Here is a 115,343-nt window from a genome sequence, read left to right as displayed (position 1 = left end):
CCCAGCCCGCCTCGGCGGTCAGCTCCAGATCTACATGCGGACTCAGGTACACCCGCAGCACCACCGGCGGCTGGCCAGGATCACGCCCGGCGATCACCATCCGGCGGGCGACGGTGTACTTCTCCCCGGTCTCGGCCATCCGGGCCCGGATCTGCTTCTTGAACGCGCTGTCGTCAGTCACGCCAGGTCCCTCGCGGCGATGCTGCCCCGCGCCCTGATCGCCTGGCTCGGCAGTGACCGAACTCACCGACAGCGCGAACCAGCGGCCCTTGTCCTCACCGCCGCCGCGGGCGCGGGCCGCAGACAGCTCGGAGTGCGGCAGGCGCTCCTGCCTGCACCCAGGCTACTGTGCCGCCAGCGGACGCAGACAGCGCTTCACCTACCGTGTCGGCGGCTACGCCCCACAACGTCCAACCCGCCTTCGACCTTTTCGGTCGCGCCCGACCACGGCTACGTTCAGTAGCTGACACCGGGCTCCACCACCGCCAGGATCAGCAAGAACTGCTCAACTACCCCCGCCGCACGACCCAAGGTTCCGCTCATATAGCCGCGAACGGAATCACGAGGACCGACTGCTCGTCTTCGAGTGATCCCTACACGCGCTGTAGGGGTCGGGGATAGATGGCCACTCGCCGTGATGGTTGGCCAGTAGATGGCCAACGGCCGGGTTAGTTGGCCAGTCTGCGGGAGGCGCCGGGCGACGCCGCTCGGGAGGCGATTCTGTCGCCGTCGTCGGTCGAGGTGGATGGGTGATGAGCCGGGTTAACGTCCGTGCATGGACGACGACGCCTTCCTCGACCACGTCGCCGAGCGCCTCGCCAGCCTGCCCGGGGTTCAGGCGGTCAGCCTCGGTGGGTCGCGGGCCGAGGGCACACACCGGCCGGACAGCGACTGGGACTTCGCGGTCTACTACCGGGAACGTTTCGAGCCCCAGGCGCTGCGCAACCTCGGCTGGCCCGGCGAGGTGTTCGAGGTCGGGGGCTGGGGCGGCGGCGTCTTCAACGGCGGTGCCTGGCTGGTCGTCGACGGACGCCGCACGGACGTGCACTACCGCGATCTCGACGTCGTCGAGGAGGAAGTCACCGCCGCGGCCGACGGCCGGTTCCGCATCGAGCAGCTGATGTTCCACCTCGCCGGCATCCCGTCCTACCTCGTACTCGCGGAGCTCGCGGTCAGCAGGGTGCTACGCGGCCAGCTGCCCACGGTGCACTACCCGGCGGCGCTGCGGGAACGGGCGCCCAAAGTCTGGTGGGACAACGCGCGGCTGACCTTCGACTACGCACGGGTCTACCACGCACGCCATGGCCGGCTGGCCCAGTGCGCCGGACTGGTCGCCCAGGCAACCTCGCAGGCCGCGCACGCCGTGCTCGCGGCGCGCGGCGAGTGGGTCACCAACGACAAGACCCTGCTCACCCGCGCGGACCTGCGCCAGGTCGACCACTTCGTCGCAGACGCCCGCGCCGATCCGGAGGCCGCCCGCAGGCTCGTGGACGTCTCCGAGGAACTGTGCGCGGCGGCGGTGCAGGCCGTGCTCAGCCATTTACCCTGACCCCCACCCACCTGGCGGAGCACGAAGCAGCTGTCCACGCCCCGGTGATGCTCGCATTGGCCAATAACGGCCGCATCCGGCGCGCTGGCAGTGGCCAACAACGGCGATATCCCCTGCACGGAGTGGCCAGGCTCTTCCGGTCGTATCGAGGCCGGCCACGCCCACAGCCCGCCGCCGTGGCGGCGGCGGGCGCGCCCGAACGCGAGCAGGACGGCGCCGGCGATGATCGCCAGTCGGAGGTCATAGATGGCCCCGCCGAGGACGCCGAGCCGCGCGCCCGCACCGGACTCGCCGCCGCCTTGCCGTGTCGGGCGCCCGCGTGGTGGCGACACCATCGGTATGGCCAGCTGCCACCGCGACCAGGCGTCATCCGACTCGCCGCGGAAGCGGCTGGGCCAGGCTCCTGGCCTGCTCACAGTCGGTCATGGCACGGCGGACCGGGAGACGCTGACCGGGCTGCTGCGGGGCGCCGGGGTGGAGGCCGTCGTGGACGTTCGCAGCGTGCCAGGCAGCCGGCGGAACCCCGACGTCGCCCGGGCCTCACTGACAGCGTGGCTACCGGCGGCCGGAATCGGCTATCGCTGGGAACAAGGACTCGGCGGCTTCCGCCGGCCGAAGCCGGATTCCCCCGATGTCATCTGGCGGAACACGTCCTTCCGCGGATACGCCGGCTACACCCGCGACCCCCGGTTCCTGATCGCCATGGACCGGCTGCTCGCCGAGGCTGAACAGATACGGACCACCGTGCTGTGCAGCGAGGCAGTCTGGTGGCGCTGCCATCGTCGGATCATCGCCGACGTCGCGGTCCTTGCCCACGGGTGGACCGTCCAGCACCTCATGCACGACGGCCGCCTCGTCAACCACACGCCCACGGCAGGCGCCCGGCTCCGTCCCGACTCCCTGCTCGTCTACGACGAGCTGGCCACCGGACCGCCAAGCTCCAGCGACCCCGCCCGAGACGGTCACGTCCCCGACGGCCCGACCTGAGCCAGGCCCCCGCGCCCCAACTGGCCACTGCGGGCGGCGCCGGTGCGAGGCCCACCGTCCTACGTCGAGCCGACACTAGCGGCGAGCGCCACCGTTACAGTGGTCACGGTGAGGCTCGGCGTCAGGCGGCAGGAACCGGGAAGACCACGGATCAGCGAGCGCCTCGGCGGTGCCGCGGGCGGGCCGGTCATCTGCCGAGCGTAGGCGGAGGCCATACGGTGAACAGAGCGACGACCATTGCGTCGGTACGCGGTGTCCTCCCCCCGCACCGATATCCGCAGGCACGACTCACCGAATTGTTCGCCCAGCTGTGCCTACCCGACTCGACGTCACGCGCCGTGCTGACTCGGCTGCACAACAGCGCCCGGGTCGCCACCCGCCACTTGGCCTTGCCGATAGAGCGGTACACCGAACTGGACGGATTCACCGCGGCCAACGACGCGTTTCTGTCGGTGGCGGTGGATCTCGGTTGCGAGGCCGTGCTCGGTGCGCTCGCCTGCGCCGGCCTCGAGCCCGCCGATGTGGACCTGATGATGTCCACGACCGTCACCGGGATCGCGGTGCCCTCCCTCGACGCGCGGATCGCCGCCCGGATCGGGCTGCGGCCTGATGTCAAGCGGGTGCCGATGTTCGGTCTGGGGTGTCTGGCGGGCGCCGCGGGCGTGGCTCGGCTGCACGACTTCCTGCGCGGCTGGCCCACGTCGGTCGCGGTGCTGGTGTCGGTCGAGCTGTGCTCGCTGACCGTGCAGCGCCAGGACCCGACCGTGGCCAACATGATCGCGTCCGGGCTGTTCGGCGACGGCGCCGCCGCGGTGGTGGCCCTCGGCGCGGACCATCCACGCGCGCCCAGCGGTCCACGGGTGGTCGACACGGTCAGCCATCTGTACCCGAACTCCGAACGCGCCATGGGCTGGGACATCGGCAGCACCGGTCTGAAGATCGTCCTGGGTGTGGAGGTGCCAGACCTGGTTCACACATACCTGGCCGATGACGTCAAGCAGCTCCTGTCGCGGCACGGGCTCGTGGTCGGCGACATCGCACGCTGGATTTGTCACCCTGGCGGGCCGAAAGTCATCGAGGCCATCCAAACGGCGCTGGGCCTCGACGACAACGACCTGGCGATAACGTGGCGTTCGCTGAACCGGATCGGCAACCTGTCTTCCGCCTCAGTGCTGCACGTGTTCGCCGACACCCTTGTCGAACGGCCGGCGGCTCCCGGTGACTGGGGCGTGCTGATGGCGATGGGCCCCGGATTCTGCGCCGAACTGGTACTACTGCGATGGTGAGCGAAGTCTGGTATACGGTCCTGGTCGGGCTCGTCGCTCTCGAGCGGCTGGCGGAGCTCATAGTCGCCAAGCGAAATATGGCATGGAGCCTGTCGCGTGGTGCCCGCGAGAGCGGCTTCTCTCACTACCCGTTCATGGTCGTGCTCCACACCGGCCTGCTGGCCGGCTGTCTGTTGGAGGTGTGGCTGGGCGGCGGTGACTTCCTGCCCGCGCTCGGCTGGCCGATGCTGGCGCTGGTGCTCGCCGCGCAGGCACTGCGGTGGTGGTGCATTCATACGCTCGGGCATCAGTGGAACACTCGCATTCTGGTCGTGCCAGGGCTGCCCCGGGTCACCAGTGGCCCGTATCGGTTGTTCGCGCACCCGAACTACGTCGCGGTCGTCGTCGAAGGATTCGCCCTGCCCCTAGTGCACACCGCGTGGATCACCGCCGTGGTCTTCACGGTGCTCAACGCCTGGCTGCTGACCGTCCGGATCCGGGCCGAGAACGACGCGCTGCGGTCGATCTATGCATGACGTCGTGGTGGCCGGTGGCGGACCGGCGGGGCTCGCGGTGGCATTGGGCTGCGCGCGGGCGGGCCTGGACGTCGTCGTGTGCGAGAAGCGCCGCGGGGTCATCGACAAGGCGTGTGGGGAGGGGCTGATGCCGGGCGCGGTGCGGGCGCTCGCGGCGCTCGGCGTCGACCCCGCGGGCCACGTGATCGAGGGCATCACCTACCGACAGGGCTCCTCGGTCGCGCACGCCACGTTCAGCGACGGGTTGGGCCGCGGGGTCCGGCGCACCGCCCTGCACGACGCGCTCCGCGCCGCTGTCGATCAGCACGCCGTCCCGGTGCTGCCGACCCCCGTCACTGAGATCGACCAGCGCGCCGACCACGTGCGGGCCGGTGAACTGCGCGCCCGGTACCTCGTCGCCGCCGACGGCCTGCATTCCCCCATCCGCGCCATGGTGGGGCTGAACGCCAACGGCCGTGTGGGGACACCGCGGTGGGGGCTGCGCCGCCACTTCGCCATGCGCCCGTTCAGCGACTCGGTCGAGGTGACCTGGGCCCGGCATTCGGAGGCCTACGTCACCCCCGTCTCGGCGGACACCATCGGCGTCGCGGTGCTCTCGTCGATCCGGGGCGGCTTCGCCGACCAGCTCACCGCCTTCCCCGAGCTGGCCGCCCGGCTGGCCGACGCGCAACCCGTCTCCGGCGTCCGGGGCGCCGGGCCGTTGCGGCAGCGGGCCTCCGGCCGGGTCGCGGGTCGAGTGCTGCTGGTTGGGGACGCCGCCGGCTACATCGACGCACTGACCGGCGAGGGTCTGGCGGTGGCGCTGGCCGCGGGGGCCGAACTTGTGCGATGCCTGCGCGCCGACCGGCCCGGCGACTACGAACGCGCGTGGGCCACCACGTCGCGGCGGTCGAGGTGGCTGACCTCGGGTCTGCTGTGGGCTCGGAACCGCCCAGCGCTGGCGCGGCGGATCGTGCCGGTCGCCGCACGCGCCCCAGGACTGTTCACCTTCGCCGTCGACCAGCTCGCCCGCTGACATAAGCGTGGGCCCGTGGCCATGGGGCTGGGCGTCTACACCAGGACGACGGACTCGGCCTCTGCCGGGTCGGGGGTGGCAGGCACCGGGGCGCGGCAGGGAAGAAGGAGGCAGACGGGACGGCGGCGGCGGTGAAGGCGACGGACCACCAGAAGGCGTCGCCGAAGGCTCCGGCGAGGACGGCCTGGGTGTGGGCGCCGGCGGTGGCGTGTTGCAGGACCACGGCGAGGACGGCGACGAGGATCAAGGCCTCGCTCTGACCGGCCGACCCCGCCACCCGGTGTGGCGACCGCCAACTCTGGCGCAGCCCACCGTCAGTCCCGCAGCCCACCGTCAGTCCGTGGCGGGCGATCAGGGTCTCTGTCCGCCGGACCGATACCCTCGCAGGTCATCTCGCCCGTCCCCGGGGTCTCCGATCCGGAAGACTGCCGCCAGGATTGCCCTCCTTCGCCGAACGCAACTGCCTCAACGTAAACTCGCGCGGGCCGCCAGTAATGAGAGTGGCCCTGGCGATCCGTCTACGGTGCGCGCCCATGCGCCTACGCGGTCGCGGCGATCCAGCCGATCCCGACAGGGATACCCGGCGTTGGGCGAAACCTCGGCCAGCCGGCAGAGCGGTGCTGTTCGGCTAGGTGTCGGTGGATTGCTGGGCGTCTTTGGGACGGTAGATCTCGATCCACCGGTCGACGTCTCCCTTCCGCCACAGGCGTCCGAGTGCTGTGCGCTGGACGGGCTCCGGAAACGAAGGACGTTGGGTGAGTTGGAAGCAGCGGGTTCGAGATCTTCCGGTCTTCTTGATCAGGTAGTCGATGCTGACGGGGAGATCGTCCTCGTGATCCGTTCCAACAGGCTCGCTCACGGTGAGAGACACTAGAAGTGACGGGTTAGCAAGTTTCCATATCGACAGTGGTTGCTAGGGCAGTGCTGGAGTCATCCCAGGCCCGGCGGCCGACATAGCTTGACGCTGAGAGCCGATGCCAGCCTGCCGGTCAGACGCTCGTGGCGGAGCATGGTGGATGAGTAGGGCTCGAACCCATGGCCGGAGGACTGTGAGTCCTCCGGCCATGGCGGGCGTCGGGTTCGCTTCAACAACCGGTCGTTACTTCAGCAGCGGGTCGCGGGGTAGGCCGAGGATGCGCTCGGCGATCTGGTTGCGGGTGATCTCGGACGTGCCGCCGGCGATCGTCATGGCGCGCCAGCCCAGGGCGCCCCGGCCCGCGACCGCGCCCGGGCCTTCGAGGAACGCCGTGTCGGGGCCGGCGAAGGCGAGGTTCAGCGCGGCGGCGGACCCGGTGTGCTCCGCGAGCGCCAGCTTGGTGACGTTGCCCTCGGGGCCGGGCTCGCCGCCGGCGACCGCCCGCACGGCACCGCGCAGGTTGAGCTGGCGCAGCGCCAGGCCCTCGGCGACGTGCCGGCCGACGCGCTCGGCGGCGGCGGGGAACGCGTCGGGGCTGGCCTTGTACAGCTCGACGACGTCGGCGGACGCGGGAGCGCCGATGCCGCCGCCGATGCTGACCCGTTCGTTGCCCAGCGTCGCGCGGGCGACCTTCCAGCCCTGGTTCGGCTCGCCGACGACGTCCGCGTCGGGGACGAACACGTCGGTGAGGAAGACCTCGTTAAAGTGGCTGTCCCCAGTGGTCTGGCGCAGCGGGCGGATCTCGACGCCGGGGTGCTTCATGTCAATGATCATCATGGTGACGCCGGCGTGCTTGGGGGCGTCCGGGTCGGTACGGACGGTCGCGAGGCCGCGCCGGCAGTACTGGGCGAGGCTGGTCCAGACCTTCTGGCCGTTGATGACCCAGCCGCCGTCGACCTTCTCAGCCCGGGTGCGGATGCCGGCGGCATCGGAGCCGGCGGCCGGTTCGCTGAACAGCTGGCACCAGATCTCCTCCCTGGTGAGCGCCTTGCGCACATACCGGTCGATCTGGTCCTGTGAGCCGTGCTGGACGAGGGTGAGGATGTTCCAGCTGGTGATCCCGTAGTTCGGGCGCTGGACGCCCGCGGCGGCGAACTCCTGGTCGATGACGAGCTGCAGGCCGCCCGAGGCCGCGAGGCCCCAGGGCTTCGGCCAGTGCGGCTGGATGTAGCCGGTGTCGATGAGCCGCTCGAGCTGTTCCCTCTCGGGGAGGGCGGCCACCTCCCGAGCGAAGGCGCGGACGCCCGCGCGGGCGTCCTCGACCTCGGGCGGCAGGTCCAGCGTCGACGCGCGGCTCGCCCCGGCCGCGGACAGCGCGGCGACGTCGGCGGCGGCCGCGTCCGTGCCGAGCACGGCCGCTAGCGTCGTCGCGCGGCGCAGCAACAGGTGGGCGTCGTGCTCCCAGGTGTAGCCGATACCCCCGTGGACCTGGATGTTCAGCGAGGCGTTGCCGGCGAACGCCGCCAGGGCGAGCGCGGCGGCGCTCGCGGCGGCGAGCTCGAGCTCGTCAGCACCCGAACCGTCGACAGCGGCCCGCGCCGCGTCCCAGACGGCCGCCGTGCCCAGCTCCGAGGCGACGAACATGTTCGCCAGGTGGTGCTTGATGGCCTGGAACGAGCCGATGGGGCGCCCGAACTGCTCGCGGACCTTGGCGTAGGCGGTGGCGGTCTCGACCGTCTCCAGGGCGCCGCCGACGGCCTCGGCCGCGAAGATCACCCGAGTGAGGGCGATGGCCAGGCGGCGCGCGCCGGGCAGGACGCCGGCCACCTCGACACCGTCGAGCCACAGCCGAGCCGAACGGCGCGCCGGGTCGAGCGCCTTCGGGACCTCCACCGTCAGCCCGTCCGCGCCCGCCGGCACGAGGACGACGTCGTCGCCGGCCACGAGCACGAACAGTGTGGCCAGCGCGCCGCCGAGAACCACTCCCCCGGCCCCGGACAGCCTGCCGTCCGCGAGCGTCAGCTCGCCGAGCAGCCCGACGGCGCCGATCGTCTCGCCGGCGGCCAGCCCGGGCAGCAGGCGGGCCCGCTGCTCCGCGTCCCCGGCCGCCGCGATGACCGCGGCGGCGGCGACGGTCGGCACGAACGGCCCCGGCGCGGCGGCGCGGCCCAGCTCCTCGACGACGACCACCAGCTCCGGCAGCCCGGCGCCGCCACCGCCGTGCTCCTCCGGCAGGTGCAGGCCCAGCAGGCCGAGGTCCGCGAACTCCTTCCAGAAGGCCGGCAGCGGCTCCTCGTCGGCCTCGAGTAACGCGCGGTTCGCGGCCCGCGCGTCGTTGGACGTCAGGAAAGCCCGTGCTGTCCGGGCAAGCTCCCGATGCTCCTCGGTGATGGCGATCGCCATGACGTGGCCCCTCCGACTTCTCTTCCCGCGGCACCTCCGACGGGAAGCGCACCGTCAAACGCTAGGACGGTTAGAACATCGTTTCATCCGGAGGACCTGGCGGCATCCCGAAGGACCGAGGGCATCCCGAACGACCGGGCAGCATGCGGCCGCTGGGACGACCAGCCGTTGGCCGTTGGCTGCCAGTCGTCGGCAGTCAGTTGTCGACCGTCAGCCGGCGGTGAGCTCCCAGGTCGGCGGGTCGCCGTCGAGCTCGCGGACGACGCCCCGGCGTTCCAGGGCACGCAGGTGCGCGAAGCCCTCGGCGAGCGCGGCCCGCTTCATGAAGCCCTCGACGTCGTGCCAGGGGCGTGACCAGGTCATCCGCTGGCAGATCGCCCAGGCGGTCGTGACGCCGTCGCGGATCGCGGTGATGATCTCACCGAAGCGCTGGTCGTGGTGCGCGCGCAGGTCGGCGAGCCGGGCGGGCAGGCTCGCGATGCGGTACTCGTGCGCCGGCAGCGCCTCCTGGGCCGGGTAGGCGCCGACCTTGTCGAGCGAGGCCAGGTAGTCGCCGAGCGGGTCGGCGCCCTCGACCGGTGAGAACGGGATGTTGGGTGTGATGCGCGGCAGCACGTGGTCGCCGGACAGCAGCAGCTGGTTCGCCGGCTCCCAGAAGCACAGGTGGCCGGGCGAGTGGCCGGGCGTCCAGATGGCGCGCAGGTCCCAGCCGGGGACGTCAGGGCGCTCGCCGTCCTCGATCAGGATGTCCGGCAGCGCCGGCGCGGGAAACTGGCCCGCCGGCGGCAGCGCCCGGGTCATCGTGGCGATCTCGTCCGCCGGCACGCCCGCGCGCACCAGCAGCCTGGCCATGCCGGCACGCAGGTCGGAGGTGTCCCCCGCGAACCGCTTGAGCATCTCGACGTCGGCCGGGTGCAGCGCGACCCAGGCACCCGACTCGTCGCGGATCCGCTTGGCGAGGCCGTAGTGGTCGTGGTGCATGTGGGTGGCCAGCACGCCGCGGACATCACCGATGCGGTAGCCCGCGATGGCCAGGCCAGCCGAGAGCGCGTCGTACGCCTCCTCGGTGTCCCAGCCGGCGTCGACGATGTAGCCACCGGCGTCGGTCTCGAAGAGGTAGACGAAGACGTGGCGCAGACCGATGGACGGCAACGGGACGGGGATGCTCCACAGCCCGGGCCGCAGCCGTTCCACGGGCGGCAGATCCACGCTCGGCGGCTGCGTAAGCGACGTCATCGGTCGGGCCCTCCTCCACGGCGCGGCTCCGCGCCCAGGCCCCGGCAACCCACGGCCGCGCCCGGGTCCGACACGGGCCCGCCCCCGGCGGGCGCCACGGCATCGGCAGCCCCCGGCCGGTAGATCATCAGTCAGGAATATCTTCACCGTACTCTTGCGTAAACTCCGGATTCCAGAGAACCGGAATCCAGTCCTCCGCAATCACCGACGGTAGGACGGGCACGGACCGGTTACGTGAAGCAAGAACTAGTGACACTGGGCAACCGCTTGCGGGGCGCGGCGGCCGGCGTGTACGACGGAACGAGGTCCTTCGCGGTTCGTCCTGCTGCTCCCCTGGTTCTCTCCCCCGCACCTCGTGAGGAGGTAAACGTGTCCGACGAGGTGCTGGTCGAGGCGGCCGACGGGGTCATGACGATCACTCTCAACCGGCCCGCGGCAAAGAACGCGATCACCAGGGCACTGAGCGTGGGCGTGGACACGGCGCTGCGCGCGTTCGAGGCCCGCGACGACCTCATTGTGGCGATCCTCACCGGCGCCGGTGGCACCTTTTGCTCCGGCATGGACCTCAGGGCGTTCGTCCGCGGCGAGAGCCCGATGGTGGAGCGCGGCCTCGCCGGGATCACCCACAGGCCGCCGCGCAAGCCGGTGATCGCCGCCGTCGAGGGGTACGCGGTGGCGGGCGGGTTCGAGATCGTGCTCGCCTGCGACCTCATCACCGCGGCGGACGACGCGCGGTTCGGGCTGCCGGAGCCGAAGCGCGGGCTGGTCGCCGGCGGCGGCGGGCTCTACCGGCTGCCGCGGCGGATCCCCTATCACCTGGCCATGGAGCTCTCGCTCACCGGCGGCTTCCTCGCGGCGCCGGAGGCGTATCGCTATGGCCTGGTCAACCGGCTCACCGAGCCTGGCGGGGCGTTGACCGCGGCCAGAGCGCTCGCCGCCGAGATCGCCGCGAACGCGCCGCTGGCGGTCCGGGCCACCAAGCGGATCGTCGCCGAGTCCGCGGACTGGACCGAGGAGGACTGGCCCGCGAGGCAGACGCCGATCTTCGACCCGGTCGTGCGGTCGCGGGACGCGATCGAGGGCTCGCGCGCCTTCGCCGAGAAACGCCCGCCCGTCTGGCGCGGCCAGTGACGACGACCGGGCCGGCCGCGGGCCAGCCGGCGCCCCCCGCCGACCAGCCCGCGCCCCCCAACGGCCAGTCGGCGCTCCCCAACGGCCAGCCGGCGCCCGCGGACATCGGCGACGACGACGGCCCCCCGTGGGCCTACTTCCGCCGTCTCGACGACGGCCGCTACCTGCCCGGCCGGTTCGCCAGCGGCGTCTGGGGGGCGAGGACCGTCAGCGGCCGCATCCTCGGCGGCCTGATCGGGCATGTCCTGGAGCAGGAGCAGGCCGAGCCCGGCTACCGGCTCGCCCGGCTCACCGTCGACATGTTCCGCGTGATCCCCTCCGCGCCGCTCGCGGTGACCACGTCGCTGGTCCGGGCCGGCGGGCGGATCCGGGTCGCCGACGTGCACGTCAGCCACGACGGCGTGCCCGTCACCCGCGCGACGGCGGTGTTCCTGCGCCCGTCGAGCAACCCGCCGGGCGAGATCTGGCACGCCGACCGGGACGAGTGGCCGGCGCCCGAACTGGGCTCCCCCGACCCGCGGCTGCAGGCGGGCTCGCGCGCCGACGTCCGGCCGATGGCGCCCGGCGTGACGCTCACCGGCGCGCTCGGCCCGACCGCGAGCGTCCAGCGAGGTGGGGTGTGGGTGCGCGAGCTGCGCGAGGTCGTCGAGGGCACGGAGCTGACCCCGCTGGTGCGGGCGGTGCTGGTCGCCGACATGACCAGCCCGACGACCCATCGCGGCACCGCCGGCATCCAGTACATCAACACCGACTTCACGCTGACGCTGGTCCGCGAGCCGGTCGGAGAGTTCTTCGGCGTCCTCGCCGAGGACCAGCACGCCGTCGACGGCGTCTCCTTCGGCCAGGCGACCATCCACGACGCCGCCGGCCTGCTCGGCACCTGCGCCACGACCACACTCGCCAACCCCGGCAAGGCCAACCCGGCCCGCCTCCCGGACCGCACGCGGCCACGCTGACGCGTGGCCGGTCCACGACGCCACCGGTCTGCTCGGCTACCTGCGCAGCTCAGTCCTGAGCTCTACCGCTCCTCCTGAGTGGGTCCGCCGAGTAGCCGCGAAGAGCCAGCAGGCGGTCGACCAGCGTGTCGGTGTAGGCGGGGGTGAGCGGCCCGGCGCCGAACAGCACGCGAACGTACATCGGGGCCAGGATGTGGTCGAGGATGTCCAGGCCCTCTGGTGGGTGTTCGCCTCGGTCGAGGGCGCGATCCAGCATGTCCTGGAGTTGGCGTCCGCGTTCCGCCAGGAACGCATCCCGCGCCTGTATGCCGGCCTCTCCCGCCGACGACAGGGCGATGACCAGGCGTAGCACCGCCAGCCCGTCGGGGCCGGTGAGGTCGCGGGCGACGTTGGCGGCGTAGGTACGCAGGTCCTGTTCCAGGCCGCCGGTGTCGGGGATGGGGGAGGTCGTGGTCAGCCACGTGATCGCCACATCCGTGAGCAGGGTCTCGAGGGTGCCCCAGCGGCGGTAGATGCTGCTGTCGGCCACGGTGGCGCGGGTGGCGACATCGCCCACCGTGAAGTGTCCGTAGCCGCGTTCGACGATCAGGCCGGTGACCGCCCGGTGCACCGTAGCGCGGACGCGGGCGCTGCGTCCGCCGGGCCGGCGAGTCGGCCGTGGTTCCGACATGCCGCCACCTTAACGCAGCCCATACTTGCGTTTGACCGAGTCTGTCTACTATCGTGCCCTTAAAGCAGCCACCAACTGCCTTAGCGTCGATCGGGAAGCCCTGCTCTCACCGCCGACCAGAGCACCGAGACCCTGCCAGCCCAGGCGCCCAGTGCCTGGCTTTCACCCGCGTTCACGGCTGGCCTCACGACGTCCTGGCCAAAGCCGCCTGAATCACCTCGACTCCTGAGGACCACGACATGACCAGCGTGATCGACCAGATCAACCGTGCCCTCGACATGACCGCCGCCATCGTCAAAGGCATCACCGACGACCAGTTCGCCGCGCCCACGCCCTGCCCGGACTGGGATGTGCGCGCCGAGCTCAACCACCTGGCGGGCGGTATGCGGATCTTCACGGCCGAGCTCACCGCGACCGACGCCGGCGCCGACCACGACGCCGACTGGCTCGGTGCCAACCCGCCAGCCGCCTTCGCCACCGCGGCCGACCTCGACCGCGCGGCCTGGCACCGCCCCAACGTGCTGGACACGACCGTGTGCCTCGGGTTCGGTGCCGTCCCCGGGACGATGGCCGCGCTCATCCACCTCACCGAGGTCCTGGTCCACGGAGCCGACCTGGCGATCGCCACCGGCCAGGGGCATCTCGTCGACGAACGCGCATGCGCCGAACTGCTCACGATCATGCAGGGCATGGACTTCGACATCTTCCGCCGGCCGGGCATGTTCGGCTCCGCGGTCCCCGTCCCAGCCGACGCCCCCGCCCACCGGCGGTTGCTGGCCTTCGTCGGCCGCTCCCTCGCACCGCACTGACCTACGACTCATCACTCGTGACGGTTGTTTCCTCCGACAGGACGAGATCATTCCAGGCTGCGAGCAGATCCCTTTCGCGCGGCCCAAAGCCACGCCGTTTCACCACCCGCAGCCACGAGAAGCCAACAGCCGGACACGATGTCCGCCGAACCACGAGCAGCCAGGATCGGCGCCACGGACGTATCGGCGGCCGACGGGCGTACTCGGTGTTCGCGACATCCTTCCCACGACATCCTTGCACCCGGCGCCGAAGAAACCGCTCGCTTAGGGTGACCGAGCAAAGGGAGGCGCGGCCACCCAGTGGACGGCTGTTGAACAACGGCGGGAAGGGCGCAGATGAGTATTCCCCGGCGTCAGGCGATCAAAATCGGCGCGTACATTCTGAAGCAGCGACTCGCGGGGCGGACGAAGTTTCCGATCACGCTGGAGCTGGAACCGCTGTTCGCCTGCAACCTCGCCTGCGTGGGCTGCGGAAAGATCCAGCACCCGGCGGACATTCTGAAGCAGCGCATGCCGGTAGAGCAGGCGCTGGCCGCCGTGGACGAGTGCGGCGCGCCGGTGGTGTGCCTCGCGGGCGGCGAGCCGCTCATGCACCCGCAGGTCGAGGAGATCGTCGCCGGCCTGGTGAAGCGGAAGAAGTTCATCTACCTGTGCACCAACGCGCTGCTTCTGCCCAGGAAGGTCGACAAGCTTCGGCCGTCGCCGTACCTGTCGCTCGCGGTGCACATCGACGGTCTCGAGGAGCGCCACGACGAGTCGGTGGCGAAGCAGGGCGTCTTCGCACAGGCCGTGGACGCCATCAGGGACGCGCAGCGGCGCGGTTTCCGGGTCACCACCAACACGACGTTCTTCAACACCGACACCCCGCAGACCGTGATCGAGGTGCTCGACTACCTCAACAACGACCTGAAGGTCGACGGGATGATGCTGTCGCCGGCCTACGCGTACGAGAAGGCGCCCGGTCAGGACAAGTTCATGGGCGTCGAGGAGACCCGGAAGCTGTTCCGCGACGCGTTCGCCGGGGGCCGCCGCAACCGGTGGCGGATCAACCACTCGCCCTTGTACCTCGACTTCCTCGAGGGCAAGGTCGACTTCCCGTGCACGGCCTGGGGAATTCCGTCCTACTCGCTGTTCGGCTGGCAGAAGCCCTGCTACCTCATGGGCGACGGCTACGCCAAGTCCTACCAGGAGCTGCTGGAGACCACGGACTGGGAGTCGTACGGCCGGGGCCGTGACCCGCGCTGCGACAACTGCATGGCGCACTGCGGCTACGAGCCGACCGCGCTCTCCGCGACCATGGCGTCGCTGCGCGAGTCGATCCGCGCCGCCGGCAGCTCCGCCGCGCCGGCTGTCGTGCCGGCCCTGCTCGGCGGCAAGCGCAAGCAGGCGACCGTGACCGTCCCCCGGCAGGAGTCGCCGGCCGCGACAGCCGACACACCCCAGAAGATCGACGCGTAGCGCGCCTCGCCGGCCCCGCCCGACATGCCCGCGCACCAAGGCGGGGTGCGTGGACATGTCGGCGGCGTCCAAGAGGACGGGCACCGCGCGGAGCAGCTACGCGGCCGGGCGCTCAGTGGGCGTGGCGGAGGCGGGCGAGAGCCGTGACCAGGTCGTCGACGAGGGTCTCGGTGACGACGGAGCGGTCGCGGGAGCGGAGCTCGACGATGCCCTCGGCCGCGCGCCGGCCGACGATGACCTGGTAAGGGCAGCCGATGAGGTCGGCGTCGGCGAACCGGACGCCGGCAGAGCCGCCCGGGCGGTCGTCGACGAGAACGTCGAGACCGGCTTCCGCGAGCGCGTCGGTAACGGCCTGGACGACGGTCGGGTCGACCTTGCGGCCCAGCGGGATCACCGCGACGATCCTGGCGACGTGGGGAGCGAGCCCGACCGGGCCGACATGCCCGCGCACCAGAGCGGGGTGCGCGGCGAAGTCGGCGGCGTCCAGGAGGACGGGCACCGCGCCGAGCACCCGCGCGAGCTTGTGCTCGTTGACCTCCCGGTCGCCCGGGCACAGCGCGGCCACGACCTCCGTTGCCGCACCGTCCGGAATCTTGTAGAGCAGGCATTTCAGGATCTGGCTCGCCGGGATCCCGAGGAACCCGGCCACCTCGTCGACGCTGCGCGCCCCCGGTGTGTGGGCGCGGAGCAGCGGACGGGTCCCCGACTCGACCGGCGCCGGGCGGGCGCAGGTGGCGGCCTCCAGGTTCGCAGCATAGGTGCCCGCGGGCGCGTACACGACGAGATCCTCGCCGACCTCGGTGGGCGCCATGAACTCGTGGTTCACGTCGCCGCCGATCTCGCCGGCCTGCGCCTCGACAGCGCGGAACCGCAGCCCACAGCGCGTGAAGACCCGCTCGTAGGCGTCGTACATCACCCGGTAGGTCTCACGCAGCGAGTCCTGGCCGTCGTGGAAGCTGTAGGCGTCCTTCATGACGAAGTCCCGGGAGCGCAGGAGACCGGCGCGCGGCCGCAGCTCGTCGCGGTACTTGGTCTGGATCTGGAAGACCCGCAGCGGCAGGTCGCGGTAGCTTCCGACCTCGCCCGCGACCAGGCCGGTAACCAGCTCCTCGTGCGTCGGGCCCAGGCAGAGCTCGGTCCCCCTGCGGTCCGTCACGCGGAACATCAGGTCGCCGTAGCGGTCCCACCGGCCGGTGCGTTGGGGTCGCTCGTGAGGATGACCGGATCGTGCTGGGTTGCCGCGAAGGCCGCGACGATGGCGTCGGTCGCGCTGATGGATCCGGCACGCCCGGTGGCGGTCCGAACCCTGGCCCCTTCGCGCGCCAACAGCTCGTCGACCTCGCGGACCTGGCAGGCCCGCAGCAGCCTGTTCGTGTGGAAGTCACGTTGGTGGTTGCCGGTGAGAGCCTCGGTCAGGACCACGACCGGGACCTGCGCGGGCCAAAGCCCGCGGGCGCGTAGCTCGGCCAGCCGCGCGCGGTGGTGCACCAGATCCGACAGGCCGCCCGAGTCGAGGACGAGCGTCATCGGGAGTGCCTCTGGAGGCGGTCAGCCCAGTCACGGGCGGCAGCCGCCTCGTCGGCGGGGATCGGTCCGAGGTCGTTCTCCAGTTCGAGAAGGTATGCGTCCAGCTCGGCGAGTTTCGCCTGCCGGTCGAGCTCCTCGACCAGCGCGGCCGCGGTCACCCGCGAGACGTTGACACCAGCCGCCTTCGCGCGCACGAGAAGATCATCAGGCACCGTGATGTTCACCCTCGCCATGCGCATACCATACACACCGGCGACCCCCAACGATCTTCCTGTGATGACTCGGACACTGGCCAGTACGACAGTACTGGTGGCGACACGTAGGGACAAATCTAAACAGGGTGCACATGTCGTGACTTACCGTCGACCGAGGCGGTCAGGCGGCTCGTCAAGCCCTCGCTCACCCGCTCCGGCCGGTGCGCCGGCTAGAGGCCCAGATGGCGGGCGATGAGCATCTTCTGCACCTCGGAGGTGCCCTCGCCGATCTCCAGGATCTTCGCGTCGCGCCAGTGGCGGGCGACGGGGTACTCGTTCATGAAGCCGTAGCCGCCGAAGATCTGCGTCGCCTCGCGGGCGTTCGTCACCGCCGTCTCCGAGGAGAACAGCTTGGCGATCGCCGCCTCCTTCTTGAACGGCCGGCCGGCGAGCATCCTGGCCGCGGCGTCGTAGTAGGCGGTGCGGGCGACGTGCGTCCGCGCCTCCATCTCGGCGATCTTGAACTGGATCGCCTGGTAGGTGCCGATCGGGGCGCCGAACGCCTGGCGCTCCTTCGCGTACTTCACCGACTCGTCGACGCAGGCCTGGGCGAGGCCGACGGACAGCGCCGAGATCGCGATCCGGCCCTCGTCGAGGATCCGCAGGAAGTTCGCGTAGCCACGGCCGCGCTCGCCCAGAAGGTTCGCGGCGGGCACCCGCACGTCGGTGAAGGACAGCGGGTGGGTGTCGGAGGCGTGCCAGCCGACCTTGGAGTACGCGGGCTCGGCGGTGAAGCCGGGCGTCGGGACCGGAACGATGATCGTGGAGATCTCTGGCTTGCCGGCCTCGGAGCGGCCGGTGATGGCGGTGACGGTGACGACGCGGGTGATGTCGGTGCCCGAGTTGGTGATGAACGCCTTCGAGCCGTTGATCAGCCATTCGTCGCCCTCGAGGCGGGCGGTGGTGCGGGTGCCGCCCGCGTCGCTGCCGGCGCCGGGCTCGGTCAGGCCGAACGCACCGAGCGCGCGCCCGCTCGTCAGCTCCGGCAGCCACTCCTGGCGCTGCTCCTCGGTCCCGAACCGGTAGATCGGCATCGCGCCGAGCCCGACGCCCGCCTCCAGGGTGATCGCGACGGACGAGTCGACCCTGGCCAGCTCCTCGATCGCCAGGCACAGCGTGAAGTACTCGGCGCCCTGGCCGCCGTACTCCTCAGGGAACGGCAGCCCGAACAGCCCCAGCTCGCCCATCTGGGCGACGACCTCGTAGGGGAACGTCTTCGTCTCGTCGTGGTGCGCGGCGACCGGGGCGACGACCTCGCGGGCGAACTCCTCGATCGTCTTGCGCAGTGCCTCCTGCTCGTCGGTGAGCCGGGTGTCAGGCATCGTCGCGCTCCTTACTGATCAGCGCTGGTCGGCTGGTGTGGCGGCCACGGCACAGGCCGGCCCCGGCGGTGAAGGTGCTCCTGAGCGAGGCCGCCGACGGGTGCTTCCCGTGTTCCAGGATGGCCCTCATGCGCCCGCCTCGGCGGCGGCGCTCGGCTCCGCGGCGGCCGGCTCGACGACGGCGAGCAGGGCGTCGAGATCGACCCGCGCTCCCACGCCGACCAGGACGTCCTTGACCAGGCCCGCGACCGGCGCGGTGATCGCGTGCTCCATCTTCATCGCCTCGACGACGGCGAGCCGCTGGCCCTCGGCGACGGTGTCGCCGGCGGCGACGTCGACCGCGATGACCGTGCCGGGCATGGGGCTGCGGGCCTGCCCGTCGCCGGCCGCCGCCGCGGCCGCCCCCGGCTCGCGCACCCACTCCGCGAGCGGCCACGCGGCCCCGCCGGCGCCGACCCACAGCACGCCGGAGGTCGCCCCGGGGGCGGCGGGACCGGCCGCGACGTACCAGCTGCTCGTCACGCCGTCGAGGGTGACGAGCAGCCGCTCCGCCGCGGCCAGGCCGCCGCCGGAGACCGTGCCCATCACGGCGGCCGCGCCACCCGTCCCGGCCGCACCAACCGCACCAGCCGCGCCGGCCGCGGCGGGCTCGCCGACCCGCGCGACGGACGCCGCTATCGGCGCCCGCTGGTCGATGCGCACCGACGCGGCGGCCGGCAGGCCGCGCACGTCCACCCGACGGCGCACGCCACCGCCTACGTCGACCGTCCAGGACAGCCAGGCGTCGTCGCCGACCCGCCAGCCGGACGGGATGTCCCACGGGTCGACGACCGGCCCGGCCGGCCCGAGCCGCGACAGCTGCGCGAGCGCGTACACGGCGAGCGCGTCCCCCGGCGGCCCGCCGACGGCTTCGGTGGCGCCGGCCGTGGCGTTCGCCTCCGCGGGGCGGGCTGCGGCCGTCAGCTCGGCGAGGTGGCGCTCGACGAGGCCGGTGTCCAGCGCGCCCGCGCGGACGTCGGGGTGGCCGAGCAGGGTGCGCAGGAAGCCGAGGTTGGTGGTCACGCCGAGCAGCACGGTGCCGGCGAGCGCCGCGTCGAGCCGGCGCAGCGCGCCCACGCGGTCCGGCGCCCAGGCGATCACCTTCGCCAGCATCGGGTCGTAGTCGGAGCCGACCGTCGTGCCGGCCGCGACCCCCGAGTCGACCCGCACCCCCTCTCCCACCGGCTCCGCGAGGGCGACGATCTCCCCACCTGTCGGCAGGAAGCCACGGGCCGGGTCCTCGGCGTAGACGCGGGCCTCGACGGCGTGGCCGGACAGGACGACGTCTCGCTGGCGCAGCCGCAGCGGCTCACCGGCCGCGACACGCAGCTGCTCGGCGACCAGGTCGACGCCGGTGACCAGCTCGGTGACCGGGTGCTCGACCTGTAGGCGGGTGTTCATCTCCAGGAAGTAGAAGGTCTCCGGCTCGTCGCCCGCGACGATGAACTCGACCGTGCCGGCCCCGACGTAGCCGACGGCCGCGGCGGCGGTGACGGCGGCGGCGCCGATCCGCTCCCGGGTCGCCGCGCCGCCGGGGTGCGCGGTGAGCAGCGCCGACGGCGCCTCTTCGATGATCTTCTGGTGGCGCCGCTGGAGGCTGCACTCGCGTTCACCCAGGTGGATGACGGTGCCATGCGCGTCGGCAAGGACCTGCACCTCGATGTGGCGGGGGCCCTCGACGTAGCGCTCGAGGAAGAGGGTGTCGTCGCCGAACGCGTTCGCCGCCTCCCGGCGGGCCGACGCGATCGCGTCGCCCAGCTCGGCCGCCGAGCGGGCCACGCGCATGCCCTTGCCGCCGCCGCCGGCCGATGGCTTGATCAGCACCGGGAACCCGATCTCCTCGGCGGCTTCGGCGAGCGCCGCGGCGTCCATCCCCGGCTCGGCCCGCCCGGGCACCACCGGCACGCCCGCGTCGATCATCGCGCGCTTCGCGGCGATCTTGTCACCCATCACCTCGACCGCCCGCACCGGCGGCCCGACGAAGACGACGCCCGTGTCGGCGCAGGCGGCGGCGAACGCGGCGTTCTCGGAGAGGAAGCCGTAGCCCGGGTGGATCGCGCGGGCGCCGGTCGCCCAGGCGGCGGCCAGCACCGCGGAGGGGTTCAGGTACGACTCGCGCGCGGGCGCCGGGCCGATCCGGACCGCGACGTCGGCCTCGCGGACGTGGCGGGCGCCGGCGTCCGCGTCCGAGTAGACGGCGACCGACCGGATCCCGAGCTGCCGCAACGTCCGGATCACCCGGACCGCGATCTCCCCGCGGTTCGCCACCAGCACCGTGTCGAACATCGCTCCAGTCACCTGCCCATTCACCTCTGCTGTCTCCGCCGCGGCGGGCTCACATGCGGAAGACGCCGTAGCCGCGGTCGTCGATCGGGGCGTTCGCGGCGACGGACAGGGCCAAGGCCAGGACGGTGCGGGTGTCGGCCGGGTCGATCACGCCGTCGTCCCAGAGCCGCGCCGTCGAGTGGTAGGGGCTGCCCTGCGCCTCGTACTGGTCCCGGATCGGCTGGCGGAACGTCTCCTCGGCCTCGACGCTCCAGTCCTGCCCCCTGGCCTCGGACTGGTCACGGCGGATCGTGGCGAGCACCGCCGCGGCCTGGTCGCCGCCCATCACCGAGATCCGCGCGTTCGGCCACATCCACAGGAAGCGTGGCGAGTACGCCCGGCCGCACATCGAGTAGTTGCCGGCGCCGAACGAGCCGCCGATGACGACGGTGAACTTCGGCACCCGCGCACAGGCCACAGCCGTCACCATCTTCGCGCCGTGCTTGGCGATGCCGCCGGCCTCGTACTCGCGGCCCACCATGAACCCGGTGATGTTCTGCAGGAACAGCAGCGGGATCGACCGGGCGTCGCACAGCTCGATGAAATGCGCGCCCTTCAGCGCCGACTCGGAAAACAGCACGCCGTTGTTCGCGATGATCCCGACGGGGTGCCCGTGGATCCTCGCCGTGCCGCACACCAGCGTCGAGCCGTACTCCCGCTTGAACTCCGCGAACCGGCTGCCGTCGACGACCCGTGCGATCACCTCGCGGACGTCGTAGGGGATCTTCGCGTCGGTCGGGACGGCGGCATACAGCGTCGACGGGTCGACGGCCGGCGGCTCGGTCGGGACGACGTCCCAGGGGCGGGGCGCGCGCGGGCCGAGCGCGCCGACGATCTGGCGGACGATGCGCAGCGCGTCGGCGTCGTCCTCGGCCAGGTGGTCGGTGACGCCGGACGTGCGCGCGTGCAGCACGCCGCCGCCGAGCTCCTCGGCGGAGACGACCTCGCCGGTCGCGGCCTTCACCAGCGGCGGGCCGCCGAGGAAGATCGTGCCCTGGTCGCGCACGATCACCGCCTCGTCGCTCATCGCCGGCACGTAGGCGCCGCCGGCGGTGCACGAGCCGAGCACCGCGGCGATCTGCGGGATGTCGCGGCGGGACATCGTCGCCTGGTTGAAGAAGATCCGGCCGAAATGCTCCCGGTCGGGGAAGACCTCGTCCTGCAGCGGCAGGAACGCGCCGCCCGAGTCGACCAGGTAGACGCAGGGCAGCCGGTTGTGCAGGGCCACCTCCTGGGCCCGGAGGTGTTTCTTCACCGTCATCGGGTAGTACGTGCCGCCCTTGACGGTGGCGTCGTTGGCGACGATCACGCACTCCCGGCCGGAGACCCGGCCGATCCCGGTGATGATGCCCGCGCCCGGCGCGTCGCCGTCGTACATCCCGTCGGCGGCGAGCGGCGAGAGCTCCAGGAAGGGGCTGCCGCGGTCGAGCAGCCCGTCGACCCGGTCGCGCGGCAGCAGCTTGCCCCGGTCGACGTGCCGGCGCACGGCGGACTCGGGGCCGCCGCGGGCCCCGGCGAGCTTCGCGCGCAGCTCGGCGACGAGCTCCGCGTGCCGCGCCGCGTTCGCCCGGCCCTCCGCCGACCCCGCTTCGACCCTGCTGGTCAGCACCGCCCCCGCCGCCGGACCGAGCGGGTGAGACCCGAGGTTAGTGGCCGCTAACATGTCCGCCAGGTTAGCGTCCGTTAACCGCCGACGCCAGTTCTGCGCGGCGGGAGTGCCTACGTCACACCGCACTCGGGTCACCCGAACCCGGTCGAACCCTCTCCGTGGCGCCGGAGCGGCGCCAGCTCGGCGCCCGGAGCGTCCGTACGCCGGGGTTCGGCGTCAGGCGGCGAGACCGCCTTCTACGGGTCGAGGACGCTCCCCCGCATCGTCCCATGGGTCGCTCTCGTGCCGGTTCTACGGGCGTCACGCCGTCGGTCCCACGCCCGGCGGCCACGGGATTACTCACATTCCCCGGGCATGGGAACGGCCCGCCATGACCGTAGGACCTAGACACCAACAACCGCCGCAACGGTGCGCCGACGTTTCCGAAAGGTCGTCACATGTCCTTCCTGACCGGTGTACGGTACCAATATCGTGGACAAGGGGGCTCACGGTTCTCTCTTTTCCGGGTGAACTCGCGCCACTTTCTTGGATGGCCTGTCGGTACCATGCGCGATGACGAAGGGGCGCCGTGGGAACGGTGAGGTGGCCGCGTCGCAGGAAGACTGACAAGGGAGGCGAGGGCGGAGAAGGCCCGGAATTCTCGCGGGCGCCGAAAGCAGAGCCCGCGGCGCCGGCCCGGAACGCCACCGTTCTGGAGACCGCGCCCGCGGCGCCAGCGCGGCGGGCGGCGTCATCCTCCGCGGATGCCCGGGATGTTCCCGCCGTCTGGGCGGTCGGGCACCGGATCCTGGACCTGTACGAGGTGCGGCAGGTCTTCGAGTCGGGCGGGATGGGCCTGGTCTACCGGGTCCACCACCTCGGCTGGAACGTCGACCTGGCGGTCAAGAGCCCACGGCCGGAGTTGTTCGCCGGCGAGGCGGACAGGGAGCGTTTCGTCCGGGAGGCGGAAACCTGGGTGAACCTCGGGGTCCACCCGCACCTGTGCGCCTGCCACTACGTCCGCACGCTCGGCGGGATCCCCCGCGTGTTCGCCGAGTACGTCGACGGCGGCAGCCTGCGCGACTGGATCGACGACGGCCGGCTCTACCATGGCGGGGCCGCGGAGTCGCTGGGCCGCGTCCTCGACGTCGCTGTCCAGGCCGCCTGGGGAGTGGAGCACGCGCACGGGCGGGGAGTCGTCCACCAGGACCTGAAGCCGGCGAACATCCTCCTCGACTCCGAGGGCACGGCCAAGGTGACGGACTTCGGCCTCGCCCGGTCGAAGGGCCTCGCCGGCGGGCCGCGCCCGAGCCCGGCCGGCGTGGCGGCGACCGTGCTGGTCACGAGTGGGGGCCTGTCGCCGGCCTATGCCTCACCAGAGCAGGCGGCCGGCGAGCCGGTGGGACGGCGCAGCGACGTGTTCAGCTTCGCGGTCACCGTGCTGGAGATGTTCACCGGCGAGGTCACCTGGCTAGCCGGTCCCGCCGCCGGCGCCGCCCTGGATGACTACCGGACCCGAGGCCCCGCCGACCCCAGCCGTCCGTCGATGCCGCCGCAGCTGGCTGACCTGCTGGCGCGCTGCCTGGCCGACGACCCGGCCGCCAGGCCGGGCGGCATGGCCGAGATCGCCGCCGAGATCACGGACATCTACCAGCGGGAACTAGGCCATGTCCTGCCTCGGACGGCGCCGCGGGAGGCGGAGCTTCGGGCGGATGAGCTGACCAACCGGGCGCTGTCGATGCTGGACCTTGACCGGGTCAAGCAGGCGGAGATGTTGTTCGATGAGGCGCTGACGGCCGACCCGCAGCACCTGGAGGCGACCTACAACGCCGGGTTGCTGCGCTGGCGGGCAGGCAGGATGACCGACAGCGAGCTGGTGGCCAGACTCGAGGCGGTCCTGGCGAGTGCACCAGACCCCGGGCCGGTGCCGCGTCCGCTTGCCCAGCCGCACCTCAAGCGCGGCGACGTCGACGTGCCCCCTCCTGTCCTCAAGGTCCCCGCGGAGGCGGCGCGGCGCGCGCTGATGCAGCGGCTGCTTGCCCAGGTGCACCTCGAGCGCGGCGACGTCGACTCGGCCCTTCCTCTCCTCGAGGAGGCGGCGCGGCGCGCCCCTGAGGACACCGAAGTCCGCGCGGCGCTGCGACGTGCCCGCGCCGATGGTGCCACCGGCCGCCGTCGACGTACCCTCGAAGGACACACGTCTGCCGTGAGTTCGGTCTGTGTGAGTGCCGACGGACGTCTCGCCCTGTCCGGCAGCCACGACGACACGGTGCGAGTGTGGGACCTGGCCACCGGCCGCTGCCTGCACGTCCTCGAAGGACACACCGAGGACGTGAACTCGGTGTGTGTGACCGCCGACGGGCGTCGCGCCCTGTCCGGCGGCGACGACCGGACGGTGCGGGTGTGGGACCTGGCCACCGGCCGCCGCCTACGCACCTTCCGAGGACACACGTCTACCGTGAACTCGGTCTGCGTAAGCGCCGATGGACGGCGCGCCCTGTCCGGCAGCGACGACCGGACGGTGCGGGTGTGGAAGCTGGCTACCGGCCGCCGCCTACGCACCTTCAGCCGCCGTCTACGCACCTTCAAAGGACACACCGGGGACGTCAACTCGGTGTGTGTGAGTGCCGACGGGCGTCTCGCCCTGTCCGGCGGCGACGACCGGACGGTGCGGGTGCGGAAGCTCTCCACCGGCCGCCGCCTGCACATCCTCGAAGGACACACTTCTTTGGTGTACTCGGTGTGTGTGACCGCCGACGGGCGTCTCGCCCTGTCCGGCGGCGACGACCGGACGGTGCGGGTGTGGGACCTGGCCACCGGCCACTGCCTGCACACCCTCAAAGGACACACCGGCGGTGTGAACTCGGTGTGTGTGACCGCCGACGGGCGTCTCGCCCTGTCCGGCAGCGACGACCGGACGGTGCGGGTGTGGGACCTGGCCACCGGCCACTGCCTACGCACCCTCCAAGAACACACCGGGAACGTGCAGTCGGTCTGTGTGAGCGCGGACGGGCACATCGCCCTGTCCAGTAGCTACAGCCGGACGGTGCGGGTGTGGGAGCTGCCGAACGTGGGGGCCGATGTCGCCTCGCTCCAGCTGTGCCGCCTGCGTCCACATGCCGAGCTGGTGCGGCATGAAACACAGTTGGAGACGCTGCTGAGCGCGGCCGAGCTTCCTACCACGGAGGGCCGCTTCCCGGCCGCGCTCACCCTGCTCAGAAAGGCGCGGACGATACCGGGGTACGAGCGGGACCCGCGAGCCCTGGAAACCTGGCGACGGCTTTCACTGTTCTCGGTAAGAACCGGTGTCCGCGGCATCTGGCAGTCGAGAATCATCGACGGACACGGCAACGTGACTTCGGTGTGTGTGGCCGCGGACGGGCGTCTCGCCCTGTCCAGCAGCCTCGGCAACACGGTGCGGGTATGGGAGCTGGCCACCGGCCGCTGTCTGCACACCCTCGACAACGGACACACTTTTGGTATCAAGTCGGTCTGCGTGAGCTCGGACGGGCGTCTCGCCCTGTCCAGCGACAATGACAGCACGGTGTGGGTGTGGGACCTGGCCACCGGCAGCTGCCTACGCATCCTCCAGGGACACGCCGGGGAGGTGAACTCGGTCTGCGTGAGCGCCGACGGGCGTCTCGCCCTGTCCGGCAGCCACGACAACACGGTGCGAGTGTGGGAGCTGGCCACCGGCCGCTGCCTGCACACCCTCAAAGGACACACCGCCATCCTGAACGGGGCCCTGAAGGCCGTGACCTCGGTGTGTGCGAGCCCCGACGGGCGTGTCGCCGTATCCGGCGGCAAGGACTGCACGGTACGGGTGTGGGACCTGGCCACCGGCCGCTGCCTGCACACCCTCAAAGGACACACTTTTGGGGTGTACTCGGTGTGTGTGAGCGCCGACGGCCGTTTCGCCCTGTCGGGCAGCCAGGACCGGACGGTGCGGGTGTGGGACCTGGCCACCGGCCACTGCCTGCACACCCTCAAAGGACACACTGGGATTGTGTACTCGGTGTGCGTGAGCGCCGACGGCCGTTTCGCCCTGTCGGGCAGCCAGGACCGGACGGTGCGGGTGTGGGACCTGGCCACCGGCCACTGCCTGCACACCCTCACCGGACACACCAGCGAGGTGACCTCGGTGTGTGTGAGCGCCGACGGGCGCCTCGCCCTGTCCGGCAGCGACGACCGGACGGTGCGGGTGTGGGAGATCGACTGGGAGCTCGAGGCCCGGGACCCGGCCGACTGGGACGAGGGCGTCAGGCCCCATCTCGAAACCTTCCTGACGTTGCACACTCCCGTTGCGGGCAGCCTGCCGCCGCGGGGCGAAGTCTCGGAACAGCAGATCCGGCTGGGTCTTTCCCGCCGGGGTAGGCCCTCGTGGACCGAAACGGACGTCGACAGCCTGCTCCGCCAGTTGCAATACTCCGGCTACGGGTGGATACGCCCGGCCGGTGTAAAGGCGGAGCTGGAACGTATGGCCCGGAACTGGGAAGCCCTGCCCCCGCTACCCGGGGCGTAGCAGAAGCCCACTCACCTATCCCGCGGATGCGGGTGGCGAGGATACGGAGACGACGATGCCGGCCACCGTCACATTGAAGGTGACCCACGGACGGCTGCAAGGCGAGGAATTCACCTTCACCGAACGAAACACCTGTATCCTCGGCCGCGCGGACGGCTGCACCCCCCGGCTTCCCGACGACGCCGACCATCGCACCGTCTCCCGGCACCACTGCCTGCTCGACATCAACCCGCCCGACATCCGCGTGCGCGACTTCGGCAGTCTCAACGGCACGTACGTCAACGACGTCAAGATCGGCCAGCGCGAGGCCCACCAGACCCCGGAAGAGGCCGCGGCCCAGACCTTCCCGGAACACGACCTGACCGACGGCGACGAGCTGAAGATCGGGTCGACGACCTTCCGGGTGTCCGTGCATACTCCGCTCCACTGCGTCGGCTGCGGCCGGGAGATCCCGGACGGCGCCCAGGCGGAGGCCGGGGCGGAGGCCGGGACCATCCAATGCGCGGCCTGCCGCGCCCGGGCCGCCCGGCGAAACTGCCCCGCGTCGCCCGCGCCCGTGTCCCCACGCTGCGCCGCCTGCGGCGAGCCGCTCGCCGGCGCCCGCCGCGCCGGACCGGGCAGCGACCTGTGCGCCGTCTGCCTGGCTGACCCCGGCAAGGTCCTACGTCACCTGCTGCGGCGCGCCCGCTCCGGCGACCGGGAACTCGCCGCGATCGGCGGCTACACCCTGCTGCGCGAGCTCGGCCGCGGTGGGATGGGCGCCGTCTACCTCGCCCGCGACGACACCACCGGTCATGAGGTCGCTCTGAAGGTGATGCTGCCCCGGGTCGCCGCCCAGCCCGACGTGCGGGCCCGCTTCCTGCGCGAGATCGCCATCAGCAAGGAGCTGCGACACCGCCACATCGTCAGCCTGCACGACATCGGCACGGCCCACGGCGGCTTCTACTTCACCCTGGAGTACTGCGCCGGCGGCAGCCTCGACAAGCTCGTCGCCCGCCGCGGCGGCAGGCTGCCCCTCGACGAGGCACTCCCGCTCGCCTTGCAGGCCCTGGAAGGGCTTGAGCACGCGCACGACCAGGGCGTCGTCCACCGCGACCTCAGCCCGCAGAACATCCTGCTCACCGACGGGACCTCCCCTGTCGCGAAGGTCGGCGACTTCGGCCTCGCCAAGGCCTTCGACCAGGCCGGGCTGTCCGGGCTCACCCGTACCGGCACCGCCGCCGGAAAGCCCTGGTTCATGCCCCGCCAGCAGGTCATCAACTTCAAGCACGCCCAGCCCGACGTCGACGTCTGGGCGCTGGCCGCCTGCCTCTACTGGACTCTCACCGGCGCCCATCCCCGCGATTTCACCGGGCGCAGAGACCCCTGGCAGGTCGTCCTCCAGAACAACCCGGTGCCCATCCGCAAGCACGACCCCACCATTCCCGCGGGACTGGCCCAGGTCATCGACCAGGCCCTCCGTGACCAGCCGGCCATCGGCTTCTCCACGGCCGCCGAGCTCCGCCACGCGCTCGACAAATACGGCTGACCCACGAGTCGCTCCCGCCTCCGCCGGGCGGACCACCCGCGTCGCCGGTTGTCCTCGGTGCCCTCGGAGCCGATCCGTTTCCCGATCTCCCGGGAAGCCCGCGGTCTTGGCACCGGCCGCCACCGGGACCTGGATCGCTCAGGCCTGGCCGCCGACCACGAACAGGCCCTCGCCGACCTCCGCGGACGTGTCGCGCATCCGCTCCACCCATGCCCGTGGCCAGGCTGTGTCCGACGACCAGTGCGCCTCGTGCAGCAGGGTCCCGCTCAGCGTCGCCCCACGCAGGTCGACACCCCGAAGGTTCACCCCGCGAAGATCGGCCCCGCTCAGGTCGGCCAGACCGAGCGTCACTCCGCGCAGGTCCGCCCCACCGAGAACCACGTCCCGAAGATCGGCACCGCTGAGGTCGGCACCGCCGACGTTCACGTCACGCAGGTCGGCCCCCCGCAGGTCGGCAAGGCCGAAGGCCGCCCGGCGCAGGTCGGCGCCGCGCAGCGTCGCCTCCCGAAGGTCGGCCCCGCCGAGGTTCGCATCCCGAAGGTCGGTCCTGCCGAGGTCGGCGCGCCGCAGCGTCGCCCCGCGCAGGTCCGCGCCGCGCAGCGTCGCCCCGCGAAGATCGGCGCCGCGCAGCGTCGCCTCCCGAAGGTCGGCCCCGCCGAGGTCCACCTCACGGAGGTCGGCCGACTCAGGGCCCGCCACCGGATCAGATCCGCCGAGGTTACCGAGGTCGAGGAGGTCGGCCAGGCTGCGGCTCGTCAGTTCGGACGTCGAGGAGCCGACGTCGTGGAGCGTCTCGGCGAGAGAGCGGGGGGCGCGGTCCAGGATGCTCCGGCTGACGGGATCGCCGAGCGAGGAGCTCGCCAGAAGCTGGTGGATGTCGACCGGGCCGGAGGCGCTCATGACCGCGTTCCTCCCTTTAGTCCCTGGCGGAAGCGGTAGAGCATGCCTTCGACCGCGCGCGGGGTGACGTCCTCGCCGAGGAACCGGGCGATCTCCTCGTAGGTGTGGCCGGTGGCGGACAGCAGGACCGCGGTCCGCAGCCGGCCGGGCGGAGGCAGGGCCGCCGCGAGATCCTCGCGCATCGTGAACAGGTCAGCGGGATCACGAAGCGCGGGATCACGAAGATCGAGGGCATGCACACCCTCACCCACCAGCGCTCCGGAGAGGCGCTGGCGTTCCCACCGCGGATAGACGGTGCCGCCGAATGCCAGCACGCAGCCACCGATGAAGTAGGTCGACAGCTTCGCGCCTCCCTTCGGCGACCAGCCGCGGCCTTCCCGGCCGGCGTCCTGGAACCGGGCCAGGGCCGTGATGAGGGTTTCCTGCACCAGGTCGTCGATGTCGTCACGGGTCAGGGTGATCTCGCCGGCGGCGAGGCGGCGGACCCCACCCAGGCCCCGGCGAGCGCACTCCTGCGTGATCTGCCCGCTGACCAGCCACGCGTGCAGGACCTGGTGGCCGTAGCGGGCCAGGGCATCGGCGACCACCTCGTAGTCGGGCCCGGCGAAGCCGACCTCGATCAGCCGGGCATACAGCGCCGCATCCCCGGCAAGCCGCGACGCCCGGTCGTCGTCGACCGCGGAGTCGTCAGCCATCCGCCCTCACAGGCCCGTCCTCGTACCCGTCCTACGGACGGGGCTCCATCCAACCCACGTCCCCGGGCACGGACACCGGTCGCCTCTCATCCGTGCGCGACTCCAGTCCATGCGCGACCAGCCTGCCACAGCCGGACATGCCGGACACCAGCTCGCGGCGAACCATGCCGGTCAGGTATGGGGCGGATTGCCGCCGTCCCCGTCCCGTCCCCGGATACCTCGTCCCGAGTACGGCAAAGCCTCGGCTCGGCTCATGGGGCAAGGATCTGCGCGCCCGGGCGGCTTGGGCGCTGGGTGGCGGGGAGCTTGTCCGAGGTGAGGAAGGCGTCGCCGGAGGAGGGGACGCCCGCGAGGGCCTTGTCGGCGCCCCACGCGGCGAGGGGCACCCAGTGCCGGCGGGTGGGGTCGAGGACCTGGGGGAACGCGCCCCCGCAGTTCGGGATCACGGCCGCGACGGTCGTCGCGGCGGCCAGGTCGCGCAGCGGCACGACCGTGGTGCCGCACAGCGTGTCGGGCGGAAGGCTGGGGCCGCGCAGCGGCGTCCAGGTTTCGGCGGCGACGTCGAAGCGCGCGGCGGCAGGCGGCCGGTTGTGCCACGCCGAGCTGAGAGTCGCGGCGACGGCGACGGGGCCGTCGGTGGTGGTCACCAGACCCGTGCCGCCGGCCGGCGTCGTAAGCGGCGGGCCTGGGGCCACCGTCCACTGGCGGGTGGCCGGGTCGTAGACGAGCGTCCGGCCCTCGGCCGGGTCCGAACCCCGGCCTTCCGCCTGGGCCCAGATGACCACCTTGCCGCTGGCAGCGACGGCCTTGACGGGGACCAGGCTAGCGGGGACGGACACTGGCGGAAGGACGGTCCAGGCCCGCGTCGACGGGTCGTAGGCGGCGCCGTCCGTGAACACCTGGGTCCGCTGGCCATCGGGCCTGGGAGCGAGCTCACGCGATCCGCCCCAGACCACCAGCTCCTTGCCGGTCCAGACGGCGACGGCGCCGGTACGGGACTCGATGGGTGCTGGCGGCAGTTTCGACCAGGTCCTGGTCGCGACGTCGAAGGCCAGGTCGCTGCCGGTCTCGTAAGCACCGCCGTTGGTGCTCCCCACGATGGAGCCGCCCCACAGGTAGACCGTCGTGTCGGAGACGGCGACGGTCGCCTGCGTCATCCAGGTGTCCGGGGCGGGGTCGCGAGCGCCGAACGGCGCGCCGACCGGATCGGACACCACCGCGGTCCAGTGCGTCGGCTCGCGGCCGAGGACGACGAGGGAGTGGCCCACGACGAGGGTCCGCTCGGTATCGCCGAACATCAACGGTCGCGGCGACGGCAGGTCGCGCCACCGCCAGGCGTCGACACCGGTCGCGGGCGGCTCCGGGCGCGGCCCGCTGTCATGCCTGACCGGCCCGGCGACCAGCGCCACGACAGCGACGAGTACCACGACCACGCCGGCCGCGGCGGACGCGATGGCGCCGGCGCGGCGACGCCGGCGGGCCCGCCGGACACGAGCCTGGACGAGGTCGGTCAGCCGCGCGTTGACCGGCACCCGGTCGGCCGTGCGGCGCAGCAGGTCGGCAAGCTGCTCGTCGGTCATCATCGGCCGGCCTCCAGCATCGTGCGCAGGGTCGCCAGGCCCCGGCTGGTCTGGCTTTTCACGGTGCCCACCGAGCAGCGCAGCACGGCGGCGGTCTCGGCCTCGGTCAGCGCCAGGTAGTGCCGCAGCAGCACGGCGGCCCGCTGGCGCGGCGGCAGCTGGCGCAGGGCGGCGACCAGCACGTCACGTTCGTCGACGAGCAAGATCGCGTCGACAGGGTCTGCCCGCTCGGTCAGGTCCGGCCGGTCGCCGCCGCCGCCGGCGGCGGCGGGGCCGGGTAACCGCTCGCGCCGCCAGCGCGCGCCGCGCCACCACGACACGGACGTCGTCACCATCACCCGGCGCACATAGGCCTCGCGCCCGTCCGCCGTCACATGCGTGCCCCGCAGCCAGGTCTTGACGAGCGCCGTCTGCACCAGGTCCTCGGCCTGCCCCACGTCCCCGACGAGCAGGTAGGCGAAGCGCGTCAGCCGCGTCCCGCACCGCCGCACGAACCCCGCGAAGTCCTCATCGGCCGGGTCGCCGTCGACCGGGTGGCCGTCGACCGGGTCGCCGTCGGCCGGATTCCTGGCCGTCCGGTTCTCGGCCGGTTGGTTCCCGCGCGGCGGGGCTTTGGCCAGCGGGGTTCCGGCCGGCCGGGCACGGACGCCCTCCTTCACGCCGCGCCCCCGTGCCCGCGGCTCCCCGCCGACGTCACCACGCACCGACCGCCCTGCCTCCGCGTCCTGGGGGACGCAGTCCGCGTCTCCCTGCCACTGATACGCCTTCCAGGCGAGAAAGGTTGCGCGCGAAGACCCGCCGGATCGCCCGGTCTCGTCGCGGACTCAGGTCCCTACCGGAGGGCAGCATCCATGTCCCGGGCCGGGATGCCGCCTGCCGCCGCCAGCGCCGTGGCCGGCGTGAGTGGCCAGGCGCTGGCCGGCCGCGCTACCCGCTGGCGACGGGGGTGGCCGGATGCCGGCGGCGTTGGGAGTGACGGACCGGCCGCCGCGCGCCGTTCCCGCCGGGCGGGTGATGCCGGCAGGCACCGCCGTGTTCGGGCGCCGTCGGCGGGCGGGAATGGTGGTCCGTCGTTGTCTGGTCATGCGGGGCGCCAGGACCGCCGCGCGTCGCCCGAGCGGCCGCGTTCCACTGGTGCTGGGTGAGCGCGCAGATCGAGTCGGCGAGGTTGAGCCGGCCACCGTCGCGGGTAAGGATCGCGTCGTCGTCGAGGTGGCGGGCCATGGCCGCGAGGATCCCGGTGGGCAGGGGGCCGGGGTCGACGACGGGAGCGGGCCGCAAGACACGTCCGTCCGCCAGGGTGGCGACGACCGTGCCGTCGACACCCCGGTCGAGGATGGTCCCCTCCTCGTGGACGGCATGGTGGTGACCGGTGCACAGGATCGTCAGGTTGTCGATGTCCGTCGCGCCGCCGCCGTCGGACCATTCCGCCAGGTGGTGGACCTGGAGCCAGCGGGTGCGCTCGCAGCCCGGATACTGGCAGGTGCCGAGGTCGCGGGCGTAGACGGCGTCGCGCAGCCGGCGACCGGGTAGCCGGCGACGCCGCCCTAGGTGCAGTGGGTTGCCGGCGGTGTCGGACAGCAACGCGCGCAGGAGACCGTCGCAGCCGAGCCGGCGGAGCACCGACGTGGGCAGGCCGATCCCAGGCTCGGCATCGGCTCGCAACAGTCGACGGGCACCGGATGGGCCAACAGGCGGGCCGGGCTCACCAGCACCATCACGGAGACCAGCCGCCCCACCGGGCTGATCGCTGCCTGAGATCTCGTCGCCGCGAGGGACACAGCCGCTGCCTTCAGCGCCGGCGCGCAGGAGAGTGTCGACGTCCACATGGACGGTGACCGTGTGCGACGGTAGAAGCAGGCCGGGCGCGGGTCGGTCCAGGAACCCGGTCGCGAGCGTCACCAGCGCATCCGCGTCCAGCCGACGGTCGCGCGGCGCCACGATCACCTCCCCATCCGCCGGCACCCGATCGGGGTCGTCCGGCGATGGCGGCGGGGTGGTGTCCTCCAGGCTCGCCCGAGCCGCGTCGATCGCGGCCACCAGCTGGGCACCCTCGTCCGCCCGAAGCACCGCCGACAGCCGCAGCATCCCGTCCCGGCCGGTCCGCCACGACACCCGCCGCCCCGCCCGCTGCCCCGCGTGGTCGCCCGTCAGCCGCTCGCAGGTGGCCGCCAGCCGTTCCAGCTGGGCCGCCGTGCAACACAGCGCGTGGTTCAGCCAGACCCCCTCACTGTCCGGCTCGGCGACCCGGGCCACCGCCCGCACCTTCGAGTAGGACACCCGCCCGGCCACGAACGCCGCCCGCACCGCCGGCAACGCCTCCAACGCACGCCCGACGGCCAGGTGCTCCCGGGCGGTACGCACCGCAAGCCCACAGCGCCACGCCAGCCAGTGCGCGCACGACACGAACCCCTGCCCCGACCAACCACCCCGCCGGTCGAACGCCGCCACCATCACCAACCAGCCGCACGTCGCCGCCGCGAGCCGCCCCGCCCACGCGACGATCTCCCCCTCCAGCACCTCCAGCGGCACGGCCTCCACGTCCACCGACAACACAACCGAGGCGGAGACGGCCTCGGTCCCAGCCGACGCGGGCACAGACCCAGACGCAGACACAGACGCGGACATCGCGATCGCGGACATCGCCACCACCACCCGGGGTCAAGGGGTCACCGACACGACCAGACTCCCACCCAGCACCGACAGTTTTTCGGAATCACCCCAGCTCAGTGGCATGATCATTCGATCCGTGATCGCCATCTCCCTTGCGTGGCATGGAGGCGTCCCCGACGGCGGTCGGCGACCCGGCCAGGTTCCGACCGCGGCGACCGGCCGATGCCGGACGGAGCCGACCGCGACGGTTCCGCGGAACCGCGACACGGAGCCCACGTAACCCGAACGCCGACCAGCAGTCCGAAGGCTGCCCGTCACCGGCCCGAGGAGACCAGTGACCCGGTCGATCCCGGCCGCCTTTGCCGATCAGGCCTCCCTGCCTGTCAAAGCGTCGCGAGCTCCGCCCGAGCCCAGGCTCGGAACCTCCAATGCCACGCCCGGAACGTCCAGCGCCATGCCGCTGTCGGCGAGGCCAGCGCGGGCGACACACGCCACGACGGCTCCGCGGAACCGCGCGCCACGGCTCGAGCGGACCCACAGGGCCTGAGCCCACTCCGCCACCGACCGTCAACCGCCAACCACCGACCTGTGGCCGGGGCCGGGGCTGGGCTGGGCTGGGCTGGGGGGCCGCTACAGCGCCGGCTCGACGAGCACCGGCGTTGCGGGGATGCCGGCTCCGTCCGTGGTCGCCACCGTGCTCCCGGCCCCGATCAGCGCGGTCGCCAGCCACCCCGTCGTCATGATCCGGCGTTGGCGAACCGGCAGTGGTCTCAAAGGCTTCGGGCCGACGGCCGAGCGCCGCTGATCGTTCCGGCCGCGGCCGCGCCACGGGTGGGGTCCTGGCCAGCCAGGCGGACCAGGCCTTTGCGGCCGTCGGCGGTTCCGCAGACGGCGTAGACGACGAAGGTGCGGTTGCCGGCCGTCCGCCTGGCCCAGTCGAGGACGGCGGGGACGTCGGTCTCGGTGATCTCGAACTCGGTCGAGCTGGGCGAGGCGTTCGAATGGGCCGGGCGCGTCCAGAAATAGACGCGGTAAACCGGATTGCCCAGTTCCCACGTGGTGTCGCGTGGGTCGACGCGCCGCACTCGCATGGTTTGGAGGTTATCGGCGTACACCAGGCGACATGCCAAACGCCACCGGCTGGAAGGGGCACAGAAAACCAATCCGTCGGTGACGGTGAACCGGTTCGCGAATGGTGTGCGCCCCGGCGCGGGCCCAGCCGCACGGCGGCGGTGCGGCGGCTCGGCGGCGGCGCGGACTGTCGGCGCGGCCCGTTCGGACGCCGCTGGCACCGCTTCGGTCGTCGTCGTGCGCGGTCCGTCGCGGCGTGCTCGCGTAGGCGGTCCAGTCAGGTGGCGGCTCCCGCCGACGTCGCGCCGGCATGAGCCGTGCTCGTCGGCATCAACTCGCGGTCAGCGCGGCGTCGACGGCGGCGGCCAGCGCGCCGTCGGCCGGGAGCCAGGAACCACTGGTCACCTCGGTGAGCAGGCGGCGGTAGGCGATGGTGCCGCGGTCGGTGTCGATGTGGACGTTCGCCATCAGGTCCAGGTGGTAGTCCGGCGGCATCGTCTCGAGGACGTACCAGTCCTCGTCGCGGACGGCGGAGTCGAACGCGATGATGTCGGCGCCCGGGCGGTCGGCTTCGGTGTCGTTGCGGACCACGAACTACAGCAGCCGGCAGGTGCCGTCGTCGACCGGCGCGATCGCCTTGACCATGAGGTCGGTGCCGAGCAGTCGGCGGGCGAGCGGCGCGTCCCCGAGGTCGGAGGCGAAGGCAACCGGGTACCAATAGTGCCGCAGGGACGGCTCGGCGGTGACACGCATGTCTTCCGACCGTAGGTTCATCGCGTTTTGAAATGGTTACACGATCATTCCGCCGCGGGCGGCGCGCCGTGCCCCACGTAAGGCCAAGGTGTCCAGGAGGTGGCCCGCAACATCCTGAACGCCCAGCGTGGCGGTCTGACCGTCATCCGGCGGCGTGCGCAGTCGCGCAGAGGCCGATGCGTGTCTGTAGAAGTGAGGCAGGCGGATCGGTGGCGAGGTGGGCGTGGCGGACGACGAGCCAATCACAGTACGGGCAAGTCGAGTGGTGTACGAGAACCCGTGGATGCGGGTACGCGAGGACGCGATCGTGCGGATCGGTGGCGTCGAAGGGATCTACGGCGTCGTCGAGAAGCCGGACTTCGCGCTGGTGATCCCGATGGACGCGGGCGGGGTCTGGCTCGTGGAGCAGCACCGCTACCCGGTCGGCGGGCGGTACTGGGAGTTCCCGCAGGGCTCCTGGGAGGACCGGCCCGGCGTCGACCCGGCGGAGCTCGCCGCGGCCGAGCTACGGGAGGAGACCGGTCTGCGCGCCGGCCGGCTCGACCACGTCGGCCGGCTGTTCACCGCCTACGGCTACTCCACCCAGGGCTGCCACGTCTGGCTCGCCACGGACCTGACCGAAGGCCCACGCGCGCCGAGCGTCGAGGAGCAGGACCTGGTGGCCCGCCGCTTCAGCCACGCCGACTGGCTGGCCATGCTCGCCGACGGCGTCATCCAGGACGCCTCGACCCTCGCCGCCTGGGCACTGCTGTGTGCCCGCCCACCGGACGGCCTCCCCTTCTCGCCTGCCTGTCAGCGGGAGTAACACGGGCCACATCGGTGCGGTTCGAAACACGGTCCTCGGTCGTGCGTGACCTGCACACGCAATTCCCGGCGGACCCACTACGCCTCGCGGACGGCGACCGGGGAGCCGCGCGGCGGGCGGCACGGCGGCGGCGCGCAATAGGATCGCGCCATGGTTGAGCCGCCGGTGATCGCTTTTGGCCCCGCGGAGACCGGTGGCACGTGGTGGGCGGTACTGCCATCAGCCAAGGTTCTTCGCTGTGACCGGTTGACCGATCTGCTTAGCACCGTCGAACGGGCGATGGCCGCGGACCACCCTGGCCGGCCGTTCGCGCTCCGCCTCGACCCGACCGGCGAGTGGGATCCCGGAGACGCGACGTGACCGCGACCCGCCGAGCCAGGCATACCCCGCGGATCTGCCTGCTCCCCGACGGCGCGGGGCTACCCCGGCCGTCCAACCGCGTCCCCTGAACCGCTTTCCGTCCTGCCCGCCATGCCTGGTCAGCCCCCGGACCGAATGGCGGGCGGGCGGCCGGCGATATCGGCCGTGACCGCGTCCGTCGCGGCGATGAGCGCCGTGCCGAGCCGGCTGGCCTCGGCTCCGGTGATGGCCGCGGCGAAGCCGCGCAGGGAGACGACGAGGGCGACGGCGCCGTGGGCGTCGAAGACGGGGGCCGACAGGGAGTCCACCCGGTAGTCCCGGGCGTCCTCCAGGTCTCCGGCGACGAAGTCCGCCGGGCTCGCGAGGCCGGCGGCGAGGTCGCGTAGCAGGCCGGGGAGCTGGCCGCGCAGGTTGGCCGCGGCCGCGGCGCCGACCTGGCGGCGTACCCGTTCGTCCAGAGACGTGGACAGCTCGACGGAGTAGCCCCGGACGCGGATGACGTGGAGGAGCTCGCGGTACTCGCCGCGGTCGGCCGGGTCAGTGACGCCGCCGCGGTCGAGCCAGCCCTCGACGACCGCGTCCGGCTGCCAGGCCATCGACGTGATCCCGAGTGGCGGGTGGAACGGGATCGTGTCGCCGACGCGCAGCGTGGCGAGCGGGCGCCCGCGCGGGTCGACTACCAGGTGCGCGACCGTGGCGTACTCGGCCGCCGGGACAAGCGCGACGACCGACAGGCCGAGCCGGCGGTGCAGGTCGGCCATCCGGCCGCGCCCGGCGGCGAGCGCGTCGGTGCCGGCGGTGGCGGCCTGCCCGGCGGCGATCAGCCCGGGGCCCAGTGCGTAGGTGCGCCGTGTCGGGTGGCGACGCAGCCAGCCGGCGCGCTCCAGCGTGGCGAGCGTTGGGTAGCAGGTGGCGGCGGTGGTGCCGAGCCGCCGGGAGATCTCCGACTGGCTGAGGCCGCCCGGCGCGCCAGCGAGCATCTCGACGACGGCGATGACCCGGTCGGTCTGCGGGGACGGCCGCGGGCGCGACGACATGCGGCGACTGTACCGGCCCCTTTTCGCATAGTGCATAGATTGACATGTCTGATGCAAAGAGGTTCCCTGATCGGGCGGCGGGCAGCCGCCGTCGAGCCGCCCGAGCGGCCGACCCAGCGGCCGGTCCCAGTGGCCGGCCGAGCCGAAGGGGACGCCCCATGGCCACCGCGTCCGAACACGGAGCACCCGAGAACAAAGCACCCGAGAACAGCGAGCCCGCGAGCAGCACGGGCACGTCCGGCGCCGACACCGCCTCCGCCACCCCGTATGTCGTCATCACGTCCGACAGCCACGCGGGCTTACCGACCGAGCTGTACCGGGATTACTTGGAGAAGGAATTCCACCCGGCGTTCGACGAGTTCCTCGCCGGCAGGCCGGCGGCGGTCGAGGAAATCCGCCGCATGGGGACCTCCGACGCGAAGTTCGCGCAGAAATGGTTCACCGAGAACGCCGAGGGCCTGGAGGGCGGCTGGGAGGCGGCGCGGCGGAACAAGGAGATGGACGCGGACGGCATCACCGCCGAGATCATCTTCCCGGACGCGGACGCCGTGGAAAGCCGCACCTGTGCCCCGTTCGGCACCGGCCTCGGCCTCTCCGGGGACCTCGACCCGGTGCTCGGCCTCGCCGGCGCCCGCGCCCACAACCGCTGGCTCGCCCAGCTGTGCGCCGACTCGCCGCTGCGGCGCCGCGGCATTGCGCTGATGCAGATCACCGCCCCTCTCGACGACGTGCTCGCCGAGATCCGCCGATCCTACGAGTCCGGCCTGCGCGCCGTGATGATCCCGGCGATGTGGATGCACCAGGCGCCCTACCACGACCGGCGCTACGACCCGGTGTGGGCGCTGTGCCAGGACCTGGACATGCCGGTACTCACTCACTCCGGCCCGGCGGACAAGGAGTCCTACGGCGACCACCTCGGTATCTACGTCACCGAGGTGACGTGGTGGCCGGCGCGGCCGCTGTGGTTCCTGCTCTGGTCGGGCGTGTTCGAGCGGTTCCCGCGGCTGCGGTTCGGCGTCGCCGAGGCCGGCTGCTGGTGGGTGGCGAACCTGCTGTGGTTCTGGGACCGGCTCTACCTCGGTCAGAAGGGCGCGGAGAAGCTTGGCTCGCTCGGCGACCTCACGATGTCGCCGAGCGAGTACTTCGACCGCAACTGCTTCATCTGCTCGTCGAACACCAAGCGGCGCGAGATCGGCATGCGCTACGAGATCGGCCTGGAGAACATGCTCTGGGGGAATGACTTCCCGCACCCCGAGGGCACCTGGCCGCGCTCGCGCGAATGGATGAAGAAGACCTTCCACGACGTCCCCGTCGCCGAGGCCCGCCGGATGCTCGGCGAGGCCGCGGCCGAGGTCTTCGGCTTCGACCTGGCGGGGCTGCGCCCGATCGCCGACCGGCTGAACGTCACCCCGGAAAGCCTCGGCCAGACCGACGACGCGGCCAACGTCGCGAAATGGGCCCGGGCCCGCGTCGCCGGCCGGCACTGGCTGACCGGCCAGGACCTCCCCTGGGGCGTGGCCGAATGACCACGGACGCGACAGCCCCAGCGCCCACGCCGGCCCCAAACCCAAACCCAGGGCCCGCACCGGCACCGGCACCGGCACCGGACGACCGCTACATCGTCATCTCGGCCGACTGCCACGGCGGCGGGAACCTGCGCGGCTACCGCCCTTACCTGGAAAACCGCTGGCTGGACGACTTCGACGCCTGGGCCGCTGGCTACACCGTTCCTTACGACGACCTCAAGGGCGACCTGGGCGGCCGGAACTGGGACTCCGACCGGCGGCTGGCCGACCTGGAGGCCGACGGGATCGTCGCCGAGGTGATCTACCCGAACACCGTCCCGCCGTTCTACCCGAACAACTCCCTCGTCGAGCAGCCGCCAGCGCCGAACGCCGGCGACCTGGAGCGGCGCTGGGCCGGGCTGCGGGCACACAACCGCTGGATGGCCGACTTCTGCGCCGCGGCCCCGGGCCGGCGCGCCGGCATCTGCCAGATCATGCTGCACGACCTGGACGCCGCCGTCGCCGAAGTGCGCTGGGCGAAGGAGAACGGCCTGTTCGGCGGCGTGCTGCTACCCGGTGCGCCGCCCGGTTCCGGCGTGCCCTCGCTGTACGACCCGGAGTACTACGAACCGCTCTGGTCGGTCTGCGAAGAGCTGGACATGCCGGTCAACCACCACAGTGGCAGCGCCGCGCCGGCCGCCGGTGAACGCGCCGAGGACAAGGTGATCCTGCTGCTGGAGGTCACCTGGTGGGCGCACCGGGCGTTCACCCACCTGCTGGTCGGCGGCGTCTTCGAGCGCCATCCCGGCCTGCGGCTGGTGCTCGCCGAACAGGGCACCGCCTGGGTGCCCGAGGAGCTGGCCCGCCTCGACTACTTCTTCGACCGGATGGGCACCGGCACCGCCGACTCGCAGGAGGCGGTCTGGGGCAAGGAGCTGGTCGGCGGGCTGTCCTTGCGGCCGAGCGAGTTCTTCGCCCGGCAGGTCCGCATCGGCGCGAGCTTCCTGCGCGGAAGCGAGGTGCCGGCCGCGAGCCGCATCGGCTTCGACAAGATCATGTGGGGCAGCGACTACCCGCACAGGGAGGGCAGCCACCCCTACTCGCGCGAGGCGCTGCGGGCCGCGTTCGCCGGGGTCGCCCCGGTGGACGTCGAGCGGATGCTCGCCGGCAACGCCGCCACCACCTACGGCTTCGACCTCGACGCGCTGCGCCCGCTCGCCGACCGGTTCGGCCCGAGGGTCGCCGAGGTCGCCGAGCCGCTGAAGCCGGCGTCGCTGCCCATCGAGGCCGAGATGTGCCCCGCCCTCATCGGCTACGGCAAGGAGGAATCATCGTGAGCGCAGGAGCAAGCGAGCGGAGTGGTCGTCCGAGGGACGAGGACGGCCACGGAGCGAGTGCGGCGATGGAGCGAACCCGAGACACAGTGAGTCCCCGTATCCGCTATGGCGCCCGTACCCCAGAGCAGCTACGCAACCGCGAGGTCGAGGCGACCTCGGTCGATACCTGGGCGACCTCGATCGTCGCGATCTACGAAACCGATCCCGAGCTGGTCGCGGCCGTCTTACCGCCGCCGCTGGTCGCGTCGACGCCCGAGCACGTGCGGCTCACGATCGCGCGGGTCGACGTCGGCCGCCGCCTACCACCGTTCGGCGCCGGCACGTTCGCCGTCGGCGCCGTCCACGACGGGCTGGTCGGTGACTATGCGCTCACGATGCCGATGTCGACGGAACAGTCGGTCATCGGCGGCCGGGAGACGTTCGGCGAGCCGAAGAAGATCGCCGAGGTCCGCCTCGCCCTCGGCGGCGACCTGGCCGTCGGCACGCGATTGACCGGCTCGTTCGCCCGGCTCGGCGTCACCTACGTGGAGATCAGCGGGCAGATCGTCGAGGAGCTGCCCCTGCCGGCGGACGGGGTGCGCACTAGCTTCTACCTGAAGTTCCAGCCGGCGCCGGATGGCAAGGGCTTCGACGACGACCCCGGGCTCGTGCATGTCCAGCGCCGGGAGAAGACGCGCAAGCTGTTCCGGGTGGACGGCGAGGTCATCCTGCGCGAGTCCCGGTTCGACCCCGTCGCCGACCTGCCGGTGCGCCGCCTCGTCGGCATCGAGATCGCCGAGCGCTCCAGCATCCAGACCGGCGCCGTCGTGCGCCGCCTGCCGCAGGAGGACATCGTCCCGTTCGCCCACCAGCGCTACGACGACCTCTCCCCCGTCGGCGAGGAGTAGCCGGACGGCTCGCCGGCGGCTTCCGGCGGCTCTGAGCGGCCGGGCTGGCACCAGCCCGGCCGCTCGGCGCCGCTCCGTCGCCGTGCACGCACCGCTACCGGGTGGCATGACGACGGCCAGTTGATGACCAGTTGTCCAACACTCTGCGACTATGTCCAGGTGCGCCGCGATGCAGCGGCCAAGGGGGGAGTGGACATGCCCAATGACGAGCAGTCCTCGGCCGGGTTAAACCCGTATCTCCCGCATCCGGAACGGATCCACAACTACTTCCTCGGCGGCAAGAACAACTTCGCCGTCGACCGGGCCCTGGCCGACCAGATGTTGGCGATAGACCCGACCATCCCGCACACCGCGCGCGCGAACCGGGCCTTCCTGCGCCGCGCGGTGACGTTCCTGGCCGCCGACGCGGGCATCCGGCAGTTCCTCGACATCGGAACCGGCCTGCCGGCCACCGACAACATCCATGAGGTCGCCCAGCGCCTCGCGCCCGAAAGCCGCATCGTCTACGTCGACAACGACCCGGTCGTGATCGTCCACGCCCGGGCGCTGCTGACCGGCGTTCCCGAGGGCGTGACCGCCTATCTGCAGGCCGACCTGCGTGACCCGGAGAAGATCCTGGAGGACGCGGCGGCCACGTTGGACTTCTCCCGGCCGGTCGCGACCCTGCTGCATGGCGTGCTGCAGTTCATCCCGGACTCCGACGAAGCGGACCGGGTCGTCCGGACCCTCCTGGACGCGATGCCGTCCGGCAGCTACCTCTCGCTGGCCCACATCGCCCAGGACGTCCGCCCCGAGACCGCCCGCAGCATGGACGAGGCGAGCGCGAGCAGCCCGGTGATCTCCGTCTACCGGACGCGGGACCAGGTCGCGCGCTTCGTGGACGGTCTCGAACTCGTCGAGCCCGGCCTCGTCACCGCCTCCGAGTGGCGTCCCGACCCCGGTGCCGACACCGCCCCCGTGCCCGTCTGGGCCGCGGTCGCGCGGAAGCCCTGAAGGTCGCGGCTTCGGCGTCGTCGCGCCGGTCTGGCACGATCCGGACGTGGGCTCGGTCGTGGCGCTGCACGCGCATCCGGATGACGAGGCGCTGTGGAGCGGCGGGACCCTGGCGTTGCTCGCCGCGGCGGGACATCGGGTCGTGATCGTCGTCGCGACCGACGGGCACATGGGGAACGGCTCCGATCCCGAGGCACGCGTCCGCCTGGACGAGTTGCGAGCAAGCGCGGCCGAGTTGGGGGTCGCCCGGGTCGAGTATCTCGGCTACGCGGACAGCGGGCACGGGCCGCTGTTCTACCCGGATCCGGATGACCGGCAGAGGTTCGCGCGCGCCGACCTGGACGAGGCGGCCGGGAAACTGGCCGGCCTGCTGCGCGCGGAGAAGGCGTCGGTTCTGATCAGCTACGACGCGCGCGGCGGATACGGGCACCGTGACCACGTGCGGGTGCACGAGGTCGGCGCCCGCGCGGCGGACCTGGCCGGCGGCATCCGCACGGTGGAGGCGACCCTCCCGCGGGAGACCGTCGAACGACTGGTCCGCATCGGCCGGCTCGGCGCGCTGTTCCGACCGGCCCGGCCGGCCCAGCGGCCCCGGCCGTTCCGGCTCCGTCGCCAGGCCGCGGCGGCAGAGGAACCCGCTCCCCCGATGTTCACCCCGCGCCGCGAGATCGCCTACCGAGTCGACGTCCGCCGCTACGCACGCCAGAAGCGCGCCTCGCTCGCCGCGCACGCTTCCCAGCTCGCCGGCCCTCGCGCTCCGGCTCGCCTTCGCCGCTACGTCACCCGTCTTCCGGTTCCGTTGTTCGCCCTCCTCGGCGGCCGCGAGTACTTCAACGACCCGTCCGCCACCCCCGCCGCCTCGTTCCTGGACGTCTTCACCGACGCCGACTGACGCCCCGCCCCGCACGCTCCCGATGTGCGCGTACGCGCACAGGCGGTCCCGTGTGCGCGTACGCGCGCATCAGGGCTGGCTGGCTGGCTGGCTGGCTGGCTGGCTGGCTGGCTGGCTGGGCCACGTCTACACCAAGCGCGGCTCAGCGGCCGAGGCGGGCGCGGACCTCGGGACGGCGCAGCGGCGGGACGGTCGCCGGGGGCTGGCGGCGCGCCGGGAGCGCGTCCAGCAGCCGGTGGACGATGGCCGCCACGTCGGTGACGGCGCCGTCGAACGCCTCCGCCGCGGCCGGCGGCGGCTGGCGCAGGCCGCTGACCTTGCGGATGAACTGCAGCGCGGCTGCCTCGATCTCCTCGTCGGTCGCCGACGGCTCAAGGCCGCGCAGCTCCGTGATGTTGCGGCACATGCCTCCACGGTAGGTCCCCGCGCCGACAAGTCAGGCCCGCCGGCCTCTTCTCCGGACGACCGTCCGCGCCTTTCGCTGGGCGACCGTCCGCTCCCTCTCGGAACGACCACCCGTCCCGGGTTCCGTGCGCGGCCGATCCGACCTAACGTCAGTGATCGGCGTCACACAATCGGCGGTGGGGTTCCTGGTGGATCTGGAGGCGAGACGGATGGTGGCCACGACGAACCGGACGATCTCGGGGGCGAGCGACGTCGCGGGCGCGGGCAACGGCCCAGGCGCACCCGGCCCGGCGCTCGAGGCCGCGCGGACGTACACCTGGGTGACGCAGCTGGTGCGGCACGCCCATCAGGTTCCGGACGGCGTCGCCCTGCGGTTCGACGGGCACGGCGTCACCTGGTCCGAGCTGGCCGACCGGGTGTCGCGGGTCGCCGCGGCGCTGACGCGGCGCGGGATCCGGCCGGGCGACCGGGTCGCGACGCTCATGCTCAACCGGGTCGAGCACATCGAGACGATCCTGGCCGCCGCCTGGGCGGGCGCGGTCGCGGTGCCGGTGAACTTCCGGCTGGTCGGCGCGGAGGTGGCCTGGATCCTGGACAACTGTGGTGCCGCCGCGCTGGTCGTGGACGAGGCGACCGCGCCGGTGGCCGCCGCCGCGCGCGCCCGGGTGCCGGTCGAGGTGTGCCTGGTGGTGGGCGGCGACCCGGGGCGGGCCGGCGCCGGCGCCGAGGACTTCGAGACGGCGGTCGCGGCCGAGCCCGAGCGGCCCGACGAGGCGGGCGCGGCGGGGATGGCGGGTGGTCGCTTCCCGTACGCCCAGGTCCGCGAGACCGACACGTTCCTGATCATGTACACGTCGGGGACGACCGGGAATCCCAAGGGGGCCATGCTGACGCACCTCAACCTGCTGATGCAGGCGATCACGGCGATGCGCTCCTACCAGCTCGCCGACGCCGAGGCGGCGATGCTCGTCAGCGCCCCGCTGTTCCACATCGCCGGGGTCGGCGCGCTCGCGCCGGTGCTGCTGACCGGCGGGCGGGCGGTCGTCGTGCCGACGGGCGCGTTCGACGCGGCGGCACTGGTCGACCTGATCGCCCGGGAGCGGGTTACCAGCGCCTTCCTGGTGCCGACGCAGTGGCAGGCGGTGTGCGAGGTGCCGGGGGTGCGCAAGATGGACCTGGCCCTGCGGTCGATGTCCTGGGGCGCGTCACCGGCACTCGCGTCGACGCTGGAGGCGATGGCGGCGACCTTTCCGGGGGTCGCGAACGTCGCCGTCTTCGGTCAGACGGAGATGTCGCCGGTCACGTGCGTGCTCGACGGCGCCGACGCGCCGCGCAAGCTGGGGTCGGTCGGGAGGCCGGTGCCGACGGTCGCGGTACGCATTGTCGACGACGAGATGCGCGACGTGCCGCGCGGCGAGGTCGGCGAGATCGTGTACCGCGGGCCGGGGCTCATGTCCGGCTACTGGCGCGACCCGGAGGCGACCGCGGCGGCGTACACCGGCGGCTGGTTCCATTCCGGCGACCTGGTGCGCGAGGACGAGGAGGGATTCCTCTACGTCGTCGACCGGAAGAAGGACATGATCATCTCCGGTGGAGAGAACATCTACTGCGCCGAGGTCGAAAGCGTCCTCGCCGGCCACCCGAAGGTGCGCGACGTGGCCCTTGTCGGTGTCCCACACCCGCGTTGGGTCGAGACGCCGCTGGCCGTTATCGAGCCCGCCGACCCGAGCGACCCGCCGACGCTCGACGACATCCTCTCCTGGACCCAGGACAGGCTCGCCTCCTACAAGAAGCCGACCGCCGTCGAGATCGTCGACGCTCTCCCCCGCAACGCCAGCGGCAAGGTCCGCAAGGTCGACCTCCGCGCCCGCTACGCGAAGCGCGCGGCGAACTCCGGCTAGTGCCACGCCAACGCCAAGGACTTTCCCGCGCTGACGCCGGTCCCGGCGCGGACCGTTCGCGGGTCTACGGCGCAGGCGCGAGCCACCGCGACGACCTCGCCGCCGGGGTCACGACGCTTCCGGACTCACGACGTCACGAGGACGGTCTTGCGCCGCCGTCGGGCGCGCACCGTGTAGCCGAGGGTGACGAGGCCGAGGCCGGCGGCGTAGATGATGATGTTGACCAGGCCATAGGACCACGGCAGGGCGTTCGGGTCCTTGGGGAAGGCGGCGGTGTCGCCGCCGACCCATTCCCGGACCAGTTCCGTGTTCTGGAAACTGAAAAAGAACGAGTGCACGCCGACGTAGGCGAGGTAGGCCGCCATCCGGTTCCGGACGAAGAATCCGAGCGGGAATGGGACAAGCACCATGATGATAAGTTCCACGGCTGGCTCCTGTCTTTGCGTCCGTGGTTCGAGGATGACAAGGAGCATCGCCGCCGAGGCGGGCCGCTGACATCGCGGGCAGCGCTGGACTTGTGCGCGCGGTGGCGGCTACGTACTGGCACTGATGACGCGCGCACGCCGGATAGGCCACCATGAGCGGGTGGCCGGCGCCTTGCGGGGACGCGCGGGTGCCGTGGCGCCCGCGCTCGTCTTCGTCGCGGGGTGTGGGATTCGCGCGGGCATCGTCTTCGGCCCGTCGCATGCTCCCTCGCCCGGGGGCTGGGCGACCCAGGTCGGGCTGTTCGGGTTCCCGGTGGTGCTCGGCTACCTGCTGCGCTGGCGGGTCCCGGCGAGCCCGGTCGGCCCGGCGCTCGCCTGGGTGGGCGCGGCGCCGGCCGCAGTGTACACGTTCGAGTCCTGGGGCGAGACGCTGACCACGGCTCATCCGTGGCCGGCCGCCGAGTTGGTGTACACGCTCAAGCTCGGGGCCTGGGTCTGGAACCTGGCCGGCTTCGTCTGGCTGTGCCTGGTGTTCCCGGACGGTCTGTTGCCGGGCCGCCGGTGGCGAGCCGTGGTCGGGTGGGCCGTCGCCGCCGGGCTTTTCCTCAACGCGGCGCTGTCGTTCTTCGAGCCGGTGCACAGCGGCGACCAGCGGCCGACCTACCTGTTCGTCACGCGCGTGCCCGCGCCCGTGTTCGCCGTGATCGGCGTCACCGGTTTCGGCGGCGTGCTCGCCGTGCTCGCCGCGGGGGTCGTGAGCCTGGTGCTGCGCTATCGGCGCGGCTCCGAGCTGGTCCGCGGGCAGCTGCGGTGGCTGATGCTGGGGGCTGGGAGCGTGCCGGTGCTGCTGGCGGGCGGGTGGCTCGCCGAGATGCTCGGCGTCCCGGTCGGCGTGGCCTACACCGGGTTCCTCGTCGCGATGGCGGCCCTGGTGCCGAGCGCGATCGCCGTGGCCGTCTGGCGCCACGACCTGCTCGACGTGGACCGGCTGCTGGGCGCGTCGCTGTCCTGGCTGCTCACCACTCTGGTGTCGGCGGCCGTGTTCGCTGTCGTCGTGTATGGCACCGCCGACCTGGTGGGCGCCGGCACCCAGCTCGGGCCGATCGCCGCCGCGTTCGTGACGGCCATGTGCCTGCTGCCGCTGCACCGCCTGGTCAACGACCTGGTGGGCCAGCTGGTCGACCGGGAGCGGACGGTCATGCTCGCCCGGGTCGGCGAGTTCGTTCAGCGGGTCCGCGACGGCACGGCCGAGCCTGAGGAGGCCGAGGACATGCTGCGATCGGTCCTCGGCGACCCGAAGCTGCGGCTGCTCGTCCGGCTACCGACGAGCCCGGACGGCGCCTACGTCGACCTCGCCGGTACCCCGGTCGACCTCGACGCCGGCGCGCCGCGCGTGCGGCTGCTGACCGGTGACAGCGAGATGGGCGCGCTCGTGCTGGGCGCCCGGTCGGCGCGCGGGCTGCGCCGGGCACGCGACGTGGCCGTGCTCGCGCGCCTGCCGATCGAGGTCAGCCGGCTGCGTCTCGAGCTGCGACTGGCATTGGACGACGCCCGCGCAAGCCGCGAGCGGCTGGCGCTGGCGACCGCGGCCGAGCGGGCGCGGCTGGCCAGAGACCTGCACGACGGGGCCCAGCAGCACCTCATCGCCGTCGGCATGCGACTGCGCTCGGTCCAGCGCGAGCTCGACCCGGCGCAGCCGGCGCACCGCGACCTGGACGTCGCCGTGAGCACCCTGGCCGACACGGTCGGCGAGCTGCGCCGGCTCGCACACGGAGTGCGCCCCAGCCGGCTCGACGACGGGCTCGCGACCGCGATCAAGGCGCTGGCCGCCCAGTCACCGGTGCCCGTCGAGATCGACGCCGCCGACGTCGACGTCTCCGAGGCCGTCGCGACCACCGCGTACTTCGTCGTTGCCGAGGCGCTGACCAACGCGCTCAAGCATGCCCAGGCGAGCGCGATCCGCGTCGCCGTGACGAGGCGCGGGACGACCGGCCTGTCGCTCGAGGTCTCCGACGACGGCGTCGGCGGCGCGCGCGGCAGCTTCGGCCTGACATCGATCCGCGATCGGGTCGCGGCCCTCGGCGGCGAGTTGACACTCGCGAGCCCAGCGGGCGGCGGCACCCGGCTGGAGGTCACGCTCTAGATGCGCATCCTGATCGCCGAGGACTCCTCGCTGTTCCGGGAGGGTCTCGCGCGCTTGCTGACCGAGGCGGGCCATGACGTCGTCGCGCTGGTCGCCGACGCCGACGCGCTGCCGGACGCGGTCGCGGCGCACCGGCCCGACTTCGCGGTCATCGACGTGCGGATGCCGCCGACGATGACCGCGGACGGCGCGCTGGCCGCGCGCAGGCTGCGCGCCGAGCACCCGGGCCTGCCGATGCTGTTGTTGTCCCAGCACATCGAGACCCGCCACTGCGTGCCGCTCGTCGCGACCGGTGGGTTCGGCTACCTCCTCAAGGATCGGGTGCTGGGCGTCGACGACTTCCTCGACGCGATCCGCCGGGTCGCCGCCGGCGGGTCGGCGCTCGACCCCGAGGTCGTCGCCGCGCTGCTCGCCGCGTCCGGCCGGGACGACCCGCTGACGGTGCTCACAGCGCGGGAACGCGAGGTGCTGGCGCTCGCCGCCGAAGGCCGGTCGAACGCGTCCATCGCGGGGCGGCTCGTGCTGGCCGAGCGCACTGTCGAGACCCACATGCGCGGCATCTTCCAGAGGCTGCGGATTCCGGACACCGGCGAGGAGCACCGCCGGGTCCTCGCCGTGCTCGCCTACCTCGGCCACAGTACCGGGGATCCGACCCGGACACGCTGAACGCCCGGACACCCGGAACGCGAGGGCGCCGCCCGCCGGGGGCGCTAGCGGACGGGTTTGTGGCGCGACATGGCCCAGCCGCGCGCGCCGGGCCGACGGGCCGGCGGCGCGAGCGACGCGGCCGGGACAGACGAGGCGGATCGGGCAGGCGGAATGGCCGGAGATGGCTCGGTCGCGACCGGTGGCCGCGGGGAGCTCGTCGCCAGGACCGAGCCGACGAGGATCAGCGCGAAGCCGACGCCGATGGACCAGGTCAGCGGCTCGCCGAGGAAGACCGCGCCGGCGGCGATGGCGACCGCCGGGTTGACGTAGGTGATGACGGTCGCACGGGCGTTGCCGACCTCGCGGATCAGCGCGAAGAACAGGACGAACGCCAGGGCCGTGCAGATCAGGCCGAGGGCGACGAGCGCGCCCAGGACCCGGGCGCTCGGGACAGCGCTCGGCCAGGTCGCGACGGCGGGGCCAACGTAGACGAGCACGGCGAACGCGAGGCAGGCGGCGGTCATCGGCAGCGAGGGCACGTCGCCGAGCCGGCGGACGGCGATCAGCGGGGCGATCGCATAGCAGACCGCGACGGCGAGGACCTCGAGGACCGGCCGGAGGCCGAAGCCGTGGACACCGGGCACGGCGAGCGCCGCGACCCCGCCGGTCCCGACAGCGAGACCGAGCCAGCGAGCCGCCGTGATGCGCTCGGTGCCTCCGGTCAGCCGGGTCAGGACGATCGCGACGACCGGGACGGCCGCGACCAGCAGGCCAGTCAGCGAGCTGGACAGGTGCCGTTCGGCGTCCGAGAGCAGAATCCACGGGCCGAGGATCTCGATCGTGGCGAACGCGAGAATCGGTCGCCAATGGCGCGCCACCTGGGCGCGGCCGGCCCGGTCACGCAACGCCAGCGGCGCCAGCACCAGCGCGCCGACACCCGTGCGGGCCAGCACCAGCACCGGCCCCGACACCCCTTCGACCGCCACCTTGATGAGCAGGTAGGGAATTCCCCAGATCACGCTCATCGCCGCGAACAGCGCCCAGCCCCGCCTCGTCATCCACGCACACCTTTCGGCCGGGCCGGCAGCCCGCATCAGTACATATCAGTCCATATCAGTCCCCGTACGGACATCGCACGCGCCGAGCGTGCGCCGGACTTCAGCCCAAGTCCATCTACTTTTTGTCAGGGAAAACGCGAAGAATTTCTATATGGTCGGCCCTCGTCGACGGGCACGGTAGGCCGCGACAGCCTCGCGGTTGCCGCAGGCGGTGGAGCAGAAGCGGCGGGACCGGTTGCGGGAAAGGTCGATGACCAGGCCCTCGCAGCCGTCGGCGGCGCAGACGGCGAGACGGGACATCTCGTCGAGGCGGATCAGGTCGACCATCGCCATCGCGGTCTCGACCATGATCCGGGTGATGAACGGCGCGTCCGACGGAACGGCGTGGATGTGCCAGTCGAAGCCGCCGTGCCGGACCAGGCGCGGGACGGCGTCGGCGTCGGCGAGCACCTGGTTGGTCAGCTCGGCCGCCTCGTCACGGCTGCCGGCGAGCAGGCGGCGCAGCGCCGGGCGCAGGGCGCGGACCGCGGCGAGCTCGGTCTCGTCGCCGTCGCGGTGGCCGGTGTAACGAAACTCGTCGAAGAAGTCGTCGAGCTGCTCGACGGTCTCGAGGGTGTCCGGCGCCTGGGCGGAGTTGACCAACCACACCGCCGCCAGCAGTGACGCCTCGGTGTCATGAGCGAAGAGCACATTGACATATTACACCGATCGAACATAGCGTCATCAGCCATGAGGTCCCTGACACATGACATGGCGGCAGCGGGCCCGGCGGGCGGCGGTGTCCCGGCCGCGCGGTCGGGCACGGCCGACGGCCGCGCTCTCACGGGCGGCCTCACCCTGGACAGCGCGACCGTGGACAGCGTCACGACGGGTAGCGGCGCCGGAAGCTCCGGAGACAGCGGATCCGCGGACGGAGGCAGCGGGTCCACGGTCGGCACGCTGCTGGCGCTCGTATCGGCCGCGTCGTTCGGGATGTCGGGGGCACTGGCGCGCGGGCTGCTGGACAGCGGCTGGACGGCGGCGGCCGCCGTCACGGCGCGGGTGACGATCGCGGCGGCGGTGCTGCTGGTGCCGGCGCTGGTCGCGTTGCGCGGACGGTGGTGGCTGCTGCGGCGCAACGCCGGGCTGCTGGTCGGCTATGGGCTGATCGCGGTCGCCGGCTGCCAGCTGTGCTACTTCAACGCCGTCGACCACATGGAGGTCGGTTCGGCGCTGCTCATCGAGTACACGGCGCCGGTGCTGGTCGTGTTGTGGCTGTGGGCCCGGCACGGGCAGCGGCCGGGACGGCGGACGCTCGCCGGCGCCGTCCTCTCGGCGCTCGGGCTCGTCGGCGTGCTCGACCTGGTGGACGGCACCCAGGTGAGCCTGCCCGGCATGCTGTGGGCGCTCGGCGCGATGGTCGGCGCGGCGATCTACTTCGTGCTGTCCGCGGCCGACGACACCGGCCTGCCGCCGATCGTGCTCGCCGCGGGCGGGCTCGTCGTCGGCGCGGTCGCGCTGGTCGTCGCGGGCGCGGTCGGGATGGTGCCGATGGCCGCGTCGACGGCGCCCGTGACCTACCGGGACGTGACGGTGCCCTGGTGGGTTCCGCTGGCGCTCGTCGGGCTGGTCGCCTGCGCGCTGGCCTACTGCGCGGGGATCGCCGCCAGCCGGCGGCTCGGGCCGCGCCTCGCCTCGTTCGTCGCCCTGTTCGAGGTGGTGGCCGCGCTGGGCTTCGCCTGGCTGCTGCTCGCCGAGCTCCCCCGGCCCGTCCAGCTGTTCGGCGGCGTCCTCGTCCTGGCCGGCGTCATCACCGTGAAGTCCGGCGAGCCCAGGACCGTCAAGGCCGAGGCACCGGCCGACCAGGGCAAGGACGAAGGCCGGGCCGACGCGTCCGCCGAACCCGCGCTTGCCGAACCCGCGTCCGCGGCGGCCACGACCGTCGAGGCCGCGACCGAGGGGCCGGAGCTGGAGACCGGGGCTCCGACGGTCGAGGGGCTGGCGCCCGTCGGCGTGTGAGCCGAGGGCCGCGCGGGCGAGGACTGCCCGCGCGCCGCCCCCGGCCTTGCTCCGGGAGCACAGGTCAGGCGAAGTCCGCCGGGCTGAAGTTCCGGGGCTCGACGAGGACCAGCCAGTTGCCGGAGTTGTCGCGCATGACCGCCTCGACGCCGTAGGGCCGGTCGGACGGCTCCTGGACGAACTCCACTCCCTTGGCGGTCAGTTCCTCGTAGGTCTTGCGGCAGTCGTCTACCCTGAGCCCGAGGCCGCCGAGCTGGCCCTTGCCGAGCTGGCGGCGGTAGAAGTCGGCCGCCTCCTGGTCGAGCGGCGGCCCGGGGATCATGAGCGTGACATCCAGCCCCGGCTGGCTCGGGTGGCCGACGGTGAGCCAGCGGAAGCCCTCGCTCATCGTGACGTCGGTGCGTACCTCGAAGCCAAGCAGGTCGACGTAGAACGCGCGGGTCTCCTCTTGGTCGAGGCAGTAGACGGTCAGCAGCGAGATGTTCGTGATCATGCGGTCAGCGTAGGCCCGGCCCGGCGAAGCCGGCTTCTCCGAGATTGCGCGAGTTCAGGCCACCGGCCGGGCCGTCTCCGCCGGCGCCGCCCGGGCCGGCCCGGCTGGCCGGGTCACCCGAGCCGCCCGGATTGCCCGGATCGCCGGGGTCGCCAGGGTCGCCCGCGGTGCCGCGCAGGTCCATGGAGCCGCGCATGAACAGGTAGCAGCCGGGGACGTGCGGGGCGCCGCGGGCCGCCCACCGGTCGCGGTAGGCGGAGGGCGTCTCGCCGACGAGCTGGGTGAAGCGCGCCGAGAACGACCCGAGGCTCGAGAAGCCGACCAGCATGCAGATCTCGGTGATCGTCAGGTTGGCATGCCGGAGCAGGTCCTGTGCCCGCTCGATCCGGCGGCGGGTGAGGTAGCGAATCGGCGTCTCGCCATAGCTCGCCTCGAAGCAGCGGGCGAAGTGGAACTTCGACACCCGCGCGACCCGGGCCAGCTCGTCGAGGTCGAGCGGCTCACGGTAGTGCCGGTCGATGTGGTCACGCGCCCGCCGCAGGTGCGGCAGCAGCTCCAACGCGACCGGGCGTGTTCCTGCCGCCACCGCCACGTCGCACCTCCCCGGGTACCCGGCGGCACCGCCTCCCCGACGGTATCCGTCCACCGTTCAGGATCCTCGGCCGCCGAGCTCGCCGGCCATGCGCCCCGCCACCAACCGAGGTAGCTGTCGGACCTGTCACCTACGATCGCGACGATCGGGAGGAGACGGCCGTTGGACAACCACCTGGACTACGAGACGGTCGAGCTGCTGCGGCGCGGCCCGGCCTGGCGGCTGCTGCGCGCCGAGCACGCCCCGCTGGTCATCAGCTTCCTCGCCCAGGTCTTCGTCGAGGAGAACGTCCGCGACATCGCGGCATCGGCGCTCACCGGCCGTCTCGACGACACGTTGTACGCGTTGAACCAGCAGCTGGGTGACGGCACCTACCCGCGGTCCGCGAAGGCCTACCTGGAGGAATGGGCCAGCGCGGAGCAGGGCTGGCTGCGCAAGTACTACCCGCCCGGCTCCGACGAGCCCCACTTCGACGCGACCCCGGCTCTGGAGCAGGTCGTGTCGTTCCTGTCCGGGTTGCGGGCGCGGTCGTTCGTCGGCACGGAGTCGCGGCTGAACACCCTGTTCGACCTGCTCCGCCAGATGACACTCGGGACCGAGACCGACCCGGGGCGGCGTCTCGAAGAGCTGCGACGCCAGCGCGACGCGCTCGACCGGGAGATCGACCGGGTCGGCCGCGGCGAGCTCGACGTGCTGGACCCGTCGGCCCAGCGGGACCGGTTCCAGCAGTTCTCCGACATGGCACGCGAGCTGCTGGCGGACTTCCGCCAGGTCGAGACGAACTTCCGCGAGCTCGACCGGAGCCTGCGCGTCCAGATCGCCTCCTTCGACGGCGCGAAGGGCGAGCTGCTCGACGAGGTCCTGCGCAGCCGGGGCAGCATCACCGAGTCCGACCAGGGCAGGAGCTTCGGCGCCTTCTACGACTTCCTGCTCTCGGCGGACCGACAGGCGCGGTTCACGGCGTTGCTCGACCAGGTCCTGGAGCTTCCGGCGCTCGCGGACGCGGACCGGCGCCTCGGCACGATCCACCACGACTGGCTCGCCGCGGGCGAGCGAACCCAGGCGACGGTGCGGCTGCTGTCCGCGCAGCTGCGCCGCTTCCTCGACGACCGGGTGTGGCTGGAGAACCGCCGGATCGGGGAGATCCTGCGCGGCATCGAGGCACACGCCCTCCAGCTGCGCGACGCTCCCGGGCCGCTGCCAGGAGCCGAGCTCGACGAGACGGCGCCCCGGATCGTGCTGCCGATGGAACGCCGGCTGTACGCGCCGAAACGCCGGACGGCGATTGACAGCACCGGGCTGGAGGAGGGCGACGGCGACTTCGACTCGGGAGCGCTCTACGACCATGTCCACGTCGACCCGGCGCGGCTCGCGACGGCCGTGCGCGACGCGCTGGCCAGCCGGCCCCGGGTCGGCCTCCCCTCGCTGCTGGCGGACCGCCCACTCCAGCGCGGCCTGGCGGAGCTCGTCGCCTATCTCGGTCTGGGCGACGAGGCGTTCAGCGTGGTCTTCGACGACCGCGCCACGGACGAGCTGACCTGGAAGGGCGACGATGGGGTGGTGCGGGTGGCGACGGTTCCGCGCGTGACGTTCGTCCGTGCCGGCTGGGCCGCCACGGCTGGCACGGCCGACACGGGCGGAACAGGCCCCGCCGCGGCCAGTGAGGAGCGCGCGGATGGCTGAGCCCGCGAACGGCCCGGCCGGCGGCCGGGCCGCCTCGTCCGCGCGGGCCGCGACAGCGCCCCAGTCCGACCTCGACTTCTCACTCGTCGTTACCAGCCTGATGAAGGGGCCGGTGTACCGGGACCAGCACGAGAAGGCCTGGCGCCACCTGCTCGGCCTGCGCACGCGGGTGTCCGACTACGTCGCCGTGATCGGCCTGCAGGTCATCGTGGACGACGCGGAGGGGTACGCGTTCCTGCGGTCGCGCCCGGATGACGACGGCGGTGAGCCTGTGCCCAGGCTGATCGCCCGGCGGGCGCTGTCGTTCCCGGTCAGCCTGCTGCTCGCCCTGCTGCGCAAGCGGCTCGCCGAGTTCGACACCGACAACGCCGACACGCGGCTCGTCCTGGCGCGCGCCGACCTCGTCGAGATGATGCGGATGTTCCTGCCGGCCGGTCGCAACGAGGCCCGGCTCGTGGACGAGATCGACACCCATCTCCGCAAGGTCGTCGACCTGGGGTTCCTCCACAAGCTGCCAGGCTCCGACGAGATGTACGAGGTGCGCCGGATCCTCAAGGCGTTCGTCGACGCCCAATGGCTGTCGGGCTTCGACGAAGGCCTCGCCCGGTACGCACGGTCGCTGACCGGCTCAACCGAGGAGGACGCATGACCACCGTTCACTCGGAGAACGGTCATCGGAAGCCGGCCACCGCTGACGCGGACGGTGCGGACGGAGCGGACGGAGCGGACGGGATGGACGCGACGGACGGGATGGGCGGAGCGGACGCGGCCAGGCCGCCGCGGCCAGGCTTCCGGCTCGACCGGCTCGAGCTGCTCAACTGGGGCACGTTCCACCGCCGCGTCTGGACACTGCGCGTCGGCGGGCACAACGGCCTGCTCACCGGCGACATCGGCTCCGGCAAGTCGACGGTCGTCGACGCGGTCACCACGCTGCTGCTGCCCGCGCAGCGGATCTCCTACAACCGGGCCGCCGGCGCCGAGTCCCGCGAGCGGACGCTGCGCTCCTACGTCCAGGGCCACTACAAGTCCGAGCGCGTCGAGTCGTCCGGCGGGTCCCGCCCGGTCGGGCTGCGGACCGACGGCAGCACCTATTCGGTGCTGCTCGGGGTGTTCGTCAACGAGGCGCTGGGCGCGACCGCGAGCCTGGCTCAGGTCTTCTGGCAGCCGGCGGACGACGCCGGGCAGCCGGAGCGGTTCTACGCCACCGCCGAGCGCGACCTGGGGATCGCCGCGGACTTCGCCGACTTCGGCGAGGACATTCCCGCGCTGAAACGCAAGCTGCGCCGGGCCGGCGTCGACGTCCATGACGGCTTCCCCGGCTACGGGCGTGCCTTCCGGCGCCTGCTCGGCATCGAGTCCGAGCAGGCAATGGAGCTGTTCCACCAGACGGTGTCGATGAAGTCCGTCGGCGACCTCAACGAGTTCGTCCGCGCGCACATGCTCGAGAAGCAGGACGTCGGGCGGCGCATCGACGAGCTCGTCGCCCACTTCGAGGACCTGACCAGGGCGCACGCGGCCGTGCGCCGGGCCCGCGACCAGCTCGAGGCGCTCACTCCGCTGCTCGGCGACTGCGACGAGTACGACCAGCTCGGCGGGCGGGAACGCGCGCTCGCGGCCGAGGCCCAGGCGGTGCGATATTTCGTCGCCGACCGCACCGCGGCGTTCCTGCGCGGCGAGATCCGCCAGCTCGACGTGCGGATCGAGCAGGACACGGCGCGCGCGGGCCAGCTCGACGCCCAGGTCCGGGCGCTGCGCGCGGACGAGAAGCGCCTGGAGCTCCAGCGCGCCGGTCTCGGCGGGGGCCGCCTCGGCGAGATCGAAAGGGAGCTCGGCCGGCTCGGCCAGGACCGCGAGACCCGCGAGGCCCGGGCGCGGGTGTTCGACACCCGGCTCGCCGCGCTCAGTCTGGACGCGGTGCGCGACGCCGGTGAGTTCGACCAGCGGCGCCGTGAGTTCACCAGGCTCGCCGAGACGCTGGCCGGGCAGCGCCAGCAGCTGGAGGCACGTCGGTCGGATCTGGACGTCCAGAGCAGGATGATTCGCGACGAGTCGGCGGCGCTGCGCGACGAGATCGCGAGCCTGCGCCAGCGGCGCAGCAACATTCCCGTGCGGAGCCTGGAACTGCGCGGGCGGTTGTGTTCCGAGACCGGCCTCGACGCGGCGGAGCTGCCGTTCGCCGGCGAGCTGATCCAGATCTCACCCGAGTACCGCGAGTGGGAGGGAGCCGCCGAGCGGCTGTTGCACGGCTTCGGGCTCTCGCTGCTCGTGCCGGATCGACACTACCAGGCCGCCTCCGACTGGATCGACCGCAACCACCTGCGGGCAAGGCTGATCTACTTCCGGGTGCCGTCGGCCGTCGGGCCGCCGCGGCAGCGACAGGCCCGCGGTGGGAACGCGCTGCTCGTCGACCGCCTCGACCTGAAGTCCGACTCGCCGTTCCTGCCATGGCTGCGGCGCGAGCTGGAGTCGCGGGCCGACCACGAGTGCGTCGCCACCATGGACGACTTCCGCCGCGCGGCGAAGGCCGTCACCCGCGCCGGGCAGATCAAGCACACCGGCGGCCGGCACGAGAAGGACGACCGCTGGCGGGTCGACGACCGCACGCAGTACGTCCTGGGCTGGAGCAACGAGCAGAAGATCGCCGCGATCGTCTCCAGGGCGGCCCAGGTACAGGCGGAGCTCGCGGAGATGACCGGCCGCCTCGACGCCGTCGCGGGGGACATCGAGTCGGTAGGCGGCCAGGAGACCAACGTCAGGCTGCTCGCGGACACGCAGGCCTGGCGTGAGCTCGACTGGCGCTCGGTCGCCCGTGAGATCGACGCGCTTGCCGCGGAGAAGGCCGGGCTCGAGAAGGCGTCGGCGGAGCTCGCGGACATCACCCGGCGCCTCGGGGAACTCACCGACGAGCTGAAACGGGCCGACGAGAGGGGCGACGAGCTGCGCCGCCGCCTCGGCGGGCTCCAGACGCGCCGCGACGACGCCGGGACCGAGCTGGCCGAATGCGAGCAGATGCTGTCAGCGGCCGAGTTCGCGCCGGCCAGCGCCTCGTTCACCACCCTCTCGGCCCGGCTGACCGAGCCGCGCCCGTCGTTGCCGCGCCAGTGGGCGGACGCTGGCCGACGGCTCGACGACGCCATCCGCCATGAGTCGCGGCTGGTGAGCGACCGCCGGGCCGTGACGGGCCGGCGCCTCGTCGCGAAGATGGGGCGGTTCCGGCAGGCCTACCCACTGGAGACCGCGGAGTTCGACGACTCGGTGGAGTCGATCGGCGGTTACCGGGAGCTGCACGCCCGGCTGGTCCGCGACGACCTGCCGCGGTTCGAGGCCGAGTTCAAGACCCACCTGAACGTGAACACGATCCGCGACATCGCGACGTTCCAGGCCGAGCTGAACAGGCAGCGCGACCTGATCAGGAGGCGGGTCGCGACGATCAACGAGTCGCTGACGTCCATCGAGTACAACCCGGGCACCTTCATCCGGCTCGAGCTCGACGACACCCCGAACACCGAGGTCAGGCAGTTCCGCGCGGACCTGCGGGCCTGCACCGAGGGGTCGCTCTCGGGCGGCGGCGAGGCCGACCAGTACTCGGAGGAGAAGTTCCTGCAGGTCAGCAAGATCGTGGAGCGGCTGCGCGGGCGGGAAGGGCAGACCGAGGCCGACCGGATCTGGACCCGGCGCGTCACCGACGTGCGCAACTGGTTCGTGTTCTCGGCGTCGGAACGGGCGCTCGCGGACGACACCGAGCGCGAGCACTACACGGACTCGGGCGGGAAGTCCGGCGGTCAGAAGGAGAAGCTCGCCTACACCATTCTCGCGGCGTCGCTGGCCTACCAGTTCAAGCTCGACTCCGGGCCGCGCACCTTCCGGTTCGTCGTCATCGACGAGGCGTTCGGCCGCGGGTCGGACGCCTCGACCCGGTTCGCGCTCGGCCTGTTCGAACGCCTCGGCCTCCAGCTGCTTATCGTCACCCCGTTGCAGAAGATCCACGTCATCGAGCGGCACGTGTCGTCGGTGGGCTTCGTCGACAACGAGTCCGGTAGCTACTCACGCCTGCAGAACCTGACGGTCCAGGAGTACCGCTCCAGGCGGGTCGGCCGGCTCGCGGCCGAGCTGGCCGCCGTTCGGTGACGCGACCTGACGCGGCGGCCGGTGCCGCGACCGCCGGTGCCGCGGCAGCTGGTCACGGGGTGGCTGGGTGCCGCGGTGCCGCGGTGCCGCGGTGACGGGGTGACGGGGTGACGCGGGCGGGGACGAACGCGACGGGATGGACGACGCTCGCGGACGTGCGTGCCCGGCTGCGTCGGCGCTGGGAGAACGGTCAGTATCTCGCGGCCTGGGCGAAGGGCGAGCCGTTCGAGCCCGTGGAGGTTCCGCTTCGGGGGCCGGCGGTGAGTGAGCTGGCCGACCGGTTCGACGAGGCACGGACCTGGAGCCGGGAGTGGCTCACCGCCGCCGAAAGGTCGACGGACTTCCGGCTGCCGACTAGGACCGTCGGCGGCCGCAGCATCGGGACGAACAGGATCCCGGCCAGGTTCGTCGTCGACGGCGGCTGGGACGCGTTGTGGCGGCTTCTTCAGGTCACGGCCGAGGTCCAACGGTTCGTCAGGCTGCGTGCCATCACCGCGGCCGAAGGCCACGTGACCGCCAGACTCCCGGCCGCCACCGGCACGGAACCCCGAGAAGCCGACCCACCCGAACTCGACGACGTGACAAGGCCCGGATCTCTCGACGCCACCCCGCCCCGGTTCCGCGGAACCGCCGCATCCGGGCCCGGGCCCGGGCCCGCTGATGGTTCCGTCACCGTGGCGACGCTCGTGGGCTGGGTGAACACCCATCCGGTTCGGGTGCTCCAGCACTCCCCCGAGCAGTGGGCCAGGATCCTCGCGACGACCAGGTGGCTCGTGCGCGAACGCGGCCAGGGCCGATATCTGCGGCAGGTGCCGGTCCCCGACGTCGACACCAAGTTCATCGAGGCCCACCGGGCCCTGCTCGCCGAACTCCTCGACCTGCTGCTACCGGACGCCGCGGTCGACCAGGCGGTTTCCCGCTCCCAGTTCGCCCGGCGGTACGGGTTCCGGAGCCCGCCGGCCTACGCCCGGTTCCGGTCGCTCGACCCGGCCGCGAATCGCCTGCCCGGCGTGGGCGAGCTGAGCGTCCGAGTCGAGGACCTCGGGGCCGCGGCGCCAGACGTCGGCACCGTGTTCGTGCTCGAGAACGAGATCACCTACCTGGCCTTCCCCGACGTGCCCGACGCGGCCGCGGTCTTCGGTGGTGGGTACGGGCTGACCGGCCTCGCCGCGCACCCGTGGTTCGCGGGCCGCCGCGTCCTCTACTGGGGCGACCTCGACACCCACGGCTTCGCGATCCTCGACCGGCTGCGCGCCGAGATACCGGACGCCGAGTCTTTCCTGATGGACCGCGCAACGCTGCTGGCGCACCCGGACCAGTGGGTCCGCGAACCCTCGCAGCACCGCACCCAGTTGCCCCGTCTGACCCCCGAGGAGGCGGCGCTCCACCAGGACCTCGTCAGCCATGCCTACGGTGACGCGATCCGCCTGGAACAGGAGCGCATCAGCTTCCCCCATGTCGAAGCCACCCTCACCCGCCTGCTCGTAGCTCCTCCAGCCGCCACGGCTCCTCGCCGCGCCGGCTAGCGACCCGGTCAAAGAATTAGAAGTACACTTCTAAGAAGTACACTTCTAACGGCCCTGGGCAGGCGACATGATCCTCAAGCCAGAGCAGGTCTACGACCGGGACTTCGAGTGGGGGCACCTGACGGCGTTCGCGCGGCGAACCGGCGGGCAGGCGCAGCTCGGCATCGTAAGCGGGCGGCGGCGGCAGGGGAAGACGTTCCTGCTGGAGGCGATCGCACGGGAGAGCGGTGGACTCTACTTTGGCGCAACCCAGGCGACCGAGGCCGAGTCATTGCAGTTGTTCGCCGACGTGCTGGCGGAGAGGATCGACCTCCCGGTGCCGCCTCGCTTCGCGAGCTGGGATGAGGCCGTCGTGTACCTGTTCTCCGTGGGTGCCCCACTGCCGGGCCCGGTCGTGATCGACGAGTTCCCCTATTTGAGCACTGTGTCACCGGCGTTGCCATCGATCCTGCAACGGGAGATGGACCGGGCGGTGTCACCGACACGCGGCACCAAACAGGGGATCTCCCTGCTGCTGTGCGGGTCGGCCATGTCCGTCATGGGCAAATTGCTGGCGGGAACCGCCCCCCTACGGGGTCGGGCCAGCCTCGAGCTAGTGGTCCATCCCTTCGAATATCCGGTCGCCGCCAGGTTTTGGGGCATCGGCGATCCTCGACTCGCGGTCGCGCATCATGCGGTGGTCGGTGGCACCCCCGCGTACCGCCGCTTCGTCAACGAGGACGCCCCGGCCGGCCCGGAGGACTTCGACAACTGGGTGCTGCGCACCGTCCTCAACCCTGGAACGCCGTTGTTCCGGGAGGCCCGCTACCTGCTGGACGAGGAGGCCGGTGTCCGCGACTCCGCGATGTACCACTCGGTCCTCGGCGCGGTCGCGAACGGCAACAACTCCCGCGGAGGCATTGCAACCTATGTCGGTCGTAAAGCGACCGACATTAGCCACCATCTGGGCATGTTGGAGGATTGTGGTCTGTTGCGCCGCGAGCCGGACCTTTTTCGGCAGGGACGATCGGTCTACCGCATCGCCGAGCCATTGATCGTCTTCTATCAGGCGATCATGCGGCCGCGATGGGGACTGCTGGAGAGCGGCCGGGCAGTGCCCGTCTGGCGAGATGCCAGACCCCGCTTCTCAGCCCAGGTCCTCGGGCCGCACTTCGAGCAGATCTGCCGCGAGTTCGCGGTCAGCGCGCCGCCTGAGCTGTTCGGTGAGCTCCCAGGTGAGGTCGGGGCCGGCGTCGTGGCGGATCCGGAATGCAAGAGCCAGATCCAGATCGACGTCGCGGTCCTCGCCCCGCCCGTTCAGAGCGAGCCGCGGCGGGTCCTCTCTCTCGGCGAGGCGAAATGGGGCGACGTGATGGGCACCCGCCACGTGGAGCGGCTACGCCGCGCCCGCGACCTGCTCGCGGCCAAGGGCTACGACGTCCGCGACACCGTCCTCGCCTGCTACAGCGGCGCCGGCTTCGACCCAGCACTGACCACCGCCACCACTGCGACGCCCGCCGGGGCCAAGATCGCAACAATCGATCTCACTCGCCTCTACGCCGAGCCTGCCTGATCCTCGACGGACACAGCCCCTCGCTCCGTCTCGGACGTCTCATCCGACGGCGGGGTGAGACTCACGCCAGGTGGCAAGGCCCACCCGAGTTCCACCAACCGCCGCACAGCCGGGATGAACGGCGGGCCACCCTCGAGACTCTTGCCGAGCAGGCGACACAGATGCAGAGCCGGAACCGGAGCATAAAGATCGACGAGCCGACGAGCCGACTTCCACAACGGACCTTCGGGACTATATTCAGATCGTTTCTTTGTAGATCATGTGCCACTTCCGCTTCGCGCGGCACGGCGAACCCGTAGGCCAGGAGGCGCTTGATGATCTCCCTTGCGGATAGGGCCGTGTGGAGCGTCGCCAGCGCAATGTGAACTGGCGGTACCGGCTTGTCCCATGGAATCCAGGGCCCTTCTCCGCCAAGGCACTTGCTGAGCACCACCAGATCCGCGGATTCCACGCGGTCAGGCAGACGGTCGGATGCCGGGACGTCGAAGCCACAGGCCAGCAGCCGCGCGGCCACGCCGACGGGTGTCCACGCCGTTCGTGATGCGACGAACGCAATATGACCACGGTCAACCGGTTTCGCCGGGTCCAGACGACGACGGGAATCCGTCGGACCGCTCAATAGAATGCTATTAAAGTCTCTGGGGAATAGGTCGGCGCCCGGCGGGTCAAATCCATATGCTCTGAGCCTTTCGACTACCTCCTCGATGCCACGGTTGTTCTCCATTGCCGCCAACGCGACCATCCACGCCGGAACCTCCGGCGATGGAAGATCGTCAGTCTGGGATAGAATCTCCGCGTCGCCCGGCTCCACACGGTCCGGAAGAATTTCGTTACTCGGGCCCTCGAACCCGTACGCGCACAACCGGTCGATCACCTCGCGTGGCGCCCGACGGACACGATCCGCGATCTGGACGACGAAAGCCACGGACAGCCGTGCGACCTTCTCCGAATCTGTCTCCGAGCGCCGAATGAGGCGAGCCCAGATAAAGTCACTCCACTGAAGATAGGATATGATCTCACGGTCAATCTCGAGAAACTCGTCCGAAAGACTCTGGGGAACGCTACCAGTAAAACCGTAGGTACCCAGGGTGCATGCGATGTCCCATGGCGATCTTTGCGTTTCACCGGAAGCCGCGACCAAGTCGGCGGCGTCGAATTTCCGCCACGATTTGAACACACGCCCTAGGGACCGAATTACCTTGTTCTCGCAGTTGAGCAGCGCACGGCCGGCTGTCGGTATCTGCTCGGGTACGCCAGCGGAGGAGTTCAGCGTGATTCCGTAGTCGGCGAGCCGAGCAACAATTTCTCGAGGCGCCTTTCCAGTCACCGCGGACGCCTGTGTCACGTGAGCGAGCGACGCCTGAGAATCGGGAATTAACCATGGAGGAGAACCGTCCAGTTTAAGGCTCAGCAGCACTAGATCACATTCGTCGACCGCAGCCGGGAGACGGATTTCCGAGGGAATTCGGTATCCGCATGAAACCAAGATTTCGGTTACATCGTTCACAGAGATTCCCGTTTTCTCGGATATTATGGCCAGGAAACCGGGAAAAACCAATGTCACCATCGCCCTCGACGCGCAGACCCGTCTCTCCATCAGTGCCATCTGCTCACCACACCCATGACCGCCGTTGACCGAGCGGCGGGCTTCGCCGGGCCGGCCGCGGGTCAGTCCGGGGTGCCGAGGTCTCGGATGGCGTGCTCGATGCGGCGGTCGGGGATGAGCCACATGAGCGCGCCGGCCGCGTAGCAGGCGATGGCGATCAGGACACCGACGTGTCCGTGCGGGTCGACGAGCTGGGCGCACAGGATGCCGGTCAGGTAGATCACCGGCGATATCTTGCCTTTCACGTCCCGGCCGACGGCCTGCCGCAGCGGCGAATCGGCGCCCTGTCCGCGGATGATTACCAGCTGAAGGATGTAGTACGCGATCGCGGCGAGCAGCAGGTTGATGCCGTACAGGACGACGGGGCTGTGGGCGAACTTGCTCTCGTCCATCCAGGCGGTGGTGAACGGGAACAGCGAGAGGAAGAACAGCAGCCCGAGGTTCGCCCACAGCACGACCCCGGTGACCTGGCGTGTCAGCTGGAACATGTGATGGTGGTTGTTCCAGTAGATCCCGACGTAGACGAAGCTGAGCAGGTAGGTCAGCAGGCCCGAGCCGGCCGCGTGCCGTAGCGCGGCGAAGTCATGGCCCTCGGGGATCTTCAGCTCCAGGACCATGATCGTGATGATGATGGCCAGAACGCCGTCGCTGAATGCCTCCAGCCGGCTCGTCCGCACCGCGTGACCGCCTCACCGCCGCCCTGACCGGCGGCCCTCGGGCGCGGCGTCCATCTCGCCGCACGCACCAATCCGTGTGCCGCCCATAAGACCATCCCGCACCCGGCGCCTCGCCAGGGCTACCCCGCCCGCGGGACGACCACGGCGAAGCCGGGCCCGGCGGGCGTCTCGCGTCACTTGCGGCCGAAGACACCAGGAAGGTAGAACCGTGTTACAACATGGGCCTCGCAGGCTCCCCGGAGGGCCCTCCTGACCGAGGAGAGACCGCCCACGCTTCTCTCCTGGCGGCCGCGAGCCGCGGCCCGCTCCGGGGTCGGAGCTCCGGGCCGGTCCTGGGTCGGCTCGCGGCCGTTGGTGAGGCGGAAGGCGTGCGCACATGGCTGACGAACGGGTCCGGCTCGAGGTCGACGGGCCGATCGCCACGATCACGAACAACAACCCGGACAAGCACAACGCCTTCGACGACGCGATGGACCTCGCTCTTTTCGAGATCCTCGACGAGCTGGCGGAGCGACGCGACCTACGGGCGGTGATCTGGCGAGCGGAGGGGAAGTCGTTCTCCTCCGGTCGCGACGTCGCCGCGATCGGCGGCGGAGCCGTCGAACTCAGTCACCACGAGCTGATGAAACGCGGTCACCGCGGCATCCTGCGGATCCTCGACATCGAGGCCCCGATCCTGGTCGCGATGAAGGGCTGGTCGATTGGAGCGTCGTTTCAACGGGCGCTGATCGGTGACATCCGGGTGGCCGCCCAGGGCGCCCGGATGATGCTGCCGGAGCTTGGCTACGGCGTCATCCCGGACACCGGTGGCATCGGCCGGCTGTACCAGATCTGTGGCCACGGCGTGGTGAGTGACCTGGTGCTCACCGGCAGGGCGATGGGGGCCGACGAGGCGCTGGCGCACGGTGTCGTCTCCCGGGTCGTGCCGGCCGACGAGCTGGACAGCACGGTGCGCGAGATGGCCGAGAAGATCGCCGCCGCGCCGAAGGTCTCGGTGAACATGGCGCGCCGCGTGATCCGCCACCTCTCGGAGCCGACGCTGCGCTCGTCGATGGCGGACGAGCTCGTTTTCCAGACCTTCATCAGCAGGTCGGACGACATCGCGGAGATGCGGACGGCACGGGCCGAGGGGCGCCCGCCCCGATACACGGGGAGCTGACTACATGACCGGCAACGGACCCATGGGAACGAACCCGACCGACGGCGCCGAGGGGCCCAAGGCGGCCAACGCGAACGCCACGGACGCCACGGACGCCACGGACGCCACGGACACGGTGAACGGAGCAAACGGCGGGACGGGCGGAACCGCCTCGGTCAGCGCCAGCGCCAGCGCCGACGGCGCCGCAGGCCGGACCGGCGACGCTCAGGGTGTCATCGGGCTGTCCGAGCCGCCCGGCGCCGGTGAGAGCGCATTACCGCCCGGCACCTTCGACGGCGTCGCGGTCGTCGTCACGGGCGGCGGCACCGGGCTCGGCCGGGCGATCGCCACCGAGTTCGCCCGCCTCGGCGCCTCTATCGTCATCGGCAGCCGCAAGCAGGAGCATCTCGACGCCGGCCGGGAGGCCATGGAGAAGCTCGGCGCCCCGGTCCTCGCGGCCCGCTGCGACATCCGTGACCCCGAGAAGGTCGCGGACCTGTTCGACGCGGCCGAGGCCGCGTTCGGCCCGCCCGGTGTGCTCGTCAACAACGCCGCCGCCAACTTCCCCGTCCCGGCCGAGGACATGTCGCCGAACGCCTGGCGCACGGTCGTCGACATCACCCTCAACGGCACCTTCTTCTGCGCCCGCGAGTTCGCCCGCCGGTTGATGGCCGCCGGTCGGACCGGCTCCATCGTCAACGTCGGCGCGTCCTACGCCTGGACGGGCGGCCCCGGCTTCGCCCACTCGGCCGCGGCCAAGGCCGGGGTGAAGAACATGGTCGAGACGCTCGCCGTCGAGTGGGGGCCGTACGGGATTCAGGTGAACGGGCTCGTTCCCGGGCTCTTCCCGCATGAGGACATGACGGCCGATATCCAGGCCAACCTCGCCCGCACCCACGACAAGGCCGTCGCCCAGCCGGCGATGCGGGTCGGCCGGCCGCGCGAGCTCGGCTGGGCGGCGACGTTCCTGGCTTCGCCCTATGCCCGGTTCATCTCCGGGCACACGCTGGTCGTCGACGGCGCGAACTGGCAGCGCCGGGCGCTGACAAACCCGGCGGTGGTCACCGTCCGCGACCAGATGGGCCGCGGCCCCTTCACCCCCTGACCATCGGTCGCCGGCCGCCGGCCGCCTGACCTCTCACCTCGCTTCTCGTCGACGGAGGCTCGTCTTGTCCCTGTCCCACACGATCACCAACCAGGTCGCGGCCGGGGCGCGCTGGCCGCTGCGGTTCGGCATCTTCCTGGCGCCGTTCCACAAGGCCGGCCGCAACCCGACGCTGCTGCTCGAACAGGATCTGGCCCTGATCGAGCATCTCGACCGGCTCGGCTTCGACGAGGCGTGGATCGGCGAGCACCACTCCGGCGGATGGGAGATCATCTCGTCGCCGGAGGTGTTCATCGCGAGCGCCGCCGCCAGGACCCGCCGCATCCGGCTCGGCACCGGCGTCGTCTCGCTGCCGTACCACCATCCGCTGCACGTCGCCGACCGGATCGTCCTGCTCGATCACCTGACCCGCGGCCGGGTGATGCTTGGCGTTGGCCCGGGCCAGCTCGCCTCCGACGCCCACATGCTCGGCATCGACACCAACCGGCAGCGGGAGATGATGGAGGAGTCCCTCGAGGCCGTCGTCGCGCTCCTCGCCGGCGAGGAGCCGGTGACCCGGCAGACCGACTGGTTCACCCTGCGGGACGCGGTGCTGCAGCTCGCCCCGTACACCCGGCCGCGCCCGGAGATCGCCGTGGCCGCCACCTTCTCCCCCGCCGGCCCGCGCACCGCCGGCCGGTTCGGCGCCGGGATGCTCTCCATCGCCGCGAGCCAGGCCGGCGGCTTCGACATTCTCGGCTCCCACTGGGAGGTCGCAGGCGAGATGGCCGCGCGGCACGGGCAGACGATGGACCGGCGCGGCTGGCGGCTGATGGGCCAGATGCACCTGGCCGACACCGTCGAGCAGGCGGCGAAGGACGTCGCCTACGGGCTGACCGCCGTGCAGAACTACCAGTCAAAGGTGCTTCCGATACCACTCGACCCGTCGACCCCGCTGGCGGAGCGCATCGAGCACGGCAACGCGACCGGCTCGTTCATCTGCGGCACCCCGGACATGGCGATCGCGCAGATCGAGCGGCTGTGGCAGCAGTCCGGCGGCTTCGGCGGCTACCTGCTCCTCGCCGCCGACCTCGCCGACCCGGAGGCCACCCGGCACAGCTACGACCTGTTCGCCCGGGAGGTCGTCCCGCACTTCACCGGCGCCTCCGCGGCCCCGCTCGCCTCCGAGAACTGGCAGTTCGGCAAGTCAAAGACGTGGCGCGACCAGACCGCGGCCGCCATCGGCAAGGCGGTCCAGGACCACGCCGCCGCCACCGCGCCCACCCCGGCGACCAGCTGACCGGTCTCTCGGCGGTCTTCGTCGGAAATCGGCCACGTCTGTGGCGGCGGCTTCCTTGGCCGGGGTCGCCGTCAGTGGTACGCCGAGAAACGGCCCGCGTCTCAGACCTGAGGCAGCGCGCGGTCATCGGACAGCCTTCGGACCGAGCGAAAGTGCTCGTCAAGCACACCGGCATCGAACCGGACGGCGTTCACGGCCCACCAGAACGCGTCGCCGGCGCCATCGCCAGCGATCTTGTAGGAGCCGCCGGGCAGCAGGACCGCCCACCCGTCACCAAGCCCCATCAGGATCGCGTATGGGCGCCCCCCATCCGTCCGCCACAACCGCACCGTCCCGTCGGCGCCCGCCGCGGCCACCAGCCGGCCCTCCGGCGAGAACACCACCGCGTTCACCGGTCCCGCCGGACCGGTGAGCTGGCTCAGTTGGCGCCCGCCAGCCACGTCCCACAGCCGCACCGTGCCGTCCTCCCCGGCGGAGGCGACCAGGCGGCCATCCGGGGAGAACGCGACCGCGTTCACCGGTCCGACGTGGCCGGCGAGCGGGACACCCTGGGACGCGACGACGGGCTCCCACAGCCGCACCATGCCCTCGCCGCCCCCCGAGGCAAGCAGATGCTCGGTCGGGGAGAACGCGAGTCCCAATACCGTGCCCTCGTGACCCGCGAGGCGACGTAGCTGGCGGCCACTGGCCGTTTCCCACAGCCGCACCGTCCTGTCCTCTCCGCCAGAAACGAGCAGGCTGCCGTCCGGTGAGAACGCCACGGCGTTCACCCGGTCCTTGTGGCCGGTGAGCTGGCGCGGCGCCTGCCCGCCAGCGGTGTCATACAGCCGCACCTTCTTGTCGTCACCGGCGCAGGCCAGCAGGGCGGCATCCGCTGAGAACTCCAGCGCGCGCACCCGGCCGCAGTCCCCGCCGAGCTGGCGCAGCGCGCGTCCGCCGGAGGTCTCCCACAGCCGCACGGCGTGATCGTCACCGCCGGAGGCCAGGAGGCGGCCATCCGGGGAGAACGCCACCGCGTTCACCACGTCAGAGTGACCGGTGAGCAGGTGCAGCTGGCGCCCTGTGGACCGCTCCCACAGCCGGACCGCGTTGTCGTCACCGGCAGAGGCGAGCAGCGCACGGTTCGCGGAGAACACGACCGTCGACACCGCCGTGGCGAGGCTCGTTGTGTACGAGAGTGGCCGCCCGCTCGCTGTCTCCCATCGCCGGAGAACGGCGTCGTCGCCACCGGACGCGATCAGTCGGCCATCGACGGAGAACCCCACCGCGTTGACCGCGCCTGTATGGCCCGTGAGCTGGTAAAGCGGCCGCCCGCTCGCGGTGTCCCACAGCTGCACGATCTTGTCGGTCGCGGCGGAGGCGATGAGGTGGCCATCCGGCGAGAACGCCACCGCGTTCACCGCACCGGAATGACCGGTGAGCAGGTGGTACGGCCGCCCGTTGGCGGCATACCAGAGCCGCACCGCCTTGTCCTCGCCGCACGAGGCGACCAGACGGTTATCTGAGGAGAACACCGCCGCGTTCACCGCGCCTGTATGGCCCGTAAGCTGGTAAAGCAGAGTCCCGCTGCCCGTTTCCCACAGCCGCACCGTCTGGTCGTCGCCGCCCGAGGCGACCAGACGCCCATCCGGTGAGAACGCCACCGCGTTCACCGCACCGGTGTGACCGGTGAGCGGGCCGATCTGGCGTCCAGTGGACGTCTCCCACAGCCGAACCGCGCCGTCGTCGCCACCCGAGGCGATCAGGATGCCGTCCGGGGAGAACGCCACCGCGTTCACGGGGCTCGGGGTACCGCTGCGCAGGTGGTGCCCGGTGAGTAGGCCGATCTCGCGTCCTGTGGACGTCTCCCACAGCCGCACCGTGTGGTCGGCACCCGCGGAGGCCGCCCGAGCGCCGCGGGGTGAGAACGCCGCCGCGTTGACGGCACCGACATGACCGGTGAGAACACGGATCAGCCGCCCGCTGGATGCCTCCCACAGCCGCAGCGCGCCGTCCTGGCCCGCGGACATGAGGAGGCCACCCCACGGATCTACAGCGATCGAGCGCAGCGACGCGGGCGGGGGCGGGATGATGAGCGTCGCCGGATCGCGGCCGGTGACCGCGGCCGACGCCAGTTCGTCACCCATCAGGGCAGCGGGGTCGACGGCGCAGGACAGCAGCGCCGCCCGCGTCCAACGGACGCTGTCCAGCACTGCCCCGGCCAGGTCGGTGTGGACGAGCCGCGCGGCGCTCAGGTCGGCCCCGGTCAGGTCCGCGCCGACGAGCGAGACGTGGTCGAGCAGGGCGCCGGTCAAAACGGTATCGCGCAGCACGGCACCGGCGAGCGTGGTGCCGGTCAGGCGGATGCCGGCCAGGTCACGACCCGACAGGTCCGCATTGGTCAGATTCCGACCCGACAGGTCCGCGTCGGTCAGGTCCCTGCCCAACAGACCCTCGTTCGCCTGTCCGCGCGGCGGGTCACTCGGTCGTGAGACGGGATGCGGCCGTGTGCTGACGGGGGTGTCGCCGTCCCGGGGGCTCTCGCCCTTCGGCTTCGGCGCGGGGGGTGGGACCTGTCGGGGCTTGTGAGCCGACGCGGGGACGAGCTCCGGCTGAGCCGGAGCCGGCAGGACGGGAGCCGGCTGGGCGGCCGTGCGGATGTCATCGCTCGCCCACAGGAGTATTCCGGGCCGGGTCAGCCAGCCCGGTCTGAAGGCGCCAGCGCCCGCCCGCGCCAGGTCGAGCGCGAATTCACGGGCCGTCCCGTGACGCCGCACGACGTCGGCTTCGAGCGCCTTCATCACCACCTTGGCGATGGGTTCGGGCGCGACTGGCTCGGGCGGGCGGGTGCTCACCTGGGTCTGCCACAGCTCGAACAGGGTCAGGGCGGGGTCGAATGGCGGCCGGCCGGACAACAGCCGATAGAGCACCACACCAAGGGCGTAGACGTCGGTGGCCGGGCCGAGCTCACCCGGGCCCAACTGCTCGGGCGCCATGTGGCCCGGGCTACCGATCACGTAGCTTCCCTTGCCCTCCTGGAGGATCTTCGCGATGCCGAAGTCGGCGACTTTCGGCGTCCCGTCGCGGGCGAACAGGATGTTGTCCGGCTTGATGTCCCGATGCAGCACGCCAGCGGTGTGCGCGTACTCGAGCGCCTCGGCAATGGCGATCCCCACCACGCAGGACTCCTCCAGAGCCAGCCTGTTCGTCCGCTGCCGGTCCTTCAGGGTGCCTCCGGACAGATGCTCCATGATCAGAACACGGAGCTGCTGCTCCGGGCTCTCGCGATAGTCGAAGACCCGGGCGACGTGCGGGTGGTCAAGGTCGGCGAGCACCCGCGCCTCACGCAGGAACCGGTCCTGCTGGCCCGGCTGTGTCAGCACCTTGATCGCGACGCGGCGTCCCATGGCCCGATGACGCCCGTCGAAGACCAGTCCGAACCCACCCTGGCCGAGTGTGTCGCCCACCTCGTAGTCAGGCAGCGCCTCTTGGACCGCAGCCCTGTATATCGACACTCGCCCAGCCCCCGAGACACCGCGTTGGTCTGAGCCGTCAGTATCGCCGATATAGGAAGAGCGCTGTCCGCTATGCCTTTGCTGGCGGTGGGATGTCGGCGTCCCGCCCATACGCGCCCGCGTCGTGGCGCGTATGGGCAGAGCCGGCCCAGCCCACCGTCTGGCCATCTTTCCCGGTCACGGTGACGTCTGGCACGGTGCCGACAGACTCGGCTCCAGTCCGGTGCGCCGGGCGGCGGCCTCGCCAGCGCGAGCCCGTATGCGCGGGAGGAACGCTCACGCCCCGGCCGCGCCAGGTATACGGGGCCCTGGACACGACGGACTACCCATCGGGCCGCTCGACTGAACGGCCCGAACCGACCTGGCGCCGGGAGCCGACGACGCCGCCCGTGTCAGACCGTCGGGATCGCGACGTGGACACCTTTACTATTTTGACTACAGATGATCATGATCGTCGTCCCACGCCCCCCGCTGGACGAGCCTCGCGTGACTGAATGGCCAGAGCGGTTGTCGAAGACCAAGGCAGCTGGAAGGTCGAGCGGGTGGAAGACCAGGACGGGGAAGGTCAGGGGGGTCGGAAGGTCAGGGCAGACCGTCGCCCGGCACACGGACCCGCACCATGGTGACAGTGGACGTTCGCGCGCCGCCCAGGGCCGCGGAGTTCCAGTCGACGGCGGACAGGAGAAAAAGCGTCCGGCGGTCCGGTCCGCCCAGCGCGCAGGCGATGGCCATCCGGTCCCCCAGGGGAATGCGGTCCGTGACCTCGCCGCCCGGCACTATCCGCCGGAACTCGTGGGCCAGCGGAAAGGCGGCCCAGATTCCTCCCAGCGCGTCCAGGGCGATCCCGTCCGCGGCCGCGTCAGGAGTCGCGGCGACGACTCGCCGGCCGCCAAGGCCAAGGTCGGCGTCCAGGTCGAAGGCCGTGAGTCGCCTGGCCTTGGACTCGGCGACCGTAAGCGTCTGGCCATCCGGCGATATCACGGTGCCGTTGGGAAAGTTCATCTTCTCCGCGGCCACCGAGACCTGGCCGTCCGGGGCGACGCGCAGGAGCAGCCCGGCGTCCGGCGCGAGCGTGTAGCTGCCCACGAAGGCCGTCCCGTCGGCGGCGACGACCATGTCGTTGAGCTCGTCGTCAACGAGGTGGCCAAGCCGGGCGTACACGGAGCACGTGCGGTCCGGGGAGAGCCGGAGCAGTTCGCGGTCCGCCATCGAGACGATCAGAAGCGAGCCATCCGGCAGGAAGCCGAGGCCGGACGGCTTCTTGCCTGGCATCTCCAGCACCCGGGTGGTCTCGCCGGTCATCGTCGTGGTGTACACCGCCTCGCCATGCATGTCCGAGAACCAGAGCTTCCCGTCCCGCCAGCGCGGCCCCTCGGCGAAGACGAACCCGTCGGCCACCAGCTCCGGGCGGGCGCCCGGCTCGAGCACCGCCATGGTCATTGCCCGCCTCCCACGCCCGCCCGACCCATTAGTGCTCCTGGTGACAGGGGCCTCCGGAGGTGCGAACGAAGAGCATTTTCGCACCTCCTTTGGCCCTTTAGCTGCCAGTAAAGCGCGGGTCGCGGCGCTCGAGGAAGGAGCGGATGCCCTCGGCCATGTCCTTCGTCGTGTAGGCGATGTGCTGGGAGCGGGCCTCGTCCTCGACGGCCTGCTCGAAGGTGAGCGAGCCGCTCGCGTCGAGCTGGCGCTTGATGAGGGAGAGCGTCGTCGTCGGCCCGGCGGCGAGCCGGCGGCCCCAGGCGGCCGCGACCTTCGGCAGGTCGTCCGCCGGGACCACCTCGTTGACCATGCCCCAGGCCAGCGCGTCGCCCGCCTCGACGATGTCGCCGAAGAACGCGATCTGCTTGGCGCGGCGCAGCCCGACGTGGCGGGGCAGCGTCCACGACGTGCCGCCGTCGAGCGCAAGGCCGCGCCGGGCGAACACCTCGCAGAACCGGGCCTGCTCGCTCGCGACGACCAGGTCGCACGCGAGCGCGAGCCCCAACGCAACCCCCACGCACACCCCGTCGACGGCGGCGAGTGTCGGCTTGGGCAGCCGGTTCAGCCGGTTGATGATCTCCCCGACGATCCGCATCTCATGAAGGATCGGCTGCCGGCCGTGGCCGGTCAGCCCGCTCGTGTTCCCGCCCGGCGACAGGTCCGCGCCGGACGAGAAGTTGCCGCCGGCGCCGGTCAGCAGCAGCGCCCGGTCCTCCGGGTTCACCGCGACCTCGGTGAGGATCCGGTCGAGGTCGCCCCAGTTCTCCGCGTTCAGCGCGTTCTTCTTCTCCGGGCGGTTGAAGGTGACGGTGACGAGACCGTCGTGCCGCTCGACGAGCGTGGACGCCATCAGGGTCCTCTCCAGGTCTTCTCGGTGGGAGCCAGGGGCTGCCGGGGGTCGGTGGAAGCCGGGGCCTGTCTCAGTCCTCGATCGGGGACACACCGGCCGGACGGTAGGGAAGCGTGGGCTGGCCCTTCGCGTCCAGTGTGGTCAGCAGCGCGCCGCGCACGCAGACCGCGGGCGTCAGCGGAACCGCCTTGCCGTTGCAGCGGAAGTTCAGGCCTGGCCCCGCTGGCACCGGCTTGGACGGCATCGAGTGAAGCTTGTCGGCGATGACGGTCGGGGTCAGCTCGCCGGTGAACCCGTCGAGCGCCTCCCGCAGCCCCATCATCGTCATGTAGATCGTCAAACCCATCGAGTTGGACAGGTCGATCTTTCCCTTGGCGTAGGTGTCGACGATGGCGTGCCACTGCTTGATGTCGGCGTTGCCCGTGTCGCCGTCCGCGACCGGCGTGGACAGGACCACGCCCTTCAGGTAGGAGCCGACCGCCTTGCGCGTCGCGTCGGTGATGCAGCTGTACAGAGCGCTGATCGGCCCGGTGAAGTTGATGGCACGCAGGCCCTGGAACGCGGCGATGCAGAAGCTGTCATTGCCGATGACGTGCACCTCGGTCTCACCGGTCTTGATGCTGGCCAGCTGCGGGGTCATGTCCGCGGTGCCCGGCGGGACGGGGATGACGGTCAGGTCGATCCCCGCGTCCTTGAAGACGGCCTTGCCGACCGCGTCGTAGAAGGCGGTGGCCTGCGGCACGTCTATGACGACAACGGCCACCTTGGTGAGCTTGTTCTCCTTGGCGACGCTGATCGGCTGGTCCGACAGCCCGGCCGACGGGCTCACCATGACGAACGTCCGGTCCTTGTCGAGCAGCGCGTTCTGCTCGGTGGTGCCGTAGATGAACATCGGGATGTCGGCGTCGTGCAGCGGCTTCCACACGTTCCCGAGGCTGGACGTCTCGCCGAGCACGGTCACCGCCACGTTCGCCTGGACGAGCTGGGCCGCGCAGTCGGCGGCGGCGCCCGGGTCGGAATGCGTCTCGCAGGTCACCAGCTGGATGGGCCGCCCGCCGAGGCCGCCGCGATGGTCGTTGAGGAACTTCGTGACCGCGTCCGCGGCGGACAGCTGGATGGAGTTGTCGAGGGCTGGCGCCTTCCCGTCGCTGATCACGCCGACCTTGACGGGGGTGCCGCTGGCCGGCTGCGCCGGGCCCAGAGCCGCGGCGTCGGTCGGCACGGCCGGCGCGGCGTCCTTCCCGTCGTCGCCGCCGCAGGCCGCCGCCGAGACCGCGAGCACCGCGGCGGCGGCCACAGCCGTCATCCACCGGGGCCCGCGCCTCCGGCGCGGCCGGGGCACGTCCCTCGCTAAGTCACCGATCGTCGAGGAGTCGTCCATGGCTTGTCCCTTCGGGGTCGACGGTGCGCGGCGCTGACCGGCGCGTCCCCCGGTGCCGGGCAGACGCGGCCGCCCCCGGCCGGGCGGCGTCTCTCCGTGGGTGCACCCGAGCCGGCCAGATACTATCGAGACGCCGTCTTACTATCTAGATGTTTTGCCGATCCTCCGCACCCTGGCCTGCTCCGGACCGCGCAACCCCGTCGTTGCGCGCGCCGTTAGATCTAGATATTTTCGAGCGAGCCGGACCGGCAGGCGGCGCGGCGGAGTGACCTGGGAACAGAGTGGCCCGGGAGCAGGAGGTGGGCGGTGCTTCGCGTCGTGCAGTGGGCCACCGGAGCCGTCGGACGGCATGCGGTGCGGGCGGTCCAGGCCCACCCCGACCTCGAGCTGGCCGGCGCGTTCGTCTACAGCGACGCCAAGACCGGCCGTGACGTCGGCGAGATCGCCGGCCTCGGCCCCATCGGCGTGACCGCCACGAACGACCCCGACGAGATCGTCGCACTCGACGCCGACTGTGTGCTGTACATGGCCCAGGGCGAGATGAACCCGGCGGGCGCCCTGGACGACATCTGCCGGCTGCTCGCCGCCGGCAGGAACGTCGTCTCCACGGCGGTCACCAGCCTCATCTACCCGGCGAGCCTGGAGCCGGCGGTCGCCGCGCGGCTGGAGGAGGCGTGCGCCGCGGGCGGGACGTCTTTCCACGCGACCGGCATCGAGCCCGGCTGGGCCGCGGAGGTGCTGCCGCTGACGATGTCGGCCCTGTTCGAGCGGATCGACACGCTGCTGGTCCAGGAGCTTCTCGACTACTCGTCCTACGACAGCCCCGGGATGATGTTCGACATCATGGGGTTCGGCCGGGCGCCCGACGCTCCCGTGCCGCTGGCGGATCCGGTGCTGGCCGGTTCCGTGTTCCGCGCCCCGCTCCTGCTGGTCGCCGAGGGGCTGGGCGCCACGATCGACGACTTCGTCTACGACCGCCAGGTGGCGCTCGCCGACAGCGGTTTCGACATCAAGGCCGGCCGCGTCGAGGCCGGAACTGTAAGCGCCCAGCGTTTCTCGGCCACCGCCGTCATCGGCGGCCGCCCCGCGCTGACGGTCGAGCACATCACCCGCGTAGGCGAGGGGCAGGCTCCGGACTGGCCCACCGGCCGCGGCTGGAAGGTCACCGTCGAAGGCAGCCCCTCGATGGTGCTGGAAGCCAAGATCGCCATCCATGGCGAGGACGAGAACGACCAGGGCTGCCTGGGCACCGCCATGCACGCCGTCCACGCCATCGCCCCGGTCTGCGCGGCCGCACCCGGCATCCGGACCTTCCTCGACCTCCCCATGATCAAGGGCCGCCACGTCTTTTCCCAGCGCTAGGGCGCTGAGCGCCCCAGCGGCCTGGTTCCGGGTTGAGGTGTATGGCCGGCGCGGGTCTGGGTCGGGGTCGGGAGGTGGTCGCGTTGGTGGTGCGCCAATGCGCTGTCGCTGGCGGTGGCTGGGCTGAGTTGACGGCTCACCAGGACGGGGCGCGCCCGACGGTGTCGCTTGACAGTTAGAACCGTGAGATTTCCAGGCCGTGGGGCTGGTCCACGAGTCCGGCCGGACCGGGCGGGCGACGGCGGTCTCGTCGCGGACTCGCGAACGGACCTGACGACGTAACGATGCGGGAGGCTGCCGCCATGGGATACGAGACCATCCAGTACGAGGTCCGCGACCGGATAGCGACGATCACGTTCGACCGGCCGGACCGGCTCAACGCCCTCTCCCCCGAGATGATCCGCGAGCTGCGGCAGGCGTACACGGACGCCGAGGCGGACGACGACGTCTGGATTCTCGTCGTCACGGGCAACGGGCGGGCGTTCTGCGCCGGCGCCGACGTCACCGAGATCCCGGACGACGGCCGGGTCGTCTATGACGAGCCATATCTGTCGACGTTCCCGCAGTGGGAGGCGCCGCAGGAGGGCACCCCGCCGTTCCGGACCATGACCAAGCCGATCCTCACCGCCGTCAACGGGCTGTGCTGCGGCGCGGGGATGGACCTCGTCACCACCGGCGACATCGTCATCGCCTCGGACCGGGCCGAGTTCTTCGACCCGCACGTCAGCATCGGCCTCGTCTCGGGCCGCGAGGTGGTCCGCCTGGCCAGGGCGCTGCCGACGAACATCGCGATGCGGATGGCGCTGATGGGCCGCCACGAGCGGATGAGCGCGGCGCGCGCCTACGAGCTGGGGCTGGTCTCGGAGGTCGTCGAGCACGACCGGCTGCTGGAGCGGGCCCTGGAGCTCGCGGCCATCGTGTGCCGCAACGCGCCGCTGGCCGTGCGCGGCACGCGCCTGGCCATCCGCCAGGGCCGCGACCTGCCGCTACGCGAGGCGGAGATCATGGGCGAGGCGTTCCGGGAACGGGTCGTACGCACCGACGACGCCAAGGAGGGCCCGCGGGCGTTCGTCGAGAAGCGCCAACCTGCCTGGAAATGCCGGTGACGGCTCCGCCGACGACCACGATCGTCTTGACGGCGGCGGAAGCGGAGGTGGGCTCCGGTGCCGGTGCCGGCGTCGGCGGCGGCGGCGTGGTGACGGCCAGTCCCGTCATGAGCGCCGCCGGCCCGGCGGCGCGCCCGGCGCCGTCAGTAGTGGTGGACCAGGTCGACGACCGTCCCTGCCTGGGCGCCGAGCATGACCTTGTCGACGACGGCCATGTGCGACCGCCAGTGCTCCTCGGCGGCCTGGCCGTCGCCGGCCTGGATGAGCTCGACGAGGCGCCGCTGGGAGCGCACGCCCCGCCGCCGGGTGGCCAGGGAGCCGGTGGTGTCCTCGGCGCGGCTGAGCGCGGTGACGGCGCGGGCCACGATCTCGTTCAGCATCTCGGCGACGATGGTGAGCGTCTGGTTCCCCGCCAGTGCCAGCAGCCTCTCGTGGAACTGGGCGTTGGCCCGGCCGAACTCGTCGGGATCCGCGAGCGACTCCTCCTCCCGGTCGATGAGCCCGCCGAGCTCCGCGCCGGCCGCCTGCCGCTGTGGCGACTGCGCCAGGCGCCGGGCCGCGAGCGGCTCGAGCAGCGTGCGCGCCGCGCAGACATCCATGAGCGGCACGCCCCGGGCCTGGAGCAGCAGGGCGGCCGTACGGGCGGTGAGCCGCTCGTCCGGCTGGCGCACGAAGATCCCGCCGAGAACGCCACGCTCCACCGAGATCAGGCCCTGGGCCTCCAGGATGCGCAGCGCCTCCCGCAGCGACGGCCGGGACACACCGAACCGCTCCACCAGTTCCGGCTCGCGGCCGATCAGGTCTCCGTCGGCGAGCTCGCCGCTGACGATGAGCGAGCGGATCTCGTCGGCGATCTGCTGCGGCTTCTCCCGAGGAGGGCGCGCACCTTTCTTCGCGACCACGAACACTCCCAGGCTGATGCGGGTAGGCGAGGCAGGGTGGTCCGACCAGCCCACCGGGGTCTGTCTCATCGTGTCACGCCCGCCGCCGGGCGCCGCCCGACGATCCGCCATCCGGACCGCCTCGCGGAAAGGGCAGCCGATGGCGGCCACGCCAGCCGCGCCGTTCCCTTCCGGGCTGGCCGACCAGAGCGCGTCAGCGTACAGTCCCAGTTGTTGGAAAGCCACACTTTTCCTGAGTGAAAGCACCACTTCCCAGCTGAGGAAGGCAATGACGAGCTCGAAGCCAATCGACGCCGACAACCACTACTACGAGCCGCTCGACGCGTTCACCCGTCATCTCGACAAGAAGTTCGCGCAGCGCGGGGTCCAGGTCGTCCAGGCGGGCCGACGCACACAGTTACTCATGGGCGGGCAGGTCAACCGCTTCATCCCGAACCCGACGTTCGACCCGATCATCGTGCCCGGCTGCCTGGACCCGCTGTTCCGCGGCCAGATCCCGGACGGCGTCGACCCGCGGTCGTTGATGAAGGTCGAGCCGCTGCGGCCGGAATACCGCGACCGCGACGTGCGCGCGGACCTGGTCGAGCAGCAGGAGCTCGGCGCGGTGCTGCTGTTCCCGACGCTGGGCTGTGGCGTCGAGGAGGCGCTCAAGGGCGACATCGAGGCGACGATGGTGAGCCTGCACGCCTTCAACCGCTGGTTGGAGGAGGACTGGGGCTTCGACTACCGCGACCGGCTGATCGGCGTGCCGATGCTGTCGCTGGCCGACCCCGCCGCCGCCGTCGCCGAGGTCGACCGCCTGCTCGCGCGCGGCGCGCGCATGGTCCACGTCCGCCCGGCGCCGGTCCCCGCGCCCTACGGCAGGTCGCGCTCGCTCGGCGACAAGCTGTACGACCCGGTCTGGGCCCGGCTCGCCGAGGCGTCGATCCCGGTCGCCTTCCACCTCGGCGACAGCGGCTACGAGGCCTCCACCGGAGCATGGGGCGGCACCGAGCGGTTCCAGGGATACGGCCAGATCAGCGTGCTCACCCGCGTTCTCGTCGCCGACCGCGCCATCCACGACACGCTGGCGTCCCTCGTCGTGGACGGCGTTTTCACCCGCCACCCCACCCTGCGCGTCGCCAGCATCGAGAACGGCTCGGACTGGGTCGCGCTGCTGGTCAAGCGGCTGCGCAAGCAGGCGAACCAGACGCCCTGGGCCTTCGCCGAGGACCCGCTCGACGTCCTCCGCGCGCACCTGTGGGTGACGCCCTACTACGAGGAGGACCTGCGCAAACTCGCCGACCTCATCGGCGTCGAGCGCATCCTGTTCGGCTCCGACTGGCCGCACGGCGAGGGCCTCGCCGAGCCGACGGACTTCTACAAGGAGCTCGACGGCTTCACCGACGACGAGATTCGCAAGATCATGCGGGACAACTGCGTCGACCTGCTGGGGGCCAGCCGCTCATGAGCACCGCCGCCGCCGACGAGGACTCCCAGCCCGGCCCGCGGGCCGAGGTCGAGGCCTGGCTCGCCGAGCACTGGGACCCGCAGCTGTCCGTCGAGCAGTGGTGGCGACTGGTCGCCGCCGCCGGGTGGACCGCGCCGCACCTCACCGCCGAGCAGGGCGGTCGCGGGCTGCCGCAGCGGGCCGGGCGCGCGGTGCGGGCCACCTTCGCCGCCTTCGGCGCGCTGCAGCCGCCCGGCGGGCTGGGCCTGCTGATGGCGGCGCCGACGATACTCACGCTGGGCACGCCAGAGCAGATCGCCCGGCACGTGCCGCCGATCCTCGAGGGCCGGCTCGCCTGGTGCCAGCTGTTCAGCGAGCCCGGCGCCGGCTCCGACCTCGCCGGGCTCACCACCCGCGCCGAGCGCGACGGCGACCGCTGGATCATCAACGGCCAGAAGGTCTGGAGCAGCCAGGCCCGTGAGGCCGACTACGGCATGCTGCTGGCCCGCACCGACTTCGACGTCCCCAAGCACGCCGGCATCTCCTGGTTCGCGCTGAACCTCGACCAGCCGGGCGTCACGATCCGCCCCCTGCGCGAGATGACCGGCGACGCCGTCTTCAACGAGGTCTTCCTCGACAACGCGGTCGTCGCCGCGGACGACCTCGTCGGCGGCGAGGGCAACGGCTGGATGGCCGCGAACACGACGCTGCACTTCGAGCGGACCGGCATCGGCGCCGGCGGCGCCCACGCCGGCTTCCCACCGCCCGGGCCCAAGGGCGGCGTGCTCGGCATGAAGGCCGGCGACGCGGCGCGGCTGCGCCCGTCGGAGGGCATGGTGGTGACGTTCGCCGACCTGGTCGAACTCGCGCGCGAGCACGGCAGGGCCGACGACCCGGCGATCCGCCAGAAACTCGCCCGGCTGCACTGCTACCTGCAGGTCGGCCAGTGGAACGCCGTCCGCGCCAGGGCCGAGGCCGCCGCCGGCGACGCGGCCGCCGGCGCCTCCGTCGCGAGCACCGGCAAGATCGCGCAGACGAGGATCACCAAGCTCTCGGCCGAGATCGGCCTGGACATCCTCGGCGCCGGCGGCCTGCTCGCCGGGCCGGATGCCGCGGCGGACGGCAAGTTCGCCAAGGCCTTCCTGTTCGCCCGTGCCTCCTCGATCTACGGCGGCACCGACGAGATCCAGCGCAACATCGCCGCCGAACGCACCCTGGGCCTCCCCCGCGAGCCCAGCCCCGACCGCAAACGCCCCTACCGCGAGGTGCTCCACGGCCTGGCCCGCCGCGACGACGCCTCCTGAGGGGCGCCGTCCGGGTTGTGGTGTGGGTGGCCCCCGCCCTGCGAGGGGCCAAACAACCACGCTTCACTGGTGGCTTGCCGGATCGCGTCAGATGGGCAAGTCCATAGACAGGGTGATCTGCCACAGTTCAGGTTCGCGGCGGCACGTCGGCGAACGGGCACCGAGACAGCGGCCGTATCCGGCCTAGGGGCGGGCACCGGCCCGACCGCGATCGTCCCTCAGCGGCCCGTTCAGCCGTACGCATTCGACTACGCAATGTGGCCAAGCGTGTATCGGCGCCTGGTTGGCGACCTGGGCCCCGTCCAGGTCGGCGCCGCGGCTCCGACCCCGTGGTCGCGGCGCCGGCCTGGACGCTCGTTACAGGCCGACGCGGCTGGCGAGGCGGTCACGCCAGGCCGACGGGGCACCGAAGAGCAGCTCGTCGGACTTGGCACGGCGGAAGTACAGGTGGGCCGGGTGCTCCCAGGTGAAGCCGATGCCGCCGTGGACCTGGATGTTGTCGGCGGTGACCTGGGTGTAGGCGTCGGAGCAGTAGGCCTTCGCCACCGCGGCGACCTTGGCCAGCTCCGCGTCGTCCCCCTCGGCCGCGCACCAGGCGGCGTAGTACGCGGCCGAGCGCGCCGACTCGACCTCGAGCAGCATGTCCGCGCAGCGGTGCTTGACCGCCTGGAAGGAACCGATCGGCCGGCCGAACTGGACTCGGTCCTTGGCGTACTGGACCGCCATGTCGAGCGCGACCTGGGCGCCGCCGGCCTGTTCGGCGGCGAGCGCCACGGCCGCGAGGTCCAGCACGTGCTCGAGGACCGGCCAGCCCGCCCCGTCCTCGCCGACGAGCGACGCGGGGGTGGCGGCGAGCTCGACGCGCGCGAGGCGGCGGGTCTGGTCGAGGGTCAGCAGTGGGATGCGGGTGAGGCCGGCGGCGGCGCCGGGGACGGCGAACAGGGACACGCCCGCGCCGGTTCGGGCGGCGACGAGCAGCAGGTCGGCGGTGTGCCCGTCGAGGACGTAGTGCTTGGTGCCGGTGATCGTCCAGCCGTCGCCGGCGGGCGTCGCGACGGCGGCGACCTCGCCCGCGTCCCAGCGCCCGTTCTCCTCCGCGAGCGCCACCGTCGCGACAGTCTCGCCGGCCGCGATGCCCGGAAGCCACGCCTTCTGCGCGGCCGCGTCGCCCGAGCGCAGCAGTGCGGCGACGGCCAGTACCGCCGTCGAGAAGTACGGCGCGCAGAGCAGCCGGCGGCCCATCTCCTCACAGACGAGCGCCACCTCGACGAAGCTTGCGCCGCTGCCGCCGAACTCGGCGGGAACCGCGAGGCCCACGAGGTCGAGCTCGCCCGCCAGCCGCGCCCACACCGCCGGGTCGTAGCCCTGGGGCGTCTCCATCAGCCGGCGCACCTCCGGCTCGGGGGAGGCCGCCTCGAGGAACGCGCGCACCGCCCGGCGCAGGTCCCGCTGCTCGTCGGAAAACATGAACGGCGTCACGACCCGCACCCACTCCCGTCGGCCGTCGTCCCACGAGGCCCCGCCACCGGCCGCCTGGCCGGCCGCCCAGAAGCCTAAGCCATAGATCTATACATTTTCAATCGGATGGAGCCGGCGGGACCGCGGCGACGGGCCTGGGCGACGCTGGCAGGCACGGCGGCTGACGCGACCGTGGCCACGCGGCACGGGCCGAGCCCGGCGCGGGTCGCGGCCACGGGCGCCGGTGGCCGGGGTGGTGGTGGCCTGCGGCCGGCGGCGGCGGCCGGCGGCGGCCGGATGCCCGGTCACCGCCACCGCGGCGGCGCGGCCTACTTCGGCGCGAAGCGCTGGCCGCCGTCCAGGCGGATGGTCTGGCCGTTGAGCATCGGGTTCTCGATGATGCCCACCGCCAGGCGGGCGAACTCCTCCGGGCGCCCCATCCGCTTCGGGAACGCGGCGTCCTTCGTGAGGACCTTCTCGTATTCCTCGGGAATGCCCTTGGTCAGCCCGGTGTGGAACAGGCTCGGTGCGATCGCGTTCACGCGGATGCCGAGGGAGCCGAGCTCCCGGGCCATGGTGAGGCTCATGGCGGCCACGCCGCCCTTCGCCGCGGTGTAGGCGATCTGGCCGATCTGGCCCTCGAACGCGGCGATGGACGCGGTGTTGATGATCGCTCCGCGCTCGCCGTCCGCGTTCGGCTCGTTCTTGCTCATGTGCCAGGCGGCAAGGCGGGCGACGTTGAAGGTGCCGATCAGGTTGAGGTCGATGATTTTTTGGAAGGTTTCGATGGGCATGGGACCGTCCTTGCCGATCGTGCGGCCCGGGGTCGCTCCCCCGGCCGTGTTCACGGCGACGTCGATCCCGTCGAGCGCGGCGACGGCCGCCTCGATGACACCCTCCATGCCCGCGAAGTCGGTGACGTCGCAGGCGTGGAAGGTGCCCTTCAGCTCGTCCGCGACCGCCTGGCCGGCGCTCGCCGGACGGTCGAGGATCGCCACCCGGCCGCCGCGCGCGACGACCAGCTCGGCCGTGGCCCTGGCCATGCCGGAGGCGCCGCCCACGACGAGCGCCCGCAGACCATTCAGCTCCACCTGATGTCCCTCTCCTGTGGTGAGCTCGGCGAGCACGCGCCCGCGAGCGTCCGGGCCCCACCGGCGCCGCCCACGCCCGCCACTAGCACCCGCCTATATATTTTATACATATTGCCCTGAGCGGTGCCGGGTGTCCCGAGGCAGTCGACGGCCTTCACGTTGGCCCTACCTCTGGGATCTCAGGCTCCCTTCTCCTGCAGGAGCCGGCGAAGCGCGCCGCCGTCGACCTTTCCGCTGGCCAGCCGCGGCACGTCGTGGGGATCGTTCACGACGAGCCACCGGGTCGGGACCTTGAAGCTGCTCAGCCGGGCCCTGGCCTGCTCGACCAGGCCAGCCCGGCCGTGCCAGCCGTCCCGGCCATCCCGACCGGCCCCCTGGCGGTCGTCCGCGCGGTCCAGACCGTCCGGCCCGGCCCGGCCGTCCGGGCCGTCCGGGCCGTCCGGGCCGTCCCGGCGGTTCTCGCCCTCGGGTAGCGCGGCGACGACGAGCGCCGCCACCTGCCTGCCACCCGCCTCGCCGGCCACATCGGTGACGAACGCCTCGCGGACTCCCGGCAGGGCGCGCAGCGCCGCCTCGACCTCCAGCGGGTACACCGTCGCGCCTTTGACCTTGAACATGTCGTCGAGCCGGCCCCGGTACCACAGGTAGCCGTCCTCATCGAGCACACCGGCGTCGGCCGTCGGGTAGAACCCGTCCGCGTCGAACACGTCGGCGCGGTGGCGGCCGCGGATGCCACGCATCAGGTTCGGCCCGCGCAGCCGGATCTCGCCCTCCGTGCCGGGCGGGAGCGGTGCGCCGGTGCCCGGGTCGGTGATGCGCACCTCGACGCCGGCGAACGGTCGGCCGCAGCTGCCGTGCTTGCCCGCGGGCAGGTCGGTGTCGAGCGGCGAGCCGCAGTACGGCCCGAACGTCTCGGTCATGCCGAAGAGGTTCGCCCGCGCGCCCGGGCCGGCGCGCAGGCCGGGCGGCAGGACCGCGCCGAGGCTCGCCGGGCGCAGCGACGACAGGTCCGTGGTGGCGAAGTCCGGATGGGCGGCGAGCCGGGCCGCCTGGTCGGGCCAGCCGCGGAAGAGGGTGACCCGCTCGCGCTCCAGGAAACGCAGCGTCCGCGCCGGCTCCGGCTCGGCCTCGGTGAGCAGGGTCGCGCCGGCGACGAGGGCCGAGAGCAGGCCGCCGCCGAGGCCGCCCGTCCAGAAGAACGGCATCGGGATGTAGAGGCGCTCGCCGCGGCCGATGCGACGGGCCCCGAGGCCGGACTCGACGGCCCGCAGCGCGTTGCCATGGGTGTGGATCACCCCCTTCGGGCCGCCGGAGCTGCCCGAGGTGAACAGGATGACCAGGTCGTCGGCCGGGCGGACGGACCTCTCGAGCTCGTCGACCACCGCGCCGGGCGCCGCGCCGGTGGGCAGATCGCCGGAGAGCCAGAGCCGTCGCAGCGACGGGACCTCGGCGTGCGGGGCGCCCCCGCGGACCTGCTCCGTCAGGCCGGGGACCGCCTCCTCCAGGTCGTCGAGGTACGCACGGCCGCGGAAGCGCGGGACGACGACCAGCTCGGTGACCGCGGCGGTACGCAGCTGCGCGAGCAGCTCGGGCGGGCGCAGCAGGGTGGACAGCGGGACGAGCACGCCGCCGACCCGCGTCACCGCCAGCGCGAGAACCGCCCAGTCGATCCCGTTCGGCATCACCAGCCCGACCCGGCTGTCCCGCCCGACGCCGGCGGCGACCAGGCGGGCCGCGAGCCGGCGGCTCGCCTCGTCGAGCCCGGCGAAGGTGATGGCGTCCTCGTCGCTCACGAGCGCCTGGACCGAGGAATCCAGGCGCCGCCGGACGGCGAGCAGCGCGGGGATGGTCGGCTCGCCCGGCGCGCGTTCATCCGGTACGCGCTCGCCCGGCATGCGCTCATCCGGCGTGCGTTCATCCGACGGCATGCGAGAGCTCCCTGCGGGCGGGCATGTAGATCTCACGGCTGGGCGTCGTCGGCACCGCGCCGCCGGCCGACGGGGCCACCCGGCGCGGGGCCTTGTGAGCGGACAGCAGTCCGGCCAGCCCCCGAGGCGGCTCGTCGGTGCCGGCGGCGCGCCCGGGCGGCACCCGCGCACCGCGCGGGGCGGTCCGCTCGCGCAACAGGTCCGCGGCGGTCAACGGTGGCCCGTCACCGGCGCCGACCGTGGTGACGATCACTGCATCGACCTCCGCGGCGATGCTATCCAGACCATCCCTAAATGTCTAGAGATATAGCCTGGCTCGCGACGCCGCCGACTGGCGGGCGCGCAGGGTCTCCGGGTGCCGGCCGGCGGGATCGTCATCGCGGGTGGGGCGTTCCGGCTCGTCGAACGGCCGCGGCACTCGTTCGCACTGTGCGCCGTAGTGCGTGGGTGCCCCAGTAGGCTGAGCGTCACGGCGGGCCTCGCCCGTCCCGTGGCGTGGGCCGCGAAGGGCGCCTGGACGCACCGACTGGACGCATCGAGCAGTGCCAGCGCCGCGGTCAGTGCCGCGTGCCAGGACCGTCCGGCGGCTGCAGGCGGCCGACGGAGAGAAGGTCGATCGTGGTGGCGGAGCCGAGACGGGCGCGCGGGACTGGCCGGGCCCCTCCCCGCGAGAAACCACAGCAGATCGCCGACGAGCTCCGGGGCCTCATCGTGCGGGGCGAGCTGGCGGACGGCGAGCTGCTCGGGCGCGAGCCCGAGCTGGTGGAGCGCTTCGGCGTCTCGCGCCCGTCGCTGCGCGAGGCGCTGCGCATTCTCGAGGCCGAGGGCCTGATCACCGTCAAGCGCGGCGTGCTCGGCGGGGTCGTCGTCCATCGGCCCGACGAGCGCCTGACGGCACGCACGGCGGCGATCGTGCTCCAGGCGCGCAACGTGCCGCTCGCGGACGTCTATGACGCTCGCGGCATGGTGGAGCCCGTCGCCGCGCGGCTCGTCGCGTCGTCGCGCTCCCGCCGCGCCGCGGCCGCCGAGCTGCGGCGGCTCATCGCCGAGCAGCTGGAGGCGGTCGACGACCCCGTGGCGTTCGGCGAGGCCAACGCGCGCTTCCACGCGCGCCTCGTCGAGCTGGCCGGAAACCAGACGCTGAGCCTCGTGGCCGAGATGCTCAAGGAGATCGTCGCCCGGGCTGTCGCGGCGGTCAGCCAGCCCGACGACGGCAAGGACACCGGGGCCGTCCGGATGCGTGGCCTGCGCTCCCAGGCGAGGCTCGCGTCGCTCATCGAGGCCGGTGAGGCGAGCGAGGCCGAGGCCCACTGGGCGGAGCACATGGCGGTCGTCGGGCGGGTGATGCTCGCGCAGCGCGCGAAGACCGTCATCGACCTGATGCAGCACGACTACTGATCCCTCAGCACGCCTGCTGGTCCCTCAGCACGACCGCTGAGGGACCAGTACGACGACCAAGGGATCAGGCGCTGGCCTCGGGCGGCAGGAGCCGACGGGCGATCTTGCCGGTGGGCAGGCGAGGGAGCTCGGCGAGGAAGCGGACCGAACGGGGCGCCTTGAAGCGGGCGATGCGGGCCCGGCAGAAGGCGATGATCTCCGCTTCCAGCGCGGCGGGATCGGCCGGCGGGTAGGTCGCCGGCTGGACGACGGCGCGGACGGACTCGCCGAGGTCGGCGTCCGGGACGCCGATCACGGTGACGTCGACGAGATCGGGGTGCTGGATCAGGACGTCCTCGATCTCGCGCGGGTAGATGTTGACGCCACCCGAGACGATCATGTTCGTGGCGCGGTCGGTGAGGTAGAGGTAGCCGTCCTCGTCGACATGGCCGATCTCGCCGTAGGTGGCCCAGCCGCGCTCGTCGAACACCGATGCGGTCTTCTCCGGGTCGCCGTGGTACTCGAAGCGTCTCGCGGGCTCGAAGTACACCCGGCCGTCGGTGCCCGCCGCGACCTCCGCGCCCTGCTCGTCGACGATATGGACCGCGCCCTGCATCGAGCGGCCGACGGAACCCGGGTGGGCGAGCCATTCCTCGGGACCGATGTAGCAGAAGCCGACGCCCTCGCTGCCGGCGTAGTACTCGTGGATGACCGGGCCGAGCCAGCCGAGCGCGGCCCGCTTGACCTCGACGGGGCAGGGCGCCGCTGCGTGGACGAGAACCTTCAGGCTGGACAGGTCATAGCGGTTCCGCTCCTGTTCGGGGAGCCTCAGCAGGCGGACGAGGTGGGTCGGGACGACCTGGGCGAGGGTGACCCGGTGGCGCTGGATCGTCTCCAGGAAGTCGACCGGCTCGAACCGCGGGCCGACGACGACCGTGCCTCCGATCCGGTGCACGGCGGCGGCCCAGCCGGACGGCGCCGCGTGGTAGAGCGGCGACGGGCTGAAGTACACGGTGGACTCGTCGCCCCCGAACAGGTGGCGGACCATGGCAGTGAACCCCGTGGGCACGCCGACCGGGCCGCCGACCTCGATCGGCTTGATCCCCTTGGGTCGTCCCGTGGTGCCAGACGAGTAGAACATCCAGTTGCCCTCGGCCTCGTCGTCGAGCGGAGACGACGGCAGGCCGGCGACGACCTGCTCGTAGGGCTCGAACCCCTCGATCTGCCCGTCGACCACCAGCCGGAACTTCGGGGCCACCTCGCCGAGCCCGGCGACGACGTCGGCGCAGCCCGCGGACACCACCAGAGCGGCGGCGCCGCAGTCGGCGATGATGTACGCCGCCTCGGCCGTGGAAAGGTGCCAGTTGATCGGCGTGACCAGCAGGCCGGCGCGCAGCCCGGCCCAGGTGACCTCGAAGTACTCGGCCCGGTTCTCCATCAGCACGGCGACGTTGTCGCCGGTCCTCAGGCCCGCTGCCCGGAAGGCACGCGCTAGCCGGTTCGACCGCGCGTCCAGCTCGGCGTAGGTGATCGTGGTGTCGCCGACGATGACCGCGGGCCGGTCGGGCGCGGACGCGGCGAACCGTTTCGGGTGCTCGATCTGCTGCTCGGTCTGCATGGCACTCCCACGAAGGGCGAGGGGCGAGGTCCTACGAAGCTCGTCTTGTCACTGAATCAGCAGCCGTGTGAGCGGCGCCACCCAATCGTCACGGCGTCCGGCGCGGGGATGTCGTCATGACGCCCGGCGCGGGGATACGGCAGGCAGCCGGGAGCGCTGGCCACGGACGGCGTCCACCCGCGCGTCGCACAGCACCACGTGCCCGGCCAGGAGCCGCCCCGTCGAACGGATACGCGTCCCCTCCACCGTCCGGGTCAGCTCAAAACTCAGATCGGTGAGCAACGGCGTCGGCCGCCGGTAGCGCAGCTCGAGGCCGGCCGTCTTGCCCGCCTCGCCGACCTCGCAGTTGTGATGCTGGATCGCCGCGTCGAAGAACAACGCGAGAAAGCCGCCGTGGACGAGGCCCGGCGGGCCTTCGTACACGACCGGAAAGTTCACGGTGCCGGTCGCGCGGCCGCCGTCCACCTCGATCGTGTACTCGGGGAAGCAGGCGTTGAACGCCCCGATGTGCCGTGAATGATCGACGTACGGCCGCCCGTCGCCGTCCGCCGCGGGCCCGACCCTGGGCGCCGGGTCCGCCGGCACGCACCGCGACAGCGCCCGTTCCGCGCGGTCCAGCGCGCCGAGCAGCTCGTCGAGGGCCGCGGCGGGCCGCTCGAGCGCGAGAACGAGACCGGCGACGCGGCGCAGCCGTGCCGCGGCGTCGGCCGCCTCGGGCAACGGCTCCAGGCCGAACGTCCACCGGCCCGCCCCCTCGGCGAGCCCGGCCGGGGCGCGGCCGTCCATCACCGGCTCCTCATCAGCGGCCCGGGAGCTTCATCATTGCGGCGATGCTAGCCAGCAGGTCCAATAATGTCTAGATGTATGTGGCCGGCGCACCGGCGGGGCATGCTTCTGGCGCGACACCCGCGACGCCCGCGACGCCCGACGGCCATGCCCGCCGACGTCGACATGCCCTCTGACGCCGAGAGGAACTCGCCATGCTCATTCCTTTTGACGACTACCCGGTCCACCAGACCGCGCTGCCGCTCGCACACGCCGGCGACGGCCACCCCGACCAGTACGACCGGTTCTGGTTCAACGGCTACGACGAGAACATGTACTTCGCGGTCGCGCTGGGCTTATACCCGAACCGGGGCATCATCGACGCCGCGTTCAGCGTCGTGGCCGACGGCATGCAGCGGTCGGTGTTCGCCTCCGGGCGCATCCCGCTGGACCGCACCCGGACGAGCGTAGGCCCGATCACCATCGAGATCGTCGAGCCGATGCGGGTCAACCGCGTCGTCGTCAATGCTCCGGAGCACGGCCTCGTCGCGGACCTGACTGCCACGGCCCGCACTCCCGCCTATGAGGAGCCGCGCCAGACCCGCCACGTCGGCACCCAGCTGACCATGGACGTCACCCGCGCCACCCAGCTGGTCACCTGGGCCGGCACGCTCTCGGCCGGCGGGCAGGATATCCCGCTGTCGGCGCCCACCTACGGCACGAAGGACCGCTCCTGGGGAATCCGCGGCGTCGGCGACCCGGTACCCGCCGCACCGCGCCATGCCCTGCCGCAGATCTTCTTCCTGTGGGCACCGCTGAACTTCGCCGACGTATGCCTGCACTACCTGCGATTCGAGGACGCACTCGGCGTCCCGTGGTCCGAGACGGCGGCGGTCCTGCCGGTGATCGGCGACAAGGAACCGGTGTTCGGCGCCGACACCGGCATCCGGACGCTCAGCGGCGTCCGGCATGACGTGCGGTGGGCGCCCGGGCTGCGCCGCGCGCAGGGGGCCACGATTCTTCTCACCCCGGGTGACACCGTCGAGCTGGAACCGATCCGCACATTCCGGATGAGAGGCGTCGGCTACCTGCACCCCACCTGGGGCCACGGGAAATGGCACGGCGAACTCGCCGTCGACGGCGAGGCTCACAGGACCGCGGAACTCGACACCCTCGCCTTCGACACTGTCCACGTCCAGCAGGTCATGCGTGCGACGTGGGGAGAGCGGACCGGTCTGGGCGTGCTCGAACAGCTGGTCATCGGCGCCTACGCGCCCGGCGGCTTCACCGATCTGCTCGACGGCGCTCCGGTCAGGGCGGCGGCCCCGTGAACGTCGTGCGCCGCCCTGAGCGCCAACACTGACGGCCGGCGGCCGGCGGCCGGTGGTCAGCGGCTGGCCGGGTGCCGGTAGTTGGGTCCGGCGGTTGGGGGCCGGCAGATAACGGCCGTCAGTGGGCGGCGCCCGCGCGTCGAGAACCACGGTCCGTCAGTTCTCGACACGCGGGCCCCTACCCGATCTGGTGAGCCGCGCGGGATCGCCCGCCCGCGACAACGGGTGGTGGTGGCGGCGCCACCGGCCCGCGGTCTACAGGACCTTCGCGAGCGGGTCGATCCCCATCAGCGTGGCGAGGTTGCCACCCATGATCTTGCGCTGCTCGTCGGCGGTCAGGCTGTCGAGCTCGTCGACGAACGTCACCGGGTCGAACAGGCCCTCCGGGTGCGGATAGTCGGAGCCGAACACGACGTTGTCCGCGCCGAGCACCTTGACCAGCCCGAGCACGTCCTCCTCATGGAACGGGTGGACGTAGACGCAGCGGTGCCAGGCGACCATCGGGTCCTCGTCGAACAGGCCCGGGTTGCGCTGGTAGAGCTTCTCCAGCTGCGTCACCAGCGGGCGGACCCAGGAGCTGCCGTTCTCGACCGGCAGGAAACGCAGCCCCGGGAACCGGGTGGCCAGGCCGTGCCCGAGGATCGAGGCGATCACGTCCTTGATGACGCGGTGCTCACTCATCACCAGCTCGGCGAACGCGGTCCGCCGAGACTTGAACGGCAGGAACTCGGCGCCCGCGCCCTCCCAGTCGTTCAGGTAGCGCTGGAAGCCGTCGTCCGAGGCGTGCATGCCGACGACGATGCCGGCCTCCTCGACCCGCTTCCAGAACGGGTCGAACTCGGGCAGCGCGAAGGAGCGGCGCTGCCCGCGGTAGCCGGGCACGGGCGCCGGGCGGACCAGGATCGCGCGCGCCCCGTGCTCGATCACCCAGTCCAGCTCGCGCAACGCCTCGTCGAGGATCGGCAGCGTGATGACCGGCGTCGGGAAGATTCGGTTCTCGTAGTCGAACGTCCAGTGCTCGTGCATCCACCGGTTGAGCGCGCGGACCACGATGACCGTGGCCTCCGGGTCGTCCGCGAGGCGCTCCTCGAGCAGGCTCGCCAGCGTCGGCCACATCATCGCCCGGTCGATGCTCAACTCGTTCATCAGCTCGAGCCGGTCCGCCGGGTTGAAGTACGCCGGGATCGACGGCACGTACCGCGGCGGCGGGGCGGCCTGGATGTCACCGGCCTTTGTCTTCGACGACGGGTTCTTCAGCCGGAACTCAAGCTCCTGGGCCCCGGGCGGCGCGACGACGTTGAACGTCGGGTTCGGGATGTACTCACTGATCTGCCCGCGCAGGGCGATCTTCGTCCGGTTACCCACCTGGACGTACTTCACGAGCCCGTCGTACTCGGCCGGCAGGTACTTCGTGAACGCGTCGGTGGTCTCGTACATGTGGTTGTCCGCGTCGAAGACGGGAAACTCGATCGACCGCGACAAGGCGATCACATCCTCCCAAGCACACCCAACATCACGTGATAGGGCTCACGGTAGTCGACAAAGTCAGACGTCGTCTAGTTTCGTGACCCGAGCCGGCCTCGGCCGCCCGCGCGGCGGTGAGCCCCGCCACCCCCGCCACTCCCTCCTCGGCCCGAACCGTCGGTCGCGCTCCTCCCCTGACGCCGCCCCAGACCGATTTCCCGTGGATCATCGTCGACCGAGCGCCGAGGTCCGGTTCGCATGCCCAGCCGGCAATCTTCGATGTTTCTGGAGCCGGTGAGTCGCATAGATCGCGGACCGGGATTGCACAAATTCGACGAATCAGGGCGCGTGACGCCGGTCGGCGTACCGACCTGGTAATCATGCGCCAAGCCTCGCCAGCCGGGCGCCGGTGATCGCCAGCTGGAAATGCGAACTGGCGCCGGCGACCCGCCGCCGCCCTGACGAGATCTACGGGAAGGGTCCTAACGTCGTGCCCTTCGTTCCAGGTACGTCTCATCGGGCGGGCCGAAGCCGTGCTGCAGGTACAGCCCATGCGCGTCCGCGGTGTGCAGCAGCCACCGGAAGCTGGCGCCTGGACCGTCATCGATCATTGCCGTCACCAGCGCCTTACCCAGCCCCATCCCCCGTACCCGTTCCGCGATGAACACATCCGCGAGGTAGGCGAGCGAGACGCCGTCCGAGATGGCCCGGGCGAAGCCCACCAGATCCCCCGTCCTCGTCTCGTAGACGCCGACGACCCGCCAGGCGCCGTCGAGCTGAGCTTCCACGTGCGCGCGTTCCCGCCACCGGCCCCAGTAGGCGCCCGTCGACAGAAACGCCCAGACAGCGTCGCGGTCGACCCGGCCCCGATCGTCGTCAAGCTCGAATCCCTCCGGAACGGTCATGCGTCCTGACGCTGGCAGACACGACGGATCGCCCGCAAACGGATATAGATCCCGGCCGCGCGGGCAGGCAGCCTGACGCACGGCCGCAGGGAAGGCGGCCCCACACTGGCGGCACGGCCGCACGGGAGGGCGGGAGGGCGGGCAGATGGGCACACGGGCGGGTGGGCGCCGGCCGGAGCGGGCCTGCGGCCGCTGGCCGCTGGCCGCTGGCCGCTGGCCGCTGGCCGGGGCAGCAACGCGTGCCAACGGGAAGGAGCCCTCCCGGCGGAGAACCTTCCCGGCGGCGGCGACCGATGCTCGGTTCGAGCAGTGAGCGCCCATCCGGCTCCCGACGCAGGTCACCGTCCGGCGCTACCGGTGTCGGCCGCACCGAGACAGCCCCCGACCAGGGCAGAAGCGATCCAACCGGGTCGGCCGCGGCGCGCGGTCACGTGGACCGAGGATGTGTCGTAGCCTGTCGTCCGCGTCACTTGACAGCATGATCTGCCGTCGCCAGGATCGAATATATGTTCGATCTCCTCGGGGTCCGGTCACGCGCTCGCATCACCCACGAAGGCCGGGTCGGGCCTGACCGCCGGCTCCCGTCGCAGATCGACACCGATCCCCGGCCCCTCGCGGTCCGACCTCCGACCGACCTGCCACCGAGCGTGGCCCGGATGGCGGCGCGGACGAGACTGTCAGCGGAGCTGCTTGCCGCCATCATGGCGGTGGACGGGCGATCCCGGGCCACCCTCGACGACATGGAGCGTGCGGACGCGCTCGCGGACGCCCTCCTGGCCCGCCGGCGCCAGCGAGCCGGCCAGGCAGCCCCCGAACTTGCCCACGCCGGCCACCGCAGCTAGCGGACCTGGGTCCGGTTCCGGCGAACCCGGTAGATCCGACGCCCGCCCGGAGGAGCGAGGCCGGAGGAGCACCGAGCGACCTGCCCAGTCGGATCCGTGAACGTCGGGCAGATCCTTGATCCAGACCATCCTCGGCGCCCGGCTCGTCGCCGCCCGGCCTCCAACAGCCCAAGGCGGGCGATCATGGTTACCGCACTCACGCCGGCCCAACTCCCACGCCAAACGGGTCACCGATAGCCACTTCAGGCCAAGGAGATCGGACGGTCCCGGGACAGCGTGGCCAGAGAAACAGGCGTCGAACTCGCCGATCTCGAAACCCGGCAACGGCACGAACCAGTGCCCGGCGTCCAGCCGAGCGGGCAGTACTCCCCCACGCACGACCGTTGACGAGCCGGTACGACACGACACGGCTGTAGTCGGTACGCTACGTCAGTCTGGGGCGGTAGCTCAGCCGGTCAGAGCAGGGGACTCATAATCCTCCGGTCGTGGGTTCGAGCCCCACCCGCCCCACAAGCACGAACCCGCTGCGGCACAGCGGCTTCCGTATGATGATCGATCTCCCTCAAGATCGCAGAACGGTTGAGAATGACGTTTCCGGTGACGAACCGGTGACGTTGCAACCGCAATTAATCTTGAAGGTTCCGGCAGCGACTACACGGCGTGACGGTTGCGAGGAGTGGACCGGGTGGGACAGGCGGATGTGACGTGGGCGGCGCATCGCTTCGCTTCAGGTCCTGCCGCATGACGCCAGCACGGTTCCCCCGATGATTTTGGGGGTTCACAGACCCAGGTCTGGGTCTTCGGCCTCGGGTGTATCGGTCTCGGCGCCGGGGTCTTCGGGGTCGTCCCAGCCCGCGGGCAGGTTGGTGCGCGGGACGAGCCGGGCGGCGGCTTCCGCGGCCGCGCGGTCGGCTTCCTCGAACAGCGTTGTATAGATGTCTCCGGTGATCTGGATCGAGGCATGGCCGAGCAGCGCGGAAACGGCTTTCATGTCGTGGGTGGCGTGGTAGGTGAGGCTGGCCGCGTTGTGTCTGAGGTCGTGGAACCGGATGGGTGGAAGCGGGCCGTGGTCCAATGCCGCCTGGATGGACGTGGCGGGCATCCGGTGGCGGCGGGCGAGGTAGTCGGCGTCCCAGTCACGTTCGGCGTGTTCACGGCGGACGGTGGAATAGCGAGCGACGAGCCGTTCAAATCGCTGGCTGACTCCGTCGGGTGTGAGCGGTCTACCATCAGGGTGAGTGAAGACCCGACCGGAATCGACCCAGCGCTCGCCGGCGGCGGCGTGTTCCGTGTTCTGGTGGAGCCGCCAGATTCTCAGGGCGGTGACGGTTGCCCGGTCGAGGGTGATGAGCCGGTCGCCGGCGCGGCTTTTCGTCTGGTCGTAATCGTCCTCGTCGTCGAGGTCGAACTCGTCGTCCTCGCCGGTGTCGTTCTCGCGGATGAAGGCGGTCGCGGCGGCCAGGTCGACCTCGGCCCAGCCGAGGGCGACGGTCTCGCCGCGGCGCGGGCCGCGGTGAGCGACCAGATGCCACAGCGGGTAGAGCCGGTCGGCGGCGGCGAAGTCGAGGAACGCTCCACTCTGGGCGGGGGTCCAGACCATGACCGGCGACGGGACCCGGCCGGTACGTTCCCAGGCGGCGACCCGCGGGGCTGTCCACAGCAGCGCGTGGCGGCGCCTGGGCTTGGGCCGCTCGGCGTACACCGAGGGATTGACCCTGATCGGGAGGCTGGGACGTGCGACGGCGTCGTTGAGCGCGCCCCGAGCCGTCGCGTGGATCCGGGCCAGCGTCGCCGCGCCCAGCGGGCGGCGCCGGGCCGGGTCGTCCCTGCGCACCTCCAGCAGCCGCAACAGCAGGAACGACGGGCGCTGACCTTTCAGAGGGCGTCCGATCTGGCGGATCGCCCGGTAGAGCTCGTCGAAGTGATCGTCCCGCAGCTCGGCGAGCCGGATGTGCCCGAGCCCCGGTTTCAGGTAGAGCCTGATGTGCTTCTCGTAGCCACGCCGGGTCGACGCCTTCAGGTCCGCCTTGTTCGCGATCCACCGATCAAGGTAGCGGCCAAAGGTCAGGTCCCGGTTGTCAGGCGCCGGCCCTACAGGGTTCAGCTCGGCCAGCGAGTCCGCCAACGCCTGATCAGCCTCCGTCCTCGTCGTGTACGGGCCAAGCGCCGTACGGCGACGCCTGCCACTGGGACCCGGCGGGATGTCGTGCATGAACCACCAGCCACCGTGGTCGGACCGCGTCAGCTTCGGACAGCGCTGCCCCAGCTCCTTCTTGCTGACCGGTTCCGTGCAGTGGCACCGCTTATAGACCGACCCTTTCACCGGCCACCAACCCAAGCCGCTATCCAGCGCCATGGCGGGCGCCCCGGAACGCCGGCGGCATGCCGCCCGACAGCGCGAGCAGGACAGCCGATGCGAGAATATGCATGCATGCCTGGACGGTCGAAAACGACGTCATCGCCAGTGTCACCGTCCAGGACACCGCGCCCGACATCGCGCCGCATCGCGTCCTCGTGGGTGACATCCGCAGGGACATCGCGACAATGTCAAGATCTGGGCCGTTGCTGCAGGTATCGCGGGGCATCGTGGCGGTCAGCCTTTGCGAGGTGGTTGACTATTTCTTCCACGCCGCCGCCGGTCGGAGCTGCCCGGCAGTCGAGCAATCCGCACGGATACGGCCGGACATGAATTTGTCGGTGCGGCGGCATAGAGTCCGCGGCATGTCACCCGATCGCCCCGCCGCTCCCCTGCTCCGGATCCGCCTTGAGCTCCTCGTCGAGGTACGCGACGTTCCCGCACTCCAGCACATGGCTCTCGACGCCATCAACAACCGCGAATACGTCAGCATCGACGACGACGTCCCGCCCGAGGAGGAAGTCGAACAGGACCGCGCCGCGGTGCGCGCCGATCCGGCTATCGCCCTGGCCGAGCTGCTCGTACCCGAGAACCTCGTCGATGGCCTCGACGCCGTCGAGACCCACGGATCGATGTACTCGGTGACAGCCGCCAGCCACGACACGTCCGAGGAAGACGAGGACGGCCCGGCGTCATGGCCGAAGTTCGACGTACTGTTCGCGTCCTGCTCGTGCGACCGGGACAGCTGCCAGCGATGCGCGGGCTTCCAGCTGACTCCCCGCACCGCGGCAACGCTGTGGATCGCCCTGCACTACCTCGCCGACCAAGCCTACGAGGACGTCGTAACCCATGGCGACGAGCCCGTCGACGACGCGCGCGACTGGTTCCTGTTCGACGAGTACCCCCGGATCACCTTCCGGCAGGACGCGGTCTGGCGCCGCCAGGCCGCCCGCTGTTTCGACGACCTCGCCGACGACCTCGCAGCAGGCCGCCGGCCCTCACCCCGCTGCGCCGGTGAGGAGATGGCCCTACACCTCGCGCTCAACCTCGCCCCGGACGCCGTGGACGACGAAGGATCCATCGCGGACTGGATCGAGCAGCTCCCCATCCACCCCCGTGACCTCGACTGGGACGCCTGCGTGGACGGCCTGTTCCAGGACACCGACATCCTCGGCCTGTTCGACGAGGCCCTCGACGGCATGGAGGACCCCGACGCCGACATGAACCGTGAGTTCGGCATCGGCGACTACCGGCCCGCCGCCTGGTTCACAACATTCAACAACCAGCCGACCCGTGACGGCCGCCGCCCCTTCCGACGCTAGGCACCGACAACCAAATCGCAGGACCGACCCCAAAGCGACTCGCAGCGACAACCGTTGCCGTACGGTCCGCCGCCGCGCCCGCCGACACTGACTGAGCGGCTCGGCCCGCGGGCCGTAACGCTTTCGCCTGTGCACCGGGGTGCACCCACGCCATCGCGATCAACCGCATCGTCTCCGCCGTCGCGGGGCACCGTCGGAATCCCGGACGCTGCCCGGCCCGAACATCGCGACCGACACCGCGACGGCCCTCGCGGACGACATCGCCCCGGTCAGCGCACCGAGCCGTTCCTCGATCAGCACCGACAAGCCTCCCCCAGCACCGCCCGAGGCGCAAAAGGCCCCCAACGACCGCTCGATCACACGCACTTAACGACTATTAGCACGGAATACTATGCCAGCAACGCAAAACCGCAGGTCATGCGCCCGCCAGCCAGTTACGCGCAACACATTCAATACTTCTTTATCCGCCCGATTACAAGACGGCTATTCTAGTGTTATCCCGTGTTCCGGGGTGCCGGATCGTGTTTATCCGTGCAGGTGGTTCGCGGGATTGCTGTTTATTAGTGTTTGAGAATGATGCCCAGTGCCGCGTCGTCCGCTCACACAATGAGCACACGTCGTCGGCCGGGACGCAACCAACAGGCAGTGACGCCGCGTCGATCGCATGGCCGACAGCAGCGCCGTCTCGTCATGGGGCGCGACCAGGCCGCGCTTACGGTGCGTGAACCCGCCTCGATCCTCGACAGGCGACGTCGCGTTCTGCCAGGTCGACGACCTCGACGAACCACCACCACACCAACCGGCCGAACTCGGCGGCCACTCCCACCAGTGAGACCGCGACCGGCATTCGTACATCCTTACTTCTGCCTTCACCGCGTGCCCACCGCCGATGCGCGCGCCGGCCGAGCCACGCGCGGTCATGTCACGGGCCCTCGTTCGTCGCGGCCAGTACCCACACGAGAATGCCGATCCCCTAACCCACCGCCGGGTCGCCTCCCGCAGACTGATGCCGCGCTAGAACGGACCTGGCTTGGGTGGCCGCCGGGCAGCCGAGGCGCGGCGTCCGACCGGTAGGTGGCGTCCGCTGCCGGAGCGGCGGGCCAACTGGACACGGCCGTAGTCGACGCCGTCATCGGCGTCACAGCTCATCTAGCTGATCGTCTCGATCTCCCCGGCTGCAAGGGGGCGGTGTTCAGGGGCCGGCCTGCATGATCTCACCGTCGTCGTACCAGACCTGCGCCACCGAGAAGATCCACCGGTGGGTGGCGTTGGCCTGGGCCCGGGCAGCGGTGCGGATCTCGAACTCCAGGCTCGTCGCGCAACTGATCAGGTAGTAGTAGTCGCCGAGGCTCAGCGTGCGCTCGCCGTCCAGCCCGACGATGGCGGATGGTCACCGGCACGGACCGCACGCTGCACACGGGCGGTGATGCCCTCAACCAGCACTCAGGTCTCGTCGTTCATAGTCAGCCCTTCCTTCCAGGTGCCATCGACGAGCCGAACGGCCCGCCGTCATAGCCGATGTCGGCCCCTCATTCCTAGGGCGGCGCGCTGGCCGGCCCGACCGTCCTCAGCCGGCACGGAGCACGGCCCCGTCTTAGGTCCTGAGGCCAGGCGGAGCGGATCAACGATCGAGCCTGCCTGCCGGTGACATGCCGTCGACCGGGCCGGATCGGTTCGGCTGGGCGGGTCGTCGGTTACGTCCGGCGCGCACCTCGCGGTGTTCTGGACCAGACCGTCGACGAGACGTCGCTGGGTGCATCGCCAAGGCCGAGACGTAACGCGTCGGGGGTGGGCGGGGCGGGACCTTCCTGCTCTGGCATCCTGTGGGGGTATGGGCACAGCGGGCGACGGGCGCTCTTTGACAGACGCGGCCCAGGCCGTCCGGTGGGATTTTTTTGTGTCCTATCACCACCAGGATTTGGCGTGGGCTGAGTGGATATCCTGGCAGCTTGAGTCCGCGGGCTACCGTGTCCATCTGCAGGCATGGGAAGCGGTGCCGGGTGTACGGTGGTCAACCCTTATTCAGGGCGGTCTGAGATATTCGACACGCACGATAGCGGTCGTGTCCCAAGCGTATCTTGATTCGGCGCAGCTGGAAGCCGAGTGGGATGCGGCGATGCGGCAGGATCCACGTGGAATCGGCCGTAAACTCGTCCCGATCCGTATTGAGAAATGCGCGCTGCCGGGCCTGCTGGGCGGCATAGTCCACTTCGACATCTTCCAGATGGGCGAGAATGCGGCCCGCACTCAGCTTCTGCACGTAATGGAGGCGGTCGAGAAGGGCCGCGCAAAGCCCTCGGCCCCACCGCAGTTCCCCGAACGGCGGTCACACGCTAACACCGCACCCGAACCACCGGAGGTCCCCGGCCCAGGCCGCAGCAACGGTCTTTCGCCGCCTGCATTCCCGGGTCTACATCCCCCCGTAGAGGCTGGGCTGCATGCGTCGGAAACCCTTCACTCCGAAGGGTCAGTGCCCGGGAGAATCGGGAAAACGTTATCCCCCGCGGAGCCTCGCGTTCCGAGGAGCCCTCTGCTGCGCCTGGTGGCCACGAGACGGACCAGGAGGTCCGCGCTCGGACTCCTCATGGCGCTGGGAGTTATGCTTACGAGCGTCGCACTGGTCCGAGCCGGCGACGACTCGGCGGGGGCAAATGGCAGCCCGGGCGTCCGCTCGACGGTAGACGCCAGCAGTCGGCAGAACTCTGACGCTCCCCTGACGGCCGCTGTCAGAATGCGGACGACGGTGTGCGGCAACGAATGGGTGGTTCCCCGGCCGCCGGAACAGATAGACGCCGCCATTCCGCCGGACCGCGTCTCGGAGCAAGGTTGGAAGGACTGGAAACCAGGTGCCGACGGCGTGATTGCCTCACCGAGCACCGTGCTGATTACCATGCAGGGGACTTCCGAATCCCAGGTTACATTGACCGACGTTAGGATTCGCGTACATGAACGACGGCCACCCATCACTGGGACGGTTCTGGCCGCGCAGTGCGGAGACTCGGGCAGCTACCGCTATATGACAGTCGATCTCGACGTCAACCCGCCAAAGATCGGTACATATTACGACAGTGCTTCGGCGGAGTTCGACGGCGTTCCTTCCGTCCAGCGGACGCCTATCTCGTTTCCCTACAGAGTGTCACGTACTGACGCGGAGACCCTGCAGATCGTTGCGAACACGCAGAACTGCGAATGCCTATGGTCCGTCGAGCTGTCGTGGTCAGCCGAGGGCCGGACCGGCGTCCTGTCCATCGACGACCATGGACATCCCTTCCGAACGACGAGCACCACGAATGCGGTCAGTTGCTATGTGCTGGAGAACCCAATGCCCTGCGAAGACCAACACCATTGACGCGAGGCCGGGAGCTGGGTCAGGGTTGAAGCCAGGTGAGTACGGCCAGCACCCGGCGGTTGTCGTCGGGTTCGGGGAGCAGGTCCAGTTTGGTGAGGATGCTGGCGATGTGGCTTTCGACGGTCTTGGCCCGAGGACGAGCTGGCGGGAGATAGCCGCGTTGGACCGGCCCTGGGCCATCAGCGCCAGCACGGTGCGTTCGCGTTCGCTCAGCGCGGCGAGCCGGCCCTGGTTGCCGTGCCGGCTTAGCGCCGAAGCCAGGTCAGTACGGCGAGCACTCGACGGTGGTCATCGGGTGCGGGCGGAAGGTCGAGCTTGGCGAGGATCCGTGCGACGTGGCTTTCTACCGTCTTCGTGTCGATCACCAGGCATGACGCGATGCCCTGGTTCGAGCGACCTGCGGCCATCAGGTCGAGCACCTCGCGCTCTCGCTCGGTCAGGCGCGCCAGCTGGACGGCGACGGCCCGGTTGCCCATGAGCAGCCCGATGAGCTCGGGGTCGATCACGGTTTCGCCGGCCGCGATGCGGCGTAGCGCGTCCCGCAGCACGGAGACGTTGACGATGCGGTCCTTGAGGAGGTAGCCGAGACTGCGCGGGCTGGACCGGACCAGGTCGGCGACAAAGGTTGTCTCGATGACTTGCGAGAGCAGCAGGATGCCGATGGTCGGATGGGCCGCGCGCAGGGCGAGCGCTGCCCTGGCGCCCTCGTGGGTGAATGTCGGCGGCATCCGGATGTCGACGATGGCGACCTCCGGTTGATGGATCTGTACCGCGGGCAGCAGCGCGGCGGCGTCAGCGACCTTCGCCGCCACCTCGACGCCCACCTCGGTGAGCAGGCGCTCCAGCCCGTCGCGCAGCAGGCCCGAGTCGTCGGCGATCACAACCCGCACGGCAGCACCACCTCGACGACGGTCCCCTGGCCCGGCGGTGAGTGCAGCGACAGGTGCCCGCCGATCGTGTCCGCGCGGTCCCGCAGCCCGCGAAGGCCGTTCCCGTTGGAGTCGGCGCCACCGACACCGTCGTCGGTGACGGCGAGGTGCAGCTTCCGGTCGTCGGCGATGTGGGCCTGCACTTGGATGCGTGACGCGGCGGCGTGCTTCTGCGCGTTGACGATGATTTCGGTGACCAGGAACCACGCGGTCAGCTCGATGGGCTCGGGCAGTCGCGGCACGTCGACCGACAGCTCGACGGGCACGGTCGCCCGGCGGGCGGTCTCCTCCAGGGCGGCGGGGAGCCCGCCGTCGGTGAGTGCGGCCGGACGCAGGCCGTTGGCCAGCTCGCGGAGTTCCCGGATCGTCCGTCCGGCCGCTTCCGCCCCGGCCGCCAGCGCCGTTCGCATGCGGGTCGGTTCGCCGGACAGCTCCGCGGCCCGCAGCTCGAACGCCAACGCGAGCAGGGACTGCTGCGCACCGTCGTGCAGATCCTGCTCCACCCGACGCCGCTCGGCGAACTGCGCGGCCACCAGGCGCTGCCCGGCGGCCCGCAGGTGCGCCCGCAGCCGGATGTTGTCCAGCTCGCCGGCAGCCAGCTCGGCGACAGCGCGGACGGTGCCCGGGTCGCTGCGGGCCGGGTCGTGGTGCAGGCGGGCGACCTCGGTGCCAGCGTGCGTCGCCGGAACGGTGTCATCCCCCGCGGCGGCCTGGCGCCCGTCGGCCCGAATCCACCGGCCTGATACCTCGTCGGCGAATACCGCGTACGCCGACGGGTCCTCCAGCGCGTCCCGCAGCAGGGCGTCGACGTCGCCCCCTGCCTTGCCGTGTTCGAGTGCCGCCCGCACGGTCGCCTCGGCCCGGTAGCGTCGCTTGTTGAAGCGGCGGTCGAGCGTGTCCTGCAGCCAGGATCGCAGCGGGAGGAACAGCAGCGCCGCGGCGACCGCCCCGATCGTGGCGCCGACGGCCGGAGGGCCGAGACGTTCGCCAGGCACTCGCGCCACGGCGAGCACCGCCACCGCGTAAACGGCCGTGAGGACCGCCGAGAGCAGGCCGTACGTCACGGCGCGGGTGACGAACCGGTCCACGTCGTACAGCTGGAAGCGGAGCACGGCCAGGCCGGTGCCGATTGGCACCGAGACGATGAACATCACGGAGACCAGCACGACGACGTCGTGGCTCAGACCTAGTGCGATGGCGACGAACGCGACGGCGATCGACGGAGGCACGGTGGCGGCGGCGAGCGTGAGCCAGGCGAGCTGCCTGCGCTCCTCACCCCGGGCGCGGCGGAACCGGAGCACGAGCGAGACGCCGCCGAGCAGGACGGCGAGCATCAGGTAGTACACGCAGGCGACCAGCATCGGGTCGGTGAATCGGGCCACGGCCGGGTTGCGCCAGGGATTGGTGACATCTTCGTACGGAGCGTCCAGCGGTCGAACGGACACCAGCGCCAACAGGCAGGCGACCGCGGCGGCCGGCAGGATCAGCCGCGCCACCCACCGCCACCGCGGCGAGAGCGGACGTCCCGTCGGCGTCAGCAGCAGTACCAGCGCAAGGGGGGCAAGGAACCACACGAACGAGATGTCGCTGAGTACCGCCGCCACCGCCCCCATCGTGTGCGCGTGCGGTTCGACGTCGAGGCCGAAGACCGCGACGGTGTCGATGGCGGCCGACCCGACGCTGATGGCCGAGCCGAGCAACAGGAACAGCCAACCCGCTGGGTGACGCGGCTGCAACCAGGCGGCCAGCGAACCGACTCCGACGGAGGACAGCCACGCCGCGAGAAAGGCCCAGGTTGTCGGGTCGCTCCCCCGCGAGCGATCCGGATACCCGTGGCTGGCCAGCCACACGTCACCGGCCAGAGAACCGGCGGCGGCAGCGACGTTGGCCGCGCCGACGAGGACGACCGCGGAGCGTGACAGCGTCAGCCTGAACGTGCTGCCCATGCCGCCAGGATGCCAGCGTTCCGACCGGAGGTCGTCAGGGAATTCCCTGACGACGGTTTCCTGGCCTGCACTGACGATCGGCGGGCCCGAGCGGACGAGCGTGGCGAGCGAAGGCCGCGACTGGCGCGGCACGAGCCCGAAAGAAAGGTCGCACCATGTCCACCGCTCTCGATACCGAACCACAGACCGGGGCCGGTTCTTCGCTTCGGCCCGTTCTCATCGGCCTCTCCGTCGTCTTCCTGCTCACCTTCGCGCTCGCGTTCCTCGTCTTCGCCTCGCCCGAGATCGACGCCGAGGCGACCGGTGCCACCGTCCTGAAGGAATACACCCTGGGCCGGGCGACCCTCTACGGCGACATGGCTATCCAGGCGTTCGCCGCGTTGATCGTCTTCTGGGGCGTGTCGTTCCGTCGCGCCGTCGGGGGTGGCACCTGGACCTCGCAGGTCGGCCTGATCGGTGCGGCGCTGCTCGCGCTCACGTTGTCCCTCTTCGGTGTCACTGACGCGGCGATGTATCACGCCGTCCAGACGGGTATCCCGGAGACCGCCCAAGCGATCAACGTGATCAGCAACGCGTTCTTCCTGCCGCTCATGCTGTCGATGATCTGCCTGTACGTCGGCACCGGCCTGTCCGCGTGGACCACCGGCGCCCTGCCCAAATGGCTGGCCATTGTCTCACTCGTTCTGGGCGTGCTCGCTCCACTGGGCCCGGCCGGGTTCGTCCCGTTCACGCTGTTGCCGATCTGGGTCGTGATGGTCTCCGTCCTAGCCAAGCCACGCGGCTAGAGCGCGTATCTGGTTGTGATCAGGAGGTGGCCTGCGCGAGTTCCTTGATCCAGATCATGGGGGCGCGGAAGTGAAGACCGGCGAGGTAGCTGCCCGGGGTGTTGTCATAGCGGGTCGCGATACCCCGCCAGACCTTCAACCTGTTGATCAGCCGTTCGACGGTGTTCCGCTCCTTGCAGAGCTCGACGTCACGGCGGACGGGCCGGCCCCCGCCCGGCCTTTCCTCCTGCGGTTCGCGGCCTGGTCGACCTTCTCCGGGACGACCGCCGTGATCCCGCGTCCGCGCAGGTAGGCACGGTCACCGCGAGACGAGTACGCCTTGTCCCGGCCACCGGGCCGGGCCGGGTCCGGGGACGCCCGGCGGGCCTACCACCGTTCACCGGCGGGATGAAGCACGAGTTCACCGTCACCTGACCACCCAGCGATCGCCACAGCACCGCCACGACAACTCAGGCCTCGGTGGTCGGAACAGGGGGCCGACCACCGAGCCCCACCTCCACAGGCGTCGAAGAGCCCGCCGAGCGCGGCCCGGTTCGACCGCAGCCTCGGCCGCCGTAAGAACCGGCCCGGCAAACGCGGACGGACCAGGAACCGCACCGCCGCGGACCCCGCGGCCGAGGTCCACCCAGTAGATCACCGAGCTACTGCGTGGACTAGGTCACCGGACCGGGCGGTATGCACCGCCGCGTGAGGCAGCGAAACCGCAGGTCACGGCCTGAAACCGAGTTCTGGCACGGTACAGGCCTCCTGCGGGTAACTATTTACCGGTGCCAGCTGGGAGGGGTCGTGCGGTCGTGGGTGCCGTTGCGCTGGCGTCCGCGGCCGTGTGGCTCGCTGCCGCGGCGTGGCGTAGCGACGTCGCGATGTACGGGCACGCCTCGGCGACAGTTGTCGGTGATGTGGCGACCGGGCTTGCCTTCGTCGTCGCCGGGGCAGCGGGGCGTGGCCCGGCGGCGCAGCGGGTCCTCGTCGCACTTGTCGGCCTGGCGTGGCTGGCCGGTTCGGTGTGGGGTTGGGCCGTGCCGCTGCACCAGGCGGCGCTGCTGCTGATGCTGGCGGCCCATCCGTTCGGTCGCCTGCGCGCCGGGTTGCCGCTGTTCGGGCTCGTCGCGGGTGCGGCCATGGCGGTCGCGATCCCTGGTCCGGTGATCGTGGCGGTCGCTTTCGGGATCGAGGCGGCGCTGGTGGCGTGGACCGGTGCGCGTGGGCTGCCGCGTCGGCGTGCCTACACGGGGTGCGCCGCGGTTCTGCTGGCCGGGGTGCTTGTGCACGCGCATTGGCTGGGGGCGACCGCCCGGCCGGCGGAGCCGGGGGTCTATCAGACCGCGATGTGCCTCGTGGCCCTCGGTTTCGTTGTCGCGACCTGGCTGGGAGGGATCGCACCGGAGTCGCTGAGCCGGCAGTTGATCGGGGACGACGGGGCAGCCGGTATGGGCGGGTTGGCCGCCGTGTTGGGTGCCCTGCTTCGTGATCCGCGCCTCGAGGTCGTCGGCGGTGCGGTCGGGTCGGGTCTGGCGGTGCGGGTCGCGGGTGAGGTGGTGGCGACCGTTCGTTCGACGTCGCCGCTGCTGGCTGATCCTGTCGTCGTGGCGGCGGTGCAACGGTCGGTGCGGCTCGTTGTGGAGCATCAGCGGTTGCGTGCCGCCGACGAGCGGCGGCTCACCGGCCTCGCCGCGGCGCGGTTGCGGCTCATCGGCGCCGTCGATCGCGAACGGGCTCTGGTTACCGAAGCGCTGTCCGACCGCGTCAGTACTCCGGTCGCCGCCGCCGCGGCGCAGCTGGCCGAAGTGCCTCGCGTCGGCGAGGCCGGGCTCGCGCTCGATACCGTCGCCGAGTCGCTGGGCGCGGTGCAGGCGGAGCTGTCCGGGCTCGTGCGTGGGGTGCCGGCGGTCGCGCTGGGCCATGGTCGGCTCGCTGCCGCGTTCCGTACGCTGGCCGACGGTTCGCCGGTGCCCGTCGCGGTGGTGGCTGAGGGTGCTCCGTGGCTGTCCGCGCCGGTCGAGGCGGCGCTGTTCTTCATCGGTCGTGAGGCGGTCGTCAATGCTGTCAAGCACGCGGCGGCGGGACGGATCGAGGTTCGGTTGGCGGGGGGTGCCGGCAGTGTTGTGCTGGAGATCAGTGACGACGGGCGGGGTGGCGCTGACGCGGCCGGAGCGGGCCTTTCCGGGCTTGCGGACCGGGCCGGGGCGATCGGTGCGAGCGTTGCCATTGGCAGCCCACCGGGCGGGGGTACCCGGGTGGTGGTGCGCCTGCCTGTCCCCGCTACCTCGTGAGGCAGTCCGCCGGGATGTCTGGAAGGTCAACCCCGGGGTGCTCAGCGACCACCTGCTGGATCTTCGCCAGCAGGTGGGCCGACACCGGGTCGGCTGCCAGGCTGTCCAGCACTGGTCGTACGGCGTTGTGGAGTGCCGCGACATCGGCGTCAGCCGCGTCGTAGAACCTGACGCCGGCGGCGCACATCGCCGCGGCGGGAGCGGCCTCGTCGTAGGCGTAGTCGAGGGTGGCTTGCACCGCGGTGTCCGCGGCCTGCCGCAGCCAGCTCCGCTGCCGCGGGTCGAGACGTTCGTATGTCGCACGGTTGATCGTGAGCACTGTGATCTTCGGCCACAGCACGACGTTGCCGGTCACCGCCGGCAGCAGCGCGCCGTAGTGGTTCCGCTGGTACTGCGCGATGTCGATCTCGGCGCCCTGCAACGTGCCCTGGGCGACCAGGGTGGCGAAGTCGAAGCTCGCGGTGACCGGTCGACCGCCGAGCGCGGTGATGGTCTGCGTCTGCGCCGGCGAGTTGAACGAGCGGAACGTGGTCCCCTGCCAGTCGGCGGGGGAGAGCAGCGGCCGCTTGCCAAACGGGCGGCGCAGCGGGCCGGGGGCCAGCGCGAGGCCAGCCACGTCGCTCGAGTCGAGTGTCGCGAGCAGATCCCTGCCGACAGGACCGGTGGCGATCGCGTTCTCGGCTGCCCGCGACGTGATCACAAATGGCGCTTCCAACGCCTGCAGTCCGGGCAGCCCCGCGGCGGCGAAGGCCCGCGCGGAGGGGATGCCCAGGTCGAACTTCCCCAAGCCGATCGCCTTCACCAGGTCGGACTCGGCGTTCGGCTGGCCGCTTTCGAACTCGGTCGTCGTGCGCACCTTCAGCCGTCCGCCCGACAGGTCAGACAGCGTCTTGACCAGGGCGGTCGCGGCCGGGCTCTGGCCGTTCGGGTCGAGCACGTCGATCGTGCCAAGGGTCAGCACGACCGTTCGGTCGCCGGTCTTGTCCGCCACCGGAGGCGACCCGCAGGCGGCGGCAGCGGACAGGGCGAGCAGGGCGGCCGCGACGGCCGGTCGTCGAATGGTGCGCATCGTCGGCGTCCTTCCTCGGTGCCGTGCCGGGCGCTCGGCCGGCGCGGTGGACGCTAATGTGGCCGGCTGTTCACGGACACCGAGCTACCACGGCAACCGCCAGGGTCCGGCCGCGACGCGTCGCTGGACTGCTGCCCGCCGCCGCCCGCCGGTTCGTGGTCGGCGGGCTGATGCCACGCGCACCTGGCGTTGTGGCGACGCTGCTCGCGGGCTGCACGTGGGCGACGGCGGCAGGCGTCGAGCCGTTCGCGACGGTCGATTCGCCTGCCGCGGTCGGGCCGGCTGGTGTCGCGGTCTCGCTGACTGCCGTGCTGACCTGCTGGGCGCCACCGCGGCGGCCCGAGCCGGCGAGTGTCGGCCTCGCGATCGTCGCCGCGGTGTGGCTGGCCGGGTCGCTACAGGGGTTGCAGGGCTTGACCGACCCGGTGATGGCGGTGGCGCTGGCGAGCCCGGTGCTGGCACAGGTGGGCTTCGCCGTCGTGCTCGACCCGGCGCGGCGTTGGAGCGTCGCGGTCGCGCTGTTCACGGTGCTCGCCTTCGTGGTGCATCTCGCCGGCTACCAGCCGCTGCTGGACCCGGGCTGCCTGAGCCCGTGCGCGGATCTGAGCGCGCCGCTGGCCGACCGCCTCGGCGCACGCTTCGCCCTTGGCGCGGCGCTGGTTCCCGATCTGTGTGCCGCCACGCTGGTGGTCGGTCTCGCGTGCCGCGGCCATGGCCGCGCACTGGTTCGCGCCGGCGTCGCCGCCAGTGCCGTGGCCTTCGCCGTCGCCGACGTGATGCCCTGGTGGCGCTGGGGGGAGCTCACCTCGACGCCGCTGCCTGATCAGGTCCGCACTGCCGCGGTCGCCCTGGTCACCGCCGTCGTGCTGGTCGCGGTGCTACGGCGGTGGCAGGCTCGCCGTGACCTCGCCGTCCTCGCCCGGCAGCTCGACAACGGCTCCGGGATCCGGTTGCGCGGCGTTCGGGATGTGCATTTCGCTGTCCCGGGATCGTCCCGCTGGGTCGATGTGGACGGACTGGAGGTGAACGCCGAGGCGGGTGCGTTCCCGGCGGCTGTCGTGCTGACCGGTCGGGACGGCGAACCCGCCGTGCGTCTGGTGGCCGCGTCGCGGGCACACCCGGACCTGACGGCCCTTCCGCCGACGCTGCGGCTGGCGCTGGACAACGCCCGGCTGGACGTGATGGGAAGGGTCCGGCTCGCCGACCTGCGCGCCTCCCAGGCGCGCATCGTGGCGACGGCCGACGCCGAGCGGCGGCGCATCGAGCGAGACCTGCACGACGGCGCGCAGCAGCGGCTGGTCGGCGCGGCGATACACCTTTCAGCGGCGCGCAACCGGCTACCCGACGCGGGCGTCCAGGCCGTCAGGCGGATCCAGGCTCTGATACACGACGCGCTCGCCGGCCTGCGGGACATCTCGCACGGCGCCCTGCTCGGGGTCCTCGGCGCAGAGGGACTCGAGGCCGCCATCGAGGACCTGGTCGACTTCACCGATCTCGAGGTCGACCTGACGATCGGGGATCTGCCGTCACTCGCGGCGCCGGTGGAGCGGGCCGCGTACGGCGTCGTCGCCGCCGGGCTGGCGATCGCCGAGCGCGGCGCGGCTGCCGGCCCGGCGTCCGTCCGCGTCGGGGTGATCGGCGATTCCTTCACCGTGGTCGTTCGGATCACCATGAACGTTTCCGCGGCCGACCGGATCACCGACGCGTCCGACCGGGTAGGTGCGACAGGTGGCATCTTCATCGTCGACAATGATGCCCACACCACCTGGCTTACAGGAGTGTGGCTATGCGCATCGTGATCGCCGACGACACGCTGATCGTGCGCGCCGGCCTCAGACACCTCCTGGCGCCGACCGAGGTCGAGATCGTCGGCGAGGCAGCCGACGGCACCGAACTGCTCCGGCTCGTCGCCACCGCCCGCCCTGACGCCGCGATCGTCGACATCCGCATGCCACCGACCCGCACGGACGAGGGCATCGTGGCCGCCCGCATCATCCGCGACAGGCACCCCGACACTGCCGTGCTCGTGCTCAGCGAGTACCTTCAGCCGCGCTACGCCGACCGGCTGCTGGCCAACCGTCCGGCAGGGCTGGGCTACCTGCTGAAGGAGCGCGTAGCCGACCTGACGACACTCGTCGACGCATTGGAACGGATACACGCCGGCGAGTGCGTCGTCGACCCGACGATCATCGAACGGCTCATGGCGATGCGGGCCAACTCTCCGCTCAAGGACCTCACCAGCCGCGAGCGACAGGTCCTCACGCTCCTCGCCGAAGGCCGCTCCAACGCCGCGGTCGCGACCCGGCTCGGGATCGCCGAACGCAGCGTCGAGTCGCTGTGCGCCGCGCTGTTCCGCAAGCTCGGCCTGGAACCGGACCCGGACGTCAACCGGCGCGTGCTGGCCGTCCTGACACTCCTGCGCCCGCCACGCCCGGGATCTTCTGCGCCGCCCCGTTAGCGGATTCAAGGTCGATAACCCCACACCGAGTTAGCACGGTGTCGGTCGACCCCGGTCCGTCCGTAACGTCCTCGCCAACATGCCCGGCTGGAGGACACCAACCATGACCATTCCGCGAATCTCGCGACTCATCGCTGCACTCGCCGCCGCGACCGCGATGCTTGCCGCGTGCGGTAGCTCCGGCACAGGCACCATGTCGACCGCAACCTCGCCCGCGACTTTGGCCGCCGCCACAGCCCGCTCGACCTCGACCACGCCGCCTCCGGCCGTGGAATCCACCACCCTGCCCGCCAGCGAGCCACCGATCCCCAACGGCGTCTACCGGACAAGCCTGACGACCGACGCCATCCTTGCCAGCGGCGGCTACGACACGAGCGCCGCGGGAACCTGGACGCTCACTATCAAGAACGGAACCTACACACTCGCCTGCCGGTGGATCGACACCAACGGAGATGGCTGCGGCAACAGCCGTCACCGGGAAGGCGACATGATCGTCGAGGCCGGGCCGGTACGCGGTGACGCGAAGACGGTCTGGCTCGCGTCGGACCTCACCGCGGTGGCCAAGCTCAACGGCTGCAAGCCCGGCGAATGCGGCGTGCCAGACCCATACCGGTTCGGCTGGCAGGTGGACGGGACCGATCTCGTGTTGAGCGACTTCGTCGGGTTCGGCCAGAACGCCGGAGCCGACTGCTACAACAGCTTCACACTCACCCACTGGAAGAAGATCAGCTAGCGGCGTGGCTGGGATGCTCGCCCGTCCACGGCATGGTCCCAGCTGGGACGAGCAGCCCCTGATCCACATACCCGCGCCGGAACGGCCCTGAGCGGGCCGCAGAGCGCCGAACCCTGTCCCGCCGCCTTCCTTCCCTACCGGCCGCCGTCGGATTCGTGGCTCTACGGCCGCTTCAGGGTCTCGCTCCGCGAGCCCGGATCACCATGCTGTGAACCTTTTGTATGGGCGTAGCCGTCTGTGCTTCTTGCCAGCCCACCGCGTCAGGCTGCTTGATTCCGCCCCTGGCGACGGCTTTGGTTACGCCCTTGTCCAAGTGTAAAAACTTTTCTGGAGGAAGACATGGCGGTAATCGGGGGAGTCCGCGGGCGGCTTGTACTTCCCGCGCTCGCGGCGGCCGTGGTGGGGGCGGTCCTCGCCGGGTGCGGCGCGGACGACGGGATCGGATCGGTGCCCGGGGCGCAGCCTCTGGCCGCGTCGTCGGCGTCGTCGTCGGCGCTGGCCGAGGAGTGGTGTTCGGACCTTGTCGCGATCAACCTGACCGAGCCTGACGTCCCCGCCGACGCGGACGCGGCAACAGCCGACAAGATCGCCCAGCGGTGGTTCGACGAGGAGCTCCTACCGCTCCTCGACAACGTCGTCTCCGGCGCTCCACCAGCCGCGGCCAACGCCACCGCGACGATCGGGAAGATCATAAAAGAGGGTGGCCTCGAGGCGCTCGACGATCCCGCCTTCCTACCGGCGGAGGCAGCCGTGAACGAGGCCGCAGTGCCCGCCTGCGGAGCACAAAAGATCACCATCACCGCGGCCGACTACGCGTTCCACGGCGCTCCGGACAGCCTTCCCACAGGCCTGGCAGTGATCCGTTTCATCGGCGGCGGCGGCGAGCTGCACGAACTGATGCTGCTGCGCAAACTGCCGGGGACGACCCAGTCCTTCGACGAGCTACTCGCCCTGCCCGAGGAAGAGTCGGCCAAACTCACGGAGTTCGTCGGGGGGCTGTTCGTCACTCCTGACCAGACCGACACGGCCGTCGTCGACCTACCGCCTGGCAACTACCTGATGGTCTCCACCGTGCCGATCGGGCTCACCCCGCAGGCCGCCGAAAGCGGCGTCCCACCCACCGGCGAACCACAGTTCACCCGCGGCATGAAGCACGAGTTCACCGTCACCTGACCACCCAGCGATCGCCACAGCACCGCCACGACAACGCGGGCCTCGGTGGTCGGAACAGGGGGCCGACCACCGAGCCCCGCCTCCGCAGGCGTCGAAGAGCCCGCCGGGCGCGGCCCGGTTCGACCGCAGCCTCGGCCGCCGTAAGAACCGGCCCGGCAAACGAGGACGGACCAGGAACCGCACCGCCGCGGACCCCGCGGCCGAGGTCCACCCAGTAGATCACCGAGCTACTGGGTGGACCGGGTCACCGGACCGGGCGGTAAGGCCCGCGAGCTCACCGGGCTCGTCCGTCCTTGCTCGCATGATCCTGACCAGGAGCCAGATCTCCACCTCAGCGTGTGGTTCTCAACAAACGAGGAGAACAACGATGCCACCCACACCTGCTCACGCTCGACGATCACCCACCGGCAGAGATCCACCGTGGCCGCTCGGAAAGGTCGCCGCGGCGGCGCTCACCTTTCTCACCGTCCTCATGGCTGTCCTGAGCGGCTGCGGCGGTTCGGAAGCCCGCCTGCGGTGTTCCAGCCTCCGGGTCGACCCCCGCCAATGCGGACGACTCGTCGCGATCATCAGCAATCTCGGCGACCGGATCCGTGAAGCGCGCGCCAACGGCTGGCGCGGCGAGGTCCAGGGGCTCCAGACGAGTCTGGACGCCGCGACACGCAAGCTCGTGAGCCTGGACCGCGCACGTCCACCCGGCCCCATCGGCCTCGGCCTCCCCGTTATCGGCTCTCCGTGAGCGGGGTGTAACTTCCGCAGTAACTACAAGAACGCCTCGTCCAGGGCTGGGTCTTGCGCGATGTGCGCAGCGCCGTCAGGTTTCTCTCGCGTGGAAGGTGTATACGGCACGCGTGATCGGCTTGGGCGCCGAGAACGACAGCACCTTCTCCGCGGCTACTCGTGGAGACTGGCGAGCTGATCAATCCTGTCGTCCCCGCTGGACCTGCGCTGTCTGCCCTCCACGTTCACGCGGGACGCCTGGCTCGACGCTGTCTCGCCGGGTCACCCACGAACGTTGCGGTGGACTCCAATCCGGCTCGCGCAGGGTGGTTGGCCGTGTGGTGTTCGTGTGACCCCAACCGGACGCAGCCTCGGGAACATCGCGCCTCGGTGGTGGGGCGGTCCCCTTGGGGCTGCGGGAAGGGCGCGTCTCTGCCGCCCCTCGGTATGGCCCGCTATAGCGTGAACGTGACTGTTCGTGCCGTCTGCGTCAGCGGCGTGCGGGGACTGCGGGGCTGGGCCTCGCGGATATTACGGGGGCGAAGGATGCGGGAGCGTCTGCTCGAACAAGTGCGGGCACGGCTGGAACGGTTTCAAGTCGACCGGAATCCGGCCACGGTTCTGGATCCAGAAGCGGTCGCCGAGATGACGGCTCTGCTCGACACGGTCCCCGATCCAGCGGAGGACCTGGAGATCGCCCGGATGGCGGGGTGGCTGCACTGGGCGCGCTACCTGGTCCTCGAGTCCGGTGAGGACCAGGAGGATCTCGCCGCCGCGCTGGCGTTGTTCGCGCCCGTGTACCAGGCCCGCCCAGACGCGGTCCCCGACGAGGTGCGCACCTTCTTCGGCGACCAGCGGCCGGACGCGGCCAGTTCTGCCCAGGCCTGGTCCGCTCGTGCGGTCGCTCTGCTGCGCGAGACGATGCGCAGCGGTGACCGGGCCACCCTGAACGACGCCATCGACCTGTTTCGACAGGCGGTGGACGCCACCCCCACCGACCACCCCGACCGCGCCATGTACCTGTCCAACCTCGGCCTCGCCCTACAGGCCCGGTTCGAGCGGGTCGGGGAGCTGGCGGACCTGAACGACACCATCGACCTGTTTCGACAGACGGTGGACGCCACCCCCACCGACCACCCCAACCGCGCCAGATACCTGTCCGACCTCCGCAGTGAACCGCGCCGGGTTTGATGGAGGGAGTCAAACCAGGAGGAAGCGGACGACATGGGTGCGCCGAGGAAGTACCCCGATGAGCTGCGGGAACGGGCGATCCGGCTGGTGCTGGACGCCAGGGCCGAGTCGGGGACGAGCGCGAAGGGCGCGTGTCAGCGGATCGGCGCGCAGCTGGGGATCTCACCGGAGACGCTGCGGGTGTGGGTCGCGAAGGCCGAGGTCGACGCGGGCACGCGGCCGGGTGTGCCGAGTGAGGTGGCCGAGCGGCTGGCGCAGTTGGAGCGGGAGAACCGGGAGTTGCGGCGGGCGAACGAGATTCTGAAGTCGGCGTCGGCTTTCTTCGCGGCGGAGCTCGACCGCCCGCGCCGGTAGTCATCGACTATATCGACGGGCACAAGGAACGGTTCGGGGTCGAGCCGATCTGTGCCGTGCTGAAGGATGCCGGTATCCAGATCGCCCCGAGTACCTACTACACCTCGAAGAAACGGTCGCCGTCGCGACGGGCGGCTACCGATACCGAGACCTTGAAGGAGATAGAACGGGTACACACTGATAACTACGGTGTCTACGGTGTGCGGAAGGTCTATGCGCAGCTGGCCCGTGAGGGCGGGGTCGGCGGTCGCCACATTGCCCGCTGCACGGTGGCCCGTCTCATGCGCCACGCCGGCCTGCGGGGCGTCTCCCGGCTGCGGGCGCCGCGGACGACGGTGCGTGCCCAGGGGCCGGACACCCGGCCTGACCTGGTCAGACGGAAGTTCGTTGCCCCGGCGCCGAACAGGCTGTGGGTCGCTGACATCACCTACATCCGCACGTTTTCCGGCTGGGTCTACGCGGCGTTCGTCCTCGACGTCTTCTCCCGAAGAATCGTCGGCTGGCAGCTTTCCAGAAACCTCTACAAGGAGTTGGCGATCGACGCGCTGAACATGGCGGTCTGGACCCGCCGGCGCGCCGGCGCCGACCTGGCGAAGCTCATCCACCATTCTGACAGGGGCTCGCAATATATCTCGATCAAGTACACCGAGACGCTCGGCGAGGTCGACGCGGTCGCTTCGGTCGGTTCCGCCGGTGATTCCTACGACAACGCGATGGCCGAGGCGTTCAACTCGCTGTTCAAGGCCGAACTGATCCGTAGCAGAGGGCCGTGGACCGGCCACTCCGATCTCGAGATCGCGGTCGCGGAGTACATCGACTGGTACAACCACCGCCGGCT

The 115,343-nt window shown here is 71.3% G+C and carries 92 protein-coding genes, 1 tRNA gene, 3 pseudogenes and 1 other annotated feature (1 of these 97 running past the window's edge); of the genes and pseudogenes, 49 read left to right on the top strand and 47 right to left on the bottom strand.

Annotation, left to right across the window (positions count from 1 at the left end; all coding sequences use genetic code 11):
* Nucleotides 1-181: the beginning of a KH domain-containing protein gene (locus tag QOZ89_RS24735; RefSeq protein WP_312625571.1), read on the bottom strand. It extends 422 nt beyond the left edge of the window; only the first 181 of its 603 coding nucleotides appear in the window; it begins with the start codon at nucleotides 179-181; its stop codon lies off the left edge, out of view.
* Nucleotides 182-775: 594 nt separating this feature from the next.
* Between QOZ89_RS24735 and QOZ89_RS24730 the strand changes: the two genes are divergently transcribed.
* The 5 genes from QOZ89_RS24730 to QOZ89_RS24710 all read left to right on the top strand — a co-directional run bounded on the left by QOZ89_RS24730 (nucleotide 776) and on the right by QOZ89_RS24710 (nucleotide 5,352).
* Nucleotides 776-1,549, top strand: a complete 774-nt coding sequence (locus QOZ89_RS24730) for a nucleotidyltransferase domain-containing protein (RefSeq protein ID WP_312625569.1) — start codon at nucleotides 776-778, stop codon at nucleotides 1,547-1,549.
* A 339-nt stretch (nucleotides 1,550-1,888) separates the two neighbouring features.
* Nucleotides 1,889-2,536, top strand: a complete 648-nt coding sequence (locus tag QOZ89_RS24725) for a DUF488 domain-containing protein (protein WP_312625567.1) — start codon at nucleotides 1,889-1,891, stop codon at nucleotides 2,534-2,536.
* A 218-nt stretch (nucleotides 2,537-2,754) separates the two neighbouring features.
* Entirely contained in the window at nucleotides 2,755-3,822 is a 1,068-nt protein-coding gene (locus QOZ89_RS24720) for a type III polyketide synthase (RefSeq protein WP_312625565.1), read from the top strand.
* A complete protein-coding gene (locus QOZ89_RS24715) occupies nucleotides 3,816-4,337 on the top strand; it encodes an isoprenylcysteine carboxyl methyltransferase family protein (protein WP_312625563.1) in 522 nt (173 codons plus the stop codon). The genes QOZ89_RS24720 and QOZ89_RS24715 overlap by 7 nt, the downstream gene beginning before the upstream one ends.
* Entirely contained in the window at nucleotides 4,330-5,352 is a 1,023-nt protein-coding gene (locus QOZ89_RS24710) for an FAD-dependent oxidoreductase (RefSeq protein WP_312625561.1), read from the top strand. The genes QOZ89_RS24715 and QOZ89_RS24710 overlap by 8 nt, the downstream gene beginning before the upstream one ends.
* Before the next feature lie 628 nt (nucleotides 5,353-5,980).
* Here the strand turns inward: QOZ89_RS24710 and QOZ89_RS24705 are convergent.
* From QOZ89_RS24705 to QOZ89_RS24695, 3 genes are all read right to left on the bottom strand, one after another.
* Entirely contained in the window at nucleotides 5,981-6,211 is a 231-nt protein-coding gene (locus QOZ89_RS24705; RefSeq protein WP_083419919.1) for a helix-turn-helix transcriptional regulator, read from the bottom strand.
* Nucleotides 6,212-6,451: 240 nt separating this feature from the next.
* Complete coding sequence (locus tag QOZ89_RS24700; RefSeq protein WP_071053520.1) at nucleotides 6,452-8,611, bottom strand: acyl-CoA dehydrogenase family protein; 2,160 nt, start codon at nucleotides 8,609-8,611, stop codon at nucleotides 6,452-6,454.
* A 210-nt stretch (nucleotides 8,612-8,821) separates the two neighbouring features.
* The gene (locus QOZ89_RS24695) at nucleotides 8,822-9,847 is read right to left on the bottom strand and encodes an MBL fold metallo-hydrolase (RefSeq protein WP_312625558.1); all 1,026 of its coding nucleotides are present in this window, start codon (nucleotides 9,845-9,847) and stop codon (nucleotides 8,822-8,824) included.
* Nucleotides 9,848-10,216: 369 nt separating this feature from the next.
* Between QOZ89_RS24695 and QOZ89_RS24690 the strand changes: the two genes are divergently transcribed.
* On the top strand, nucleotides 10,217-10,978 hold the full coding sequence (locus QOZ89_RS24690; RefSeq protein WP_312625556.1) for a crotonase/enoyl-CoA hydratase family protein: 762 nt from the start codon (nucleotides 10,217-10,219) through the stop codon (nucleotides 10,976-10,978).
* A complete protein-coding gene (locus QOZ89_RS24685; RefSeq protein WP_083419911.1) occupies nucleotides 10,975-11,934 on the top strand; it encodes a thioesterase family protein in 960 nt (319 codons plus the stop codon). The genes QOZ89_RS24690 and QOZ89_RS24685 overlap by 4 nt, the downstream gene beginning before the upstream one ends.
* Before the next feature lie 49 nt (nucleotides 11,935-11,983).
* On the opposite strand, the gene QOZ89_RS24680 is transcribed toward QOZ89_RS24685, so the two are convergent.
* Nucleotides 11,984-12,604, bottom strand: coding sequence for a TetR/AcrR family transcriptional regulator (locus QOZ89_RS24680; RefSeq protein ID WP_071053517.1), 621 nt, complete (start codon nucleotides 12,602-12,604; stop codon nucleotides 11,984-11,986).
* A 239-nt stretch (nucleotides 12,605-12,843) separates the two neighbouring features.
* Here QOZ89_RS24680 and QOZ89_RS24675 point away from each other — a divergent pair, with 239 nt between their 5' ends.
* The gene (locus QOZ89_RS24675; RefSeq protein ID WP_071053516.1) at nucleotides 12,844-13,413 is read left to right on the top strand and encodes a TIGR03086 family metal-binding protein; all 570 of its coding nucleotides are present in this window, start codon (nucleotides 12,844-12,846) and stop codon (nucleotides 13,411-13,413) included.
* 336 nt (nucleotides 13,414-13,749) lie between these two features.
* Nucleotides 13,750-14,871, top strand: a complete 1,122-nt coding sequence (hpnH, locus tag QOZ89_RS24670; protein ID WP_312625549.1) for an adenosyl-hopene transferase HpnH — start codon at nucleotides 13,750-13,752, stop codon at nucleotides 14,869-14,871.
* 112 nt (nucleotides 14,872-14,983) lie between these two features.
* Here the strand turns inward: hpnH and QOZ89_RS24665 are convergent, their stop codons facing one another.
* The 6 genes from QOZ89_RS24665 to QOZ89_RS24640 form a co-directional block, all read right to left on the bottom strand.
* The gene (locus tag QOZ89_RS24665) at nucleotides 14,984-16,027 is read right to left on the bottom strand and encodes an aminoacyl--tRNA ligase-related protein (protein ID WP_312625547.1); all 1,044 of its coding nucleotides are present in this window, start codon (nucleotides 16,025-16,027) and stop codon (nucleotides 14,984-14,986) included.
* A gap of 8 nt (nucleotides 16,028-16,035) precedes the next feature.
* The gene (locus QOZ89_RS24660) at nucleotides 16,036-16,398 is read right to left on the bottom strand and encodes a type II toxin-antitoxin system VapC family toxin (RefSeq protein ID WP_312625545.1); all 363 of its coding nucleotides are present in this window, start codon (nucleotides 16,396-16,398) and stop codon (nucleotides 16,036-16,038) included.
* Nucleotides 16,395-16,631, bottom strand: coding sequence for a type II toxin-antitoxin system CcdA family antitoxin (locus QOZ89_RS24655; RefSeq protein ID WP_274536629.1), 237 nt, complete (start codon nucleotides 16,629-16,631; stop codon nucleotides 16,395-16,397). The genes QOZ89_RS24660 and QOZ89_RS24655 overlap by 4 nt, the downstream gene beginning before the upstream one ends.
* Nucleotides 16,632-16,822: 191 nt before the next feature.
* Nucleotides 16,823-17,974, bottom strand: a complete 1,152-nt coding sequence (locus tag QOZ89_RS24650; RefSeq protein WP_071053512.1) for an acyl-CoA dehydrogenase family protein — start codon at nucleotides 17,972-17,974, stop codon at nucleotides 16,823-16,825.
* A gap of 126 nt (nucleotides 17,975-18,100) precedes the next feature.
* The gene (locus tag QOZ89_RS24645) at nucleotides 18,101-20,299 is read right to left on the bottom strand and encodes an acetyl/propionyl/methylcrotonyl-CoA carboxylase subunit alpha (protein WP_312625587.1); all 2,199 of its coding nucleotides are present in this window, start codon (nucleotides 20,297-20,299) and stop codon (nucleotides 18,101-18,103) included.
* Nucleotides 20,300-20,348: 49 nt separating this feature from the next.
* Nucleotides 20,349-22,001, bottom strand: coding sequence for a carboxyl transferase domain-containing protein (locus tag QOZ89_RS24640; protein ID WP_071053510.1), 1,653 nt, complete (start codon nucleotides 21,999-22,001; stop codon nucleotides 20,349-20,351).
* Between the two features lie 514 nt (nucleotides 22,002-22,515).
* Here QOZ89_RS24640 and QOZ89_RS24635 point away from each other — a divergent pair.
* Both QOZ89_RS24635 and QOZ89_RS24630 read left to right on the top strand, forming a co-directional pair.
* Nucleotides 22,516-26,448 carry a protein kinase domain-containing protein gene (locus QOZ89_RS24635; RefSeq protein ID WP_312625541.1) on the top strand — a complete coding sequence of 1,311 codons (3,933 nt, stop codon included), beginning with the start codon at nucleotides 22,516-22,518 and terminating at the stop codon, nucleotides 26,446-26,448.
* A gap of 55 nt (nucleotides 26,449-26,503) precedes the next feature.
* On the top strand, nucleotides 26,504-27,976 hold the full coding sequence (locus tag QOZ89_RS24630; RefSeq protein ID WP_071053508.1) for a protein kinase domain-containing protein: 1,473 nt from the start codon (nucleotides 26,504-26,506) through the stop codon (nucleotides 27,974-27,976).
* A 138-nt stretch (nucleotides 27,977-28,114) separates the two neighbouring features.
* Here the strand turns inward: QOZ89_RS24630 and QOZ89_RS24625 are convergent, their stop codons facing one another.
* The 8 genes from QOZ89_RS24625 to QOZ89_RS24590 all read right to left on the bottom strand — a co-directional run bounded on the left by QOZ89_RS24625 (nucleotide 28,115) and on the right by QOZ89_RS24590 (nucleotide 35,588).
* On the bottom strand, nucleotides 28,115-28,876 hold the full coding sequence (locus QOZ89_RS24625) for a pentapeptide repeat-containing protein (protein ID WP_071053507.1): 762 nt from the start codon (nucleotides 28,874-28,876) through the stop codon (nucleotides 28,115-28,117).
* Complete coding sequence (locus tag QOZ89_RS24620; RefSeq protein WP_071053506.1) at nucleotides 28,873-29,571, bottom strand: RNA polymerase sigma factor; 699 nt, start codon at nucleotides 29,569-29,571, stop codon at nucleotides 28,873-28,875. The genes QOZ89_RS24625 and QOZ89_RS24620 overlap by 4 nt, the downstream gene beginning before the upstream one ends.
* A 251-nt stretch (nucleotides 29,572-29,822) precedes the next feature.
* Nucleotides 29,823-31,154, bottom strand: coding sequence for a Kelch repeat-containing protein (locus QOZ89_RS24615; protein WP_312625536.1), 1,332 nt, complete (start codon nucleotides 31,152-31,154; stop codon nucleotides 29,823-29,825).
* Complete coding sequence (locus QOZ89_RS24610) at nucleotides 31,151-31,855, bottom strand: SigE family RNA polymerase sigma factor (RefSeq protein WP_312625534.1); 705 nt, start codon at nucleotides 31,853-31,855, stop codon at nucleotides 31,151-31,153. The genes QOZ89_RS24615 and QOZ89_RS24610 overlap by 4 nt, the downstream gene beginning before the upstream one ends.
* Before the next feature lie 223 nt (nucleotides 31,856-32,078).
* The gene (locus tag QOZ89_RS24605) at nucleotides 32,079-33,794 is read right to left on the bottom strand and encodes an HNH endonuclease signature motif containing protein (RefSeq protein ID WP_397428833.1); all 1,716 of its coding nucleotides are present in this window, start codon (nucleotides 33,792-33,794) and stop codon (nucleotides 32,079-32,081) included.
* Nucleotides 33,795-34,534: 740 nt separating this feature from the next.
* The gene (locus QOZ89_RS24600; RefSeq protein ID WP_083419909.1) at nucleotides 34,535-34,855 is read right to left on the bottom strand and encodes a hypothetical protein; all 321 of its coding nucleotides are present in this window, start codon (nucleotides 34,853-34,855) and stop codon (nucleotides 34,535-34,537) included.
* Nucleotides 34,856-35,165: 310 nt separating this feature from the next.
* Nucleotides 35,166-35,426, bottom strand: a complete 261-nt coding sequence (locus QOZ89_RS24595) for a hypothetical protein (protein WP_071053502.1) — start codon at nucleotides 35,424-35,426, stop codon at nucleotides 35,166-35,168.
* Between the two features lie 3 nt (nucleotides 35,427-35,429).
* Nucleotides 35,430-35,588: a hypothetical protein gene (locus tag QOZ89_RS24590; RefSeq protein ID WP_312625527.1), complete on the bottom strand. Its 159-nt coding sequence runs from the start codon at nucleotides 35,586-35,588 to the stop codon at nucleotides 35,430-35,432.
* Between the two features lie 223 nt (nucleotides 35,589-35,811).
* Here QOZ89_RS24590 and QOZ89_RS24585 point away from each other — a divergent pair, with 223 nt between their 5' ends.
* Nucleotides 35,812-36,393 carry an NUDIX domain-containing protein gene (locus QOZ89_RS24585; protein WP_312625525.1) on the top strand — a complete coding sequence of 194 codons (582 nt, stop codon included), beginning with the start codon at nucleotides 35,812-35,814 and terminating at the stop codon, nucleotides 36,391-36,393.
* A 150-nt stretch (nucleotides 36,394-36,543) separates the two neighbouring features.
* Entirely contained in the window at nucleotides 36,544-36,753 is a 210-nt protein-coding gene (locus tag QOZ89_RS24580) for a hypothetical protein (RefSeq protein ID WP_071053500.1), read from the top strand.
* A gap of 119 nt (nucleotides 36,754-36,872) precedes the next feature.
* Here QOZ89_RS24580 and QOZ89_RS24575 read toward each other — a convergent pair whose 3' ends face one another.
* Entirely contained in the window at nucleotides 36,873-37,790 is a 918-nt protein-coding gene (locus tag QOZ89_RS24575; RefSeq protein ID WP_071053499.1) for an IclR family transcriptional regulator, read from the bottom strand.
* 158 nt (nucleotides 37,791-37,948) lie between these two features.
* On the opposite strand from QOZ89_RS24575, the gene QOZ89_RS24570 reads away from it, so the two are divergent.
* The 5 genes from QOZ89_RS24570 (at nucleotide 37,949) to QOZ89_RS24550 (ending at nucleotide 43,404) form a co-directional block, all read left to right on the top strand.
* Nucleotides 37,949-39,316 (top strand): amidohydrolase family protein, encoded by a 1,368-nt coding sequence (locus tag QOZ89_RS24570; protein ID WP_312625522.1) that lies wholly within the window; start codon nucleotides 37,949-37,951, stop codon nucleotides 39,314-39,316.
* Entirely contained in the window at nucleotides 39,313-40,632 is a 1,320-nt protein-coding gene (locus QOZ89_RS24565; protein ID WP_312625520.1) for an amidohydrolase family protein, read from the top strand. The genes QOZ89_RS24570 and QOZ89_RS24565 overlap by 4 nt, the downstream gene beginning before the upstream one ends.
* Nucleotides 40,633-40,697: 65 nt before the next feature.
* Nucleotides 40,698-41,519 (top strand): acetoacetate decarboxylase family protein, encoded by an 822-nt coding sequence (locus tag QOZ89_RS24560; protein WP_312625518.1) that lies wholly within the window; start codon nucleotides 40,698-40,700, stop codon nucleotides 41,517-41,519.
* Nucleotides 41,520-41,714: 195 nt separating this feature from the next.
* Entirely contained in the window at nucleotides 41,715-42,512 is a 798-nt protein-coding gene (locus QOZ89_RS24555; RefSeq protein ID WP_071053497.1) for an SAM-dependent methyltransferase, read from the top strand.
* A gap of 46 nt (nucleotides 42,513-42,558) precedes the next feature.
* Entirely contained in the window at nucleotides 42,559-43,404 is an 846-nt protein-coding gene (locus QOZ89_RS24550; RefSeq protein ID WP_071053496.1) for a PIG-L deacetylase family protein, read from the top strand.
* A 142-nt stretch (nucleotides 43,405-43,546) separates the two neighbouring features.
* On the opposite strand, the gene QOZ89_RS24545 is transcribed toward QOZ89_RS24550, so the two are convergent.
* Nucleotides 43,547-43,810: a DUF2277 domain-containing protein gene (locus QOZ89_RS24545; RefSeq protein WP_071053495.1), complete on the bottom strand. Its 264-nt coding sequence runs from the start codon at nucleotides 43,808-43,810 to the stop codon at nucleotides 43,547-43,549.
* 208 nt (nucleotides 43,811-44,018) lie between these two features.
* Between QOZ89_RS24545 and QOZ89_RS24540 the strand changes: the two genes are divergently transcribed.
* Complete coding sequence (locus tag QOZ89_RS24540; RefSeq protein WP_312625514.1) at nucleotides 44,019-45,710, top strand: AMP-binding protein; 1,692 nt, start codon at nucleotides 44,019-44,021, stop codon at nucleotides 45,708-45,710.
* 125 nt (nucleotides 45,711-45,835) lie between these two features.
* On the opposite strand, the gene QOZ89_RS24535 is transcribed toward QOZ89_RS24540, so the two are convergent.
* On the bottom strand, nucleotides 45,836-46,135 hold the full coding sequence (locus tag QOZ89_RS24535) for a hypothetical protein (protein WP_312625511.1): 300 nt from the start codon (nucleotides 46,133-46,135) through the stop codon (nucleotides 45,836-45,838).
* Nucleotides 46,136-46,259: 124 nt separating this feature from the next.
* Here QOZ89_RS24535 and QOZ89_RS24530 point away from each other — a divergent pair, with 124 nt between their 5' ends.
* On the top strand, nucleotides 46,260-48,278 hold the full coding sequence (locus tag QOZ89_RS24530; RefSeq protein WP_312625509.1) for a sensor histidine kinase: 2,019 nt from the start codon (nucleotides 46,260-46,262) through the stop codon (nucleotides 48,276-48,278).
* The gene (locus QOZ89_RS24525; RefSeq protein WP_312625508.1) at nucleotides 48,279-48,944 is read left to right on the top strand and encodes a response regulator; all 666 of its coding nucleotides are present in this window, start codon (nucleotides 48,279-48,281) and stop codon (nucleotides 48,942-48,944) included.
* Between the two features lie 44 nt (nucleotides 48,945-48,988).
* Here the strand turns inward: QOZ89_RS24525 and QOZ89_RS24520 are convergent, their stop codons facing one another.
* Both QOZ89_RS24520 and QOZ89_RS24515 read right to left on the bottom strand, forming a co-directional pair.
* On the bottom strand, nucleotides 48,989-49,984 hold the full coding sequence (locus QOZ89_RS24520; protein ID WP_312625506.1) for a DMT family transporter: 996 nt from the start codon (nucleotides 49,982-49,984) through the stop codon (nucleotides 48,989-48,991).
* 147 nt (nucleotides 49,985-50,131) lie between these two features.
* Complete coding sequence (locus QOZ89_RS24515) at nucleotides 50,132-50,674, bottom strand: CGNR zinc finger domain-containing protein (protein WP_071053493.1); 543 nt, start codon at nucleotides 50,672-50,674, stop codon at nucleotides 50,132-50,134.
* Nucleotides 50,675-50,734: 60 nt separating this feature from the next.
* Here QOZ89_RS24515 and QOZ89_RS24510 point away from each other — a divergent pair, with 60 nt between their 5' ends.
* A complete protein-coding gene (locus QOZ89_RS24510; RefSeq protein ID WP_071053492.1) occupies nucleotides 50,735-51,982 on the top strand; it encodes an EamA family transporter in 1,248 nt (415 codons plus the stop codon).
* A gap of 64 nt (nucleotides 51,983-52,046) precedes the next feature.
* On the opposite strand, the gene QOZ89_RS24505 is transcribed toward QOZ89_RS24510, so the two are convergent.
* Complete coding sequence (locus tag QOZ89_RS24505; RefSeq protein WP_071053491.1) at nucleotides 52,047-52,475, bottom strand: VOC family protein; 429 nt, start codon at nucleotides 52,473-52,475, stop codon at nucleotides 52,047-52,049.
* Between the two features lie 4 nt (nucleotides 52,476-52,479).
* Nucleotides 52,480-53,067 (bottom strand): helix-turn-helix domain-containing protein, encoded by a 588-nt coding sequence (locus QOZ89_RS24500; RefSeq protein ID WP_312625500.1) that lies wholly within the window; start codon nucleotides 53,065-53,067, stop codon nucleotides 52,480-52,482.
* A 162-nt stretch (nucleotides 53,068-53,229) separates the two neighbouring features.
* Here QOZ89_RS24500 and QOZ89_RS24495 point away from each other — a divergent pair, with 162 nt between their 5' ends.
* The 5 genes from QOZ89_RS24495 to QOZ89_RS24475 all read left to right on the top strand — a co-directional run bounded on the left by QOZ89_RS24495 (nucleotide 53,230) and on the right by QOZ89_RS24475 (nucleotide 61,956).
* Nucleotides 53,230-54,750: a DUF3375 domain-containing protein gene (locus QOZ89_RS24495; protein WP_312625498.1), complete on the top strand. Its 1,521-nt coding sequence runs from the start codon at nucleotides 53,230-53,232 to the stop codon at nucleotides 54,748-54,750.
* On the top strand, nucleotides 54,743-55,399 hold the full coding sequence (locus tag QOZ89_RS24490; RefSeq protein WP_083419902.1) for a DUF4194 domain-containing protein: 657 nt from the start codon (nucleotides 54,743-54,745) through the stop codon (nucleotides 55,397-55,399). The genes QOZ89_RS24495 and QOZ89_RS24490 overlap by 8 nt, the downstream gene beginning before the upstream one ends.
* Nucleotides 55,396-58,878 carry an ATP-binding protein gene (locus QOZ89_RS24485; RefSeq protein WP_083419901.1) on the top strand — a complete coding sequence of 1,161 codons (3,483 nt, stop codon included), beginning with the start codon at nucleotides 55,396-55,398 and terminating at the stop codon, nucleotides 58,876-58,878. The genes QOZ89_RS24490 and QOZ89_RS24485 overlap by 4 nt, the downstream gene beginning before the upstream one ends.
* Before the next feature lie 107 nt (nucleotides 58,879-58,985).
* On the top strand, nucleotides 58,986-60,404 hold the full coding sequence (locus QOZ89_RS24480; RefSeq protein ID WP_083419900.1) for a Wadjet anti-phage system protein JetD domain-containing protein: 1,419 nt from the start codon (nucleotides 58,986-58,988) through the stop codon (nucleotides 60,402-60,404).
* A 67-nt stretch (nucleotides 60,405-60,471) separates the two neighbouring features.
* Nucleotides 60,472-61,956: an AAA family ATPase gene (locus QOZ89_RS24475; protein ID WP_116271815.1), complete on the top strand. Its 1,485-nt coding sequence runs from the start codon at nucleotides 60,472-60,474 to the stop codon at nucleotides 61,954-61,956.
* A gap of 61 nt (nucleotides 61,957-62,017) precedes the next feature.
* On the opposite strand, the gene QOZ89_RS24470 is transcribed toward QOZ89_RS24475, so the two are convergent.
* Both QOZ89_RS24470 and QOZ89_RS24465 read right to left on the bottom strand, forming a co-directional pair.
* Nucleotides 62,018-63,562: a wHTH domain-containing protein gene (locus tag QOZ89_RS24470; RefSeq protein WP_131804199.1), complete on the bottom strand. Its 1,545-nt coding sequence runs from the start codon at nucleotides 63,560-63,562 to the stop codon at nucleotides 62,018-62,020.
* Nucleotides 63,563-63,624: 62 nt separating this feature from the next.
* Nucleotides 63,625-64,239: a TMEM175 family protein gene (locus QOZ89_RS24465; protein WP_071053489.1), complete on the bottom strand. Its 615-nt coding sequence runs from the start codon at nucleotides 64,237-64,239 to the stop codon at nucleotides 63,625-63,627.
* Between the two features lie 376 nt (nucleotides 64,240-64,615).
* Between QOZ89_RS24465 and QOZ89_RS24460 the strand changes: the two genes are divergently transcribed.
* From QOZ89_RS24460 to QOZ89_RS24450, 3 genes are all read left to right on the top strand, one after another.
* Entirely contained in the window at nucleotides 64,616-65,398 is a 783-nt protein-coding gene (locus tag QOZ89_RS24460) for an enoyl-CoA hydratase/isomerase family protein (protein WP_071053488.1), read from the top strand.
* 4 nt (nucleotides 65,399-65,402) lie between these two features.
* On the top strand, nucleotides 65,403-66,482 hold the full coding sequence (locus tag QOZ89_RS24455) for an SDR family oxidoreductase (protein WP_241842341.1): 1,080 nt from the start codon (nucleotides 65,403-65,405) through the stop codon (nucleotides 66,480-66,482).
* 64 nt (nucleotides 66,483-66,546) lie between these two features.
* Nucleotides 66,547-67,761 carry an LLM class flavin-dependent oxidoreductase gene (locus QOZ89_RS24450; RefSeq protein WP_083419899.1) on the top strand — a complete coding sequence of 405 codons (1,215 nt, stop codon included), beginning with the start codon at nucleotides 66,547-66,549 and terminating at the stop codon, nucleotides 67,759-67,761.
* 101 nt (nucleotides 67,762-67,862) lie between these two features.
* On the opposite strand, the gene QOZ89_RS24445 is transcribed toward QOZ89_RS24450, so the two are convergent.
* From QOZ89_RS24445 to QOZ89_RS24430, 4 genes are all read right to left on the bottom strand, one after another.
* Nucleotides 67,863-71,207: a protein kinase domain-containing protein gene (locus QOZ89_RS24445; protein ID WP_071053487.1), complete on the bottom strand. Its 3,345-nt coding sequence runs from the start codon at nucleotides 71,205-71,207 to the stop codon at nucleotides 67,863-67,865.
* Nucleotides 71,208-71,837: 630 nt separating this feature from the next.
* Entirely contained in the window at nucleotides 71,838-72,695 is an 858-nt protein-coding gene (locus tag QOZ89_RS24440; RefSeq protein ID WP_071053486.1) for an SMP-30/gluconolactonase/LRE family protein, read from the bottom strand.
* Between the two features lie 97 nt (nucleotides 72,696-72,792).
* Nucleotides 72,793-73,584 carry an enoyl-CoA hydratase/isomerase family protein gene (locus tag QOZ89_RS24435; RefSeq protein WP_312625487.1) on the bottom strand — a complete coding sequence of 264 codons (792 nt, stop codon included), beginning with the start codon at nucleotides 73,582-73,584 and terminating at the stop codon, nucleotides 72,793-72,795.
* Between the two features lie 70 nt (nucleotides 73,585-73,654).
* Complete coding sequence (locus tag QOZ89_RS24430; RefSeq protein ID WP_071053477.1) at nucleotides 73,655-74,890, bottom strand: ABC transporter substrate-binding protein; 1,236 nt, start codon at nucleotides 74,888-74,890, stop codon at nucleotides 73,655-73,657.
* Nucleotides 74,891-75,271: 381 nt separating this feature from the next.
* Between QOZ89_RS24430 and QOZ89_RS24425 the strand changes: the two genes are divergently transcribed.
* Together QOZ89_RS24425 and QOZ89_RS24420 are read left to right on the top strand one after the other, a co-directional pair.
* Nucleotides 75,272-76,327, top strand: a complete 1,056-nt coding sequence (locus tag QOZ89_RS24425) for an NAD(P)H-dependent amine dehydrogenase family protein (RefSeq protein ID WP_071053476.1) — start codon at nucleotides 75,272-75,274, stop codon at nucleotides 76,325-76,327.
* Between the two features lie 302 nt (nucleotides 76,328-76,629).
* Nucleotides 76,630-77,433 (top strand): enoyl-CoA hydratase/isomerase family protein, encoded by an 804-nt coding sequence (locus tag QOZ89_RS24420; RefSeq protein WP_071053485.1) that lies wholly within the window; start codon nucleotides 76,630-76,632, stop codon nucleotides 77,431-77,433.
* A gap of 143 nt (nucleotides 77,434-77,576) precedes the next feature.
* Here QOZ89_RS24420 and QOZ89_RS24415 read toward each other — a convergent pair whose 3' ends face one another.
* Nucleotides 77,577-78,335 carry a FadR/GntR family transcriptional regulator gene (locus QOZ89_RS24415; RefSeq protein ID WP_071053484.1) on the bottom strand — a complete coding sequence of 253 codons (759 nt, stop codon included), beginning with the start codon at nucleotides 78,333-78,335 and terminating at the stop codon, nucleotides 77,577-77,579.
* 268 nt (nucleotides 78,336-78,603) lie between these two features.
* Between QOZ89_RS24415 and QOZ89_RS24410 the strand changes: the two genes are divergently transcribed.
* Nucleotides 78,604-79,785: an amidohydrolase family protein gene (locus tag QOZ89_RS24410; RefSeq protein WP_312625483.1), complete on the top strand. Its 1,182-nt coding sequence runs from the start codon at nucleotides 78,604-78,606 to the stop codon at nucleotides 79,783-79,785.
* Nucleotides 79,782-81,068 carry an acyl-CoA dehydrogenase family protein gene (locus tag QOZ89_RS24405; RefSeq protein ID WP_312625481.1) on the top strand — a complete coding sequence of 429 codons (1,287 nt, stop codon included), beginning with the start codon at nucleotides 79,782-79,784 and terminating at the stop codon, nucleotides 81,066-81,068. Before QOZ89_RS24410 ends, QOZ89_RS24405 begins: the two co-directional genes overlap by 4 nt.
* A 357-nt stretch (nucleotides 81,069-81,425) precedes the next feature.
* Here QOZ89_RS24405 and QOZ89_RS24400 read toward each other — a convergent pair whose 3' ends face one another.
* The 4 genes from QOZ89_RS24400 to QOZ89_RS24385 form a co-directional block, all read right to left on the bottom strand.
* A complete protein-coding gene (locus QOZ89_RS24400; RefSeq protein ID WP_071053483.1) occupies nucleotides 81,426-82,535 on the bottom strand; it encodes an acyl-CoA dehydrogenase family protein in 1,110 nt (369 codons plus the stop codon).
* 320 nt (nucleotides 82,536-82,855) lie between these two features.
* A complete protein-coding gene (locus QOZ89_RS24395) occupies nucleotides 82,856-83,617 on the bottom strand; it encodes an SDR family oxidoreductase (protein ID WP_071053473.1) in 762 nt (253 codons plus the stop codon).
* Nucleotides 83,618-83,796: 179 nt separating this feature from the next.
* Nucleotides 83,797-85,545 (bottom strand): class I adenylate-forming enzyme family protein, encoded by a 1,749-nt coding sequence (locus QOZ89_RS24390; RefSeq protein WP_312625479.1) that lies wholly within the window; start codon nucleotides 85,543-85,545, stop codon nucleotides 83,797-83,799.
* Entirely contained in the window at nucleotides 85,532-85,798 is a 267-nt protein-coding gene (locus tag QOZ89_RS24385) for a hypothetical protein (protein ID WP_071053472.1), read from the bottom strand. The genes QOZ89_RS24390 and QOZ89_RS24385 overlap by 14 nt, the downstream gene beginning before the upstream one ends.
* A gap of 365 nt (nucleotides 85,799-86,163) precedes the next feature.
* On the opposite strand from QOZ89_RS24385, the gene QOZ89_RS24380 reads away from it, so the two are divergent.
* Entirely contained in the window at nucleotides 86,164-86,943 is a 780-nt protein-coding gene (locus QOZ89_RS24380; RefSeq protein WP_083419893.1) for a FadR/GntR family transcriptional regulator, read from the top strand.
* A gap of 64 nt (nucleotides 86,944-87,007) precedes the next feature.
* On the opposite strand, the gene QOZ89_RS24375 is transcribed toward QOZ89_RS24380, so the two are convergent.
* Nucleotides 87,008-88,540, bottom strand: coding sequence for an acyl-CoA synthetase (locus tag QOZ89_RS24375; RefSeq protein ID WP_071053471.1), 1,533 nt, complete (start codon nucleotides 88,538-88,540; stop codon nucleotides 87,008-87,010).
* Between the two features lie 114 nt (nucleotides 88,541-88,654).
* Entirely contained in the window at nucleotides 88,655-89,326 is a 672-nt protein-coding gene (locus QOZ89_RS24370) for a PaaI family thioesterase (protein WP_071053470.1), read from the bottom strand.
* Nucleotides 89,327-89,520: 194 nt separating this feature from the next.
* On the opposite strand from QOZ89_RS24370, the gene QOZ89_RS24365 reads away from it, so the two are divergent.
* The gene (locus tag QOZ89_RS24365; RefSeq protein ID WP_071053469.1) at nucleotides 89,521-90,636 is read left to right on the top strand and encodes an Rv3169 family protein; all 1,116 of its coding nucleotides are present in this window, start codon (nucleotides 89,521-89,523) and stop codon (nucleotides 90,634-90,636) included.
* A gap of 255 nt (nucleotides 90,637-90,891) precedes the next feature.
* Here the strand turns inward: QOZ89_RS24365 and QOZ89_RS24360 are convergent, their stop codons facing one another.
* The gene (locus QOZ89_RS24360; protein ID WP_083419897.1) at nucleotides 90,892-92,118 is read right to left on the bottom strand and encodes an amidohydrolase family protein; all 1,227 of its coding nucleotides are present in this window, start codon (nucleotides 92,116-92,118) and stop codon (nucleotides 90,892-90,894) included.
* 464 nt (nucleotides 92,119-92,582) lie between these two features.
* Nucleotides 92,583-93,005: a GNAT family N-acetyltransferase gene (locus tag QOZ89_RS24355; protein ID WP_071053468.1), complete on the bottom strand. Its 423-nt coding sequence runs from the start codon at nucleotides 93,003-93,005 to the stop codon at nucleotides 92,583-92,585.
* A gap of 506 nt (nucleotides 93,006-93,511) precedes the next feature.
* Between QOZ89_RS24355 and QOZ89_RS24350 the strand changes: the two genes are divergently transcribed.
* Both QOZ89_RS24350 and QOZ89_RS24345 read left to right on the top strand, forming a co-directional pair.
* On the top strand, nucleotides 93,512-93,847 hold the full coding sequence (locus QOZ89_RS24350) for a hypothetical protein (protein ID WP_071053467.1): 336 nt from the start codon (nucleotides 93,512-93,514) through the stop codon (nucleotides 93,845-93,847).
* A gap of 436 nt (nucleotides 93,848-94,283) precedes the next feature.
* Nucleotides 94,284-94,357 (top strand) — tRNA-Ile (locus QOZ89_RS24345).
* 268 nt (nucleotides 94,358-94,625) lie between these two features.
* Here QOZ89_RS24345 and QOZ89_RS24340 read toward each other — a convergent pair.
* A complete protein-coding gene (locus QOZ89_RS24340) occupies nucleotides 94,626-95,972 on the bottom strand; it encodes a site-specific integrase (protein ID WP_312625468.1) in 1,347 nt (448 codons plus the stop codon).
* A gap of 302 nt (nucleotides 95,973-96,274) precedes the next feature.
* Between QOZ89_RS24340 and QOZ89_RS24335 the strand changes: the two genes are divergently transcribed.
* Nucleotides 96,275-97,525, top strand: coding sequence for a hypothetical protein (locus QOZ89_RS24335; protein ID WP_312625466.1), 1,251 nt, complete (start codon nucleotides 96,275-96,277; stop codon nucleotides 97,523-97,525).
* A gap of 712 nt (nucleotides 97,526-98,237) precedes the next feature.
* Here QOZ89_RS24335 and QOZ89_RS24330 read toward each other — a convergent pair.
* On the bottom strand, nucleotides 98,238-98,372 hold the full coding sequence (locus QOZ89_RS24330) for a hypothetical protein (RefSeq protein ID WP_312625464.1): 135 nt from the start codon (nucleotides 98,370-98,372) through the stop codon (nucleotides 98,238-98,240).
* Nucleotides 98,373-99,356: 984 nt separating this feature from the next.
* Here QOZ89_RS24330 and QOZ89_RS47560 point away from each other — a divergent pair.
* A pseudogene (locus QOZ89_RS47560) lies at nucleotides 99,357-99,722 on the top strand (toll/interleukin-1 receptor domain-containing protein); the annotation flags it as partial.
* 534 nt (nucleotides 99,723-100,256) lie between these two features.
* Nucleotides 100,257-100,874, top strand: a complete 618-nt coding sequence (locus tag QOZ89_RS24320; RefSeq protein WP_312625460.1) for a hypothetical protein — start codon at nucleotides 100,257-100,259, stop codon at nucleotides 100,872-100,874.
* 245 nt (nucleotides 100,875-101,119) lie between these two features.
* Here QOZ89_RS24320 and QOZ89_RS24310 read toward each other — a convergent pair whose 3' ends face one another.
* Together QOZ89_RS24310 and QOZ89_RS24305 are read right to left on the bottom strand one after the other, a co-directional pair.
* Complete coding sequence (locus QOZ89_RS24310) at nucleotides 101,120-101,764, bottom strand: response regulator transcription factor (RefSeq protein ID WP_312625458.1); 645 nt, start codon at nucleotides 101,762-101,764, stop codon at nucleotides 101,120-101,122.
* Nucleotides 101,752-103,749, bottom strand: coding sequence for a sensor histidine kinase (locus tag QOZ89_RS24305; protein WP_312625456.1), 1,998 nt, complete (start codon nucleotides 103,747-103,749; stop codon nucleotides 101,752-101,754). The genes QOZ89_RS24310 and QOZ89_RS24305 overlap by 13 nt, the downstream gene beginning before the upstream one ends.
* Before the next feature lie 155 nt (nucleotides 103,750-103,904).
* On the opposite strand from QOZ89_RS24305, the gene QOZ89_RS24300 reads away from it, so the two are divergent.
* Nucleotides 103,905-104,534, top strand: a complete 630-nt coding sequence (locus QOZ89_RS24300) for a hypothetical protein (protein ID WP_312625454.1) — start codon at nucleotides 103,905-103,907, stop codon at nucleotides 104,532-104,534.
* A 19-nt stretch (nucleotides 104,535-104,553) separates the two neighbouring features.
* Here QOZ89_RS24300 and QOZ89_RS24295 read toward each other — a convergent pair.
* Nucleotides 104,554-105,089: pseudogene (locus QOZ89_RS24295) on the bottom strand (transposase family protein); the annotation flags it as partial.
* Between the two features lie 239 nt (nucleotides 105,090-105,328).
* Here QOZ89_RS24295 and QOZ89_RS24290 point away from each other — a divergent pair.
* The gene (locus QOZ89_RS24290) at nucleotides 105,329-106,807 is read left to right on the top strand and encodes a sensor histidine kinase (RefSeq protein WP_312625453.1); all 1,479 of its coding nucleotides are present in this window, start codon (nucleotides 105,329-105,331) and stop codon (nucleotides 106,805-106,807) included.
* Here the strand turns inward: QOZ89_RS24290 and QOZ89_RS24285 are convergent.
* Nucleotides 106,797-107,876 carry a TRAP transporter substrate-binding protein gene (locus tag QOZ89_RS24285; protein WP_312625451.1) on the bottom strand — a complete coding sequence of 360 codons (1,080 nt, stop codon included), beginning with the start codon at nucleotides 107,874-107,876 and terminating at the stop codon, nucleotides 106,797-106,799. The two genes, QOZ89_RS24290 and QOZ89_RS24285, sit on opposite strands and share 11 nt — an antisense overlap.
* Before the next feature lie 170 nt (nucleotides 107,877-108,046).
* On the opposite strand from QOZ89_RS24285, the gene QOZ89_RS24280 reads away from it, so the two are divergent.
* From QOZ89_RS24280 to QOZ89_RS24255, 6 genes and pseudogenes are all read left to right on the top strand, one after another.
* Complete coding sequence (locus QOZ89_RS24280; RefSeq protein WP_312625449.1) at nucleotides 108,047-109,675, top strand: sensor histidine kinase; 1,629 nt, start codon at nucleotides 108,047-108,049, stop codon at nucleotides 109,673-109,675.
* On the top strand, nucleotides 109,663-110,334 hold the full coding sequence (locus tag QOZ89_RS24275; protein WP_312625447.1) for a response regulator: 672 nt from the start codon (nucleotides 109,663-109,665) through the stop codon (nucleotides 110,332-110,334). Before QOZ89_RS24280 ends, QOZ89_RS24275 begins: the two co-directional genes overlap by 13 nt.
* A gap of 103 nt (nucleotides 110,335-110,437) precedes the next feature.
* Entirely contained in the window at nucleotides 110,438-111,067 is a 630-nt protein-coding gene (locus QOZ89_RS24270) for a hypothetical protein (protein WP_312625445.1), read from the top strand.
* A 339-nt stretch (nucleotides 111,068-111,406) separates the two neighbouring features.
* Nucleotides 111,407-112,240 carry a hypothetical protein gene (locus QOZ89_RS24265; protein WP_312625443.1) on the top strand — a complete coding sequence of 278 codons (834 nt, stop codon included), beginning with the start codon at nucleotides 111,407-111,409 and terminating at the stop codon, nucleotides 112,238-112,240.
* Nucleotides 112,241-113,506: 1,266 nt separating this feature from the next.
* Nucleotides 113,507-114,151 carry a hypothetical protein gene (locus QOZ89_RS24260; RefSeq protein ID WP_312625441.1) on the top strand — a complete coding sequence of 215 codons (645 nt, stop codon included), beginning with the start codon at nucleotides 113,507-113,509 and terminating at the stop codon, nucleotides 114,149-114,151.
* Nucleotides 114,152-114,184: 33 nt separating this feature from the next.
* A pseudogene (locus tag QOZ89_RS24255) lies at nucleotides 114,185-115,343 on the top strand (IS3 family transposase); the annotation flags it as partial.
* Nucleotides 114,466-114,594 (top strand) — a sequence feature (AL1L pseudoknot). Its footprint overlaps the pseudogene before it by 129 nt.

Origin of the sequence: Pseudofrankia coriaricola (assembly GCF_032027725.1) — a bacterium.
Lineage (GTDB): Bacteria > Actinomycetota > Actinomycetes > Frankiales > Frankiaceae > Pseudofrankia.
This window is presented reverse-complemented; position numbering and strand designations above follow the sequence as displayed.

Excerpts from the sequence above, each read along its gene's own strand:
- QOZ89_RS24730 (WP_312625569.1), top strand. The coding sequence starts at position 776 with ATGGACGACGACGCCTTCCTCGACCACGTCGCCGAGCGCCTCGCCAGC.
- QOZ89_RS24725 (WP_312625567.1), top strand. The coding sequence starts at position 1,889 with ATGGCCAGCTGCCACCGCGACCAGGCGTCATCCGACTCGCCGCGGAAG.
- QOZ89_RS24715 (WP_312625563.1), top strand. The coding sequence starts at position 3,816 with ATGGTGAGCGAAGTCTGGTATACGGTCCTGGTCGGGCTCGTCGCTCTC.
- QOZ89_RS24710 (WP_312625561.1), top strand. The coding sequence starts at position 4,330 with ATGCATGACGTCGTGGTGGCCGGTGGCGGACCGGCGGGGCTCGCGGTG.
- QOZ89_RS24700 (WP_071053520.1), bottom strand. The coding sequence starts at position 8,611 with ATGGCGATCGCCATCACCGAGGAGCATCGGGAGCTTGCCCGGACAGCA.
- QOZ89_RS24695 (WP_312625558.1), bottom strand. The coding sequence starts at position 9,847 with ATGACGTCGCTTACGCAGCCGCCGAGCGTGGATCTGCCGCCCGTGGAA.
- QOZ89_RS24680 (WP_071053517.1), bottom strand. The coding sequence starts at position 12,604 with ATGTCGGAACCACGGCCGACTCGCCGGCCCGGCGGACGCAGCGCCCGC.
- QOZ89_RS24675 (WP_071053516.1), top strand. The coding sequence starts at position 12,844 with ATGACCAGCGTGATCGACCAGATCAACCGTGCCCTCGACATGACCGCC.
- hpnH (WP_312625549.1), top strand. The coding sequence starts at position 13,750 with ATGAGTATTCCCCGGCGTCAGGCGATCAAAATCGGCGCGTACATTCTG.
- QOZ89_RS24660 (WP_312625545.1), bottom strand. The coding sequence starts at position 16,398 with ATGACGCTCGTCCTCGACTCGGGCGGCCTGTCGGATCTGGTGCACCAC.
- QOZ89_RS24655 (WP_274536629.1), bottom strand. The coding sequence starts at position 16,631 with ATGGCGAGGGTGAACATCACGGTGCCTGATGATCTTCTCGTGCGCGCG.
- QOZ89_RS24650 (WP_071053512.1), bottom strand. The coding sequence starts at position 17,974 with ATGCCTGACACCCGGCTCACCGACGAGCAGGAGGCACTGCGCAAGACG.
- QOZ89_RS24645 (WP_312625587.1), bottom strand. The coding sequence starts at position 20,299 with ATGTTCGACACGGTGCTGGTGGCGAACCGCGGGGAGATCGCGGTCCGG.
- QOZ89_RS24640 (WP_071053510.1), bottom strand. The coding sequence starts at position 22,001 with ATGTTAGCGGCCACTAACCTCGGGTCTCACCCGCTCGGTCCGGCGGCG.
- QOZ89_RS24630 (WP_071053508.1), top strand. The coding sequence starts at position 26,504 with ATGCCGGCCACCGTCACATTGAAGGTGACCCACGGACGGCTGCAAGGC.
- QOZ89_RS24625 (WP_071053507.1), bottom strand. The coding sequence starts at position 28,876 with ATGAGCGCCTCCGGCCCGGTCGACATCCACCAGCTTCTGGCGAGCTCC.
- QOZ89_RS24620 (WP_071053506.1), bottom strand. The coding sequence starts at position 29,571 with ATGGCTGACGACTCCGCGGTCGACGACGACCGGGCGTCGCGGCTTGCC.
- QOZ89_RS24615 (WP_312625536.1), bottom strand. The coding sequence starts at position 31,154 with ATGATGACCGACGAGCAGCTTGCCGACCTGCTGCGCCGCACGGCCGAC.
- QOZ89_RS24605 (WP_397428833.1), bottom strand. The coding sequence starts at position 33,794 with ATGTCCGCGATCGCGATGTCCGCGTCTGTGTCTGCGTCTGGGTCTGTG.
- QOZ89_RS24600 (WP_083419909.1), bottom strand. The coding sequence starts at position 34,855 with ATGCGAGTGCGGCGCGTCGACCCACGCGACACCACGTGGGAACTGGGC.
- QOZ89_RS24590 (WP_312625527.1), bottom strand. The coding sequence starts at position 35,588 with ATGCGTGTCACCGCCGAGCCGTCCCTGCGGCACTATTGGTACCCGGTT.
- QOZ89_RS24580 (WP_071053500.1), top strand. The coding sequence starts at position 36,544 with ATGGTTGAGCCGCCGGTGATCGCTTTTGGCCCCGCGGAGACCGGTGGC.
- QOZ89_RS24575 (WP_071053499.1), bottom strand. The coding sequence starts at position 37,790 with ATGTCGTCGCGCCCGCGGCCGTCCCCGCAGACCGACCGGGTCATCGCC.
- QOZ89_RS24570 (WP_312625522.1), top strand. The coding sequence starts at position 37,949 with ATGGCCACCGCGTCCGAACACGGAGCACCCGAGAACAAAGCACCCGAG.
- QOZ89_RS24565 (WP_312625520.1), top strand. The coding sequence starts at position 39,313 with ATGACCACGGACGCGACAGCCCCAGCGCCCACGCCGGCCCCAAACCCA.
- QOZ89_RS24560 (WP_312625518.1), top strand. The coding sequence starts at position 40,698 with ATGGAGCGAACCCGAGACACAGTGAGTCCCCGTATCCGCTATGGCGCC.
- QOZ89_RS24555 (WP_071053497.1), top strand. The coding sequence starts at position 41,715 with ATGCCCAATGACGAGCAGTCCTCGGCCGGGTTAAACCCGTATCTCCCG.
- QOZ89_RS24545 (WP_071053495.1), bottom strand. The coding sequence starts at position 43,810 with ATGTGCCGCAACATCACGGAGCTGCGCGGCCTTGAGCCGTCGGCGACC.
- QOZ89_RS24540 (WP_312625514.1), top strand. The coding sequence starts at position 44,019 with ATGGTGGCCACGACGAACCGGACGATCTCGGGGGCGAGCGACGTCGCG.
- QOZ89_RS24530 (WP_312625509.1), top strand. The coding sequence starts at position 46,260 with ATGACGCGCGCACGCCGGATAGGCCACCATGAGCGGGTGGCCGGCGCC.
- QOZ89_RS24525 (WP_312625508.1), top strand. The coding sequence starts at position 48,279 with ATGCGCATCCTGATCGCCGAGGACTCCTCGCTGTTCCGGGAGGGTCTC.
- QOZ89_RS24520 (WP_312625506.1), bottom strand. The coding sequence starts at position 49,984 with ATGACGAGGCGGGGCTGGGCGCTGTTCGCGGCGATGAGCGTGATCTGG.
- QOZ89_RS24510 (WP_071053492.1), top strand. The coding sequence starts at position 50,735 with ATGGCGGCAGCGGGCCCGGCGGGCGGCGGTGTCCCGGCCGCGCGGTCG.
- QOZ89_RS24505 (WP_071053491.1), bottom strand. The coding sequence starts at position 52,475 with ATGATCACGAACATCTCGCTGCTGACCGTCTACTGCCTCGACCAAGAG.
- QOZ89_RS24490 (WP_083419902.1), top strand. The coding sequence starts at position 54,743 with ATGGCTGAGCCCGCGAACGGCCCGGCCGGCGGCCGGGCCGCCTCGTCC.
- QOZ89_RS24485 (WP_083419901.1), top strand. The coding sequence starts at position 55,396 with ATGACCACCGTTCACTCGGAGAACGGTCATCGGAAGCCGGCCACCGCT.
- QOZ89_RS24475 (WP_116271815.1), top strand. The coding sequence starts at position 60,472 with ATGATCCTCAAGCCAGAGCAGGTCTACGACCGGGACTTCGAGTGGGGG.
- QOZ89_RS24470 (WP_131804199.1), bottom strand. The coding sequence starts at position 63,562 with ATGGCACTGATGGAGAGACGGGTCTGCGCGTCGAGGGCGATGGTGACA.
- QOZ89_RS24460 (WP_071053488.1), top strand. The coding sequence starts at position 64,616 with ATGGCTGACGAACGGGTCCGGCTCGAGGTCGACGGGCCGATCGCCACG.
- QOZ89_RS24455 (WP_241842341.1), top strand. The coding sequence starts at position 65,403 with ATGACCGGCAACGGACCCATGGGAACGAACCCGACCGACGGCGCCGAG.
- QOZ89_RS24440 (WP_071053486.1), bottom strand. The coding sequence starts at position 72,695 with ATGACCATGGCGGTGCTCGAGCCGGGCGCCCGCCCGGAGCTGGTGGCC.
- QOZ89_RS24435 (WP_312625487.1), bottom strand. The coding sequence starts at position 73,584 with ATGGCGTCCACGCTCGTCGAGCGGCACGACGGTCTCGTCACCGTCACC.
- QOZ89_RS24430 (WP_071053477.1), bottom strand. The coding sequence starts at position 74,890 with ATGACGGCTGTGGCCGCCGCCGCGGTGCTCGCGGTCTCGGCGGCGGCC.
- QOZ89_RS24420 (WP_071053485.1), top strand. The coding sequence starts at position 76,630 with ATGGGATACGAGACCATCCAGTACGAGGTCCGCGACCGGATAGCGACG.
- QOZ89_RS24410 (WP_312625483.1), top strand. The coding sequence starts at position 78,604 with ATGACGAGCTCGAAGCCAATCGACGCCGACAACCACTACTACGAGCCG.
- QOZ89_RS24405 (WP_312625481.1), top strand. The coding sequence starts at position 79,782 with ATGAGCACCGCCGCCGCCGACGAGGACTCCCAGCCCGGCCCGCGGGCC.
- QOZ89_RS24400 (WP_071053483.1), bottom strand. The coding sequence starts at position 82,535 with ATGTTTTCCGACGAGCAGCGGGACCTGCGCCGGGCGGTGCGCGCGTTC.
- QOZ89_RS24390 (WP_312625479.1), bottom strand. The coding sequence starts at position 85,545 with ATGCCGTCGGATGAACGCACGCCGGATGAGCGCATGCCGGGCGAGCGC.
- QOZ89_RS24375 (WP_071053471.1), bottom strand. The coding sequence starts at position 88,540 with ATGCAGACCGAGCAGCAGATCGAGCACCCGAAACGGTTCGCCGCGTCC.
- QOZ89_RS24370 (WP_071053470.1), bottom strand. The coding sequence starts at position 89,326 with ATGGACGGCCGCGCCCCGGCCGGGCTCGCCGAGGGGGCGGGCCGGTGG.
- QOZ89_RS24365 (WP_071053469.1), top strand. The coding sequence starts at position 89,521 with ATGCTCATTCCTTTTGACGACTACCCGGTCCACCAGACCGCGCTGCCG.
- QOZ89_RS24355 (WP_071053468.1), bottom strand. The coding sequence starts at position 93,005 with ATGACCGTTCCGGAGGGATTCGAGCTTGACGACGATCGGGGCCGGGTC.
- QOZ89_RS24350 (WP_071053467.1), top strand. The coding sequence starts at position 93,512 with ATGTTCGATCTCCTCGGGGTCCGGTCACGCGCTCGCATCACCCACGAA.
- QOZ89_RS24335 (WP_312625466.1), top strand. The coding sequence starts at position 96,275 with ATGCATGCCTGGACGGTCGAAAACGACGTCATCGCCAGTGTCACCGTC.
- QOZ89_RS24330 (WP_312625464.1), bottom strand. The coding sequence starts at position 98,372 with ATGCCGGTCGCGGTCTCACTGGTGGGAGTGGCCGCCGAGTTCGGCCGG.
- QOZ89_RS24320 (WP_312625460.1), top strand. The coding sequence starts at position 100,257 with ATGCGGACGACGGTGTGCGGCAACGAATGGGTGGTTCCCCGGCCGCCG.
- QOZ89_RS24305 (WP_312625456.1), bottom strand. The coding sequence starts at position 103,749 with ATGGGCAGCACGTTCAGGCTGACGCTGTCACGCTCCGCGGTCGTCCTC.
- QOZ89_RS24300 (WP_312625454.1), top strand. The coding sequence starts at position 103,905 with ATGTCCACCGCTCTCGATACCGAACCACAGACCGGGGCCGGTTCTTCG.
- QOZ89_RS24285 (WP_312625451.1), bottom strand. The coding sequence starts at position 107,876 with ATGCGCACCATTCGACGACCGGCCGTCGCGGCCGCCCTGCTCGCCCTG.
- QOZ89_RS24280 (WP_312625449.1), top strand. The coding sequence starts at position 108,047 with ATGCCACGCGCACCTGGCGTTGTGGCGACGCTGCTCGCGGGCTGCACG.
- QOZ89_RS24275 (WP_312625447.1), top strand. The coding sequence starts at position 109,663 with ATGCGCATCGTGATCGCCGACGACACGCTGATCGTGCGCGCCGGCCTC.
- QOZ89_RS24270 (WP_312625445.1), top strand. The coding sequence starts at position 110,438 with ATGACCATTCCGCGAATCTCGCGACTCATCGCTGCACTCGCCGCCGCG.
- QOZ89_RS24265 (WP_312625443.1), top strand. The coding sequence starts at position 111,407 with ATGGCGGTAATCGGGGGAGTCCGCGGGCGGCTTGTACTTCCCGCGCTC.
- QOZ89_RS24260 (WP_312625441.1), top strand. The coding sequence starts at position 113,507 with ATGCGGGAGCGTCTGCTCGAACAAGTGCGGGCACGGCTGGAACGGTTT.